Genomic DNA, 115,343 nt, shown 5'->3' with positions numbered 1-115,343 from the left:
CGGATTGTCAGCACGCACGCCATAACGCACGCCATCAAATCTAGCCAAGTTGGAAGAAGCCTCTGAAGATGCAAGCAGGTAATACGTAGCCACTGCATATTCGGTATGCGGAAGGGATACTTCTTCCCATGTTGCCCCGAGTCCTTCGAGAACTTTCAATGCAGACAGAACTGTCTCTTTCACTTGTGGATCGACGCCTTCACCGATGTATTCCTTCGGAACGGCAATGCGAAGCCCTTTGACATCACCTGTCAGTCCGCTCAAATAATCCGGAATCTCTACTTTTGCAGATGTCGAATCTTTGGCGTCATAACCAGCAATAGCTTGCAATACATAAGCAGAATCTTCAACATTTTTCGTCAAAGGACCAATCTGATCCAGGGATGATGCAAATGCAACCAATCCAAAGCGGGAAACAAGTCCGTACGTCGGCTTCAATCCAACAACACCGCAATACGAAGCAGGCTGTCTGATGGAGCCACCTGTATCTGATCCAAGCGTGAAGTATGCTTCTCCCGCAGCTACAGCTGCTGCCGAACCACCGCTGGAACCTCCTGGAACACGATCAAGTGCCCATGGATTACGCACAGGGGAGAAACTTGAATTCTCATTGGAGCCGCCCATGGCGAATTCGTCCATGTTGAGTTTACCAATAGTTACGGTGTCGGCAGCTTTCAATTTCTCGACAACTGTCGCATCATACACCGGGTCGAAATTACGAAGAAACTGGCTACCACACGTTGTGCGCAGTCCGTTTGTAACGATGTTATCCTTAATACCTACAGGCAGGCCGAAAAGCAAACCTTTCTCCTCGCCGCTCACCAGACGATCATCCAGTTGACGTGCACGAGCGCGTGCTTGTTCTTCATCCAGTGCCAAATACGCCTTAACTTTATCGTCATGCGCACCAATGTTCTGATACGCCTGATCCACCAGATCGCTGACCGACAGCTCTTTGGCATGCAGCTTGTTATGTAACTCAGGCAACGATTGTTCAAATAAACTCACAGTTTTTGTCCTCCTTCCGGATATCCGTTATTCCATTACAGCAGGCACTTTAAACTGCCCGTCTTCTTCTTCCGGTGCATTGCGCATCACCTGTTCAATCGACAGGCTTTCTTTGGTCTCATCATCACGCATGACATTGCTTACGTGCAGAACGTGAGTGGTGGGCTCGATGTCTTCTGTATCCAGCTCATTCAGCTTTTCTGCATATTTTAAAATCGCGTTCAGCTGACCTGTCAGGGTCTGTTCTTCTTCAGCAGTCAAGTTGAGCCGGGCCAGCTTGGCCACATGCTGAACGTCATTATTCGAAATACTCATTAGCGGATGCCTCCTTCATTCGTTCTGATTCCCGAAACGACCTGAAACGAATCGCTCGTTTAACGGGCTAAAGTCTCAAGATAACTTTTTTCATTATAGGTGAGATAGTTCGACAATTCAATGCAAATGACCCGACTGACTTCTGGGAAGCTAAAAACGATCTTATAAAATAAAAAAGAGCCGGCATCAGCCGACTCTTAAAATTCTAAATCCATGCACGCAGATTAACCTGCTTTATAAAATCCGCCTGTGACATAACATCGTTCGCGGTTTCCTCTTCCTCTTCCACAGCTTGAAAATCTCCGTTCATCAGATGATGAAACAGCTTCTCATTGTGTGTCGCAAGGGCGTAATCTATCAACGCTTCTCGCTCGACCCGCTCAGCTTCCTGCTTCAGCAGAACCTCTTCCAGATCGACGTCGCCGGATGGAACAAAAAAGTTCCGGTTCACCTGCGGCACTCGAAGCACGTAATCGAACGCATTGTCCGGATTCCGGTCATAAGCGATGATGAAACCATATTCCCCCACAGGAAGATTCTGCTCAAACGCATCCGCGACGATGACAACCTTCTCTCCTAATCGCAGCATCGTCTAACCTCCTGGTAGTCTATCTTAATATTTATTTGTATAGTCTACTAGAAAAGAATAACGATGTCTAGGAATACTAGAATTAAACAACATATTTGTGCAAAATCTTTTTTTCCATATTTAAAATGATGCTATTTCTGCTTTCGTGCACCTGGTTTGCGCTGTGATCGAATCACGACAAAACAGTATATAATGAGCGGCGTGGGAAATCCTGTGATTCCCCATAATCCCCATAACCAAGGAAAACGTCCACGTTTACCTGCGTCCTGAAAGATCCATATGCCCTGAACCATCGTCTCCCGATACTGCTCTGCGTACCTCTTCGAGTTCAGCTGCCTTTATCATGATCATCATCTGCTTCCCGTTTAATCTGGAGTTAATACGACAGGCTCTGCAGAAACGTTCAATGGAATCAAAAAAAAAAAATTAAACCCGACAATTTCTCGGGCAATCAGACTTGATTCCGGTAATCTTGCAGCTTGTCGAACCACGGTTGGTTGCGGGCTCCGTTTCTTAAAACACGGCTTGTCCACATATTCTGCTGTGACTTCATCACTTCATTGGTCACGCCAGGGTTATGTATTAAAGCTCGCTCAGTACCCGTTTCTCTTTTCCCACTTTCCAATATGCGACGGTTTTCTTCAATCGGATACTCGACACGCTGATTCAACGGAATAACTCTTGTTTTCTCCACTTTGATATTCCCCGCTCTCATGATCTACTATTTCTTAAATTCTTTTTTCTAAATCAATCTGTACTTGCTGCTAACTTGCTATTGGTCTCAAACTGTCTTGTGATGAAGCACATCTTGCATCTCTATGTAGGGTAAAACAGGCTGATTCTGTGATGAAAAAGGGGCTGAAAACAAAAAAAGAACGCAAACCGGGTATAGACCACAGTCTGCGTGCTTCGCGAGGTTGGGTGTTTCTTGGTAATGCTTCAGTTAGATGATGCCTTAACGCTTGTAACAACTAATTGCTATTCTAATGAAAAAGTTGTCACTTGTCCAGACTTTCTTCACATATCATGTCGGATTATCTTGCGGACACGTAAGGATTGTTCTGTTTCTCATAACCAATGGTCGTTTTGGGACCATGACCTGGATATACTTTCACTTCATCAGCAAAGGTGTAAAGCTTGTTCTGGATTGAATCAATCAGATCCCGTTCACGCCCTCCTGTCAGGTCCGTTCTGCCCACACCCATGCGGAACAGCACATCACCGGCAAACAGATCGTTATCACAAAGCAAACTTACACTGCCTGGTGAATGTCCAGGTGTATGGAACACTTTAAACGTATGTCCAATCAGATTCAGCTTCTGCCCTTCGTCCATGGCATATTCAGCAGGATCTGTCGAAAGCGGTGGTGTCGCCTGCGGCCAATTCAAAGATCCATTTAATTTCGGGGTTGTCAGCCAGTCACTCTCCAAATCATGAAGATAAACGGGACATCCCTTCAATTTACGGATCTCATCTACCCCACCCATATGATCAAAGTGAGCATGAGTCAGGAGAATGGCTTCGATCTCCAAGTCTTGAATCGCCTTAAGTAGCGGCCCTGGATTCATGCCCGGATCAATAATGACAGCTTTACCCGGGTCATCTCCTTGTAGAAGATACGCATTGGTCTGAAGCGGGCCTAGTGTAAACGTGCGAATGTTAAGCATATCGGCTTAGTAACCCGAAATCAGTTCACGCAACTCACGGATAATGGTTGCATGTGACTCCGTTCCTTCCCCATAACGTTTACCTATCTCTTGACGCGCTACAGCCAAATTTTCTTGATAATCGGCTGCTTCACGATCCGGGTTAAGGCGTTTGAATTCAACCATAACTTCCTGCACATGCTGTGGACGAGGTCCCCACTGACCCAACACATGGCCACCTGTATCTGCGAAAATAACGACTGGCACGGAACGGCCACCCATCGTCAGGAATTCATCCATCACTTCCGGATGGTTCTCCATAATCAGAACTTCTGTTGGAATTCCTGAGATTTCAAGTGCCTGGAACACAACCGGAATATTACGGACAACATCCCCGCACCAGTCAGCAGCCAGAATTAACACACGCAGATCATCGCGATGGTTCAGGCTCTCAAAGAACTCACGATCCTCTTCGTTCGACCAAGTAAAGCTATCATAGTTGGCCTGGAATTCACTTTGGTTCTTGGTCATACTTTCGATAAAATCTTTCGGTGGCAGACCTTTACCGAATTTGTGAGACAAGTTGGGTTTACCCATGACTAGACACTTCCTTTCTTTTTACGAGCATTCATCCATTTAATAAGTACATAAACGATCATAAGGGCGAGAGCGACCAGCAAAATAGGCATAACATAGGGTGCCGCTTTCTCATCAATATGCTTCCATTGATCTCCAAGAATCATCCCTAAATATATAAACAATGCAGTCCAAGGTATAACAGCTAGTGTAGTAAGCAAGATGAATTTGCCTGCGTGCATTTTCGTGATGCCAGCCGGGATGGAGATTGCATGTCTTACCACTGGAACAAAACGCGCCGTGAAAATGACACCTGTACCATACTTACGGAACCACTCTTCGGAATGGTCGATGTGTTTTTTCTGGATGAGTATGTATTTACCATAGCGTTCAAGCACAGGTCTGCCGCCATAACGGCCAATCCAGTAAATAAATAATTGGGCAATCACACCGCCGATTGTTCCGAAAATCATAGCACCGAAGAAGTTGATATTACCTTGTGAAACGAGAAAACCTCCATACGCCAGCACAATTTCGCTCGGGATGACTTCCATCATTAATCCAAGCATGATTCCAAAGTAACCAAGACTTTGAATCCAATCGAACAATTGGCCGACAAGGTTATGAATAAAGTCCATCTCAACCCTCTTTCTCCATCCTGATTGGCGGTGCCCCTCCGCACCATGGATGTTCGTCCCTATTTTATCACAGGGCTGTGGACGTTGCTACTTCACAAGGCTGGGATAGTGTCCCGTTCGCAGCGGTTCGCATATGGTATGGGGAGAGGAGAGTGAAAAGATGTCACACAAGTCAATACCCGGTTCTCCACCGGTCAAACATACGCAATCTGGTCAAAACCTTCCTTCCGCCAGGGGGATTCGCAGAGCATGCAGCAAGGAACTGTATCGAACAGCCAAACGGCTGAAAGTGTATGTCTCCCCCGAACGGATGAAGCAGGCGGAAGAATGTTATTACGGTAAGGTGATTACGAATCTGCTCTGGATCGGAGAGAATCGCGACAACCGCAAAAAATTATGTGAGTGGTGGAACACGGATGTCAGTGCAGAGATCGCTGCGCTATGGGAAGTGGATGTTGAGCCATTAAAAGATGCGTTTCAGCATGCATTTGGCGGGTATCGTCTGTAAATATGCCACAACGAAAAGCTTGGCTCTGGGTGGAATTCGGGGTTGTCCTCTGGCTTGCGGTTGGAGCAGAGCCTGGAGCCGACCACCACGGGGAGTATGAGCATAAACAGCATGTAGATTCTCATACTCATTCTCAAGCCCACGAGTGGTAACGAATCTGAGGCTTCTTATTCAAGGATTTGAAACACTCTTAGAAATCTAAGGAATCTGAGACACGTTATATCGGAATTTTTGGTTTTTTATAGGGTCTTTGTTAGGGAGTTTCGGGAAATAACGTGTCTGATGGACCTTACAATTTAAAAGGAGGAGCTAGAGGCGATATAAGACGTCCTGTGTTCCTCAAAAAATCGTATACCCATCCGCCTGAAGCAGCCTGCTTGGACTCCCAGACTTTTTAGACGCTGACACCCATTATTATATCGCCTGGGTAAGCGTCAAGATCCAGCAGTGATTCAAGGGCTCCGCTTGGTCAACTCTGGAGTAAACAGAAGAGAAGAAACATAAGCGGAAGCAAGCCTGCGTAGGTTCTCTCCATAATCTAGAGCATGTTCTTCCAGTACAAAACGACGATCATTGCGAACGTTGCCTGCTTCCACCTCCTCAGCCAGCAGCCGATAACGTTCATACATCTGTACACCAGCGGCGGCAGTCTGTTGAGCTCGATCTGTGAATCCTGCCTCCCATTCCCGCCGCGCTGCCTGCTCCATCCAATACAAAGCCGCAGATTGGCCGATGCTATCATACCGATTCAATGCGATCGCTTGTGCAAAATATTTTCCAGCCTGCTGTCCCTCGCCGAATTGGGCCACCAATCGTCCCAGTTCGATGTAAATCTGAGGGTGCACTGGGGAATAGGACAGGCCGTTCAGAAGGATTGATTCTGCTTCTCGTCCCGGGAGGGTTCGCGCAAGGGAAATCAGTATATCCGGTCGATTCGGGTTCGATTGAAAGGCAGCCATAAGATGTACCTTCTGTGTTGAAGTGCCTTCCGGTTCAGACATCGCCTGGCGGTATTGCACTTCTGCTACAACGTATCGGGAGGTCAGCCACACTGTTCCACCAAGCCAGAAAAGAATGATCATCACTGTCGATACCCTGATTACCCGAACAGTTACTCGCTGAAGAATATGAAAGAAGGAACGCATCGGGAAAGATGATGGACGGGATTGCGCTGGTACGTATGGGAAGAAACGAGCTTTGGATCTGGATTTGGATCTGGAGGAGGTGTATTGAGCAATTCCCCCGGATCGTTTGACTCCCTCTGCTTCCGTCTTCAATGCGTCTGCCCATGCCCCGAGCCAGATGAAGAGCATCCAGAATAGTGTGAAGCTCCAGTCAAAGTCCATTGCCCCATGCAGGCCAAAAATAAGCATGGAGGGCGTGAGCTGCGGTGCAAAATGAAAGATGCTTCGCAGGGTGATGAGAAACCACCCTGCGACAAGCAGGATGCCGATCATGCCCGTGTCCAGGGCGAGATCGAGCAAGCCGTTGTGAACCTCGCCTCCGACATAAGGCGAGGATTGAATGGCGCGGAACATGTTGCGCCATGTATCCCCCCCGTGGCCAAGCCATGCAGCCTCGGTCCACAACTGTAGGGCGTCCCGCCACATCTGTAGGCGGGACACCCCCGTGCCGACACCAGCTGCGAGGCGATCGGCGGTGGAGGCAACGGCCATGAGTGCGGCGGCGGCTCCCGCCAGCACGGTGGCCGTCAGGGCAGCGGCGCGGGCCTTGACGGCGTCGCTGTGCCACAGGCGGCACAGCAGCAGCGTGCCGAGCAGCGCAGCTGCCCATGCCCCGGCCAGTGCCAGCAGGCCGGGCACGGGTGCAGGCGCCAGCTGTGCAGCAGCCAGCTGGCGGTACAGCCAGGCCGCGCACGCTAGTGGCGCGGCCGTGGCCAGAAGCAGCGGCAGGCGGGCACCGCGCCGCTGCAAAGCGAAGGCGGTGACCGCGGCACAGCCGGTCGCCAGCCAAGCGCCGCGCGACTCGCTCAGCAGGAGCGCGGCTTGCGCGGGCATAAGCGGCAGCATTGCCGCGATGAGTCGCCCGGCCGACACTGGCCGGGCTATAACTCGCGCGGCGGCTATCAGCCGCTCCACTGCGTACATGCCGACAACGGCACCGTACGCATTAGGGTACTGCAATAATCCGCCGAGCCTTGCTCCGGCGGAGCTGATCTCGGGGTCAGCAGTCCGCATCACCCCGAAGGGCAGCGGCAATATCCCGCACACGGCGAAGATGCCGCTTAGCACAAGCAAGCCGCCTGCCATCTGCCAACCGCAGGCTAACCAACGCGCACCATTCGTGCGCGCAGCCAGTATTGCGGTGAGCAGAGTAAACATCGCAAGCAGGCTCCACCGCAGCATCTCATCCATGCTGCCCTGTTTACTCACCGAGCCTGCCCACGCATGTACCCCAAAACATGTCATCATCCCCAGCGGCCACAACACCCGCAATATTCCTGGGATTCGAATCATTCGCCCAACCATTCGTTCATTGTTCCCTAGCCAATGTACCGTTGACAGGGGTACTTGTTTTCTCGTTTGCCCTTTCTCTTTCTCTGGATGAAAAACTGCAAGAAATAGCACAACCATGATCAAGGTGCTTCCTGCTGCGATCAGAATGACAGGGTACAGATCGGCTGAATAGTACAGTCCACGACTCAGACACCCTGCGAGTAGCAAGACAATTACGACTATGCCCAACCCAACAGTCCACCCCGAACCTAAGTTACGTTCACACCTCAAAATCCGAGAAAAACGACCTGACCTCTCAGTTTGGATAGCTCCATTTAAACGATATGTATCATCTTTGTTGTATGTATCTTTCCTATGATATGTACTGTCTCTACTTCCCCCACTTTCCCCATTATACAAGTCTCTGTTATCTACATATTCTGTACCATCTGCATGATAGGACCTGTCAAACGCCCGATCCACCATTTTCTCGTTCGCCACATCCCCTCGTCTATGCCTTACAACTTCCTTATCCATTATTGTCCTCTTCATCATCCGCTTCCACCCTCCTTCCACCGCTCCACATGCATAACAAAAAGACAGAAGATCCCGATAACGGGTCCTTCTGCCTGATATACATCTGACAGTTATAATGTTGATTGCTACGAAGTATGTGCATTGAATATCATTTTACATTCAAGGACCCTAATTGCAGTATGTCCCTGTATTGCTATTGGCACACTTAGCAAAGGTCGCAATTTGCGGAATCCTGAACGGTTTCTTTGCTCGATTTTGATTTCCCGCTGGCCTGCTTGCCATCGCCAGGAAGCAAATCTGCACAAGCCCGTTCCAAATAGGGATCGGCATGAATGAAATCACGGAAAGCCGTATATTCATTCCACATCTCCGTCACTTCGCCAGCCTGACCGCGAACAGCACGAATCAATATGTTTTTAGGCGTATTCTCCATATCGATGAATTCAAGTAATTGTGTCTTGTATCCCATCAGATCAAGCAACTTGGCACGAATCCCATCCGTAGCCAGTGCGGAAAAACGTTCCTTGAGGATGCCATGGGACAACAATGGATTCATCACGGAAGCTTCTACTTGGTCAAACAGTTCATGCTGACAGCAAGGAACAGACAAAATAACAGAAGCCCCCCAACGAACCGCCTTCTCCAAAGCAGCATCGGTAGCTGTATCACAGGCATGCAGCGTGACAACCATATCCACTTCGTTCAATTCATCGTAGTCCGCGATGTCTCCAACCAGAAACTTCAGATCGCCATAATGCAATCGATTAGCCAGATCATTACAGTGTTCAATTACATCTGCCTTTAAGTCCAACCCAATAATCTTGAGTGAACGGCGTTGTTGTACAGACAGATAATGATATAACGCAAAGGTAAGATAAGACTTGCCACAACCAAAATCAACGATGGTCAGTGGACGTCCCTCAGGCAGATGCGGAATAACATCCTGCACCATTTCGAGGAAACGGTTAATCTGTCTGAACTTATCATACTTACGGGCGAGCACACGACCTTCTTCGTTCATGATACCAAGTTCAACGAGGAACGATACAGGTACGCCTTCTTCCAATACATATTGCTTCTTGCGATTATGCGACAGATCCACCGCAGTCTTGGAAGCAGATTTGGTCAGAATGGATACTTTATATTTTTTGCTGATCAAAATTTGATAGTCTGCCTCGGTCGTACAGAGCAGGCCTTGACGAAACGTCTCTTCGCACAGCAAAGTCATGCGCTCAGCCGCTTCAGCCGGAGTCAAATTCTCGTGCAGCACTTTGTTGTTATAATGAAATGCAAATTGATAATGCAGCTGATTCTTCAGTGTCACCGGCTTGACTTGCACTTTGGTATACGAGACATTGTCCCGTCTGCGCAGCTGGCTCCAGGTCGCTGTAATCAGCGAATTCTGTTCAAAGATGTCTTGTATAAGCTTTCGCAATGAATCCACGGGGTACATCTCACTTTCGGTTTGGTTTGGTCAACCGTTACCATACCACAATTCCGTTCCCTCTCCAAGTAAAGGCAGGTAACAAGCCTTCATCCAATCCATATTTTATGAGTTCATCTCTTGACGATTTAGTTCAGCTAGTCCCTCTTCAACTTCGTTCCGTGGCAGACCGCCCTGCTCCAGTTGTTCGTCCGTGAGTTGGCTCAACCTTTCATAGAACGCCTGTACATCATCTCGGTAGCTCACCGGGAATTCACCATCAAGCTGTAGCAGCCTGTACCAACTATTCTCTGCCTGGTCGTAACGCCCTTGTTGTTCACGATACAGGGCAAGCTGTCTTTCGGTTCGAGCAGGAAGTTCATATTCTTTCGTAAGCCCCAGCACACCCTCCACCCGTTCCGGTGCGTCCAATAACTTGGGATTAGCGCCATGATTCAATGCATACAGGTAAAAATGAAGTGATCTCATCAATCGAATGAGGGCCTCATCCTCTGCGTCCATTCTCTCCTGATCGTCGATGCCTTCCACTCTGGCCTTTTCTTGATAAATATATGCCTCTTCTTCAATTAGCCTGGCGGCTTGCTGTAGATTGTCCACTTCAATCATTCCGCGAAAACGGAACATTTCAATAACATCCTCCGCTGGCAATGAGTTCAGTAGAGATAGGTTCAATCCAAACTGCCTGCGCATCAGCTCATCCAGTTCGGACAATGCCTCGGTGTGCTTACGCTGCTGTTTGAGCGTGAACACTTTGCCAATTGCTTCTGTCATTTCCTCCATCATGCGGAGCAGATAATCTTTTCTGAACATGCTGTATGCCCCCTCATCATTCGACCCTGTACATCCATTCGCCCTGATATCGTCCCTTTATAGTTATTTTAATTCATGCCATGACAAAAAGCCAAAACAAGACGCGCGCGTCTAATCTCTGGCCATGAACACACTAAACCCCTGCCTATCCAAAAGGGACATTGCAGGGGTTCGGTTGGAATGGAACTGGTTACTCCTCCCCCATAAGAGGGTAGAGTCATCCAGAAACCAAACTATATTTTATATGATATCAACATAAATCACTTCATCAATTACTTTGATAATCCATCCATAAATTGTTTAATGACCTGAATTAATTCTTCAGGAGCTTCATACATGCTCATATGACCCGCACCCGCAATCACGGCTTGCACAATATGTGGCTTGTCACTTGTAAATGTGCGTTCTGGCGGGATAACAGCGTCCTTCTCTCCCGCAACCAGCAATACAGGTAATGGTGTGGCTGACAACACATCACGGCGATCCGGGCGTTCTCGCATAGCAAGTGCAGCGCCAACAGCACCTTGAGGGGCTGTCTGGTAACCAATCTCTTTTACACGTGTTACTTGCTTGGATAACGATTCTACATGTTCCGGTGCAAACAAGCCGGGAACCAGTCCATCTACAAAATTCACGATACCTTCGGTTTGAATGGTGGATACAGCGCGAAGGCGTTTCTCCTTGGCTTCTTCACTGTCCGGATAGGCTGTGGAATGAATCAGACCAAATGCATTCAAACGCTCCGGGTGGTGTTGTGCGATCGAAAGCGCAATATATCCCCCCATGGAGTGTCCCAGAAGGACCGCCTTTTCCACGTTCAGCTCATCCATCAGCTGTAACACATCGTTGCCCATCTGTTCGATCGTATAACTTCCTACAGGTGCATCTGTTTTTCCATGTCCACGCAGGTCAGGTACGATACAGCGATAGCTGCGTGCCAGCTCGGGTACGACCTCATCCCAATAGGATGAACTACCACAGTATCCGTGGAGTAAAATGAGTGCTTCTCCCTTACCTTGCTCGGCATAACAAATCGTCGTTCCATCACACATCACTTTTTCCATTATGAATCCCTCTCTCTGCGCGAATTAAATAATTCAGGTTGTATATTATTAAGCCTGCGTATCATAAATGAAACGTTTGTCTCCATTTCCATGCTTCAATCGCGGCGTCTGCAATCGTTCGTGACATCCCCATAACCAAGTGAAGCGAGGTCATTTGCAATATGGAATAGGGTCTTGGTCCATTGGCATTAACCACAGCTGCTACACTGTATTGTCCGACAGGGGGCAACTGGCCCCCAACTGATTGAGCAGGAATGAGTGGGTTATTCGAAAGATAGTATGTACCTACAGCATTCTTTGGACCCAGACATGCATCAATCGCTATGATGGCATGGTGTGCCGGAATAAGTGCCAATTTCTTCTCCAGCGTATCTGCATCACAAGGGGAAGACAGCGTGCCAATCACGTTACCCACTCCACTCTCTTGCAGTAAACTTCCTGTCAGTGGACCCAGAGCATCCCCGGTGGAACGATCGGTACCGATGCAGACAAACGTGATTTCATCTGGAGAATGAAGTTGAACGATGTTTTTGAAAAATAAGACCAGATCCTCTCCAGGCAAACCTTTACGGACTTCCCTTCCTTGATGGCGAACCATTTCTCGCTTATACGCTGCCAAGCTGTATTCCCTCCAGTGCACTCAGGTCTCCATTGACCCCTGTTGTTGTATCCATCATTGTAACCGATGCATCGTTTCCCCGCAAAAGCATTGGCCTGAGCGCTTCCAATCATGATACAATAACAAGAGTTTCCGATACGGAAGGGATGAAGTTAACGATGGATTTAACACAAGCAACAGCAGCCAATATGGAATATATGATTGAAGCGATCAAAACCAAACTTCGGATGGCAAGCGGTGCCGCGATGCAAGCTTCGTCATTCCCACTTGAGAAATATGAAGATCTGTTTGATCTGTATGAAATGATTTTGAGCAAGGAACATCTCAGTATCTCTGAAGTGGAAGCTGTCGCTTCGGAACTGGGTAACCTTCGTAAATCCTAAGCCAAAAAAGGACCTGTCTTCCACAACAACGTGGGAACAGGTCCTTTTTCGCATTTTATATTTAACGACTATCCTTACTAGATACACATGATTATTAAGGCAGGTCAACTAGAACAAATTCGGCAGGTTCACTGCCTGTGCTCGTCATTTGCAGATCACAGCTTTTACGAATTCGCGCAGCATCCCCCGGCTTGAGGTTGAAGTTGCCGTCCGAACAATGAATCTCCACATGTCCACTGATCAGGAAAAGATGTGTACGCCGATCTTCGTGTTGCGGGTACATCAACTTCTTCCCGGATTCCAAATGGGACAGGTAACAGGTTACATCCTGGGAAATAGGCAATGCGCCCTCGGTTCCCTCGCCTCCTTGTCCTGATACAATCGGACATAGACGATTCAAATGCTCCTGCGGCTCTACCCTCCGATTCGTATAGGAAGGTTTCAGCATACGCTCCGATGGCAAAAACCACATCTGGAGAAAACGTACCGATTCATCCGCTGACGGATTGGTCTCGGAATGTTCCACTCCCGTTCCCGCACTCATAACCTGGACCGTTCCCGGTTCAAGCAATTGTTCTGTTCCCATACTATCCGTATGCTTGAGTGTGCCTGAGATGACATAACTAACAAGTTCAAGATCATGATGTGGATGTTTCTTAAAGCCTTCTTGCGGCATCAGCGTGTTGTCATTATGAGCCAGCAAACAGCCAAAATGGGCGTTGCTCGGATCATCATAATCCGCAAAGGAAAAGCTGAATTCACTGTGTATCCAACCTCGATCCGACGTGTGCCTTTCTTCCGATGTCACCACTTTAATCATGTTCATCCACCTCCAAGAATTTAGAGCTGCCACATTACCGCGGCAGTCCATGCGTGTATATGAATTGTATAGATGAATACCAGTTGGTATGTCATCTTTACCCGGGGTCCGGCAACTCTAATCACGCCCCTTCTTAAGGTTATACGCTATCTTCAAGTGAGTGCAGAAGGAACTCACTATCTGCATGACCCACAAAGGTACCTGCGTCATTTCGGATGTCCGAAGGGAAGACTTCAGCCAATCGTGCAATGGTTCTTTCATTGGAATAACCAATTTGTTTCAGAATGGATTGGGCAATGAAAGCCCACTCTTCCTCAGAACCATCAAGCACCTTGAAGGTGATTCCCAATCGTTCTTTTTTCAGACCAAATCCGAAGACCCCCTTGAATCCACCCTTCGCTACAATGTTATCGTCTTCCAGCAGCACTGAATCTACACGCTCCGTGCCACCTACCATTAACGGATGTTCATTCATGGCCGATGTAATCGTCTCTACAGCTGTTCTTGTGGAAGGATCAGCGATAAGATCCGGACAAGCGAGCTTCAGATAGGCGTTCGACAATGCTGACAACGGCAAAGAAAATACCGGAAAGCCGCAGCCATCCGTCCCAAGTTCAATCTCTTTTTCCTGAATGCCTGCCAGGTCGGCAAACGTTTCGAGAATTTCACGTTGCACCGGATGATCCGGTTCAGCGTAACTGCCCAGATCGACCTGCTTCATCTGACTGTATCCCAGGATTCCCAGATGTTTGCCGGAGCAGTTGTGCAAAATGCGACGTTTCTCCCCTTGTGCACGTAACCATTCATTGCGGCTTTCTTCATTAAGCGGATAACTCGGCGCACAGATCAGGCATTCTTCTCCTAATCCGATTTTACCAGATAGCTGCTCCAGCACCCGGATATGTTCCGGTTCCGAACGATGCGAAGAAGACATGATCGCAATCTCCTGTGCTGAGAGGCCATAGTGAATCGCAATTCCTGCCCGAATTCCTGGAATAGCTTGAAAAGGTTTGGCAGATGAGCGAGTGAACGCTCTAAAATGAGGATCACCAGCCGAGTATACGATTCGACCATGCTCATCCGTAATACTTATGTGTCCGTAGTGGGCGCATTCCATAACGCCTGCACGGTATTCTTTAATTAACAAGGCACTCTCCATGCGAGTTCTCTCCTTTGTGCTCCCGAATTCATCTCTGCTTTGCGTCACGACGCCGCATGGGATATCTTAAATAGTATAGTACAAAAGCGACGTTTTTACAGTTTTTTCGACAGGTATTTCGGGTATAGCTTTATCAATCTATGTTCATCTACTACAACTACTGAAGGAGAAACTCACTATGACGCACAAAACGTATTCACCAGCCTCATTCAGTTCAACTCCCGACACGTCGTTACGTCCACTCCTCAACTGGGGTTTGGCTGGAATGGCTATCAGCGCTTCGGTCGTATTTATCCTGGCTGGTCTGGGAGCCTGGTTGGGTGCTGATGTTATTATTCGTTTGGATGATCAAGTTCAGCAATTATTTTATCTGAATTCGGATTCACGTCTTCATCTATTCTCTTACACTGCATTCATAACTGCACTGGGCTCATTCAAGATCTCTGCTGTTGCTGCTGGAGGTTTTGCTCTTCTTTTGTTCATGCAACGCAGCCCAAGGTTTGTTATATATGGATATGCGATCTTGGGGAGTTTTGCCATGATGTGGATTCTGAACACGTTATTGAAGGAATTTTTCAGACGAAGCAGGCCTGAACTGGATCATCTGCTGGTCGTTCACGGGTACAGCTTCCCTAGCGGACACGCAATGATCTCTATGGGCTTCTACGGCATGCTATTTGTAATCTGGGCTATTGAACGACAACGGCATACCACTTCCGGTGTATGGATACCTGTTCTATGCGGCATCAGTTTTATTTTCTTGATCGGCATCAGCCGCATCATGCTGGGTGTTCATTATCCTACGGATGTATTTACGGGATTTGCCGCTGGTTTGGCATGGATCTTCTGCATGATTAAAGGCATTAAACTAGCCCATTAAAGAATGAATCCCTCTAATTTCCAGTTCATTCATCCTCATTTTTATTGTTTCACAGGGTTGCACGGCGTTTATATACGAAGTAAGCAAACGCGAACAGACAACATCCTACATCAAGTTTAAAGGAGGCGGTTGTTATGTGGGGCATCATTATCAGCATTGTGATGGCAGTCATCATCGGTTTGATCGGAGATGCACTTGCCGGTCACAACATGCCTGGAGGCATCATCGGTGCAATGATTGCCGGATTTGCCGGAGCCTGGCTGGGAGCACTTTTGCTTGGTAACTGGGGACCGGTTATCGGTAACTTTGCCATTATTCCTGCCATCATTGGTACAGCGCTCTTTGTTTTCTTGCTGGGGCTTGTGTCCAGACTGCTAAGACAGGCTGCCTGATTCGGGCAACAAGGTGTTCGTTGTTTCGTATTTGTTTCTTAATTTGAAGAAGGAGTGATTAGACATGAATAAAGCAGAAGAGCAATATCCTGTACAGACTGGTTCGACTTTCGCCAAAGGAATTTTCATCGGGGGTTTGCTGGGAGCAGCTGCAGCACTACTCTTTGCCCCTAAACCAGGACGTGAATTGCGTGGTGACCTTTCCGAGAAAGTGGGCATCGTTACTGACCGCACCAAAGAAGTGGCAACCGTTGTAGGTGATAAAGCCTCTGAACTGGCTAAAACGGTCTCTTCCAAAACTTCTGATATTGCGAAAACGGTAAATCAAGGCCGCAATGATGTCATGGACTCTGTGAGAAAAGCGTCCGCTGATGTGGCTAACGAAGCTTCCCGTGCATCTGAGGAAGTAGCTGCCGCTTCCGTGGAAGCGAAGGAAGATGCACGTAAAGAACTTAACTCGACTAGCCTGTAAGGCTATACAGATCGAGTGACCAATAGCCAGCTGCACTCCAGCTGGCTATTTTTTATCCAATGCGAGTTGAGGGGGAAGAAACATGAGTAAAGTTACAATCAACGGCAATACTCCAATTACGGGAGGAACACCGGCGCAGCAGTATGATACAAGCGAGCATCCTTTTGAATTGCGGCATGAGGTAAAGCGATTGAACACACGTCTGGATCAGATTGCGGATAGTCTGGAGAGAGCACAGATCAAGGATATTATTGAGAATTATAGCAGTCCCAAAAAGCGGATTATTACGAACTTTACAGCGGGAATGGCACGTGGACTTGGTCTAACCGTAGGTACCTTTGTGGTTCTGGGTTTGCTGGCGTTCATTCTCAGTCAATTCGTCAATATGCCGATTGTGGGACAATATATCGCTGACTTGCTTGGTTATATTGAAGATTACAAAAACTAAAATGAATTAGCAGAGCAGGTCAATTCTTACGCTTTTCGGTCGCTCCTCTGCTCTGTCCTTCTTCGGCAGAAGACTGAGAGGACTTCACTTTCAATAGATCCCCTGTCCATCCTTTCATCATCAGCCATACATACATGCTGATCATGCTTAAGATAATGACGACAAGGACCAGTATAACTCCCCAGGATTTGTCGATAAAAGGTAGGTTTTCAAAGTTCATCCCCCATATCGCACCAGCTGCCGTGGCGGGTATGAACACAGCGGTAACGATGGTCAGTGTCTTCATGATTTCATTACCACGTACACCGGAGATCGCATTATCAATCGAGATTAACGTATCGATCTCTTTCTCGTAGTGACTAAACAAACGTTCCATCCGCTCTACTCGATGTTGAAGCTGCTTGAAGTATCGATTTTCATTTATTTCATCGAGGTAAGCCTCATGGGCAGCAGCCATCAGTTCCGAGTAGGGTATAAACAGATTGCTCCAGTACAACAGTTCAAATCGGGCAGCGAGAATCTGGTCCATCAAGGTGCGAGCATTACGGGATTCCATCTTACGTTCCAGATCACGCAGGTTCATCTCAAAATGATCCATCCCCACATGGTAGTAATGCAGTATAGCTCGAAAAAGTACAAACATCCCGTCCCTGGCCTCACTACATTGCTGTAACATATGAGCACGTTCATCCGTCTTCATAATACATCGTGTATTGTCATCCATATTCAAGGTAACCAGGTTATTGCGATCGACATAGAAAAACATCTGATTATCTTGGCGTTTGTCGTCTCTCTCATTCTTGATCGCATACAACAAGGAGCCAAATATGACGGGCTCTGTACCATTCACGAAACGGACGGACAAATAATTCGATTCGACTTCAGGAATTTTATGAAGCCAATACTGCATATCCGGAAATGCCGCTGTCAGCTCCTCCAAAGCATCGTTCATGCTATCCGGGTCAGGTGCGACCCAATCCCACCATTGCCAATGGTCCGTGCAAGATAACTTGTCGCGGCGAGCTACCAGCTTTATTTGATCCACAATCACCATATCCACTCCTGCACTTATGTTCGTTCATTGCATACCCATCTTTTCGATCCCAAAAAGGACACGTATGCATTTCAGTGCAATTACGTGTCCTTTTTTATGCCGTACTCAACAACATCAGGGATTCTTTTATCATAACATTGAAGCATTCGACATAATCTGTTTCAGCTTCTCTGTAGCTCGCTTCTGAATGCGCGATACACTCATCTGTGAAACACCAAGCTTCTGGGCAATTGCCCGCTGAGATTGGCCATCTTGGAATGCTAGAATAAGTACCTTCTGTTCTTGTTCCTTCAATTGTCCCAATGCCTGTTGCAAGTCCATCCGTTTTTCGACTGAATCGAAGTCATTCACATCTGCACTGATCAGCTCACCCAATGTCGCTGCACTGTCATCCTGAGATAACGGAGAATCCAGTGACACATAGTGATAACATTCCCGACCAGCCAGAACTTCAATCGTCTCTTCCGCGGTCAAATCAAGGTATTCAGCAATCTCGTTCACACCAGGTGAGCGCTCCAGCTTCACGGTTAACTCATCAATGGCATGTTGCACAAGTGCACCCTTTTCCTTAATCCTCCGGGGCACCTGAATATACCAGGATTTGTCTCGCAAATAGTTCTTCATATGACCGATCATGCTCTTCATGGCATATGGTTCAAACGGAATACCCAGGTTGATATCGTATTGCTTGAGCAAACGAATCAATGCCATCTGCCCGGTCTGATACAAGTCTTCGTATAGATCGGGGCGATTCCGAGCAATTTTACCTGCTGCCATCTTTACCATCGGTTCATATTTACGGATGAGAACTGTTGCAATTTCATTATCTTGGGTCTGCTGGTATTCCCAGATCAAACCTATAGCTTCAGACATGGACTCTGGGGGAGTCACTTTTTCATTCATACTTTCTCCTCACTTCTTGCAAGACGTTTTACGAGTACTACCTTCGTACCTTTGCCCGTCTCACTTTCCACGCTGACATCGTCCATCAAGGCTTGCATCAGGTAGAACCCAAGCCCACCAATCTGTGCTTCTGTCAGTTCTTTGTCGTGAAGACCGGCACGTGACACAGCAGGGTTCATATTCTCGAAGCTGGCACCTTCGTCTTTGACAGTAATGGACAGTGTTTCGCCATCCACTTCAAATACGACTTCTACCATGCCGCCTTCGTGTGAGTAGGCATACAGTACAGAGTTGTTACAGGCCTCGGATACAGCAACTTTCATATCCTCAATGTCTTCATAAGAGAATCCCATTTTGGATGCTACTCCATAAAGATTGAGTCTTACAATATCAACGTAATCAGCTGTCGCCGGTAGATTAAGGGTGACTCTTTGAACTTCTGCATTCATTCCTTTTTCGATCCTTTCCTATTGGGAATTCTTCTGTGTGACAAAGAATTTGGCGATGCCCGTCATGTCAAAAAGTTTCTGAATTTGCGCAGGAACTTCCTGTACTTCAAAACGAGCTTCCATTCCATGTCTTGCCTTCAAAACAGATAACAGGATACCAATCCCTGTACTATCGATATACTTCAATTCTTTCATGTTAATCAAAAGATCTTGTTCCTTGTTATCCACGAGCGGCTCCATTACCAAACGGAAGTCAGGAGCAACCGACAAATCCAGTTCGCCAGTCAAATACACCGTGCACACGCCATCCTGTGTTTCAGTTCTTGCATTGAATTTTTCATTCTTATTTGTATTCATTAGACATCTCTCTCCTGATCAATGGTTTCCTTACCTAATAACCCAACTTCAGCACGAGTGAAACAAAAAGAAGTTTGGCAAATGTTTCAATTGGCATGATTCATGGCAGATGGGCCTGAGTTTAACATTTGTCGTTGTTTTTGAAACTGGGCTATTTTTTGTTTTACATTGCCCATTTTCACTGGTTTACTAATATAATCATCCATGCCTGCGGCAATACAACGTTGCTGAATACCTTCCATAACATTAGCCGTCATCGCTATAATGATCGGCTGAGTAGACGGGGACAGGCTCTCTCGTATCCGCCGTGTGCACTCCAGACCGTCCATAACAGGCATCTGCAGATCCATGAACACATAGTCATAGGGATAACGGCTGCTCAGGACCATGTCCAGTGCGCTCTGTCCATCTTCAGCGATGTCCGAGAGCAACCCAAGCTTACTGAGCATAATCGCCATCAGCTTTTGGTTAATGGGATGATCATCCACAATTAATACGGTGGGATATTTATTCTCGTTCTTCACATCCGTCAGCTTCTCTTCCCCGTTCCTCTGGACCAGTTCTGTTTCTACATAACGTTTCGCCTGAATCGTAAATACAAATGTTGCTCCCCGTTGCTCTGTGGTGTCGAGATAGATCTGTCCACCCATCATTTCGACCAGCGTCTTGCAGATCGCCAGGCCCAGGCCTGTTCCGCCATACTTGCGTGTCATGGATGTATCAAGCTGAGAAAACGGCTGGAACAGGCGGTCAACTTTGTCTGATGCAATGCCTATTCCAGTGTCCTTAACAGCAAACTCCAACGCCATTTGTCCATCCTTCTCCTCATTCACTGACACGATCAGATATACCCCACCCTGGTCAGTGAATTTGATCGCATTAGCAATGAGATTCAAGAGAACTTGGCGTAGCCTTGCCATATCTCCGTAAATCAATTCAGGGACCGAATCTTCCAGGAAATAATCCAGTTCCAGATTCTTTTTGCCTGCTTCGGCAGCAAACAATCCCAGCACTTCCCGAATACAGGAGACAAGTTCAAAAGGATGCTCTTCAAGTTCCATTTTGCCGGATTCCATCTTGGTGAAGTCAAGAATGTCGTTAATGACCGTGACGAGTGCATCCGCACTGCGACGAACGATGTCTGCGTACTCCTTCTGATCGTCCTTCAATTCCGTCTCCATCAGCAGATCCACCATGCCGATAACTCCGTTCATCGGTGTGCGAATCTCATGGCTCATCATCGCCAGAAATTCAGTCTTCGCATTGGCTGCAATTTCCGCTTCTTCCTTGGCTTGAATGAGTTGTTGGTTCATCTTCTCCAGTTCCTGTGTCTTCTGGTGAAGCAGCATGGTCTGTGTCTTCAATCGTTTATTGGTGATAAACATCTCCACAAAGCCCTCGATCTTCGATTTCAAAATCTGAGGAATAAATGGCTTAACCATGTAATCAATGGCCCCGGCTGAATATCCCGCAAACAAATGCTCAGCCTCTCTGCTATTCGCAGAGATGAATATGATCGGCACATCCTTGGACTTGTCCCGTGCCTTAATTAACTTTGCTGTCTCAATTCCGTCCATCCCAGGCATCTGTACATCAAGTACGATAACCGCAAATTCGTCTTTTAGCAGACAGCGGAGTGCCTCTTCTCCGGAAGTTGCCTTAACGAGTTTATATTGTTCCGATTCCAGAACCGCTTCAAGAGCAAGCAAGTTCTCAGGGCGGTCATCTACCAATAATATATGGATTGGTTCATTGAGCCCCATGGCTAACCCTAACCCCCTATTTGATCTTCCGGTATATTTTTTCGGTCCGGTCTAATGGCTCATAGGTATCACTGAACTCTGTAAAATGTATCGATTCTTTAGACCCCAGAACCAGAATACCAAAGTGGCTCAAGCTCTCGTGAAACAGCCCATGCACATGGTTCCGCAGTTCATCATTGAAATAAATCATGACATTGCGGCAAAAGATAACATTAAACTCATTAAATGACCGGTCTGTTGCCAGATTGTGCTCGGCGAATATGATGTTTTTCCTTAGAAAAGGATGAAATATCACCGAATTATATTTCGCTGTATAGTACTCGGAGAAGGCTCTGGTACCCCCTGCCTCCAAATAATTTGTAGTAAACAGTTTCATTTTCTCAATACCGTAGACGCCTTCTTTGGCCTGCTGCAATGAGCGATCATTCATATCCGTTGCGTAGATTCTTGCCTTGTCATACAGCCCTTCCTCATGCAACATGATGGCCATGGAATAGACTTCCTCTCCCGTAGAGCAACCCGCATGCCATATTCGGATATACGGATAGGTTCTCAGAATAGGAATAATCTGTTCCCGAAACATTCGGAAAAGCGAGGGATCTCGAAACATTTCCGTCACAGGGATGGACAAATTCTGTACAAAACGTTCAAACGCGGAACGGTCATGAAGCACACGCTCCTGCAAGCCGGATATGCTCTTAACACCTTCGGCATGTGCATGATGCCAGATTCTTCGTTTCAGGGATGGCAGTGCATAGTTTCTAAAATCATATCCATATAAACGGTGCATGCCTTCCAACAGCAACTCAATCTCGATCAGCTCGCGCTCTTCATCTTGCGGCATACGGACCAAATCTGTCCCCGTCTCGGTAGGTTCCCACGGTGTCATAAATTCTCTCCACTTCTTCATTTGTTACTTGCGTATTCGTCGTATTGTCTTTCATTACCCAAACAATGTACTTACGAATAATGAACTTACGAATACAACCATACGCGCATTAAGGATAATAATTGATCCGTCTGGATCGGTTTTTTCACATAATCAGAAGCTCCAGCCTCAATACATTTGCCTCGATCCTCTTTCATGGCTTTGGCCGTAAGCGCAATAATCGGCAATTTTTCAAACTCCGGGATCTGTCTGATTCGTGTCATCGCTTCGTAACCGTCCATTTCTGGCATCATCATGTCCATCAGTACCAGATCAATTTCCGGATTTTTCTCCAGAATCTCCAGAGCCTCACGGCCATTCTCTGCAAAGGTTACATCCATGCGATAGCCTTCAAGGACACTTGAAAGGGCAAATACATTACGAATATCGTCATCTACAAGCAATATTTTCTTACCTTCAAACAATGTTTCCTTGTTGTGCAGCTTCTGTAAGATTCGACGCTTGTCTTCCGGCAAATTGGCTTCTACCCGATGCAGGAACAATGTCGTTTCATCCAGCAAACGTTCCGGTGACTTCACATCCTTGATAATGATGGATTCCGCATATTTACGAAGCTTCATTTCTTCCTTGGAATCCAGTTCTTTGCCTGTATAAATTATAATCGGCAAATCGTTCAGATATTCATCATCCCGAATCTGGTCGAGCAACTCGAACCCGGTCATATCCGTTAACATTAGATCCAGTACCATGCAATCATAACGCTGGGTGTGTAATTCATTCAAAGCTTCACTGCCTGTGGATACTGCCGTGATTGCCACATCGTCATGACCAATCAATTCAATAATGGCTTTACGCTGAATCTCATCATCTTCCACAATCAACAGTCGTTTCAACTGATTCTCGGTATAGGATTTGATATGCGAGAAAGCTTTATCCAGTGAATCCTTACTGGAAGGTTTTTTCAGATACGCAATAGCGCCCATCATCAGACCTTGCTTCATATCATCAATGACCGAAATCACATGTACCGGGATGTGGCGTGTTGCCGAACTGCTCTTCAGCTCGCCCAGAATGGTCCAACCATCCATAACCGGCAATTGAATATCCAGGATAATCGCATCCGGGAGATATTGACGAGCCATTTCAAGTCCTTTATCCCCCTGCAGGGCAACAAGTGCCTTGAATCCTCTTCCTCTGGCCATATCCATCAAAATATGTGCAAAGTTCACGTCATCCTCAATAATGAGAAGGATTTTGTCACCTTCCATCAGATTCTCCCGATCATCTTCGATCTGCGTCACTTCAGGCGTATGGGTAGGAGATAGGTCCGTACCCACGCTTCGCTCCGGATCAGGAGAGAGAATGGACTGATGGCTTGAAAGCATGGTCCGTGTTTCCATGGACTGTTCATAAAGCGCCTCTGAGGATACTGCCGCTTCTCTTGAAGCACCTTCACCGGCCAGAACTTCCTCTTCATGATTATCCGGCAGGTACAAAGTGAAGCAGCTGCCTTCCCCCTCGGATGATTCCACCTGTATTGCACCACCAAGCAATCGTGCCAGTTCTCTGCTAATGGACAATCCCAGACCAGTTCCGCCGTATTTGCGACTTGTAGTCCCATCCACTTGCTGGAACGCTTCAAAGATCAGATCCGTCTTGTCCGATGGAATACCGATGCCGGTGTCTTTTACAGTAAATCCGAGATATTCCTGATTGGTATTCATGTAACCCGGCAGTTCTTCCGGTTTCATCCGTCGTCCAATCAGACTGACCGAACCACGATTGGTAAACTTGAACGCGTTCGACAACAAATTCCGCAAAATCTGTTTGACGCGATGACTGTCGGTATATACCCATTCCGGTAAATCGTTGTCGAACTCGATGTTCAAGTTCAATTCTTTTTTATTCGCCATCGGTCCAAAGTTTTGCTGAACAAAGCTGGTCAGCTCTTCCATTCGAACCGTCTCATAATTGATATCCATCTTGCCTGCGTCCACTTTGGAGAGATCCAGAATCTCATCAATCATCTTCAGTAAATCGGCACCCGACATGTAAATGGTTTGTGCATATTCCTGTTGCTTGTCAGTCAGATTTCCACCCTTGTTCTCCGACAATAACTGGGACAGAATAAGCAAACTGTTAAGTGGTGTACGAAGTTCATGCGACATATTCGCCAAAAATTCAGACTTGTACTTGCTTGTCATCGACAGCTGTGTAGCTTGCTGTTCCAACTGTGTCTTCGTTTTCTCAATTTCGTCATTCTTCTCTTCGACTTCACGCACTTGCTCTTCAAGCGCCCGCGTCTTCGCAATAAGCTCGGTATTGAAATGCTCCAGCTCTTCCTGCTGACGTTGCAGCAATTCTTCGGAACGTTTAAGCGCCTCTGTCTGCTCCTCCAAATTCTCATTGGAACGACGCAACTCTTCTTGCTGTGTCTGCAATTCTTCCGATTGAACTTGCAGTTCTTCAGTCAGTGCTTGAGATTCACGAAGCAGCTCCTCCACACGCAAACGACGTCGAACGTTGTTCAAAATTACGCCCAAGTTCATGATCAGTTGAGCGAACAATTGTTTATGAAGTTCATTGAACCCTTCAAAGGAAGCCAGTTCAACTACACCAATCAGTTCATCTTCAAATACAACAGGATAGATCATAATGCCCGCAGCACGTGTTGAACCTGAGGCTGAACCAATATGCACGTAATCTTCCGGCGTATTTTCCAAAACTATTGGTGTCATATCCAGCGCAGCTTGACCAATCAGGCCTTCACCAATCCGGTACATTTCTTTACCAACGTCTTCGTTCTCCTCAAATGCATATGCACCGTAGCGTCTCAGCTCGTCGGGATGTTTCTCCTCATCAATGAGGTATACAACACCCAACTGAGCACCAAGCACGGGGGTAAACTCACTGATAAACATCTGGGAGATTTGTCGAATGGAACCAATGCCCCGAAGCAGCTCAGGAACTCTTGCGATGTTCGAACTCATCCAGTTCTGATCCTGTTGAGCCTGCACATAGGCTTTCTCAACTTCCAGTTTTTCTTCCAGATCGCTCGATACATCTTTGAACACAGTGGCAATCTGACCAATCTCGTCCGTCGACTTGACCTGAATGCGTCTGATTGTACGATAGCGCCCTTTGCCAAAACTGGTGATCATCATGGATACGGTGTTTAGACCCCGCGTAATACTCGGCAGTACCCACATAATGACACCCAGAGCCAGCAACAATCCGGCAATCATGATACTTATGGTGATCTGTACCGCTCTCGTATACGCTGCGTTAGCGTCCTTAATCTCCGTATCAATCTCTTGGTCCTGGTAGCGGGAAAGAGCATTCAAACTATCCACAGCTTCTTTTTGCACCGCAAGTCCTGTTGAATTGCGGTAGTTATTCGCATCTTCTACCCGATTCTGGGACATCAGGCTAATCTGTCTCGTAGCATAGGCTGTATAAGCATTCCATGCGGCATTTACACGATCCACCAGTTGATGCTCAGGCGCACTGTCCGCCCGGTTTCTTACTTCTACGAGGTAACCGTCCCCCCGATCCTTCATCTCCTTCAAGTCACCGTCAGCTGCACTAATTGAGTTATTCGGATTCAATAACAAGTTAGCCAGCACTTTGGCAATGTCATTAACCTCTCCACGTGCAGCAGATGTGTATCTTACTTTGAGATAACGCTCCTGATACATCTGATCAATCTGCTGATTACTGCTGTTCAGCCGTTCATAGCTCACAAACGTGAGTACGATCAAAATGGCCATCAGAGCGGTAAAGCCAATCAGCAGTTTATTCCTGATCTTCATTCAGCCTCCGCCCCTTTATCCAAAGTAATCCAGACCAAACATTTATCATCATCCCGTTCCTGGGGAATTTCGTCGTCGAAAAATAGTGCCTGCATGGCAGCTTCATTCCACTGATGTGAGCCGGTCAGTTTTTCGACCAGGAATTCGTGTTGTTCCTCTTGCCCGCCCTGAACAGCTTCTAATAATCCATCCGTATAGAGTGCAATATGCCCGTCACCCTCGTAATGAATCGTTTGTGGTTCAATGTCCATTTTGTCAAATAAACCAACTGGACAGCAGACGCTGTCAAATGTAGTCACACTGCCGTCGTTTCGGAAAAATAAAGCAGGTGGATGTCCTGCGTTAACATAATCAATACGCTTCATCCGTGTATCAACGACCAGATAGATTGCCGTGAAATAATACTGCACCAATTGTTTCTCCAGATGGAGCTGGTTAAAGCGGCGGTTCAGCTCCTGAATGACCTTCTCTGGATCGACATAGGTGGTAACCGTATCTTTCAACACAGAAGCAATAAACATGGTAAACAGGGATGAAGATATTCCATGTCCCATCATGTCGAGCAAGAGTACTCCGTAGCGGCCTTCCCCAAGTGGATACCATGAATAGAGGTCACCTGCAAGTTCGAATGAAGGTTTATAGATGGCATGCACTTGAAACAACGGGTCCCGGATTGCCGGACTTAATACGGCATTTTGGACCATTGCTGCCAGCTTCAGTTCATCCTGAATACGTTGATCACGCTCTTTATGCCAATCCTTCTCCTGTTTCAAACGAAGCGCGAGTCGAATTCTGGCCATCAGTTCGACTTTGTTAATCGGTTTGGTCACATAATCGGATGCGCCTGCATCCAATGCTTCGGCAAGTTTCTTGGAGTCACCGATTGCAGTCACCATAATAATCGGTATATCCTTCAGATTTTCAAATTTCTGCACAATACTGCAGGCTTCGATGCCATCCATCTCAGGCATCATCATATCTAGCAAAATCAGGTCAATATCCGACGGTCTTGGACGAGGTTCGTTGCTTTCCTCCCCAATTCCCAAAACTTCAAACATTTCCATGGCGGAACTCGCCGTTACAATGTCACGATAGTTTTCTTTTTTCAGAATTTCTCGAATGATAATGACATTCGTCGGATTGTCGTCAACAATAAGTATTCTCATTGATATCTCCTTATCTGTGGCGTCCGGGTTTGTCGATTCTTATTAGGTTAAAACGAACGTTGATTATACAAATTTTGCATACAAAACGGCAGTAGACATAATAATTCCTAGCATAACTATAATCTTAAACGCGGACTTTTTGAACATCCTTTATCAGTAAATGGCACCATCGCAGGGGAAATACCCCGCTATTTACCCTGTTTTTGCAGCGTCCTGATCCCGCTTCCAAACTTGCAAAAACATAGATAAGGAATGGGGAAAGCCCCATTCCTTATCTATGTTTTTGATTAAGCATTTACAGAAGTGATTCAGAAGCTCGTCCATGTTCAGCAAGCTTCAACTTGCGATGTATATCGGTTAATCTTTCTTTTTAGCAATAACAAGCACTTTACCCTTGTCGAGCTCACTCTCGTAGAAGTCGGCCTCGGCTTCGGTAAAGCCCATCGATACAATTTTGGCCCGGAGTTCATCACCACGTGAGCGGAACAGATTCGCCAAGGAATCAAATACGCCTTCTTCCTTAATGCCAATTTCTTTGGCATCAGCTGTATCGGCAATTCGATCTGTACGATCCTTCTCATGGGCGAGAACAAAGATATGATCAGCAAGGTATCCGGTAATCTGCAATTCTTTCACCGCTTCTACCGCCTGGACTCCGTTTTCTACCACTTTTGCATAAGCTTGCGCATTGGTTGAATTCATCGTTTCCACTCTCCTCTGATTTAATCTTCTATATCGAGCTACTTAGTATATAACCATACTATATGGGGTTGAAACGATTTGGTAATAACCAATCCTAGGAAACCGTGTCATCAAAAAGATCAATACCATCGATCTGGCTAGAGCCTGACTTCATATATACCTTTAACGCCTGGTCTCCACGGAGAAATACTTCTCCGTCCTCAGCCACATAATAGGGTTTGCCTAAAGCTTGATGGATCGCTTCAATATTCATCTCGATTCTCTTTCCGTTTAACTTGATGTGATCCTCAGATGCATCGATATGCACATAATGAATAACATCTGTATCTTCACACAAGCCAATCTTCACATCTTGAAAGTGATATTCAGGGCACCCCAGATAAGGATCTTCCTTCTTATGCACCGGCTGGCCCTTCTTGGCCAACAATTCGTTCATGCTGTCATCCAGAGAAACGCCATTCAGAGTCCGAAAATGCTGGAAAGTCTCGGATCGATCAACAGCCAGAGTCACCTCTGACGCCTTCTCTTCCATTGCCGTCCATTGCATATCGTGAGCAGCGGGTACCGCTACCGGTTGAACGGAAAAGGGAGAAATTACGCTAAACATCACAAGCAGTAGTTTCATCATGATTCTCACCCTTTCATCAGGTTCATCACCGCTCTGAAGGTTTCTTTTTGGATTACAAAGCGATCATGTTATTTACGCATCCGTTGCCATACATTCGCTGCAACATCAATATACTTCATCCAGTTTTTCCCGCCCTTAGCTTCACCATTATATGTAGCTTCATAGGATTGCAGGGTACGATCCGTTGATGTAGCAGGCGGTGCAGTTACATGAACCGATTCAGCATGCTTGGTCTGTTCAGTGTTGTTACGTTTGGTCTGAAATTTCGCCATCAGCGTCGTGGAGACTTGTTTGGCTGCTGCCGTCACTTCATTCAACACTTCTCCCAGATTCTCAACAGATTCCATAACAGGATCGATTTTTTTCATTTTGTGCTGTACATCCACCGTAATATCATTGGCATGTCTTACCGTCTGCTTCACTTCATAACTAAGTTCATCAATGGTCTTCTGCACCTCCTGTAATGTCTGTGAGACATTGTCCAAAGAACCTTGGGCGGATTTCAAGGTACGAATTAAAAAGAAAACCAGTACTGCAAATGCCACTGCAATCAGGGCCACGCTAATTTGATAGATCATAGAAGAACCTCTCTTTCCATATGTGCATCAGTTTGTTATTGCTATAGTTACCCGGCGATTTCCCGGACGAAACAAAATAACAGTTTACTTCAACTATGCCCGCGGTTGGAAAAAAAACCAATGTTTCAACCGGATAGCCCCCGGTTAAAGTTAGACTACACAAGGCGGTGAGGTGAACACAACTCACTCCACAATTAAGTAAACGAAAGGATGAAACCTCATGTTGAAATGGTCTGTATTATTTCTAATTATTGCACTGGTAGCAGGTATTTTCGGATTCTTCGGTATTGTTGAAGCAGCTGCTTCAATCGCTAAAGTACTCTTCTTCATCTTTGTAGTACTGTTCGTAATCTCCCTCATTACAGGACGCAGCCGAATGCGATAACCTCAGTCTCTGTTATGACTGAATGCTGAATAACGAATACATACAAAAGCCGATCGTGCTACCAAGCCGATTGGCTTTTGTGCGTTCAGGCATAGGTCAACTTTTCTATATTATGTATTGCACTCCCTCCTGCTTTATTCCATCCGCTCGCCCACTGAATCCCTAAAAACAGGACTTTTTTGAGATATCCAACCCGGTTTTATCCCACCGAAGTATGATATTTACAGGCTTGCTATATACCCACATATGCGCCAGTTGACACTGGAGAATGCAAGAAAATATTGTTATAATTTGTGATTCATAGGGTAGCTTGCTTGGTTACTTTTAACACAGGACAACAAATTACATAACAAACCGAGGAGGAAATACAAATGAAAAAAATCGTAAGTTTTGCCGCTGCATTAACGTTGATGGGTTCGATGGCTGCCGCTGCTGGTGCTGAGGAAGCGGTTACTGGAACAGTGACTCCGGAAACAGGAACAGAAGCTACGACGACAACAACTCCGGCTGTTGAAGTGAACAAACCTGCTGTAGAAACAGTAGAAGGTACTACCGAGACGGTAACAGGTACAACAACAGAAACGACAGCCACAGAAGGCACTTCAACTACAACGGAAACTGAAACTGAAACTCCAGCTACGACTACAGATGACAAAATGTTTGAAGAGCCACTTGTAAAACCAGGCGATGAAGTACTGGTACCTACGATGTTGCTGAATCTTCTGGAGCGCACTTGGTTCTATGATGCACCTAACGGTAAACCAATCGGCGCACTGGGCTCCCAAATCATCGATACAACAGGTGAAGTGGTAGACGGATTCGACGGCGGTGAATGGGTGCAAGTGTATACGTGGAAAGGTAAAGCTTGGATCCACGTTGCCATTCAATAATATCGTATAATCGTTCTAACGATAAGTAAAGAGGACAGCGCGTATAATCGCAGCTGTCCTCTTTTAATTTTCCAACATGTTCACGCCCTGTTCAAGGGTTTCCCGTGACCTCATCCATCTTCGGTTCCACATGTACATGTACATGCATGATGTTATGTGATCGCTTCAACCGCTCTTCCACTCGGTCACAGATCTGATGGCCTTCAATCAGGCTTAGGCCTCCGTCCACTTCAATAACCACATCCACAAGTACATGACTGCCATGCACACGTGCCTTCACATCCTTGATCATCTCAACGCCGGGAACCCGAGCCACAGAGGATCTAAGATCCGTCAGTTCTTTCTGATCAAATCCATCCGTAAGGCGATGTGTGGAATCGCGGAAAATCTCCCAAGCCGTCTTGCAGATCAACAGTCCTACAGCAATCGCAGCTACTTTATCCAGCCAAGGAAGTCCAAACTGCGCACCTATAATCCCAACTGCAGCGCCTATGCTGACCCAGGCATCCGAGCGATTATCTTTGGCCGCAGCCATCAGAGCCTGACTGTTAATTTGTTTAGCCAGACGGTGATTGTAACGGTATACGCCCAACATAACTAACGCACAGACCACAGCCACTGCTGCTGCCCACAGGTTAGGAGCAACAAAGGCTCCTTCATACCAGGAACGAACGGCTTCAACCAACACTTGCAGACCAACCATAGCCATAATAAATGAAGCCACCAAAGCAGCAACAGTTTCCGCTCTAAAATGACCATAGGCATGATCCGAATCAGGTGGTTTCTGTGAGATCCGAAGCCCGATCAAAACTGCAATGGACGCCACAATATCCGTAAGGTTATTAAAACCATCCGCCAGCAAAGCGCTGGAAGCAAATAAATATCCACAGATCAGCTTAAAGGCGGACAAGACGAGATAGGCTACGATGCTAACCCAAGCCCCTCGCTCCCCTTTTCGTATTTCTTCATAAGCGTTCAAACCGGGCGACACTCCTTTTACGTTTCGTATTACGGTTTTTCCATGTTACCAAATGCATAGCGTGTGGGTCTACAGAAACAGTGTTGCCAGGCTGCATTGCTGTAGGAAAGCCGAAACAAAGTTGCCAGATGGCAGAGCTGTAGGTGATGAGAAAGAATGTTGGCCCCGGTAAAACCCAAGGGATTTGAGCATTTTATCAGGTTGCCCTTGTGGGGCTTTTGTAAAACGTATAAAATAGGTACATCCCGTCCAATCTGGACGGCTTACTGTAAGACCGGGAGGGAAATAACGATGAGCGAAAATAACGAACCGAAAAAGGTCAGTTTGCAGGATGCTATACGCCAGAAGCTGGCGCAAAAGAAAGAACAAGCAAATTCCGGTAACCAATCCAGCGCCTACTTTGAAGGCGGACCGAAAGCGATGAAGAGTCAAAACAACAAGAAGCCTAACAACCAACGTCGCCGTACTGGTGGATCTTAGGTCTTAGGACCATAGAGAAACCCATTGATTGCAAAAAGAACCGCAAGCCCTCTTCACAGAGGCTTGCGGTTCTTTTATGTTCCTATGCATAATGTGCCTGTAGATCAGACTTAGTTTAAGCTTCTACCGGATACATTTTTTTGCGCAGTTCTTTGATTTCATCACTTTCCAGATATTCGTCATAGCTCATTTGGCGATCAATGATGCCCGTCGGCGTAATTTCGATAATCCGGTTAGAGATAGTTTGAATAAACTGATGGTCATGGGATGTAAACAGCATGGTGCCGTCAAAATCAATCATACCATTGTTCAATGCTGTAATGGATTCGAGATCTAAGTGGTTCGTAGGCTCATCCAGAATCAATGCGTTCGCACCAGTCTGCATCATTTTCGCGAGCATACAGCGAACTTTCTCGCCCCCGGAGAGTACACTTGCCTTTTTCAGGGATTCCTCACCTGAGAACAGCATACGTCCCAAGAATCCACGTAGATACGTTTCATCCTGATCTTTGGAATATTGACGGAGCCAATCGACGAGAGTCATGTCTACACCGTCAAAATATTGGGAGTTGTCTTTCGGGAAATAAGCTTGAGTTGTAGTTACGCCCCAAGTGAATTCGCCGCTATCCAATTCCGTTTCACCCATAAGAATATCAAACAATAGTGACTTGGCATTCCCGTTCGGTCCAACAAATGCAATTTTATCGCCTTTGTTCACCACAAAGCTGATATCATTCAGCATGTTCACACCATCAACCGATTTGCTGATGCGATCTACGGTCAATAATTGTTTACCCGCTTCACGCTCAGGCTTGAAGTTGATAAACGGATATTTACGGTTCGAAGGACGAAGGTCATCCAGCGTGATTTTGTCGAGCTGTTTCTTACGGGAAGTCGCCTGCTTCGATTTCGAGGCATTCGCCGAGAAGCGTTGAATAAAGGCTTGCAAGTCTTTAATCTTTTCTTCTTTTTTCTTGTTAGCATCACGCTGCAAAGCAAGTGCCAATTGACTGGATTCGTACCAGAAATCGTAGTTACCTACGTACAACTGGATTTTACCAAAGTCGATATCCGCAATGTGTGTACATACTTTGTTCAGGAAGTGACGGTCATGGGATACGACAATAACAGTACCTTCATAGTCCATCAAGAAGTTCTCCAGCCATTGAATGGATTCGAGATCCAAGTGGTTGGTAGGCTCATCGAGCAACAGGTTGTTTGGACGACCAAACAAGGCTTGTGCAAGCAGAACACGAACTTTTTCGTTTCCGCTCAGTTCAACGATTTTCTTCTCATGCATATCACGATCGATACCAAGACCGATCAGGAGTGCCGCTGCATCCGGCTCAGCATCCCAGCCATTCAACTCGGCAAATTCACCTTCAAGCTCACCTGCACGCAGGCCATCTTCTTCCGTGAAATCCGCTTTGGCATACAGCGTATCTTTTTCTTTCATAATGGCATAGAGACGACTATGACCCATAATTACGGTTTCGAGAACCGGATACTCATCATATTCGAAGTGGTTTTGCTTCAAAACGGCCATACGTTCGCCCGGGGTGATGTGCACCTCTCCCGAGTTGGATTCAATTTCACCGGACAAAATTTTCAAGAATGTTGATTTGCCGGCTCCGTTGGCGCCGATCAGGCCGTAACAGTTTCCTGGCGTGAATTTGATATTTACATCTTCAAAAAGTGCACGTTTTCCGTAGCGGAGCGTGATGCCGCTTGTACTGATCATTAAGCATACCATCCTTTATTGGTTAATCTGCATACTGCATGAATAGCAAGTTGCGTAAATCATGGATTCAATATCCCGATGCCTATTCTGGCACCATATTATAACACAAAAAAGCGGCAAATTCGAAAATTGGCCGCTTTTTACTTATTAAAGATTTGGTAAATATACTGTTCATGCAGGCATACCCCTACATTAACATATTTGGCTCACTTTTGTTAGGGCGTGTCTGAAAACTCCGAAGGAAGCAGATTTTGCTGAATTTTCGCTCCAAGCAAGGAAGTTTTCCGCAGGCGTGCCGGGGCACGTCAAGGGAGAGTGACGCAGCAGGGGGCGAAAAGGCGGTAAAAGATGCACTTCAGCGAGTTTTGAGATATGCCCTAGTCCTGTTTACCTTCCTCGTGGTGGATGCGAAGCGTCTCGCCATGACCAAGCACCCGAATCCGCTCTTTGCCGATACCAAGCCGCTCACGTTCGACTTCCAGTCGATCCAGTGCTTCCTTGGGTGTATCATCCGCCAGCTTGAATGTGCCGTAATGCATCGGCACCATGAGCTGGGAACCGGATTCAACGAATCCTTGCAGCGCTTCTTCTGGTGTCACATGCTGAGAAGTCATGAACCATTCTGGATCGTAGGCACCGATTGGCATCAGGGTAACACCAATGTCAAAGCGCTCTCCAATCGTTTTGAAGCCCTGGAAGTAACCTGTATCACCCACAAAATACAACACAGGCGGGCCGCCAGATTCTTTAGCTGTTTCGTTCTTCCCTGATTCCGCGGATGATTGGTACGGATCACTCGTTGTTGCAGCACTTTCCGCTGCTGAAGTCGTAGCCAGATGGCTCTGTTCCAATACATAACCTCCCCAATGGGACGTATTGGTATCGAATAGCGTTCGGCGCGTCCAGTGCTGTGCCGGCACAAAAGTTATTTTGACTCCGCCAAGTGTCATATGATCCCACCACTTCATCTCCTGGCAGCGATGGAACCCTTTGCGAATCATTTTGCGCTTCAGACCATCGGGTACGATCAGCAACGTCTTGGCTGTAATCAGCTTACGCAAGGAAGCCAGATGCAGATGATCATAGTGGGAATGGGATATGAGAATGACATCCAAAGGTGGAATGTCCTGAATCGGAATGCCAGGGGCACCGAGCCTTCGTTGAAATCCCATTTTTTCGGCCCACACCGGGTCAGTCACGATGTTCAATCCATAATATTGAATGAAAAACGTGGAGTGACCAATCCAGGTAATACTCGTGTCATCCCGATTGGCATGCAGATAATCCAGTTCAGGCGGGTGTTTGGGCACGGTGTAGGAATAGTCCTTCACTTTGCTCCGCCGTTGCTCCCTCCATTGCTTGAATTCCTTCAGCGTTTTGTCCGTACTTACATTATCAATGTTGTTATAACGGATTTTAGGCATGAAAGGGCCCTCCTCCCTTCCTCATTTCTTAACAACTGATTACCCTAAATGGGAATGCACGTACCAACCAATCAATCCTGCGGATTTTTGCATACGCCCAGATACACGAACAGAAAGGCAATCGCAGCGATAATAATGAGTGGTGGGGCATACATAATGGTGAATGTCTCAAAAAAGCTCAATCCGGTTATACCAGGTATCCCCGTGACTCCCTCAGTAAGGACCATGAACAGACTCATCCTTTCTTTTTACCAGAATTACCGCGTACATAATTGGCATCAAACAGGAACAGCTTCATAATCAGCACAAGCGAAGGAATGAGCACAAGCAGCCCCAGGCTGAACGCCGTAATCAGCGCAATCCCCATCGTGCGATTCGTAAAGCTGTCGTAAATATTAATGTAGGGATAAAGGATATACGGAAGGTGAGATCGCCCGTAACCATACCAGGCAAAGGCAAACTGAAGCATGACAGCGATAAAGCACCAGCCCAGATATCTGCGTTTCCACACCAGCGACACCGCAATGACAAAACATATAAACGAAGCGATGAACATCCATGAAATATTCACCATCTGCTCAAAGTGTGCGGGATTCTGTTTGTTAATCTGCAGAAAAGCCAGAAAGCTCGCGAAAATAGTCGGCAAGCTCCAGAGCAGCGCGTACTCTCGAAGGACCTCAAAGGCCGGCTCATCCCCAGCTCGCTTTGCATAGTAGGAAAGAAACATCGCCGAGATGTACAGCACACTAACCAGTGCAAGCAATACAACTGACCAGGTATAAGGATTCGTCAAGAATTCACGCCAACGAAAAAACACCTGATCGCCCACCTCTTCAATGATCCCGCCTTCGGATATCGCCAAAATGGTGGAGAACACGGCTGGAATCAGCAATCCCGTCGCTCCATACAATGCCATGTAGATCCGGCTGTTCTGCCCATGGTTGCCATAGGTATTGTAGGCGTAATACACGCCCCGGATGGCAAGCAGTACAATGGCTAGGGAACCCGGAACCAGCAAAGCTGTCCCGTAATAAAAGGCGCTGTCCGGATAAAATCCGACCAGTCCGACCACAAAAAAGATCAGAAACACATTCGTCACTTCCCACACGGGAGACAGGTAGCGCTGAATGATGTTATGAATTTTGTTCTCATGCCCGGTCAATATGCTGTAAAAGCTGAAAAAACCTGCACCGAAATCAATCGAAGCCACGATCAGATATCCGAACAAAAAGGTCCACAATATCGCAATGCCTGCAATTTCGAAACTCAATGCACGATCCCTCCTTCAAGCCCCAGAGACTCCAGTTCCTTCTCTGCTTCCTTGTTACGGAACAACTTGCTGAGTACCCGAATGCACGAGAAACACAGGATTAGATACAACAAGATGAACAATACCAGCATCCACCCTACCGATGTTGACGTCGTTGCAGCTTCCGATACCTTCATATACCCGCGTAAGATCCAGGGCTGCCTGCCGACCTCAGCGAACATCCACCCAAGTTCGATCGCAATCATGGCCAGTGGCCCCAGCAAGACAATACCAAGCAGTAGCCATTTGGGATATGGCTTACGTCCTGGCAACCAGCGCCGCAGTACATATAACACAGGAATCATCAGGATGATCACTCCGGTTGTGACCTTCAGGTCGAACATATAATGTATGGACAGCGGTGGTCTTAGATCCGCAGGATACTCTTCGAGACCTTTCACTTCCGTATCTGGACGATTACCCGCCAAAATGCTAAGGGCATAGGGAATCTCAATGGCGTATTTCACTTCATTATTCTCATCCAGAATACCGCCATAGACGAGCGGTGCCTTCTTCATTGTCTTAAAATGCCATTCTGCGGCAGCCAGCTTCTCCGGCTGATATTTCGCCAGAAATTTACCAGAGGAGTCTCCGATCATGACGGTACTGATCGCAAATACGAGTGCAGACACCGTCGTGAGTTTCAGTGCTTTTTTGTAATACACATGGTCCCTTCCCCGGAGCAAACTGAAGGCGGCTATCCCCGCCAGGATACCTGCACTCAGGGTGTAGGATGAGGCGAGTACATGAGATACCTTGGTTGGCGTCGCCGGATTTAACATCGCAGCAATCGGGTGGATGTCCTTCATGATGCCATTAATCAAGGTGAATCCCTGAGGCTGGTTCATGAAGGAATTCACCGTCGTAATGAAAATCGCAGAGGCCGATGATCCCAGTGCGACTGGTATCAACAGCAGCATATGCGTATATTTCTTTTTGAAACGATCCCACGTATAGAGGTAAATCCCAAGAAAGATCGCCTCGATAAAAAAGGCAAACGTCTCCATAAACAGTGGCAGGGCTATCGCCTGACCCGCTACCCGCATAAACATCGGCCACAGCAGACTGAGCTGTAAACCGATGGAGGTGCCTGTAACGACACCCACGGCAACGGTAATGACAAAGCCTCGCGCCCAACGGCGTGCCAGCAAGGTGTAATGCATATCATTGGTTCGTAGCCCTCGCCATTCGGCCAAGGCAATCATGAGGGGAACGCCTACACCGATGGAGGCAAAAATAATATGCACAAACAGGGTAAGACCGGTCAGTATCCGGCTGAGCAAAACAGGATCCAGGGATGACATGGTTACACTCCTCTTTCACATAATCGTTTATGTACGACAGCAGATCACTCTGCTTGAACGTGTATCTCAATAACTCATGATTCGAATGATGCTTTTCACCACGGCATACAGTACAACCACAGCTGCGACCAGACACACGATGATGAGTGTTTTCTCTTGTTTACGGAACATATAGCTGCCGTCCTCCTTTGGCATGGGATGCAAATTATGGCTCTATATACAGTGTGCAAAAGAATAGGTTTTTTTATCCGGGACATTGAAAAAACAAAAAAAAGCCTTTACCTCTCATCACGCTTGCGCGCCAAAAGGTAAAGGCTTCTTCATTCCTAATCATTATGTTTAGAGCAGCACATCCTGTTTCGGCAGTCGAACCTTGAACGTGCTTCCTTTGTCGGGTGCAGATATGAAGGACAGTGTACCGTTGTGATCCTCTACAATTTTGCGGGAAATGTACAACCCGATTCCTGTTCCACCAATCTGTCGATGATCCGAATTATCCACACGATAGAATTTGTTGAACAACATGTCCTTCTCTTTCTCGTCAATACCTATACCGTAATCACGCACGTCGATACATAACCATTCCTCTTCTTCCCATAACGTAACATCAATCCGATCGGCTCCCGGTGAGTATTTGACCGCATTACCCACCAGATTATGAAGAACTTGAACCATCCTGTTCTGGTCAGCATAAGCAAAAAAGTCCCCATTAAACGTATGCACATGGATTCGCTGAACGGACTTCATATTCCATTGATCAACTACGCCTTCTACCAGTTCAACTAGCGGTACATAGGTCATATGGTAGGCCATACCTTCATTGTCGAGGCGCTGAATATCAAGCACATCATCCAGCAAACTGCTCAGCCGCATGCCCTCTGAGGAGATGGTCTGCATGAATTCCTGCCTTTGAGCTGCCGGAAGGTCATACATCATCATGAGTTCCACATATCCCATAATGGTGGCTACAGGTGTTCGAAGTTCATGAGATACCACGCTAATCAGCTCATTTTTCATCCGATCCAGCCGCTCTTCTCCTGTCCGGTCACGGAAGACCAGCAAGAATCCATGATTTTTACCCGGGACATCCATCTGCTTCATGTACAAGGAAAATACACTTTTCTCCACATTGTTAAAAATAAATTCAGTCTCGATAAATGCCGTTTCTCCATCCAGGAACGCTTTCGTCTGTTCCAACAGATTGAAGTTATCGGTCAATACCATCGTATCAATCGCCTGAGCCAAATCTTCAATGGATCTACCCAGGAAATTACCCAGACCAAACATCTCTTCTATCCTTCGGTTGACGATGGTTATCGTGCCTGATCGATCTGACATGACGAGCCCTTCCCGAACGGATTCTATAAATTGCTCGCTGATATCCCGCTGTTCCTGGATGGCAATTTTTTCATGTAATAGCTCCGAATTCAGCTTTTCCAGTGCAAGGGCATGACGTACACGGTCTTCTTCTGCTCTTGTTCGCTCCGTAATATCCTTAATAAACAGGTTATATAACGTCTCATTCTTGCCGAGCTGAATTTCAACAATTTTGTACTCAATCGGAAAGACGGAACCATCCCGGCGAATACCTGAAATTTCATCTACGATCGTGTATCTCTTGCCTTCAACATATTCGAATCGCTCCAACAATGTCTTAATCTCCATGCAGCTTGCCCCTTGAAAAAGAGACGGTGCTTCCTTCATTAGGATCACTTCTTCCCGAAGCAATCCAAACATTCTTTCGGCCTCCGGATTAAACTCAACGATGATTCCATTGGAGTCCACAGCGATAATCGCATCAATCGATGATTCAATAATCGCACGTTTGACTTCTTCACTATTCTTGAGTTCCTTGGTCCGCTCTATGACCCTGTCCTCCAGCGTTAACTTATCGTGACGAATCTGTTCGAATTGTTCTAGCAGTACATCAGCCATTTTACGCAAATTACCAATAAGAATCTGCACTTCGGTTACATGGCTCGTTGGCCATTCCATCTTCCCATTTCGAAACAACAACCTCGGAAGAGAACCTGTCATCCTGGTTAGTCTTAAGAGTGGACTAACGACCTTACTGCTCAGAGGAGCCGCCACAATCATGGAAGCAACGATGATGATGAACAGGGATTGCAACGTTGACAGGTAGATCGATTCTATTCGGGGATAATACTTGGCTGAGCCGGTCTCAATGAATACCCTATAAGGTGTTACAACTGTCATCTCCGCTTCATAGATGAAAGATGCCTGTTTCCAGTGATTCAATACATCGCTGTAATGGATATTCTCGGAGCTTAACAGAATAAGGTTATCTTTCGACTTAAGGAGACTGTATTTATCCATGTCCAGATACTCGCCAGCCTGCAGTGTATTCAAACCAGAAGCGACGACTGTATCATTCCGATTCAGCAAAATCACATTCACACCCAAAAGATGATGATACCGCGCCATGTTCTGATCCATATTCTCCGAGGTAACATACTGTTCGTCCAGATCCTGGACAACAGCATTTGCTGCATGTTTCATATCACGTATAATGGCATCATTCATTTGACTCAATTGTCTGCGACTATCTGCGGATAACAATAGGAGAGAAACAAACACTACGAAGGCGACTACGTATTTAAATGCAATTCTTGTGAGTGGAATGGTTCCTGTGCGCTTTGATTTGTGCTCACCCGTAGTAATCCAGAAATCCACCACAATACCCGCGATCAGCGCATTCACCATGCCAATCACGGCAATATACATATACTCATACTTCAAATCTTCAATATTCAGTCCCAGTAGATAATGTCCGCAATAGATGACTGGAAGTAGCATCACTACCCAGAAGACAGCATTAGCCTTGATTAAGCTGCCATTCTTCCAACGCAACTGCCAACCGAGCATCCAGATCAGTTCAATGAAATGCGCAATCATTACCGTTAAGTTCCGCGGCTCGAAGCCAACAACGGTGGTATTCAGCAGATGGATGACTGTAAGGGTGACAAATCCATAGATAGCCCCATGTAAACGAAGAGCGATGAGTGCTGCTGCGCTGCCAACCATAAACTGTACACCATAGAATAAAGTAAGTGGAAAAATAGTACTTAGTGAGCCAAGAATGATCAGAATACTGGTTCCAATCCAGGGTATCCTCAGCTTCAGCACGACCCACTCCAGCAGTTGGCTTGCCTTTATACGATCCATAAGCAACTGCCCTCGAGGTTATTTTTTTGTTCTATATTTAACAACAACGTTGGTTCCCCCCATAAACTTCAGCGGATACAATCTACTTTTTTTCCCCTCAAATCGTTCTGATCTATTATACTGTAATTAGCACTTGATGTAGATTTGGGAAATTCTGATCGCTCGGCAAACAAACTGCATTCATGCTAAAATATTGAAGTTCATCTAAAAAGCATGCTTTCCATCTACATATACATCCTATATTCTGGAATAGAAACATTAAATTTTTTGCAGTATTTCTTAGCAAATCACAGCTTTTTTTTAGTATTTTCTTAACACATTATTTTCACCAGGAGTGTGACTCTATGACGATCAAAGTACTTCTTATAGAAGATGAGAAAAATCTGGCTGACATGATTGCTTTCTTTCTTGAGGAGGAAGGATACATCACGGAACGGGTTCATCATGCCCGCGAGGCACTTCAACTGTTCCCACAATTCCAGCCAGACATTGTTGTAACAGACCTGATGCTTCCTGAAACGGATGGGAATGCTCTTGTAGAAGCCTTTCGCCAGCACTCCACTGTGCCGATTCTAATGATCTCAGCAAGCACGATGCTGAATGATCGACTTCGTGCTTTACATAATGGTGCGGATGACTTTCTGTGTAAGCCATTCAGCCTCAAAGAGCTGGACGCCAGAATTAAAGCGCTGCTACGCAGATCCATCATTTCCTATCAGGATAAACCAGCTAAAGAAGACAAGCAGGCCGAGGTTACTGGACATGTGAATGTAAATGAGTACAGAAGAACCCTGTTTGTGGATGGCGTTGAGATCGAGGTCACTCATATTGAGTTTGAAATAATGAAGGAATTGTACCGGAATCCGGGTAAAGTGTTCACCCGCAATGAGCTGATGGATCGGATCAAAGGCTCCGAACGTGCCTATCTGGATCGTACCATTGATGTTCATATCTCAAGCCTGCGTAAAAAAATTGAGCCTGATCCCAAGAACCCCCGTTATATCAAAACGGTGTGGGGAACAGGCTACAAATATGTGATCTAATTCGATCGTAACATTAAAGTTAAAAACCTTTGGCCATATCCCTCTCTTATCTCATGGATAAGATGGGAGGTATGGCTATTTGTGATTCATATACAGAGGGATGCAACCACTGCTCCATGTCTTTGATCAGCTGATCTGGTTCTTGCTCGTTCCAAAGAATCATCTTCATCTCACCTGTACCTGTAATCAGTTGCAGGTGTCGCTTCCGAATCAGCGATTTAAAATCCGTAATGACCAACAACGGAATCTGCGGCATAAAAGCCCGAATAGCATTTGCCGCTGACACTGCTTCTTCCGCAATCTGATAATCAACAATACAATAACGGGAGTTTTCCCAACTTCCCCGGTGTGTTTCTATTATTGAACCGGATGGTGCATCAGCCATCCATTCCCTAAACAATTGAATAATATTTTCATATGCAATACGACGTTTTCCATCCGAAAGCACGGTAATGGGTTCCATAGGTATAACCTCCAGTTGTTTCTTCTTATTATTGTGCCAATTTTCGTTTAAAAATGTTTGTGCGTGAACATGAAAGAAGTGTTAACAAATTTCGTACTTCTTCACATAAAGTGTTATTCTCGTGCACTTTGTGTCTCGATGATTTCGCAGATTCCACACATTGATGTAAAATAGAGAAATACCCGTGTGATTTAACTTACGGGAAGTTAAGGATGAATCTGGTATTATAGGAGGTTACACTGATGAATATTGTTTCCATTGAACCAACACCGAGTCCAAATACGATGATGCTGCATCTCGATGAACGTCTGGAGGACGGAATTCGCAAAACATATACACTGGACAACGAACGATCCGCTCCGGCGTTCATTCGCCAGATGCTTCATATTCCCGGCGTAAAGAGTGTATTCCACACAACAGACTTTGTAGCACTTGACCGTAAAGGCAATGCAGACTGGTCCGTCATTTTGGGGGAAGTCCAAAATCGCCTTGGACAGCAAGGCATTGATCTGGACTGGATTGAATCCGAAGATGGTTCAGGCGAGCACTTCGGAGAAGCACAGGTATTCGTGCAATTCTTCCGAGGCGTACCGATGCAGATCCGGGTCAAGGCCGGGGTCAAGGAAGAACGAATCTCGTTGTCGGACCGCTTTGTCAAAGCCGTGACGGAAGTCGCCAGTGCGACGATGATCAAAGAACGCAAACTGAGCGATTACGGTGTTCGATATGGTGAATTGCCTGATATTGCTCGTGAAGTCGAGCAGGAATTAGAAGCTGCTTATCCGCCAGAACGACTGGAGCAGGTCATCCAACAGGCCATTGAACATGGTACCAAATCAGAAGAGTTCGTCGAGCGCCGTCGTGAATTGGATGGAGCCGAACTTGAAGAGGCTCTGCGAAACGAGGACTGGAATGTTCGCTATGCGGCTTTTGACGGCATGGAGCCTACCACCGAAAGACTGCCCCTCGTAGCACATGCTCTGCATGACAACAAAATGCAGATCCGCCGCTTGGCCGTGGTATACCTGGGTGACATTCGTACACCGGAAGCGATGGAATTGCTGTATGAAGCACTCCAAGACAGTTCTCCTGCGGTACGCCGTACTGCGGGGGATACCTTGTCGGATATCGGTGATCCTGCCGCCACTCCAGCCATGACAGCAACGTTATCCGATAAAAGTAAACTTGTACGCTGGCGTGCAGCTCGTTTTCTATATGAGGTCGGAACAGAAGAAGCAGAACAAGCCTTGCGAGTTGCAGCCGATGATCCCGAATTTGAAGTCAGCCTACAGGCCAAGATGGCTCTGGAGCGGATCGAATCGGGCGAACAAGCTGCTGGAACGGTATGGCAGCAGATGGCTGACCGTAACAAAAAAGAGGAGTAGTCGTCCCTCAGACCTCACATCCAACTATTGTTATTGCACTGGAAAACCATGCGCGTTATACTGATTGTCTGTTTACTAAACAGGACACATCGTGTTAAGTTGTGTTGATTATAATTTCATAGACAATAGATACACCTCATCCATTGATGGTGAGGTAGAGGTCGCGGGTGCGATCAGTACGCTGATGGAGGCGCTAAGGAGCCGCTTATGAGATCAGCCGAAAGGTGTACCCGCCGAAGCTCACTGGACGTTCCTTATACGGTCCGCTGGGCTGGGGCTGCTGTCGAAAGGCGCAGAACTGTCACGGAAGTACTTTTCCTCTTATGGAGGTATGAATTCTTCTGTGTTGAGCTATCTTAATCATCTGGGACATGGTGCGGACATTGAATATAGAGACCGCAGGCTGATGCCTGTGGTCTTTTTTGTTTATGAAGTCAAGTATTGCAAACATCAGTATATCGAATGAAGGAGTGTTTCCATGCAAGACCGTAGTAACCCAACAACAACTGGACCTTCCCTGAAAAAAGGATTACGCGCACGCCATATGACGATGATCGCCCTCGGTGGCTCCATTGGTACGGGGCTGTTCCTCGCAAGTGGTACCGCCATCTCAACCGCAGGCCCTGGTGGAGCTTTAATTGCCTATGCGGCTGTGGGTATCATGGTCTATTTCCTAATGACCAGCCTTGGTGAGCTTGCTACCTTTATGCCGGACTCCGGTTCATTTAATACGTATGCCGCACGTTTTGTCGATCCCGCCCTCGGATTCGCCATGGGCTGGAACTTCTGGTACAACTGGGCGGTAACCATTGCAGCAGAACTTGCTGCCGCTACAGTACTCATTAAATACTGGTTCCCCGACAGTTCATCCATGTTATGGAGCTTGTTATTCCTCGTGCTGATCTTTGCCTTGAACATCCTGTCGGTCAAAGGCTACGGGGAGTCCGAATACTGGTTCGCCATTATCAAAGTAGCTACCGTTATCATCTTCCTGGCCGTTGGCGTGCTCATGATCTTCGGTATTATAGGCGGAGAAGCGGTTGGTTTCAGTAACTTCACCATCGGTGATGCGCCTATTCATGGCGGATTCTTCGCCGTGCTTGGTGTATTCATGGCTGCTGGATTCTCATTCCAAGGTACAGAGCTTATCGGTGTAGCCGCGGGTGAAAGTGAAAACCCGCGCGAGAATGTTCCCCGTGCGATTCGTCAGGTATTCTGGCGCATTCTGATTTTTTACATTTTGGCGATTACCGTGATCAGTCTGATCATCCCGTATACTCATCCGAACCTGCTCAAAGGTGATTTGGAAAATATCGGGGTTAGCCCGTTCACGTTAGTGTTTGAGAAAGCTGGACTCGCCATTGCGGCTTCCGTCATGAATGCCGTCATCCTAACTTCCGTACTCTCTGCTGGTAACTCAGGTATGTATGCCTCTAGCCGGGTTCTCTACGCCCTTGCCCGAGATGGTAAAGCCCCTCGCTTCCTCGGCAAGTTGAACAAAAAGGGTATTCCCATGAATGCCCTGTTGCTCACGACAGCCGTTGGTATGTTGGCATTCTTGGCTTCCCTGTTCGGCGATGGCATTGTATATACCTGGTTGCTGAATGCATCCGGGATGTGCGGATTTATCACTTGGCTTGGAATCGCCATAAGTCATTATCGCTTCCGCCGTGCATACGTTGCACAAGGCAGAGACCTGAGTGATCTGCCTTACCGGGCACGTTGGTTCCCGTTTGGGCCGATCTTCGCTTTTGTCCTGTGTATCGTCGTGATCATCGGACAGAACTACCAGGCATTCACGGGTGACCAGATCGACTGGAGTGGAGCCATCGTCGCTTACTTGAGCGTACCGCTGTTCCTGGTATTGTGGCTCGGTTACAAATGGATCAAGAAGACCAAAGTGGTGCCTCTACAGGAATGTGATTTTACACCTACCGATTCACCAGCTGATAAGTACTAACAAAGCAGTTTTACACTTGCCACTTCGATGACAGAATAAACTTCCGATCACTGTTATCCCCAGATTTTTTGATTCACTTTTACAAAGGTGAAAATCTGGGGATAAAGGCGAAGCGTATGCTTACGAAGTAGCTTTCTTGCAGAAAGCTTTTAGCTTCGCTTCTTCACGCTATTTCTGTCCTCTACGTTCTCATGTAAATGGTTAGTTTAACTTATACAGCTGATTCGATCCGACTCCATATAATAAAACATTCCCGTGGTGATACGGGGATATTTTATTTTGGGACGGCTCTCCCCTATGAACATTCCTCTATGCCCTTTCGTCCCTGTCCATATTTTGTATAGGTCGGTAAGTACAATAGAGAAAGGTACATTATTTTTCTTGGACAACGGGAGTTGATGCATAATGAAAAAATTCTCTATCCTGCTCATCCTGCTGGGCGTTCTGATCATCAGCTTGCCTTTCCTGCGGGAAACGTATTATGACTGGCAGCAAACCCAGGTCATGAACGATCTGGAGCAGTTGCAAAACGGCTTGTCTAAGCTGAATCACTCCTTCGAACAAGGTATACAGGATGCAGCTTCTACCGAGCCGACTGCTGACAATACAGGTACAGTGCAGGAAGCCTCTTCGGATACGTTGGGGGTACTATCGATTGACAAGATTGATGTGCACTTACCGATTCTGGAGGGTGCAACGGAAGACCATATGAAGGTAGCTGCAACCCATCTTGTGGAAACTACCAGCATTGGAAACAAAGGTAATGCAGCCATAGCCGCTCATCGCGCCCACAAAAAAGGACGACTGTTCAATCGCCTGGGGGAACTCCAGATTGGTGATTCAATGGAGGTCACTCTGGCAGATCGAACGATTATCCGGTACAAGGTAGATCAGATCTCCGTTGTGGAGCCGAATGACTTGTCTGTATTGGAAGACCCGGGGCTCGGACAAGTCCTCACCTTGATCACCTGTGATCCACTCATCAATCCAACACATCGGCTAATTGTAAGAGCCATTGAAGTGAATCCGGATGTTGCCGGATTTTGATCCTCCCTAAGGTTTTAGCCAATAAAACACCCTCTAGTATATTCACACGGTGACTCTGAGTCACCGTTGTGAAAGCTAGAGGGTATTTTTATCTGAATATGATCTGTTTCTGCATTACGTGCTGCGATCTAGCGTTGAAACGATTGTCTACGTCTGAAGTAGGCGTATCCCGCACTACCTAATGCCATCAGCATCATGCCTGTAACAGTGAAAGCCAATGTGCTCTTTTCACCTGTCTGCGGCAGCATTCCCTCTGATCCAGAGTTTCCGGCCTGCTGTGATGTAGAATTCCCAGTCCCCTGTGACCCATCTGCGTCCGTTCCAGCAGGAGGTGCCAATGCACTATCTCCATCCTGTGTCTCTGTATCCCCAGCTGGAGGTGCAGTGTTATCACCGTTCGAAACGTCAGGTGAAGGAGGAGCTACTCCGTTATCTTCATCTGTTGGAATTTCGGTTCCGTCGTCAGGTTCTACAGGTTCAGTAGGTTCAGTAGGTTCAGTAACAACCGTGCCTGGAACCGACGGTCCTGGCGTTCCTGGTTCCGGTGTTACTGGTTTTTCCGGGTCTGGTGTTACACCCGTAGTAGGTGTTCCCGGATTATAAGGTCCACTCGATCCACCTGATACTGGGATAACCTGATTTGTTTTTTCTACAACTACAGCTTCGGTTTGTATGTTCGTAATTTCAAATGGTACTGGTGTTGTGTCCAAGATATATCCATTAGGCGCTTTTATTTCAACCAACTGATATTTATTGATATCCAAGTCTTCAAGTACAATTTCACCTTGTTGATTGGTTGTCAGTGTAGCTTCATCTAGACCTGTTACCTTGTGGAACTCCCAATTCCCATTTGCGTCCATCAATGCAGTTTGGGCACGTAATTCAAATACAGCTCCTTGAAGATGCTGTGTTCGACCCGCGTTGTATTTAATCAATTTTACAGAACGATCATTTTCTTTATTTGCAATGGTCAATTGGGTTTCCGGTTTGGTAATAGATACAACCGTCTCGGGCTGTTCAATCACAAAACCTTCTGCCTTGGTTTCTACCAATGTATATGAACCATAGGCCAAGTTATCAAATTCAATAACCCCGTTCAGGTCCGTTACTTTAGTATCAACGACCCTATTGGAATTATCATGCAGTTCGAATTCAATTCCGCTTAATACGGACTGATCCTTGGCATTTACTTTGGTAACGACAAGTTTCCCCCCCGTCCCCATCATATTAGACTTCGTCAATGTAATAATCTGAGTCTGGTTCTCTACAATGGTGAAGGCGATCGGGGTAGCATCCAACTGATAAAACTCGGGTGCTTCGACTTCTACCAGCTCATAATCCCCTGGCAAAAGTCCACCTTTGGCGATCTTCCCATCTTCCCCTGTCGTTAACTCATCGATTTTCTCTCGCGTTGCGCCATCCTTGGAGTACAATTCGAAAGTTGCACCCTTAAGTGTCTTGGAGGAGTCCACCGTATCTACCTTGGTTAATTCAAAGCCTTGACGAATCTTTTTATTTTCAATTTCAAAGGCGATATCCGCATCCTTGAATTCAATTGTTTTGCCTGAAGCAGCGCCATACTCAGGATCAACCAAGTATCCTGCCGGTGCAGACAGTTCTTTTAACTTGTAAGGCAAGCCATTCGTCAGATTGTTCAATCGATAGTTTCTGGAGCTTTCTACCACTCCGTTCTCATCCGTTGGTTTTAATGTTTCCAGGAGCGTAGTTCCAGACGCATTATAGATTGCGAATATTGCCCCTTCCAGTGGAAGCCCTGTATCACTGACTTTGTGAATTCTTATTTTGCCCAAACCTGTGGACGCTCCTCCACCCGCTCCAGCCAATGAAACTTTGATGCCCGCCTGATTACCTTCGCCTACCACTGAGGAAGACTGGCCTGCGAACTCAACCTTATTCTCAATTCGAGCGCCATTATCGGCGTTAATATAGGACTGATATTCCAAAATGAATGCAGTATGGATATCTTTCTTGAAGGTGAAGGTAAATGTATTGCCCTCTACGACCAATTCATAATCAGCCGGATCAACAAGTCCAGCTTTGGTGGATATATTGCCTGAATTGTTGGCAGGTAAATTGGTTGCATATAATTTCAATGAATCAGCCAATAAAATTTGGTTCTCCGACAGGGTATCTGTTAGTTGAGTACCCGCTGGAATATAGGATTGGCTTGGATTGATATTTACCGTCCATGATGCTTTATCTGTTGAACCGATCTGTTGACCTGCTTTTTGTACATACACACCACCGTGAGCTGGCGTGACGCTTGCTGATCTATTAAAGCGTACTTCGCCGCCCTCACCGTCCGTTAGAACAGCCTGATTGGCATATGCGCCTTCAACGGAATAAGGTCCATCCAGGCTTGTTTGGTACTGAATACGATAAGCTGCTTTGCCGATGTTACCCAGATCCAATGCAAAACCTTTACCGTCCGGGTTCAGCTGGAATTGTCCAGCTGTCAGCGCAACCTCGCTACCTATTGCAGTAACATTATTTTCTCCCTGCAACACCAGCTCATGAACCTTCAATGAACCGTCTACAAAAGATTGGTTACCCGTGTAGGCATCCTTAAGGATTGCATCCTGAATATCGAACAAGTTGTAGTTTACATCAATTGTCCAAGTGATCGTTTTGTCTTTGGCGCTGTATTCGCCCTTCTTGTTACCATTTTGAATGGTGTACTCTTGGGGTTTGACCACAGCAAATTTGCTAATCGAAGTCTGTGCTACATCAGACTCTTCCCAATCGATCGTAGCCGAGTTGCGATATTCATTATTCGTTGGCATACCTGCTGTCGGATCAAAGCTTGTCTTATAAGTAATAACATGCTCCGTACTAAGCGTGACACCGTCCCTCAAGCGAAGTGAGAATCCTTTTTCATACGTTAGGTCAGCCTGGTCTGGAATCAGTTCGAAGTCATCTTTGTTCACACCACTCACTTGAAGACTGCCCGGAATGAGTTTCATATGTTTGCCTTCGTAATTGTCCGTAATGACGATATCCGTCATGTCCTGCAAATCATGGTTCAACACAATCTGCCATTCGATTTCTTTTGTGTTGAAGTTTTCACTTTTTACGCTCTTTGCAAAAATAACTTCCTGAATGTCTCTTTTGCCTTCTTTCGAAGTACCATCATACATATTCACTGTGTTCGTAATCGTGTCGTTCGTATAAACACGATGAATGGATTGTGTATCATATTCAATCTCATAGGCCTTTGTAATGCTGTTCTTAAAATGTAACCTGAAGCCGGCGTCGAAGCCTGTATTCATCGCTTCAAGTGTATATTCATTCGGATTGATCAGCGTTCGATTCGAAGCCGCTCCGCTTGCATTAATGTCCACTTGATACACTTTGACAGAGTCGTTAATCAGCTTCTGTTTTGCCGTATCAAAGCGGTCTTCAATCCATGCATTCGCTTGTACGATTTCTTGCTGATTGTAGTTGTATTGCACTTTCCATGTGATCGTCTGTGTCACCGGATCATACGCACTATCTTGCCCTGACTTGTTCAAGGGCTCATTAAAGCTCACGCTAACCCGACCAATGTCGGTTTCATTGTACTCACTCTGATCCGCTGTAAGCGCAACCTGATTTTGGTACACCACGTTGGTGAACGGTGCGACGGTTGGCGCTTTAACACTCGTCGTGTAGGTCACACGATAGGCCTTATCTGTGTCTCCCAGTTGAACAGGAAACGCAGATTCCGTCTGAACCACTGGACCTTCTTTTACAGATCCGTTCAATTGCACTTCCAATTCGCGAATTTCGATATTACCCTTGAGTTCCAGGTCTGCTGGCAATGTATCTGCAAGAGCAGCATTTTTCATAGCCTTCTCGCCTTGGTTAAAATCTACTGTCCATTTAATTTCATCGGAGTTGAAGTTGTTTTTGTTTGCGCTCCCCGATTTCTTTAATTTATCTGTGGCTGTATTGGCAAAGTGTACATCAATGATACCTTGCCCAACGGAATTAAAGTCTATCTTTTGTTTCAAGCCATCTTCCATCTTGCTCTCATCGAACTTGATCCACACATAGAAGTTGCCTTCCAGCTTCGCATGCTCGATGAGTTCATTAAAGGTAAAGACGATTGTGCCATCTGTATTCACCACATACTCCCCAACACCACCATCCAGATTGCCCTTGAGCTGCGATCCAATGATGAATTTATCGGGCAAATTAAAGGTATACGTAGAACCATCGCTATAGTTATGAGTCTCATCCGCAAGTCCCCATGTAAAGATTACAGCCACCTCGTCCTGAATACGTGGACGAATATCCTCGATCTTATCACCTTTTATTTCGATCGTACCATTCCCGTCGTATCCCGGTACTTGATTGTACATTTGTACACTGGTAATCAAATGCTCTGTGACCACCGGGCCTGCAGCTGCCATGGCGAAACTGCTTAGGTTAAGGTTTCCCTCCTCCTCTTCTTCCGGAGTGGCAGCAACGTCAACGTTGTTCACCTCTCCCGAACCTGTGGTGCCTTCTTCTGAAGCTGTATCGCTCATTGCACTGGCTGGCAAATTAGTCAATTCATCCTGAGCATGCATTGTTGGTGTCAATATCCAACCCTGCATCATTTGCGTGACCAGCAACAGAGCAATGATCACTATGCTCACTTTTTTCCTCATTTTTTACATATCCTCCTCTTGCGTAATGTTGGCATACGCCGAAGATTAGAATAGCAAAGCGACATATACAAAAAATAGACAACATATAAACCTTCGCCATTGAACGCAAAAAAGGACGCTCCTCAAGCGGAGCGTCCTGTTCAAAACAATGGTTATAGTGTCCAGTTAATTTTCACACGCAGATCCGTGGTACCTTCCATCTTGGACACATAATAGGATATCGATTTCATGCCAAGCTGGTACAAATCCTGCAAATCTTCAATCAGCCCAGTCTCAGTGCCCTTGTATCTGAATGTGAGCGAGGTTCCGCCTTCCTTCAGTGTACTTTGAACCTTGGTCTTCAGCGCAGCATGGCCTTTCACCGCATCCTGTTCATCATACAAGGAATAATCCAGAGCATGGTACAGCTTCTGATAGGCAGCCTTTTTGCTATCTCCGGCCTTCACCAGCTTCAATAAAGCTTCACGATACGGGGCTGGCGCAGCAGGGTACTTGCTTTTGCCTGTCCAGATATGGTCACGTGCCATCTCATCATCACTCAGCAAATAATAGCTGTGGCTTACCTTCCCTTTGCGGTCAGGAGTAGGATCATCCCAAGTCGTATCCATGTGATACCACTTGCCGTCCAGGTTCACGATATTCCAGGCATGAAGCTGTCCACCTGCTGTGCCTTCCACAATCCGGTTATCGATTCCCACTCGCTCCAGCATCCGATAAGCCAGTAGTGAATATCCCTGACAGACCGTACTACCTGTAACAAGCCCATCGTAGGCCGTATATTTCTTCAGAGAAGTATCATAGGAAAGGTTAAGCACAATCCAATCATGGATGACCTTGACCTTCTCATGATCTGTCATGCCGGGTTTGATGATTTCTTTCAACACGTTCGTGACTTTACGATTCACATAATCGGTCTGTTCCTTGGTCTCCCGGTAGGAGAGCGTCACATGTACTTCGGCCGACACATTGGAACCTTTATAATTAAATGCATAACTTTTAACGGTATATTGAATATAGGGGTCACTCTTCATTGCCTCATCGATGGAGGTTTGCAATTGTTTTTTGAGGCCTTTCACATTGCCTTTGTATGTAAAAACAAGTTCCTCCGTTCGCTGTGACATTGCCGTAAGCAAGGTCTGGCGCAGATCCGTAGCCGTAGATATATCTGATGTACCCGATGCAGCATACAGCTGATCCAGATCAACCGTACGTGGTAACGCTACAGCAATCAGACAGCCTGCCAGCAATATGGTGAACATTCGTTTCCCGTTCTTACCCATGAAAGGAACCCACCCCTCTTTGCAAAGTTCTCACGCCCTATTGTATCACAAAAGGCTCTGTCGTCATTCTTCTAGTTTTGTCAAAGCAAATCAAAAGAGACCTTCTATGGAAGGTCCCTTTGATCTTCAGTTCAATGAATCACGATTACCCGTTATCTTCATCCTATGATTCACACGGGCACGATATGCGTCATTCCTCGTCTAATACAGCCGATTACCACTCATAAACGTATCTGTCTTGCCTTGAAGCTTGGCAAGCCGTTCCAATACCTGTGATGCTTCAGCTACCGTCACTTTGCGTGCAGGCATGAATCGTCCTTCAATCGAAGGAAGCAAGCCCAGCTTCAAACTCAGGGAAACCGCTCCCTTGCTCGTAATGGCACTGGCATCCGCAATATTGGGAAGATCCGATGGCAACGTGTAGAATCCGGCCAGTTTCTCATAGCGTAAAATACGTACAAGCAGCACTGCCAATTCTTCACGTGTCATCTCTTCTTGTGGATTCAGATTCTGTTCAGGGTCCGCTCCGGCAAGCCAGCGCTGATCAATTAATGCCCGAACTGCCTTATAATACGGGCTGTCAGGCGTCACATCAGCGTACAGCTTGTCATCTCCGTCCCCACTATAGTAGAGATCCATATTCGGGTTAATCGCTCTTGCCAAATAGTTAAACCAGTCACCTCGGGTGATCACACGATCCGGGAATACACGTCCCTGCTCATCCGCAAGCAACACGCCATGCTGCATCATATTACGAAGAGCTGCTTCGGCCACATGGCCGGAAATATCCGTGGGATCGGCCTTGGCTACAGAGCTTGTGTCCCCGTATAACAACGTCCATTCTCCTGTGTTAGCATCCAGCACTTCATAGTTGCCGTAGATCGAATGATCATCTCGTGTAGGCATATAAGCCAGGTTAACTCCCACCGGTATGATTTCACCGCTGTTCGTACCCCATCCACCGTAACGCGAATACGCCAGAACCAGCTTGAACTCTTCCAGATAGATTGCCTTTGCCTCATCGTAACTGATAGCTGGCTCTTTCTCTGCTGGCAGTTGTTCAGGCGTAGCGGCAATACGCGTATAGAATTCGTTAACTGTTCCGTTGTTCAACACCTGTACTTGTGCCGTATCATCCTTAACCGGAATTCCGTTCAGATACCGTTGGAACATAAAGGTGCGGGCATCGTCTATCTCAATAACGTTAGCCAACCGGAACTGCTCCGTTGCATCTGGAACTAGCGCAATAACCGTGTTCATCGCCAGTTTCTCAGCCTGCTTCCGGGTTACCAGTTTGCCTGCCTTCTCTTCAGTTGACTTCTCCTGCTCCATCTCCGGTCCCATTCGTTGCATCATTGTATAGCTGTAGATCTGTCCTGTAACTGCATCTACCTGTGCTGAGATATCCCGCATGAACATATAGGACATATTGGCACTTCGATCGCTCCAGCTCAGACTCCATACCTGATTGTTCGGACTTGTGTACAATCCCTTACTCAACTGGCTATGCTCCAGCTTGTAACCTTTCGGAATATCAAAGTTCGTTGCCACCCGATTGGCGGCCTGCTGTACATTTAACCTCGTACCCTTAGCCGGGACAAAAGGATTCGCATCACCTTTCAACTTCGTATTCTGCTGTAAAGAATCTTCATCTACAGCTTTACCTGTTAAAGTATTAATCCGTTCCAACGTATTGGCTTCAATCGGAACGATACTGATATTTTTCGGTGTGTAGCCAAGGTAATACTGCTGGCCCTGTTTGGAAGACAGTCGGTCTTTGGAGATATAAGCTAGCTCCACATCGAACTGTTCTTCAAACTGCTGTCTGGCTTTCTCTTCTGAAGCTGCCGGTTTCGATGAAGGATACTTAGCTGCGGTAGTACCTCGTGAGTAACCTGTCACCAAACCACTTTCATCCACATTTATGTAGACTGTCTCTGCGTCAGATAACAATCCGTCATGTTTTAACTGGTAAGCATATCGGTACTCTGTTCTGCCGAACAATGACTGTTGTTCAATGGAAGAATACAGATCTCCAAGCGGAGCATACTCCGTGTCCTTCAGACCTGGAATCGCTTGGTACAACAGTGCCACGGCCTTCTCTTCGGCTTCAGCTTTGGTTAGCTTCACATCCGATTCCGAGATATGCTTATCCATGACATCCGACGGCAAATGTACACTTAACACTTCCCCTGTGCCTGCATGTACAGTTGCATTGAATCCTGACGTATGATTGCCTTGTGTGATCTGGAACCCAATCTCCCATGCCTTGTAGTCTGGTGGTGGATAAGAATTAGGTGAATCGAATCGTGCAGATGAGATTTTTGCTTTCTTTAACAAAGGAAATAGCTTCAGTATATTTTCACTGGCTTGCCTGGATGAGATTTTTGCTCCCTCAGGCACGTCATTGCTCGTTGCATCTAGTTGTTCATTATCCCCCGTTGTCGCTTCGGTCACCTGTTCAGCTCTCGCGGCTGATGCGCTGCCTGCAAAACCTGGTGTTTGCGAAGCAAGTAGAAGTGTTGCCATCGCTGCCGTTGTTGCTTTGGTTGCGAACATTTTGAAACGTACATTAAACTTCCAATTCAAACTCAAATCTGGACCTCTCCCTTCAATTTCATACAAAGAAGCATAGCAAATAACCTCGCATGAATATTGCCAGTCTATTCTATGATACCATAAGCTTCCTTTTTAATGGTCGTTTTCCCGGCAATTTTACAAATGTGAATTTCTGCATATTGTTCATAACAGCAAAAAAAACGCCAACCACGTTGGCGTTTTCTCTGTTAGCCCGCACTCTTATGTAGGCCTGATTCTATCTGGTTTAACTGCTCACAATCGTGGAATCGTTCGACTTAGAACGACCTTGGACATGGGTTTGCAAGAATGGAATAACCGTATCCCAAAAGACAGGGTCTTCCTCGGAACAACTGTGTCCTCCGCTATTGACCCATAGATGTTCCACAGGCGGATCGGCTTTGGACATAAAATATTCTAGCTCACTCGGGGGAATGAAATTATCTCCCTTGGAGTGCACCATAAGCATCGGCAGTTGCATCCCCCTGCGCCGTTCATTAAGCATCATCACCGGATCACGCTGACGATAGGATTTGAGAGATTCACCCAATCGCCAGAACCAGATTCTCGGAATTAACTGAGCCAGTGGAAAGAGGGGCAGACGCCGACGTCTCAGCTCCGAACTGACGATTACCTCAAATTGCGATGGCATCGAGTCCGTAATCACTGCTGATACAGGAATGCCTTCTGTCACCGCAAGAATCGTACCCAGTCCACCCAAAGAATGTCCAAGCACACCAATGGCATCCGCATCAATCTCTGGTCGTGCAGTCGTATACTGCAGTGCTGCCAGCAGATCATCCCGGAACAAATAGGCAGATGCAGCACGAACCTGATCACTGGCCCCGTGACTGCGAACATCATACATAAACAGGGCGTATCCTGCTTCCCAGATCGGACGTGCGTAACGAAGAACACGGGAGCGATTGGAGCCCCAGCCATGGGCAATAATAACGAGCGGCCATGGTTTCGGAATGTCAGCTCTGGCCGGGATGAACCAGCCATGCACTCGACCGCCCCCACTGTCAAAGGTCACATCCTCAAATGGCATTGGAGGCGTCAGGGTGATTGGAATCTTCTTGGGTGTCTGGCTCTTCACAGCCGCCTTCCATAATCCACCTGCCGTTACTGCGGCCACGGCAAGCATGCCGCCAATCATTGTTTTAGCTTTCACAGGGCATCTCTCCTCTCCGAATTCTGGCATACATCCATCATAAGACAATAGAATGAACGGCACGTTAAACGACATCGGTATTTATGATAACGATTGATCTAAAATAGTTCTAAAAGCCACCTTCATATATATACCCAAATCTACGTAACTCTCGTCCGTCGCCTGTGCCTATACCTTCGCTGCTTCCACAAATTTCTGTGCGCAGGCTGCAATCTGCTCATGATCTCCTGCAGCAAGAGCCTCTCGTGGCACAAGTGCACTTCCCAGACCGACTGCCGCAGCGCCTGCTGCATAATAATCAGCAATATTCTCCAGTGTGGCACCACCTGTTGCCAGCAGTGGAATATGATTCAGTGGGGCTTTGATCTCCCGCAGATACGGAAGGCCCAGACTCGCCATTGGAAACAGCTTCACCACTTGTGCTCCCGCTTCATGGGCAGCGACAATCTCCGTGGGTGTCATGGCTCCAGGCCAGATCTCGACACCATGTTCTACAGCATATTCAATGACAGACAGATCGACATTGGGGGACACCAAAAATTGTGCGCCTGCAGCGACCGCTTCCTTGGCCATCTGTACATTCAGTACCGTACCCGCTCCAACATAAGCCTTCCCTTCATGCCGCTCACGCCAATCTGCAATAATATCATGTGCTCCAGGCGTATTCAGTGTGACCTCCATCAGTCGGATTCCACCACTCGTCATGCCTTGTCCAGCTGTTACTGCCGCTTCACGGCTAATGCCACGCACAATCGCGACCAGCCTCGACTCCAATAATACTTCCGTCAGATTCATATCCAGTTCCCCTTGCTTCATCAATTCGGCAGCCGAAGACAGGCAATCATGTTCACCGCTTTTCCGTTACTATTATTGTAAAGCATATCCTCCCCTGGATGAAATACATTAATCCATTTCCGAAGTGAATGCGTCTGTCACCAACTCTATGATGTACTTTTATCACAACGTAAAAAAACCTCTTCATGGAACATGGGCTGATTCACCCACTCAATTCCACAAAAGAGGTATCCATTTTGATCGGAAATGCTAAGCATTTTCCAATACGTTATCCTTCTCCAAATCTTTAAAGTAACGATCGTTATATAACATGCTTGGATGTGTTGGATGATAGGCAAGTGCGATATCATTATGTTCCCGGGCCTTGGCACGGTTACCCATCCGGTCATAACACACACATAGTTGCAGATGTGGCATCCAGGTCCACGCTGCTTCATTCAGCACCACCATAGGATCATCCGGACGTACAGCCCGAGTCGCCTGTTCGTACCAGAACAGAGCTTTGCGATAATCTTCACGATCGACAAAATAACCACCCAATCGACAGCAGATCTCGGCTCTTGGCAAATCATAGGCAAACGATCGGAACAGCGCCGTTACTTCCTGTTCCGGACGTTCACGTGCGGCTTCACAATCGGCAATTTTCTGGCAAGCAGCGATCTGATCTTCTACCCAACCCAGCCCGGTATCCAGAAACTTCTCATAGTACTTCACTGCATCCTCATGTTGTCCATGGTCCTTTAATTCATTGCCGAAATAATACAAGTCGCGCGGTGGGAAGTCCTCTCCGGCCTGCTCCCTTTTGCGATAGATCCGTAGATTCCGATCGGTATATTCTTTGTCTTTCTTGTGGGTAACCGCCACATCACTATGCAGCAGATTGCCCGCTACAGCCAGATATTCATGCACGGCGCCAATCCAGCGAAATTGCCGATCTCGACGCACCAGACGATTCCGGCGCAGGCTGTAGGCGACCTTGCCGTCTGCTGTGAATGACAGATTGTAATCCATCGTGACACTATCAATATCCGGGTCCAGCGAACGTTTCAAGGCGATCAGTTTCGCCCGATCTTCCGGTTCGAACACATCGTCGGCATCCAGCCATAGAATATATTCACTCTTTGCTTGATCGAAGGCAAAGTTGCGTGCTGCTGCAAAGTCGTCCACCCATTCAAAATCAACGATACGATCCGTATATCTGGAAGCGATCTGACGGGTACGATCCGTTGATCCAGTATCAACGATTACAATCTCATCGGCAATACCGTTGACCGAGTCCAGACATCTGGCGAGGGAAGCTTCTTCATTTTTCACAATCATACACAGCGTAATACTGATCGTCTCTTCGCCTCGTCTGGCCCTGCGGTTAAAGGCAGATACGCCCGGTAGCTCAGACAGACGATAGATGTGATAGGCCGGAAGATGTGTATCCACGAACAAACGAAAACCCAGTGCCTGAGCACGGATGCAGAAATGACGATCTTCGCCCCAGAAGGATACATTCGGAATCTGGTCATAGGAAACCCCTGCTGCCAAAACATTTTTGCGAATGAGCGTGCATGCCCCCAGCCCTCCAACTTCGTAGCAACCCGGGAAACGTAGCTGATTCAGAAAAGCAGTCGTTTGCGCCCCCTCGTCTTCCGCCTCGTTCCCGGCTGATGATTTGCCGCCGCGGCGATACAAGGCATACTCATCCTGCAGCCATACCTGCGGCATTTCCCTAGCCCCCGGCTGCCATCGTGTCCAAAAGATATTGGATACAATGTCTTTGCCACTCGATACGAGTTGCTCCAGCGTCCGCGGATGCAGCACCAAGTCAGAATCAATCAGGAATACCGCATCGTAGTGATTGTCGCGTGCATATTGCAATATACGATTTTTCAAACCGGCTACACGCCAAATCTGCTCATCCTGCCAATAGTGGCCTCCCTCATCCTTGTTGTATACCCCTTTGTTGTGAGGACTGTCGCCATCAAGTTCATCTGCATGAATAACCGTCCCTTCATGCTGAAGCACAAATTCACGCAATATATTCGATGCGGCTTCTTCCTCGTTATCGTCTACAAACAGATAGTCCGTCTTCACCGTTGTTCGTTCCAGTGCATATAGAGAATCCAGAAATTCACGGAGCACCGCAGCGGTCTGGCGAACAGGGCTGGCGATGAGGATTTTTTCCTGACCAGGCTCTTCAAGTTTTTCCGATTGACGGGTTTCCTGCGATTTGCGTACCTGTTCTTTCTTCAACGTGCTTACTCCCCCTCTCCATTCTCGGACCATAACAACAGTCGTGGCTCTTGATCCAATATCGATTCGTACTGTTCTTTCCAGCCGTATCTTGCTTCAGGGTCCAGTGCTTGATAGCGATCATATTTGCGAATACGGTCTTCTTCCCGCGCCCAACCATAGTGCTTCACCCGGGGAGCATGACAGCCATAGGACCAATGCTGAATCGTTAAAGGAAAACGACCACAATGCTGGGGTGTTTCCTTCCATTCATAGCTCATACCCGGGTGATACCGAATCAAAAATGGCCGATAATAGGCATGCGCCTGCCAGAACTCATCTTCCCGGTAATGTGTCTCACTCCACATATCAAACAATCTGAAATAGATGGCATCTTCATGTCCACTGAGCAACAGATCGCGTACAGCCCCAAAGTCACGGGTTAGAATCTCATCTGCATCCAGATTTAAAATCCATTCCGGTTCAGTCGCCACTGTCTCTTCCCATTGTTGTTTTCTCAGGCTTACCTCATCTGCAAAACGTGAAGCAGCATTCTGCACTAATACGAGTGGAATACCATCCAGAAGTTCCCGGCACAGCGCGACCGTTCCGTCCGTGCTTCCGTCATCAATGATTACCGCACGATCAATCCAGGGACGATGTGTCTCCAAAGCCTGCCTGAGATATCGATTCTCCTCATTACGAACGATCATCGACAAGGTGATATGTGGTCTTCCATGCTCCTCATGTTCATCCAAAGCTTCACCCCCATGCTCAAGCTTCTACCTAGTAAATTATCGAACATACGATGCCTGGACGAATCACAATCCTCTATTTCCAATCTATGCAGAGCTGGAATGCGGATATGCAGGCCAAGAAAACCTTTCATGGGATTAATCCGAATGAACGACAAAAAAAGCACCCGCTTGCGCGGATGCTTTCTTAATGTAATAACAAGATTAATGTAGTGCGATAAATGAATTAACGGTACGCTGCCAGACGATCATTCAGACTACGTGTCTGTCCGTAGACTTCCTGATAGAGTGCGAACAGGCCATCATACACCGCAACCGTTTCCGGGTTCGGCTCATAGGATTTCGCTGGACGAATAAACGCCGTTGCACATTCCTGCAAGGACGGGAACCAGCCACAGCCATAAGCGGCCAGCATCGCTGCACCCATCGCAGGACCCTGTTCGCTCTCCAGCTTCACAATTGTTGCGTTGAAGACGTCCGCCTGCATCTGCAACCATGCTTCATTTTTGGCACCCCCACCAATGGAGATGACTTCATTCACGGTTTTACCTGCACCGCGCAGAATATCAATCGACTCACGCAGTGAGAACGTAATGCCCTCCATTACCGCGCGTCCAAAGTGCTCCAGCTTGTGCCCCGCATCCATACCGATAAAGCTACCGCGAATATTCGCATCCGGGTGAGGTGTACGCTCCCCAACGATATAAGGTGTGAACAACAATCCGTTGCTGCCCGCCGGCACCTGATCAATGCCCTGCAAGAGCACATCAAATGATTTGTCCGCTGCAAATGTATCCTTGAACCAGGACAGGCTGTATCCTGCCGCAAGCGTTACCCCCATAATATAGAAGGCATCTTTCTCTCCGTGGTTAAAAAAGTGCACTTTGCCTTCAAAATCGAGATCTTTGCGCTCTTCGTAGGAAAGCACAACCCCGGACGTTCCGATGCTGCACATCGTCTGTCCTTCACTCAGAATGCCTGCGCCAATGGCACCGCACGCATTATCCGCACCGCCTGCATATACTTTCGTCGCAGCCGCCAGACCCGTTTGATCCGCAATCTCAGGCAGCAATGTGCCCACTTCCTCAAACGATTCCACTAGACGTGGACAAAGGGAGATCGGCAGCTCGAATGCTTCTGCAATCTCGTTGCTCCACTGCTTGCCTGCAACGTCCAGCAGCAAGGTACCCGCTGCATCGGAGTAATCCATGGCGTAATCCCCTGTCAGACGGTAACGCACATAGTCTTTTGGCAACAGGAACAAAGATGCTTGCTGTAACAATTCAGGCTCGTTCTCCTGAACCCACAGAATTTTCGGCAAGGTAAAACCTTCAAGTGCACGGTTCCGGGCAATACTTAACAGCTTGCCATCCAGCACTTTATCGATGCGGCGGCACTGAGCCGTAGTACGTGTATCGTTCCACAGGATTGCATTCCGCAGCGGTTTGCCTTCAGCATCCACCAATACCAGTCCGTGCATCTGGCCTGAGAAGCTCAAGCCTTCGATTTCCGAAGGCTGCACGCCAGAGACTTCCAGCAATTTGCGCAGGGAAACAATCGTCTGCTCTACCCAATCTTCGGGATTTTGCTCACTGTATCCAGCCTTGGGCTGGTACAACGGGTATGCCTCGGATGCTTCAAATGCCACTTTTCCTTCACGATTAACCAGTACGGTTTTGACCGCACTGGTTCCTAGATCGACGCCAATGACGTAACTCATATATATCCCTCGTTTCTTAACATGGTTGTATAAATGAAGCTTGTTTAGCATGAGGTCACTTCGTGATCAGAAAACCCTTGGATCGCCGTTACCCCCGGATTTCTTTTATACCCTTTAGCAAGGGTGAAATCCGGGGATAAATGCGACCGCTTCGCTTCCTCGGGTCCTTTCTGCTCACTTCGTTTAGCATGCAAATTATTCATTTATATCAAAAATTTAAAAACCGCGTTATTTGTTTAATCAAAAACCGTCCCCGTCTTCCCAAGGGAAAGTCGGGGACGGTCCGAATGTCATGCTTGTTCAGGCGTTCCGTGGTACAAGCTTGTGCAAGGCAGACTTGGTTACTAATGTCCAACCACGTATGAGTAACCATCAGTGGTCGGCGTGCACCAACCCTGCCTAATCCGTTATTAGTCAGCCAGGATGTACTGGTTGAGTTGTGCTCTCAGCAATTCCTGACGTCCGGATTGATTTTTGCGTGGGTTTTCGTTATTCAACGCGTACTCAGCAAGGGAAGCCAGTGTTGCTTTACCTGCAACTACATCTGCGCCAATGCCTTCGCTGAAGCTGCTGTAACGTTTTTCGATAAAGTCATCGAATACGCGATCTTCGATCAGTTTTGCTGCCACTTTCAGACCTTTTGCATACGTATCCATACCTGCGATGTGTGCCAAGAACAGATCGTCTGCTTCGAAGGAACCACGACGTACTTTCGCGTCAAAGTTCACACCACCACGGCCGATACCGCCGTTTTTCAATACTTCATACATCGTCAATGTAGCATCGTACATATCAACCGGGAACTCATCCGTATCCCAACCGATCAGCATATCACCTTGGTTCGCATCGAGGGAACCGAGCATGCCGTTTGTACGAGCAACACGGATTTCGTGATCAAATGTATGACCAGCCAATGTAGCATGGTTCGCTTCCAGGTTGAGTTTGAAGTGTTTGTCCAAACCGTATTTTTGCAAGAAAGCAATCGAAGTTGCTGCATCATAATCATATTGGTGTTTCGTTGGCTCTTTTGGTTTAGGCTCGATCAGGAATTGTGCGTCAAAACCAATTTCCTTCGCGTAGTCTACAGCCATATGGAACATGCGAGCAATGTTGTCTTGCTCCAGTTGCATGTCTGTGTTCAACAATGTGTCGTAACCTTCACGACCGCCCCAGAATACATAGTTTTCAGCGCCCAGACGTTTACCGACTTCCAGACCTTTCTTGATTTGTGCTGCAGCGTGAGCGTACACGTCTGCGTTACAAGTGGAAGCTGCACCGAACATGAAGCGTGGGTTCGAGAACATGTTTGCTGTGTTCCAGAGCAGTTTTTTGCCACTGGATTTCATGTGATCTTCAATCAGACCAACGATGGTATCGATGTTGCTGTAGAATTCACGCAGGTTGTTGCCTTCTGGTGCGATGTCCACATCGTGGAAACAGAAGTATGGAAGATTCATTTTTTCCAAAAATTCAAATGCCGCTTCCACGCGAACTTTCGCGAGGTCCAGACCTGAGTATTTATCCCATGAACGAACAGCTGTCTCCGCACCAAACGGGTCACTGCCGCCTGCAGTTAATGTATGCCAGTAAGCCATACCGAAACGGAAATGTTCTTCCATCGATTTGCCGGCTACCACTTCTTCCGGATTATAATGTTTAAAAGCAAATGGATTCTTGGAATCTTTACCTTCGAATGTAATTTTATTAACGGATTCAAAATAGGCCATGTGTAAAATGCCTCCTCAATAGTTTTAAAGAAATCGTTTACACCGTTATCCTATCACATCGATAATACTTTGTCTATTGGTTAAACAAAGTAAAAATAAAAATGTTTTTTGCCTGTTTGTTTACGCTATAATAGTCGAATAACTTGTTTCGGATGTGGGTCAGAACCCTTTTATCAGAAGAATAGGAGTGCCTTAATCATATGAAAATTACCGGAGACCAGATGCTGGTCAAAAAAATAAATAAGTCGATCGTCCTGGATACGATCCGGCGGCATGCCCCTCTTTCCCGCGCGCGCGTGTCTGAACTAACAGGCCTCAACAAAGCAACGGTTTCCAACCTTGTAGCCGATCTGATTAACGATGAACTCTTGGAGGAGATTGGCCCTGGAGAATCCAGTGGCGGACGCAAACCACTCATGTTACTGTTTCGAGGGACATCGGGATATGCTGTTGGACTGGAACTCAGTGTGACCCACTTGAAAGGTGTACTTACGGATCTGGAAGGTCACGTCATCACAGAGTATGCCGTTATCTTGGAACATCATGATGTATCCTCTGTACTGGAGCAGTTAAAATTGGCGGCAAAGCAACTCATTGAAGCAGCTCCTCCTTCCCCTCATGGTGTCATTGGTATTGGCATCGGTGTGCCCGGCATGGTCGATGAGGCAGGAACGGTCCTGTTTGCACCCAACTTGGGGTGGGAAAAGGTAGCACTGCGCTCCATGCTTGAAGAAGAATTTGAACTACCTGTAACTATCGATAATGAAGCCAATGCTGGCGCTCATGGAGAGTTGAATTTTGGAGCAGGCATCGGTGTTCGTCATATGATCTATATCAGTGCAGGCATGGGAATTGGTTCAGGCATCATGGTAGATGGTGAATTATACAAAGGAGCGTGGGGCTATGCTGGGGAAACCGGCCATATGTCCATTGAAGCGGAAGGTCTGCCCTGCTCCTGCGGTAATCGTGGATGCTGGGAGTTATATGCATCGGAAAAAGCCTACGAGCATCCGGATCATCAGCTAAACTTACCTGCTCATACCACACGAGAGCTTATTCATTATGCGGAGCAAGGCGACGAGGCTGTTCAGGCATTATACGACACAATCGGGCGCAAACTGGGGATTGGCATTACCAACATCGTGAACAGTTTCAACCCGGAACGCATTATCATTGGTGGCCCGCTCTCTGAAGCAGGTCCCTGGATTGAAACGGCGTTAAAACAAGTTGTTGAGGAGCGTACGTTACCTTATCACCGCCGCAGTTTGCAGATTGAGTGGGCAGCTCTAGGTAGCCGTTCCACCCGTGTTGGTGCCGCTTACTCTGCGATTTCCCAATTTCTAGGAAGAATAAGGGTTTCCGTCTAATAACAGATGAAAATTGACATCATTTTGCCCCATTTCCTCCCTTTTTGTTAAAGAAATCCAGATGTATAATGGGGTTATGTGATTTTTGTCATGGCTATGTGAATGCAGCTGTGTTAATTCCGATAACGAAACGGAGTGAAAAAAGCGTGACCTACGTGGATACTTCAGATATCTCGGCGCAAATGTTTGTCACCGTACTCCTGTTCCTGATTGTGCTTGCGCCCCTGTTCAGCCTTGGCATACTCCGATTGTTTCAGAGCAAAAAGAAGGCTGGTTTCATGTACATGCTGTCAGGATTGCTGGTGTATGTTGTATTTCAGACTTTCATGAGTATTTTTTTCTAGATAAAATAGTTTAATTAAATGCAAAATCCCCTTTCGCAGTAATTCCTGGAGTTCATGTTACCATGTGCTCCTAATTACAGCAGTAAGGGGATTTTTCACATTACCTGTATTAGATCACTACTTTTTAGATTTCTCCAGAGCGCGTTCTTCCATCATGTCGACAATATCCTGAATCTGACCCATGACGGAAATTGGATCTGAAAAGTAAAATTTATAGCCATCAATTTCGTACAACTCATTGTTTTTGACTGCGTCTAACGTTCCCCACAGCGGATCGCTCGCATAGTCAAATGATTCCGCTTTGGCATCTACGGCCATAAACACACGATCACCGGCATATTTCTCCACAATCTCGCTTGAGATTGTAGCCCAACCCACGTTCGGATCAATTTCGCTTTTTACATTTTCGTTCATGGGAATATCCAATTCACCATGGATACCTCTGCCTGTATACGCATTACCGTAGAGTGAAATGTTCTTAACAATTCCCCCGTCAAAGACCGTAGCAGTTTCTCCCTCTTTGATAATGCCGCTCAAACGGTCCTTGGCTGAAGCCAGATTCTTTTCAAACTGGACAAGCCATGCTGATGCTTCCGCCTCTTTGCCAAGTATGACGCCAAGTTCCTTAACCTGATCACGAACCGGTGCCGAGTTTTCCAGATAGACGGTTGGTGCAATTTTGGAATAAGCCTCGTAACTTTTAGCATCCCCTGTAACAATTAGATCCGGATTCAGACCCGTGATTGCTTCCAGATTGTCCGAAACATCCTCAATACCGGAGACTTGTCCCTCCAAATACGGATTTTGCATGAACAGACCATTACTACCGACGGGCTTAACGTTCAATGCCAGAATATGCCCCAAAAAGAAGTCCGTTACGACACGCTCCGGATTAGCTGGCACTTCCACCTCACCCATGGATGTGTTCACTTTACGTGTCGTCGCTTGGACGTTTTCATTTGTATTATTTTCGCTTGAACTGTTTACTTGGGAAGCTGGTGCTTCCGATTGAGCTGTACTTCCATCTCCTGTTGCAGCCCCTGTATTCCCTGAAGAACCGCCACTACATGCACTTAACAGCAACCCAAAAGCCATCAGCAAAGCCATTGGGACTCTCTTTATATTTCTTAACATTTCATCAGACCCTCCATCTAAATATTGATAATAATTATCATTATCATATGAAGGAATATAACATGGACCTGAAGAGCCAACAATATAATTTCTTCCTGCTGAAGATGTAACATCTTCCTCTACGCATTGCTTACGATACTTCTGCGGGGAAATTCCCATATACTTTTTGAAGGCATTGCTGAAATAGTACGCATCCTGATACCCAATAGCCGACGCAATCATTCGTAAGGGAAGCTTTGTTTCGGCCAATAGCTTGCATGCTTTTTGCATACGCAAACGGATTAGACAGTCAATCGGTCCACGATTAAGCACTTGTTTGAAACAATTCGAGAGATGGCCCGGACTCCGCCCCATTGCTGCCGCCAAAGAGTCCAACGTATGCGGTTTTGCATAGTTCTGCAACAGGTACTCCAGAGTCTGTATGACCAACTCAACGGGGCTGCTTACTTTTACAACCAGAGGCTGTAGATAGTACTGCTCCACCAGGTAATAAACCCATTGATAGAACGATGCTTTGAGTTGAAGTGATACCGAAAGTGCCTCCTGCTGCTGGACCTCTAACATACGATCTGCAATCTCATATAACATCATTGGCTGCGTTAGTATCACGCGGTATGTAACGTGAGTTGGATATCTACGTTCGTCTACAAACATCGGCTCATCGCCGTACGATGGTCCCCGTTCAGCTTTATACGAAATCAATATATACTCCGCTCCGTCTGAACCTGCGTTAACTTCAAACAGACTTTTGGGAGGTGCATGAATAATCTCAAAAGGATTGATGGAATAGGTCTTCTGATTGAGCAGTACCAGCACGTTCCCTCTTTTCATACAGAAAAAACTGCTCAACTGTACCGTGAATAATGTTCTTTCCCCCTTTGCAAGGGTAACTCTTTCAACATGGATATCTCGTATACTCGCCTGTTCCCAGAAGCGAAAATGCTCCTGCTGATCTATAATCATGCTGCTTGTTCACCTCAATTGTGCTCTGCGACTTAAGAAAAGGATATCGCACTTCTGTATATTGGACAATTCCGAATTATGCTTGCGAGCAGATAGCAATCCGTCCGATTCACTCAGCGAAAACGCACAAAAAACCGTACCCAATCGGGTACGGTTCTTTCTATATCCTAACGGCTCGCGAAAACCGGAATTGCATATGAATCGAATCTCTCTTTCATCACATGATGATTCAGATGATCAGCCTGATTTAAGCGTCCAATGCTTTAGCGAATTGGGTTTTGTTCATACCCAGGATGCGGTGTTCACCAATAACAGTCAAAGGCACGGCACGTACACCCATGTCCCATACTTGTTGTGCAAATTCGTCGCTAGTTTCGATGTTGCGCTCTTCATAAGCGATGCCTTTGTCAGCCAAGAACGTTTTTACGGATTTGCAGTTCGGGCAGTTCGTTGATGTATATAGAATTACGTTTTCCATGTTTAATTCACCTCATATGTTTTTTTATTAATCTATCGTTTGGTTGGAATCAGCTCATTCTATTAAAGAACAACTGCGCTGTGCTCCAAGCTTTCAATGTATTTCTCTGTGTCCATGGCAGCCATACATCCGCTACCTGCAGCTGTAATCGCTTGTTTGTAACGTGTATCCTGAACGTCACCACATGCGAATACGCCTGGGATGTTTGTCTCGGATGTACCCGGTGTAGTCAGGATATAACCGTGTTCGTCCGTTGTAACTTGACCGCCGAGGAATCCAGTGTTCGGTGTGTGACCAATGGCTACGAATACGCCGCTTGCCGGGATCACTTCTTCTTCACCTGTCTCGTTGTTCAACACTTTCAGACCTGTTACGCCGTTGTCGCCAGCAAGTACTTCGAGTGGTGTACGGTTCAAAGCCATCTCTACTTTTTCGTTGCTGCGTGCACGATCCTGCATAATTTTGGAGCCACGCAGTTCTTCACGACGGTGTACCAGGGTTACTTTGGAACCGAAACGGGACAGGAAGCTTGCTTCCTCAAGGGCAGAGTCGCCACCGCCGATGACGATGATCTCTTTGTTACGGAAGAAGAATCCATCACATGTTGCACATGTGCTGACACCGCGGCCCACATTCGTTTCTTCCCCGGGAATACCCAGGTATTTAGCAGATGCGCCTGTAGACAGAATCAATGTTTCGGATACGAGTTCACCCATACCTTCAACTTGAATCTTGAATGGACGCTCGCTCATGTCGATGTTGTTCACCCAGCCTGTGCGGAATTCAGCACCGAAGCGCTCCGCTTGTTTACGCATGTTATCCATCAGTTCAGGACCCATAATACCATCAGGGAAACCTGGGAAGTTCTCCACTTCAGTCGTTGTTGTCAATTGACCACCAGGTTGTGGACCTTCAATAACGAGCGGGTTCAAGTTAGCACGTGCCAGATAGATTGCTGCTGTCAGCCCTGCAGGGCCTGTTCCAATAATAATTGATTTATACATGTATAGTTCCTCCCCCGGGTTCTACAAAAAGGTTAGGCCCTCCGGCATCAAAAGCTTATGCTTTTGCATACACTAGAACGAAAAGCCTACATCATGTCCACAAGACCTGCCTGTGTAATGACAATTGCCCTATGCAGAAACGGAATTCTAATTTATAATCATTCTAATCTGTTGTTCATTATGATCTCTTTTATGTACGGTGTCAATGCTCGGCAGCGATTATGAAGAAGTCTTCATCAGGAGGGAAAATGGAAGCATGAACGATGCACTCATTGGCAGTTTTATATCAGCCATGTCTACCGGCCTAGGGGCCGTACCGATTCTATTTATGCGCAAGATATCGCACCGTCTGCGTGATATCCTGCTGGCATACGCCGCAGGTATTATGACCTCGGCCTCGGTGTATAATCTCATTCCCGAAGCGCTTGGCCAATCAAACCTCTTTGTACTCGCATTTGGTATTATGCTTGGTAGCCTGGTGCTACTGGTGCTGGAGATGAAGATTCCACACGTCGATCTGGAGAACCCCGAGAAAATGCCTTTTAAAATTGAAGCCAAAGCTTTCATGATTATTGCAGCCATCACCATGCATAACTTGCCAGAAGGGTTATCGGTTGGAGTCAGCTATGCAAGCTCGGATGAGAACCTGGGCAATCTCATTGCCTTCTCCATCGGATTGCAGAATGCGCCGGAAGGATTCCTGGTGGCCCTCTTTCTCGTGAACCAGAACATTGGCCGCTTCAAAGCGCTGGGTATTGCCACCCTGACCGGAGCGGTAGAGATTATTACAGCTATGATTGGTTACACCTTAAGTAGTCTCGTATCCGGTCTTGTCCCTTATGGTCTGGCTTTTGCAGCCGGTGCGATGATGTTCATCGTCTATAAGGAACTCATTCCCGAGAGTCACGGTGATGGCAATGCACGTGTGGCGACCATCTCGTTTTTACTCGGACTCATCACGATGATCGGTTTGACCGAACTGTTCTGATTTCAGAATGTATACTTACAGTACAACTAATAAGACACCCTTATAAGCACAACATAAAGAACCCGAGCGAACAGTCCAAGACTGTCGACCGGGTTCTTTGTTTAGCCACAAATGAAGATTCCATGAAATTACTGGGATTGTCTGTATGGGGCATTATGCACCCACTTGATCAGGATTGAATAAATCGGATCAGTTCCGAATTGAATTTCTCCAATTCATCATAGAATGCGCCATGCCCACTCTCTTCAAAAGCAATCAATTGCGATGAAGCGATGCCTTGGTGCATCTGCTCAGCGAATTCGAACGGACAGATCTCATCCTTTTTCCCGTGCAAAATAGCTGTCGGCACCTGAATCGAACTCAGTTCATCACGCAAGTCCTCATCCCGCAACGCAATTGCACTGTGAATGGTACCAGAGGATGAAGCCTCCATGCCCAGTGCATGGAACCAATCCATGAATGGCTGGCTGTGTTCCTTCGCGAAGAACATGCCGCCAAACGTCTCCAGCAACTTCGGACGATCTGCGAAGATCGGCTCAATAATCTGCTCGTTCAGCTGCTCCGGAGTCAATCCATACGGATATCCTTCGCGCTGTGTGAACACAGGTGCTGCCGCAGATAACAAGGCCAGCTTGGATACACCATGTCCCTTATGGCGAGCCATATAATGTACTGCAATCGCTCCACCCATGGAGAACCCTGCGAGTACCGCGTCTGTCAGCTCCAGATCATCAATAACGGCACGAACATCGTCTGCCATGCGATCATAATCATACCCTGTGGAAGGCTTATCCGATAAGCCATATCCTCTAAAATCTATCGCAATGGCACGAATGCCATGGTTCGGAAGTACGTTCAACTGATATTCAAACATTTTATAATTAACAGGCCAGCCGTGCAAAAAGACAACCGGGGTTCCTTCACCAATATCTTCAACATATACTTTTACATTCGGTTCCACTTGTACATAACGTCCCATATTTCACAGCTCCCTTAGTATCGAATCATCTCTTCGAATCATTACCCGCTGACCCAAGGTTCAAACGTGAGCCGTTCAACCAGCCGCATGCTACCAGCAAAACCAATTAACCATTTTCCTCTCCATATCTGATTACCGTAGCAGTCTAAGCCCATTCAGAATAACCAGAATTGTACTTCCTTCATGACCTATCACACCCAGAGGCAATGCTACGTCTTGGAGGAAGTTACCCGCAATTAAGGCCAGAATAACGGTGATGGCAAAAAACATATTTTGTTTCACCGTGCGCTGTGCTCGACGAGCCTGCCCAATCACCCAAGCGATCTCTTCAATGTTATCGTTCATTAATACCGCATCGGCGACCTCCAGTGCAGTTCCGCTGCCGGACAATCCCATCCCCATACCCACAGTAGCTGCCGCAAGGGCGGGTGCATCATTGACACCATCCCCTACCATCAGAACCGGACCATACTGTTTGCGAAGTGCCTGTACCTGCTTCACTTTATCTCCAGGCAGCAAGTCTGCATAGATCATGCTTACTCCTGTTTCACGCGCAATCACAGAAGCAGATCTGGCCCGATCACCTGTTAACATGGCAACTTTAACATCCATCGCTTCAAGCTTTTTCACTGCAGCTGCTGCCTGTGGCCGTACCGTGTCCCGCATCGCGATCAGCCCGACTAATTCACCATCAGCCATAACAACGGATACGGTTTTGCCCTCCCCCTCAAGACGGGAGCGTACAACGCCCCACTCAGAAGATGCCTTCACATGGTTAGCACCATGCTCATCTGGATCAACGTTGCTGTCTTTCATCTCCTCTGACTGCATCGATTCCATTACATCTGTTTTGCCAATGCTCCAGACCACATTGTTTACATTTCCTTCGATGCCCCAGCCTGTTAAAGCCTGTACGTGCTCCGCTTCCTGAAGTGTGATGTTCTCCTTGTTCGCCTGATCTACGATGGCACGAGCCAAAGGATGCATGGAGAGGTTCTCAATCGCCGCTATTGCACCTAACAGCTGGACGCGATCTACATGTTCAGCCGTAATAATATCGGTCACTTGCGGGGTGCCCATGGTCAATATACCTGTCTTGTCAAAAGCCACGACCCGCGTTCGAGCCATATTCTCCATATGGGCACCTCCCTTGAAAAGAATGCCACGGCGGGCGCTGCTGGACATCGCGGACAGCATGACAGGCATGATGGAAGACACCAATGCACAAGGCGAAGCAACCACCAGAAATACCATCGCTTTGTAAAATGCCTCATTCCATGTCCAGCCAAGCAGCAGTGGAGTTCCTGCAATGACAAGTAAGGTCACCCCTACAACAATACGTGCGTAAATTCCTTCAAACCGCTCCATGAAACGCTGAGAATCCGGCACTTCCGCCTGCGCTTCCTCCACCATTTTAATGATTTTGCCAAACAGTGACCCTTCAGCCGATTTTGTGACCTCTACGTATATTGCACCCTCCCCGTTTACCGTACCTGCATAGACTTCATCCCCCGCAACTTTGTCCACAGGCAGGGATTCTCCGGTGATGGATGACTGATTGATAAAAGAACTCCCCCGGTACACGACACCATCTGCTGGAATGAGTTCTCCCGGTTTGACCAACAGCAGATCACCCGGCTGCAGATCATCAATAGCCACGAGGTTCATCTGTCCATCCTCAATACGCAGTGCAGTCTCTGGCTTGAGCGCCAGTAAAGATGAGATATCTTTATGACTGCGCTCTGTCGCGTAACTTTCCAATGCACCACTGAGTGCAAAAATAAAGATCAGCATCGCGCCTTCGTTCCAGTAACCAATGGCTGCTGCCCCGAGGGATGCGGCAATCATCAGCAGGTTTACATCCAGATCACGGTCCTTCACCAGTGTCTCAATACCTTCCTTCGCTTTGGTCCAACCACCAACGGCATAGGCCACAATGTAGAGCATGATCGATAAGGTACCAAAATACGGTGCAGTTCCCCAGGCAATCAGCATCAACAGCCCGCTGCCCAATGCAGATTGCATCTCTTTATTCTGAAACATAGCTCGAAAATCAGGCTTACGTCCCCGGTTTGGGCCTGGTGTTTGGAATGAGCGCTGTTCCGCTTGCTTCTGTCTGTGTAGTGGTTGATGGATCGCTTGCATATGAATCACGTTCCTTTCGAATGGTAGGTTTGCGGATGACGAGTCTACTGAATTCCGCTCCCAAAAATGAAGTTGTATTGAGAATGAGAGCCATTGTTAATGCCCTAAAAATGACACATGCTGCTGCGGGAATCCCGCAGCAGCATGGTTTTGTGAATGATTTTGAAATAATCTCTAATGAGAATGATAATCATTTTTGCAATTATGCAATTATTTTTACTCAATACAACTTTTAACCAGTATATGCCTGTGATCCACATTTGTAAATGGGCTTTTTTCGATTGCTTACTCATAAATGCATGTTCAAAAAGACAAAAAGCCGCTGTCTCTGAGGACAACGGCTTTAACCATCTATGGATATTCGTTTGACCTGTTTATGGCCTATCGCTTAAGTGATTGTTCGCACATCCACTCAATGCCATTTACGCGCCTACACTTGCTCCCTGACTTGCTTTGATGGCTTGCTCCAGATCATAGATAATGTCTTGAATGTTCTCCGTACCTACAGACAGACGAATCAATTCCGGATTAACTCCTGCTGCGGTCTGTTCATCTTCAGTCAACTGCGCGTGAGTTGTGCTTGCCGGGTGAATGATCAATGACTTGGAGTCGCCCACGTTCGCAAGGTGAGAGAACAGTTTGACACTTTCAATCAATTTGCGACCCGCGTCCGCACCACCTTTGATTCCAAAGGTCAGAATGGCACCTTGCCCTCTTGGCAGATACTTCTGTGCAAGCTCGTAAGAACCATGGCTCGGCAGACCTGCATAACTTACCCAAGACACATCCTCATGTTTCTCAAGGAATTCCGCAACAGCCAGAGCATTGCTACTATGACGTTCTACGCGCAAATGCAATGTCTCCAGTCCTTGCAGCAGCAACCATGAGTTGAATGGAGAGATCGTTGCACCCAAGTCACGCAATAGCTGTACCCGAGCTTTGATAATATAAGCAATCGGTCCAACCGCTTCCGTATATACCACACCGTTATAACTGGAATCCGGCTCCGTCAATCCAGGGAACTTGCCACTTGCTTTCCAGTCAAATTTTCCGCTATCCACGATAACGCCACCAATGGATGTACCATGACCGCCAATAAATTTCGTTGCAGAGTGAACGACAATATCTGCGCCATGTTCGATGGGACGAAGCAGGTACGGACTCGGGAACGTATTATCCACGATCAAAGGAATTCCATGTTCATGGGCGATGGCTGCCACCGCTTCAATATCCAGTACATTCCCCTTCGGATTACCGATTGTTTCGGCATACAATGCTTTCGTTTTCTCCGTAATGGCTGCCCGGAAATTCTCAGGATCACTGGAATCCACAAATTTTACGTCCAGACCCAGTTTCGGCAACGTAGTCGAGAACAGATTGTACGTACCTCCATACAAACTCGCCGAAGAGACGATCTCATCACCAGCACCGGCAATATTCAGAAGTGAAAACGTAATAGCTGCCTGACCCGAAGCTGTAGCAAGCGCCCCGGCTCCGCCTTCCAACGCCGCAATGCGTTGCTCGAACACGTCGGTTGTTGGATTCATCAGACGGGTATAGATGTTGCCAAACTCTTTCAAACCAAACAGATTAGCGGCATGCTCGGTGTCCTTGAATCCATAGGATGTTGTCTGATACAAGGGCACAGCTCGTGCGTTGGTAGTTGGATCAATCTCCTGGCCTGCATGAATTGCCAATGTTTCAAATGAAAGCTCACGTTCGTTTGACATAAATCTGAATCCTCCCTTGGTATATACGTTCTCTGAGTCCCTGATGTATTCGCATGGTGGCGTTTGTTTTCCATATTCTCTCACAAGATGTCGCATTTGAAAAGAATTATTTCCGATTTTTCCGATAAGAAATATTCAATATGTAAATTATCGATTTCTGTACCAAAAAAACCTTTGCCCTCGCAAAGGTTTTTCAGCTACTTTGGCTTCGGTATGCAATACCATATCTAGGCTTTTACTTAAACTCGAACTGCACTCCATACTTCACGCAAATGTTTGGCCGCAGGCACAGCTTCCTCCGCAGTTACACCTTCAAGTGAAATATCAATATGTGGCTTATACGTTTTTAGCAATTCAAAAAATAACGGGTAATCCAGTATGCCCGCCCCAGGTACAGGATTGAACTTCTCTCCCTGTGCATCAAAGGCTACATCTTTGGCATGGATCACAATCATGCGCTGATACAGCGATTCCATCACCTCGCGCAAGAAAGCCCCTTGATCTGCTGCATGTGGTTGTTTGATCAGATTGCACGGGTCGAATAGCATTCCCAGATTGGATGAAGGAACCTCTTCAAACAACCGTGTCATATGTTCATGGGTATGAAGGGTATGGGTAGATACAGGCTCAATCGCCGCATGCACACCCCACTTCTCCGCTTCCTCAGCCAACTCCTCAACCGTTTCTTTCAGCACACTCCATGCCTTCTCTTCATATCCATCCGGATGTGTATCCTGATAGGTGTCCAAGCCCCCGGTCTCCGTTGCCACCATGCTGCAACCAAAATCCCGGGCATAACGCAGATGCTCCTTGAATCGATCAATGTCCGCACGCCTTGTTACCGGATCAGGGTCAATCGGATTAATATAACAGCCTAGTACCGCAATCTTTACCCCGCGCTGTGCAAATTGATCTCCAATCTCATTCGCCAGCCCCGGGCTCAGTTTGCCATTCGATGAGTCCACATCGGATAATGCTTTGGCAAGCGCCAGTTGTACGGAATTGAATCCGTTATCCGCAATCGTCTGCGCAAGCTGTGCTGTAGGCTGCTTGCCAAATGTATGTGCCAGAATACCAAGTTTCATCTCACTGCCTCCTTATACTAATCCGATTATCAAGCGATTAACGTGCCATCCAGCCGCCATCGACATTCAGCACATGACCATTCAGATAATCCGAAGCGGCAGATGCCAGAAAGACAACGGGTCCTTTCAGATCTTCAGGAGTACCCCAACGTCCAGCAGGAATGCGGGCTGTGATATCCCGGTAACGATTCTCATCTGCACGAATTTGGGTTGTATTATCCGTTTCCATATAACCAGGTGCGATACCGTTAATCTGAATACCCTTGCCTGCCCACTCATTAGCGAGCGCTTTGGTTAAACCAGCAACGCCATGTTTACTTGCCGTATAACCCGGCACATTGATCCCGCCTTGATAGGACAACATGGATGCAATATTAATGATTTTGCCGCTTCCGCGTTCAATCATATGTCTGCCAGCCAATTGGCTTAGGAAAAATACAGTGTTCAGGTTCAGGCCAATCACATCGTGCCAGTCCTGTCCTGCATGATCAGCCGCAGGTGTGCGGCGAATGATTCCGGCATTGTTAACGAGAATGTCAATTCTGCCCTGGAATGCAAGCGCCTGCTCGAACACAGCCGACAACTCATCTTCACGACTTAAATCCGCTTCAATCACATAGGCTTTGCGCCCAAGGGCTTCAATCGCACTTGCCGTTTCCGCAGGCTTGGAATAAGAGACCAGCACCACATCAGCACCCGCTTCTGCCAGACCAATGGCCATCCCTTGTCCCAGTCCGCCCGATGTACCTGTAACTAGTGCAACTTGTCCTCTTAAATCAAATGGGTTCATGAATGATTCCTCCGCATGGTTTGATATGCAAACAATAGATCCGTCCGTTCTTTAATCCCATGAATTATGAATGAGGTTAACTTTGATAATCCACTGTGACACCGCTCTGCTCATATAAGGCAGCCGTCTCTTCATCCAGACGACTGTCACTGATAATGTAGTCCAGTTCCGAACACTGGGCAAAAGTCCGAAGTGCAAATTGTCCGAATTTATAATGATCCACAACGCCATATACCTGCTGCGAGGCAGATATCATTGCTTTTTTCAAAGGAACCAGATCTCCCGTGTAGATCGATAGCCCAAATTCCGGATGAAGGGCTGTCGTGGATATAAAGGCTTTATGGATGTTCAGACTGGATATAAACGCAGCCGTGTCATCCCCAACCAACATATTCCGTACACGAGCCCCGCCAGGCACAACCAGCCGCACCTGCTCCTTCTTGGTTAGCTCCGCAATGATGAACAGATCATTAGTCACTACCGTAATGGGCTGATTGTCGAGCCGTTTGGCCATCTCCAGCGTGGTGCTGCCACCATCGAGAGCAACGATATCTCCAGGTCGAATGTAAGCAAGGGCACGTTCAGCAATCTCCGTCTTCTCTGGATGGTGCTTCTCTGTGACTCCACGGCTATTCAAGATGCCATACTGGTCATTCTGAGCCAGCATAGCCCCGCCATGGACACGTACGAGCAGCCCCATACTCTCCAACTTGTCGAGATCCTCTCGTACAGTCTTCCCCGTCACCTGCAACAGCTCACTTAGATCACTGACGGTTACTTCCTGGCGCTCCAGCAGAGCCTCCATAATTTTTTCATGTCTTTTCAATGGATTCATCATAATCAACTTCCTATACTACCTGAGTTAAATGAATAACAGTTTCACACGTACACTTCGGGTACAGAAAACCTTCCGATCACTCTTATCCCCAAATTTTCTTTAATCCCTTATTTAAAGGGAGAAATTTGGTGATAAAGGCGCACGCTTCGCTTCTTCAGGTTCTTTCTGTCCCCTCCGTTATAGTGTCTACTCTGTCAAATTAACTCAGACATCTGTAATTTATTATTTCAGGTCTTTCATCGCTACGCCGTCCATATCTTCGAACGTCTGGTTCTCACCAGCCATCGCCCAACAGAATGTGTAATTGCTTGTACCCACACCACTGTGAATGGACCAGCTTGGCGAGATGATTGCCTGACGATCACGTACAACCAGATGACGCGTTTCGTTCGGTTCGCCCATCATGTGGAACACAACGCCGTCTTCAGGCAGATTCCAGTACAAGTATACTTCGGAACGGCGATTATGGGTATGTGCAGGCATCGTATTCCACATGTTACCCTTGTCGAGTTCGGTAATGCCCATTACCAACTGACAACTTTGAATTCCACCTTCTCCTTGATGAATGTAACGATAGATCGTACGCTCATTGGACGTTTCGATGCTGCCCAGATGATTCGGCTGAGCTTGTTCTTGCGTTGCTTTAACTGTTGGATAGGTGTGGTGAGCTGGTGTGGATACAAAATAGAATTGGGCAGGTTGAGCCTTGTCACTGCTCGTGAACACGACTTCCTTCACACCTCTACCGATGTAGAGACATTCCTTTGCCCCAATCTCATAGCCTTGTCCATCCGCTGTTACTGTTCCATGACCACCTACATTAATGATACCGATTTCACGACGCTCCAGGAAAAAGTTCGTTCCGATATCCTTCAGGTTCACCTCAAGGGTAATATCCTTGCTCTCAGGTACAGCCGTTCCCACAATATAACGATCCACATGAGAATATACCGTTACCAATTCATCAGTTGCGAACAGTTGCTCCATTAAAAATTCCTCACGTAGGCGAGATGTATCATACGTTTTCACTTCATTGGGGTGTGCAGCATAGCGATTTTCCATTATTAATACATTCCTTTCGTCATTTGAGTTGGTTGAGATTGATGTTGAATAATGTTCATATAAGTTCATTTTAGTTCATTATGTATCTTTTGTGTACCTTTATTTTCAAAAACATTTATATAATTAATCATTAATGATGTTTATTTCTTAAAAGAGAACAAAAAAAGATCTCCGCAGTCTGTAAGACAGACCGGGAGATCTCTTTAATCTACATATTAATGTGCAACAGCGTTGTTAAGCATGATCCAGATCGAACCAATCACGATAGTCATCATGATCAGCAAACCGAAGATAAGAGCCATAACATTCCAGCGTGGTTTCTCTGTTTCACGAATATGCATGAAGAAGAAGAGTTGAACCACGAATTGAAGTGCTGCTGTACCAAGAACAACAATGAGTGTTCCTGTTCTTTCCATCATACCGTTGAGAACCACCACAAGTGGAATGATTGTCAGAACGACGGACAGAATGAAGCCGATGACATAAGACTTCAGTGAACCATGTTGCTCATGACCGTGGGAATCATGTGAGTTGTGCCCTGACATCTACATCACCCCCATGAGATAGACGATCGACAGGAGGAAAATCCATACGACGTCCAAGAAGTGCCAGTACAAGCTGATAACGTTGATTTTACCGCGAGTAACATCAGTAATACCACGTTTTTTCAGTTGGAACATGAGTCCAATCATCCAGATCAGACCAAGCGATACGTGAAGTCCGTGAGTACCCACAAGGGTGAAGAATGCGCCAGAAGCAGCACTCGTTGTGAAGCTAAACCCTTCGTGAATCAACTCAATAAACTCATATACTTCCAGTGCGATAAAGCTTGCACCCAGAACGGCTGTAACAGCCAACCAACTGATTAATTGTTTTACTTTACCCTGGTTCATTGCCAGAACGGCAAGGCCGCTCGTAAATGAACTTGTGAGCAAGATAAATGTCTCGGCGATAACGCCAGGCATTTTGATCAATTCAGACAAAATCGGTCCGCCCGCCGTATTATCACGCAACACAATGAAGGTTGCGAACAATACGGAGAACAGGATAACGTCGGAAATCAGGAAAAACCAGAATCCGAGAATTTTCATTTCCTGTGGATCATGATGTCCATGGTCGTGACCATGTGCATGATTCTCACCGTGCTTAGCGGCTGCTTGAGCCATCTATACCGACCCCCTTAACGACGCTTCGGTACGCTTAATTTCGTCGACCGGAATGTAATAATCCGTATCGTAAGAGAATGAACGGGCGATCATGCATATGCCTACGCCAGCAAGTCCGAGAATCGCCATCCACAGCCAGCCGAATACGAAGCCGAAACCGGCAACGAACCAGAAGGAAGACATGATGAACGGAATTGCAGAGTTCTTCGGCATATGAATCGGCTCAAGCGGTTGCTCAGGCGGATAGATGCCTTTGGCACGACGTTCTTTCTCTTCCCACCACTCATCAATATCATCTCCGCGCGGTGTAATAGCGAAGTTATATTCAGGAGCTGGTGAAGGAATCGACCACTCGAGCGTACGACCATCCCATGGATCGGCGGAAGCTTTGAGTGTTTTATATTTGCGAATACCGTCTGCGATTTGTGCAACTTGGAACAGGAACCCGACACCCATCAGGAATGCCCCGATTGTGGATACGAAGTTCAGTTCCCACCAGCCAGTATCCCAGCCGTATGTGCTCAGACGACGTGTCATACCCATCAAACCGACAGCGTACTGCGGCATGAAGCAGACATAGAAACCAATATTCCAAGTCCAGAATGCCCATTTGCCCAGTTTCTCTGGAAGTTGGAAACCGAACATTTTAGGCCACCAGTAGTACAGACCTGCGAAGTATCCGAATACTACACCACCGATCAATACTTGGTGGAAGTGGGCAATCAGGAAGTAACTGTTATGGAACTGGAAGTCAGCAGGAGCAACGGATAACAGAACGCCTGTCATACCCCCAACAATAAAGCACGGGATAAAGGCAAGTGTCCACATCATCGGAGTCGCCATGCGTATCCTTCCTCGATACATGGTAAACAGCCAGTTAAATATCTTAACTCCTGTTGGAATAGCAATCAACATCGTGGTAACGGCGAAGAATGCATTCACGTCCGCTCCGGAACCCATCGTAAAGAAGTGATGCGCCCATGTGAAGAAGGACAGGAAGCTGATGATTAACATTGCAAATACCATCGACTTGTAACCAAACAGTTTTTTCCGAGAGAAGGTACTTACAATCTCGGAGAACACACCGAATGCCGGCAAGACGACAATGTATACCTCAGGGTGACCCCACATCCAGATCAAGTTGATATACATCATTGGGTTACCGCCCAAATCAAGTGTGAAGAAATGCGCCCCGGCAAACCTGTCGAGGAATAGCAATGCAAGTGTCACGGTCAAGATTGGGAAAGCAAACAAGATGATAATACAAGTGGAGAATACCGACCATGTGAACATCGGCAATTTCATCCATCTCATGCCTGGCGCACGCATTTTAATGATGGTAACCAGGAAGTTGATACCCGTAGCTAGGGAACCGATACCTGATATCTGTATACCCCATATATAGAAGTTCTGTCCTACCCCCGGACTGTGTGACAGCTCCGATAGAGGCGGATAACTCAGCCATCCTGCATCCGGTGAACCACCGATAACGAAAGACAGGTTAAACAGCATTGCGCCCAAGAAGAACAGCCAGAAGCTGAGTGAATTCAGGAACGGGAACGCAACGTCTCTTGCTCCGATCTGTAGTGGTACGATAACGTTAAATAGACCAAACATAAATGGCATCGCCATGAACAAGATCATGATCGTACCGTGAGTTGTGAAGACCTGATTATAGTGTTCAGGATTTAGAAATTCATTGTTAGGCATAGCCAGCTGAAGGCGCATCATTAGCGCATCCACACCACCACGGAACAACATGATAATGGAAGCGATGATATACATGATACCGATCTTCTTGTGATCGACAGTCGTTAACCAGTTACGCCAGAGCCAGCCCCATTTTTTGAAATAAGTTAGCACCGCCACGATCGCAATCATTGTAATCCCGATGGAAACCATCGCACCATAAATGAGCGGATCGCCGGTTACGAAAAACTCCGATGCAAACTCTTTAAGTCCCTCTAACATTGGGGGCCTCCTTTCGAATCTTTAGTTAGCACTCTTGTCCTCGTCTTGATTGGACGTATCAGTTGCATTTTGAATGGCTCCAGAAGCTTCGCTTGAAGTTCCATGCTTACTGTGAGCACTTTGACCATCTACTACATACTTGGTCACAATATTTTGGAACAATCCTTCTGGGAAGGCAGAATAATAAGCAACATTGCTTGTTCCTGGTTCAGCCAGTGCATTGTAACCTTCTGTGGTCAATTCCTGGGAACTTTGTTTCACTTCAGCTACCCATTTGTCAAAATCTTCGTCCGATGTAGCATTCACATCAAAACGCATTTCTCCAAAATGCTCACCTGTGAAGTTAGCGCCTGACCCCCAGTACTTACCTTCATGATCTGCCTGCAGATACAAGGTCATCGCCATACCCGACATCGTATAAATCTGTCCTCCAAGTTGCGGAATCCAGAATGAGTTCATCGGTGAATCCGCAGTGAGTTCAAATTTCACGGGCCGGTCTGCCGGAATATTCAGCGTGTTGACCGTTGCAATCCCTTGCTCAGGATACATAAACAGCCATTTCCAATCCAGTGAAGACACTTGGATCGTAATTGGTGCTTTCTCGTGAGCCAACGGCTTCGAAGGCTCCAGATCATACGTGTAACGAACAGTAACAATGGCAAGCAGTCCAATAATGATAATTGGAACCGTCCACCAGATTGCCTCCGCCTTCGTACTATGAGACCAGTTAGGCTCATAAGCAGCTTTGTTATCCGGCTTGTCGCGGTAACGCCATACGATTACGGCAGACAAAATGAGTACTGGCACAATGATGACAGCACACAAAATTGTCGAGATGACAATCAAATCTCTCTGCGAAGCGCCAATCGGCCCCTTCGGATCCAGAACAACGTACTGCCCGCCTGCCAGCATTGGCCAGACAATCAATGCAATTGTAACCAACGTCAGGACAACCGGAATGATAATCCGGATTAGCGACCTAGGTTTCTTGTTCATTTTGATCCCCTCTCCTTAAATTCGCTCATACTGAAAAATCAGTATACTACTCTCTTCCTACTAAAGATATCAGAAATGAACAACTTTTTTGTTCTTGTTAACAAATTTGTCGATTTTACACCTTAAATGTGTGAATTTTTTCTCACAAATCGCTTGCGTGGTTGATATTTGCTTATTGTAATCTTTACACATCAAGTCACAGAATAAAACCCTTTGCAGTCCCGTTGAACAGTGTCAACGAATCCGCAAAGGGCTTTATTGACTGGATTCCGGGTACTTATCCAGTCTTATTATGAACGAATTAACGCAGGATTATAATCAATCGGCGCCTTCGTCTTCCCGGCGTGTATGAACAAGGCCTATCGCTTTGGCAATAACGTAGATAAACACACTACCTACAAGGAATCCAATACCGACCATCAAGCCAAGATTACGATCATTAAAATCATTCAGATTGATCAGACACATGACCACTCCCGTAATGAGTGCGACCCATGCCAGAACTGTCATCGTCAAGACGGCGCGCCGCATATTTTTGTCTTTGCGCTCCAATTGGCTAACCATTGCTGTCTTCGATGCCATAGTAAACACTTCCTTTTCCCTTTTTGTAAGTGCTTTCCTTATACCAATATACCACATCAGTATGATTTTTAGTCAACAAATGTTCAAATTTTCTTCGCAATTTGGACACTTTATTTTAAATTCACCCGTTGACAAAACATTATTCGTTTCTTCCTTACTTCTTATAACCCAAAAATAGCCTCTTCATAACAGGAACTACACTTGACCTGATCAAACCTTTATGATCTCATCATTTTCACCTGTAATAAAACACAAAAAAGACGGCACATCGGAATACTCCAATGCTACCGTCTTTCTCTTTTTGAATAAGATATCCATGTATAATCAGGACCTGCTTGCTTTTCGCTTAAAAGCTGCCACCCATTCTATTGGGGATTATGTTCGTTCCGTGTTTCCAGCCAATTATTCTTAATGACATTCTGATACCAGTAATAGCTCTCCTTCGGCGTTCTCACAAGTGAACGATAATCCATATGAACGAGACCGAAACGCATCCGGTAGCCTTCTGCCCATTCGAAATTATCCATGAGTGACCATGCCATGTACCCTTTCAGGTTAATGCCGTCATTAATGATGCGGTGTATCTGAGCCAAGTGCTGTTCATAATATGCAATCCGGCGATCATCATTAATTTTGCCATTCTCCAGATCATCATTGATGCAGGCACCATTCTCCGTGATATATACATCCACATTGCCGTACTTCTGCAAGTAGTGCATGAATTCATACAAACCGCGTGATTCCACGGGCCAGCCAATATCGGTTTTGGTCAATCCCATATCGACTTCTTCCGACTGCAGAGCACCTGCTTCCGGATTGAAACGATTGATCCCCATGGTGTAGTAGTTAATGCCCAGTAGATCGATCGGTTGCGAGATAATCTCCATGTCACCTTCCTGTATTGGCACGGTAGCTCCCGCTTCTGCGAACCAGTCCACCATAAACTGCGGATAGGAGCCTTTGTAGATCGGGTCGAGGAACCAATCGGTATTGAGCGCGATTGATCGATCACACGCAGCCTGGTCCTCAGGAGATTTGCTGTACGGCTCAGCCCAGCATACGTTCGGAGCAATACCGATCTGTCCGGTTATACCCAAGCGACGGAAGGATTGAACGGCTTTACCGTGAGCAACCAGCAATCCATGAGCCACATTGATTGACGTTTGCAGGTCTTTGTTTCCTGGCGCATGAATCCCAAGAAGGTTCGACAGGAACGCGATACACCATGGTTCGTTGAATGTCAGCCAGAAGTTGATTTTGCCAGAGAATTCTTTGAAGATCACTTCAGCATATTTCACAAAAGCATCCACAGTTCTGCGATTGCCCCAGCCTCCGTCATCCTCCAGCGTTTGCGGAAGATCCCAGTGATACAGTGTGAGGAACGGTTCAATTCCAGCCTCGATCAATGCATCCACGAAGCGATGGTAGAAGTCCAGACCTTCCCGATTGATCTCACCATCTCCGTCAGGAATAATACGCGGCCAGGCAATGGAGAACCGGTATGTATTAATCCCGAGTTTCTTCATCAGTTCGATGTCTTCCTCATACCGATGGTAACTATCACACGCGACATCTCCATTATCTCCGTTATATACTTTGCCAGGAGTGCGTGCAAACGTATCCCAGATGGATACTCCACGTCCACCTTCCTGTGCCGCTCCTTCTATTTGATAGGAAGCTGTTGCTGTACCCCAGCGAAAATCTTGCGGAAATTTAAAAATGGTCATGGTTTACTCCTCCGTCTCATGATGACACGCGGATCGTCTGTCCTGCGGTCATGGTTAAAATAATTACATAATCGCCCTGAGGCGTAAGCTCTGCCTTGGCTTGTTCATTTCCTTCTACACGCAGCGGATGAGCACTGCGAATGGTCAGCGAGTCACTTCGGTCTGCCTTGATGACCGCTGACACAAGCTTGTTGTCCGCCCATGTTATGCCCACTGTATAGCCACCTCTTGCACGAAGCCCTTCCACACGCCCTTGAGTCCAGAGGTCAGGCAATGCCGGAAGTAAATGTAACTCGTTCAAGTGACTCTGCAACAACATCTCGGCCATACCAGCCGTGCCTCCAAAGTTACCATCGATCTGGAACGGCGGATGATCGTCAAACAGATTCGGATGTGTGGATCGGGCCAGCAACGTACGCACAAACTGATGTGCCTGGCTGCTATCCAACAGTCGTGCATACAGGTTGATCAACCATGCACAGCTCCATCCTGTATGCCCGCCCCCTTGTGAAATACGACGTTCAAGCGATACCCTTGCAGCTTCCACAAGTTCCGGTGTGTGCACTCGATTGATCTGCTCTCCCGGATACAGTCCATACAGATGGGAGACGTGACGATGCCCTGGCTCGGATTCGGCAAAATCCTTAAACCACTCCAGCAATTGTCCTTCGCTCCCAATTCGGAATGGATAGAGTTTGCCCAGAGCCTCACTCCACTCGCTTGCCAACGACTCATCTATATTTAGTTGCTTCGAGGCCTCAATACAGCGGCTGAACAGTTCACGAATCAAGCTCATATCCATCGTTGAAGCCATGGATATACTGCGTGCCTCTCCAGTTTCCGTAAGGAACTTGTTCTCGGGTGATGTGGATGGGATCGTCACCAGATAACCGTCTGCTCCTTCCACCAGCCAGTCGAGACAGAAGAGTGCAGCCTCTTTCATGATCGGATATGCACGTTCCTCAAGAAAACGCTGATCCCCGGTAAATTGGTAATGCTCCCATAGATGCGAGGTCAGCCACACGCCACCCATCGGCCAGAAAGCCCAGCTTGCATCACCGCCTGTCGGTGTCGAGGTTCTCCAGATATCCACGTTATGATGGGCAGTCCATCCACGAGCTCCATACAGAATCCGCGCTGTTCGGCGTCCTGTATCACTGAGATCCGTCAGCATATCAAACAATGGCTCATGACATTCACTGAGATTGCACACTTCTGCCGGCCAGTAGTTCATTTCGGTGTTGATGTTGATCGTGTAATCACTGTGCCATGGCGGCTCCACCTGATGGTTCCATATTCCCTGCAGATTGGCAGGCTGGCTTCCCGGGCGCGAACTCGCCATTAACAGATATCTTCCATATTGAAAATAAAGTGCCTCCAGCCCAGGGTCTTGATCCCCTGCCTGATAGGCCTGAAGCCGCTCATCCGTAGGCAATTCGGCGTTAGCCGATACACCGAGATCAATAGAGACTCTGTTAAACAAAGCGTTATGATCTTCTACATGTCGTTCACGAAGGGCTTCCGTACCATGTGCGATTGCTTTGGAGATCGTATCCCTGCATTCCTTTTCCAGCACCAGGTTGTCCTTCACAGGCAACACATCGTAACTTTCAAAAGACGTAGCCGCCGCCAGATGGAAAACAACCTGATCAGCACCCTGAATATGCAGCTTGCCTTCCAGATTGGTGACCTTGGCCTGCTCGCCTGTTGCCGTAACTGCCACACGCACAGCATAAGCGGTTCCCCGATCCTCCTCATAGATAACGGATTCCGGGTGATCCCTGAAGTAATTGGACTCCACATGACTTGGGCACCGACTGAACATGGTGAGTGCATCTCCCGAAGTCTGAAGCTGATAAGGATGGGGACTGTCTAGCGTAATACTTACATTCACAGCACCCTTCCGATCAGCAGTCAATGTGCAGACCATCAGATCATCCGAAGCGCTGGAATATACTTCACGTACATAACGAGTTCCTTCCCAAGAATACGCCGTGGTGGCAATACCTGATTCCAGATCAAGCTCACGCTCAAATGAATCATACGAAAGATCATCCAGACCCTCATGGTGTAATAGGAAGTGACCCATCGGCTGATAGGCCTCCACATCACGACCCAGCATTTCACGGTTCAATAAATCCTCGGCTTCGCCATACTGCCCAGCCATAATCAACTCACGTGTCTGTTTCAAATACCGCTGACTACTGTATTGAATCGTATCCCGAGGAAATCCTGACCATAATGTATCTTCATTGAGCTGAATTCGTTCATCTGCTGCGCCACCGTACACCATGCCTCCAAGACGGCCGTTTCCGATGGGCAATGCTTCTTCCCAGCGTTTTGCCGGTTGTCGATACCATAGACGATTGATTTTAGTTTGGTTGTTGTGTTGGGACATGATTAGCTCCTGTTCCTAAATAAGCTGTATTATTCTCGGTGACATAAAACGTTTTCGGTAAGTGCTTACAATAAGAAAATTATATGTGATTTCAAAATTTGCGTCAATGCAAATCATCACAACATCCACAAAAAAAAGGCCCCATGTAGGGCCTTTCCTTGTGTAACCATGGATTGCAGACAATCCATATTATTTTACGTCTTTTCCTGTCCACAGAGAGACACGTTCCTTAACCCAAACCGTAAATTGTTTCTCCATTTCAACTGCACCCGCTTTGTCCAAATCAGCCAGTAAAGCATCATAGGTTGCATCAAAGTTTGCTGGTGTAGTCAGAACAGCTTCCGGAATCCGTTTGCGGATGATATCCTGCGTTTTCTGGAAAGTTACTTCATAGTCTGTACCGGAAGGTACGGACATGTTATACGCTGCGCCCCAATCCTTAACTGGCAGATCTTCTTCAGCCGGATAGAACTCTTTCCATGTCGTAATCCCGTAAGCTTTCAGTGTTTCTTTCTCAGCAGCTGTGTAACCAGCTACAATCTGCTCAGGGAAGTTCGTTGTGTAGTAGTTATCGGTAGAATCTTTCACACCGTCACCGTATCTTGCACTAAATACATTATACATTCCAATTCCTGTTTCCTTGCTGAAATTGGAGTTGTCATTTGTTTTTCGATCTTGAACTTCATCTGGGATAACGCGTTGACCATCTTCTACGTTGTAGTGTTCGCCTTCAAGACCCCAGTTTCTCAATACCTGGCCTTCATCGGAAGCAAGCCAATCCATGAATTTGATGATACGCACTGGATCTTTGGCAGAAGTTGTGATCCCGATGCCATAACCGTCAAATCCGGCTGGTTGGAACGTGTGATCCACAATTTCATCGTTAAGTGATACAGAGAAGTGAGCATATGTGGCGTCATCTTTGCCCGATGATTTAAGTGCGTTCTCCGCTTCTTGATAATTCCACTCTTGGTCAATCAGACCGAGTACACGGCCACTTGCAATTTTAGACTTATATTGGTCATCCTTTTGAACAAATGCATCTTTGTCCAACAGGCCTTCATTGTACATTTTGTTCAACCAACGGAAATATTCTCTTTCCTCTGGACGTTTGTAGTGTAGTTTTGCTTCATACGTTTCAGGGTCAATGTAATATTCACCATCATCCGGTGCACCTGTTGCCTGGAAAGCTGGATTCGTTACCGTAATCATGATCTTCCAGTCATCTGCATTCAATGTCAATGGAATGGTTGGCTGACCATCAATCGTTGGATGTTTTTCATAATATGCTCTGAGTACGTTCTCGTAATCCTCAAGTGTCTTCACTTCAGGGTACCCAAGCTCTTTCAATACTCTTTGCTGAATTTCGAATCCACCTGTAGCGTCAAACGTAACATTATCGACACCCATATTGGTTGGAATGGTATATATCGCTTGATCTTCAAGACTGTATTTCAAACGGTTCATCTGTTCTCCATAGATTTTTTTCAGATTGGGAGCATGCTCCTCAATCAGATCCGTGAGATCCAGCATCGCACCTGCATCCACAAGCTTAGATAAGTTACCTTTAGGATAGATCATATCAGGAAAGTCACCACTAGCAGCCATAAGCGCAATCTTCTGGTTACCACCATCGTTTACATCATACTCTGCTTCAATGGTAACGCCAGTTTGCTCCGTAATCTTTTTACCAACAGCATCTTGCATCTTGTTCCAGGTTGGACTAGCATCCGCCCCGAAGAATGTAACTGTGATCGGTTCGGTTCCGCTGGACTCCGAAGTCTCTTTGGTTCCCGAATTCCCACAACCAGCTGTGACCAACATTGCACTTGCGAGCATCAACATTGCAAACGTCTTGGGTGTATTACCTTTCATTTTGCCTCTCATTGTCTAGTTCCCCCTATTATTTATGAAGGTTTTATCTGTATAACAGGCTTATGCCTGAGGATACCACTTTTTTTGAATGCGCTTTCGATACAGTCCATTATGGCTTTTTGTAAAGCTAGCGTCTCCATTTGTTTAAGCGATAAAACATTCTGCTAACAAGCATAAAACGTTTTCGTAATAACTATAAAACGCTTACTGAAAGTGCTTACATGATAGATTATATGCTATCCACCACCCTACGTCAACAACAAAAAAAGCCCTTTCTCAAGGGCTTTTTTTGAAATGAAAACCATTGGCTTTTATGCCTTGTTTTCAATCTTATTTCACATCTTTTCCAGTCCACAGCGCAACACGTTCTTTGATCCAAACCGTATATTGTTTCTCCATTTCAACTGCACCCGCTTTATCGAGTTCAGCCAGGAGACTGTCATATACGCTGTCGAAGTTCTCAGGTTTGGCAAGGATGGCTTCCGGAATCCGTTTACGGATGATATCCTGCGTTTTCTGGAAAGTTACGTTGTAATCCGTGTCGGAAGGTACAGGCATGTTATATGCTGCGCCCCAATCTTTCAGCTTCAGTTCATCTTCAGAAGGATAGAAATCTTTCCAAGTTGTAATACCATATGCTTTCAACGTTTCCTTCTCTGCTGGTGTGTAACTTGCTTGGATCTGTTCAGGGAAGTTCGTTGTGTAGAAGTTGTCTGTAGCATCTTTTACCCCATCACCGTATCTTGCGCTGAAAATGTTGTACAATCCAACTCCCGTTTCTTTGGTGAAGTTCGAGTTGTCATTCGTTTTGCGCTCCTGAACTTCGTCAGGAATGATACGTTTGCCATCTTCTACGTTGTAGTGTTCGCCTTCAACACCCCAGTTTCTCAATACTTGACCTTCATCGGAAGCGAGCCAATCCATAAATTTGATGATACGAACCGGATCTTTGGCTGAAGTTGTGATCCCGATACCATAACCATCAAATCCGGTTGGTTGGAACGTATGATCCACAATGTCCTTGTTCAGGGACACGGAGAAGTGAGCATATGTGGCGTCATCTTTGCCCGCTGCTTTGAGAGCATTTTCAGCTTCACCATAGTTCCAGTCCTGGTCAATCAGACCGAGTACACGACCACTTGCAATTTTGGATTTGTATTGATCATCCTTTTGGACAAAAGTATCTTTGTCGAGCAGTCCTTCATTATACATTTTGTTCAACCAACGGAAATACTCTTTTTCCTCAGGACGTTTGTAGTGAAGCATTGCTTCATACGTTTCAGGGTTAATGTAATATTCACCATCATCCGGTCCACCTGTTGCCTGGAAGGCAGGGTTCGTTACTGTGATCATGATCTTCCAGTCATCTGCATTCAATGTCAGCGGAATGGTTGGTTGACCATCGATTGTTGGATGTTTTTCATAATACGTTCTAAGAACGTTTTCGTAATCCTCAAGTGTTTTCACTTCAGGATATCCCAGCTCCTTCAATACTCTTTGCTGAATTTCGAAACCGCCACCTGCATCAAATGCAACGTTATCTACACCCATATTCGTTGGAATAGCATAGATCGCCTGATCATCCAGACTGTATTTCAAACGATTCATCTGCTCACCATAGATTTTTTTCAGGTTTGGTGCATGTTCTTCAATCAAGTCAGTCAGGTCCAGCATTGCGCCTGCATCCACTAGCTTCGACAAGTTACCTTTAGGAAAGATAATATCAGGGTAATCACCGCTGGCAGCCATCAAAGGAATCTTTTGGTCGCCACCATTATTCACATCATACTCTGCTTCAATGGTAACACCTGTTTGTTTGGTGATCTCTTGGCCCACTGCATCTTTCATGTTATTCCAGCTTGGACTTGCATCTGCACCAAAGAATGTAAAGGTTACCGGGGTGGTCGTATCTCCAGAATCAACCGGCTTTTCTGAAGCGGTAGTTCCTCCTCCACTGCCGCTGCATCCTGCTGTAATTGCAAGAGCACTGGCTAACAGAAGCATTGCGAATGTTTTTGGTGTTTTGCCCTTCATGTGTAATCCCCCTTATGGATATAATGAAGCTGTATATTTGTATAACAGGCTGACCTGCACATACCGTGACCAGATGAAACGAATGTAACATTTTTGTTTATCTAACATTAAAAGCGCTTTCTTTATGACGGCGAATGGATCTTCCAACACTTTAGTTCACTCGTCAACCTCTCAGTTGCCTTTGAACAAATTGGACAGGTTGTATGTCGTTTCCCCTGATGTACAAGTAAATGTAAGTGCTTTCATAATTGAATAATAATCGCTCCCATAGTCCTTGTCAATAGCGAATATACAAAATTGAAAACGTTTTTTGGAAAACGTTTTAGATATATAAAAGAACCCGGTTTCCCGGGTTCTTTCTCCGTTTGAATCTGACTAAACACCTGCTTATTTAGCTTCTTCGCCGCTCCACAATTGAACACGGTTTTGGACAAGCTCAGTGTATTGTTTTTCCATATCCTCTGCTCCTGCTTGGTTCACTTCTGCAATCATGCCGTCATAGATGGCATCGAACTGTTCAGGAGTACTCAGAATGGCTTCCGGTATACGTTTCCGGATGATATCCTGTGTTTTCTTGAAGATGACGTTGTAGTTAGAGTCACCTGGTGTTGGCAGATTGTATGCTGCTCCCCATGGTTTGATTGGGAACTCATCTTCACTTGGGAACAGGTCTTTCCACGTAGTAGCACCATACGCTTTGAGTGTTTCTTTCTCTGCATCGGAATATGCTGCTACGATCTGTTCAGGGAAATTCGTAGTGTAGTAGTTATCCGTTGAATCCTTCACACCGTCTCCATAGTGACCGGACATATTGGTGTACAGTCCGATACCCGTTTCTTTCTGGAATACGGCTGCATTATTGGTTTTCTGGTCCTGAATGTCGGCAGGAATCACACGTTTGCCGTCCTTCACTTCATACTGTTTTCCTTCAATTCCCCAGTTCATCAGCACTTGCCCTTCTTCAGAAGCCAGGTAATCGAAGAATTTAATCGTACGAACCGGATCAGGATTCGTTGTCGTAATCCCTACACCCCAACCGGATACAAAACCAGGATCTTGGAAGGAATGATCCTTGATATCCTCTGACAGGGTTACCGGGAAGTGTGAATACGTTGCTTCCGTCTTGCCTGCGGATTTCAATGCATTTTCTGCATCGGAATATCCCCAATCCTGGTCAATGACACCCAGAACACGTCCACTTGCAATTTTGGATTTGTATTGGTCTGTTTTTTGGATGAAGCTGTCCTGATCAAGCAATCCAGTATTATACATATGGTTCAACCAGCGGAAGTACTCTTTTTCCTCTGGACGTTTGTAATGCAGACTTGCTTCATACGTCTCTGGATCGATGTAGTATTCACCGTCATCCGGTGCACCTGTTGCCTGGAAGGCAGGGTTCGTTACGGTAATCATGATTCTCCAATCATCCGCGTCCAGTGTTAACGGGATGGTTGGCTGACCATCAATCGTTGGGTGTTTCTCTTTGTACGCCTTCAATACATTCTCGTAATCCTGAAGTGTACGTACTTCCGGGTATCCGAGTTCTTTCAGTACACGATGCTGAATGCCAAATCCACCACCTGCATCAAAGTACTTCTGGTCTACCGCATAATACGTCGGCAGCACATAAATAGCCTGATCTTCATTACTGTATTTCAACCGGTCCATGTAATTACCATACAGCTTCTTCAGATTGGGAGCATATTGGTCGATCAGATCTGTCAGATCGAGCATTGCCCCGGCATCCACCAGTTTGCTGAGTTCTCCTTTGGGTGACACGATATCCGGATAGTCTCCGCTCGCTGCCATTAAGGATATTTTATCTTGACCACCACTAACGGCAAATTCACCGTTAAGGGTTATCCCTGTTTTTTCTGTAAGGACTTTGCCGATTTCATCCTTCATGCCATTCCAGTTCGGACTGGGATCGACACTAAAGAAATCGAACGTAAGTGGAGTTGTCTCTGCGCTTGTATCCTTAAAGGACGTATCACCGCCACTTCCTCCACCGCAACCTGCGAGCAAAGACATCGCAAGCACTGGAGCCAGTGCAATCTTCATTTTGGAACTTGCCATAATGGTAATCCTCCCTGTTTCATATGTCTGTTTTGTCCGGGACTTTTTTGTCCCTGTCTATAGCCTCATGAATACCACGCCGCAGCCCTATACGGTGAAGCGCAGACCACATGGCTGCGCTTCGGGTATCCTGATGCTTCATTTGTAGATGTACGGCCGCTCTATGTGGCAGCCTGTACCCACTTGTTTAACCTTTTACTGCGCCCAATGTCATACCGCCAACAAAGTACTTTTGAAGGAATGGATATACAATGAGGATTGGAACCGTTACAACGATCGTAATCGCCATTTTGATCGATTCCGGTGAAATCTGTGTCATTTGCTGCGCCATATCATTCGCATTTCGTCCAGCACCTGAGCCTTGCTGCGTACTTTGCAATACTTTCATCAGCTCATATTGGAGCGTGGTCAGATGTGCCTTTGAACCATTATACAGGTACGTATCGAACCATGCATTCCATTGACCTACAGCCAGGAACAATGCGATGGTAGCAAGCACTGGTTTACACAGTGGCAAGATGATTCTGTAATAGATTGTAAAGTCATTCGCTCCGTCCAGCTTCGCGGATTCCTGCAATGAGTATGGCAGGCCATCAATGAATGAACGGATGATGAATACGTTAAATGCACTGATCATGCCAGGCAATACATATACCCAGAATGTACCAATCAGGTTCAAGTCACGCATCAGAATGTATACCGGAATCAGACCACCGGAGAAATACATCGTGAGCGCGAGCGTTGTGGAAACAAATTTTCTAAGTCCAAAATCAGGTCTGCTCAGTGTAAAGGCGATCATAGAGGAGCTGATCAATCCAAGCACGGTACCTACAAGTGTACGCAGAATGGAGATCTGCAAACCTTGTAGCAATCCATCATATTGGAAAATCGTTTTGTAGTTCTGTAATGTGAATTCGCGAGGCCACAAGTAAATTCCGCCACGTACTGTATCTGTCGAGTTATTGAGTGAGATAGCTAGTACGTTAAGGAATGGATAAAGTGTTACAACCAGCACCATGGTCATCGCGAGGATGTTGAATATATCGAACAGTTTATCGCCCCGAGTAGCATTGAATGCTTTGTTCGCCATAATGTCGTCCCCTCCCTACATGATGCTTTCTTTTGTGAATTTTTTGAACAAGCCGTTCGCAGTAAACAAGAGGATGATACTGACAACGGAGTTGAATATACCTATGGCTGTACCATATGAGAATCGTCCCATATTCAAACCATAATTGAGCGCGTATAGATCAAGTACTTCCGAGTAGTCTGTGACCAGACTGTTGCCAAGCAAGAACTGCTTCTCGAAACCGATACTGATCAGATGCCCAATCGACATGATGAAAAGTACAGAAATCGTGGTCCGGATTCCAGGCAGCGTAATATGCCACATCTGTCTCCAGCGGTTGGCTCCATCTACACGGGAAGCTTCATACAGCTCATTGTCGATACCTGTAATCGCCGCCAGATAGATGATGGCATTCCAACCGGTTTCTTTCCACATATCTGAAGCGGTTACAATGTACCAGAACAAGTTACCCTTGGCCATGAATTGGATCGGCTGATCAATAATGTTCAGTCCTACCAAGAGATCGTTGATAATCCCTCCATCGGTGGAGAGCATCTTCGTAATGATCCCGGCTACAACGACCCAGGATACAAAGTGAGGCAGATATGATACCGTTTGCACGGCACGCTTGAAGAACATGCCTTTCATTTCATTTAAGAGAATAGCGAAGAAAATCGGCACGATAAAACCAACAACTAGTCCCATCAAGCTCATTGCAAGCGTATTCCGAAGTACCAGATAGAAACGATCATCACTGAACAGCTCTACAAAGTGTTTAAAGCCAACCCACTCTTGATCACCAAATGATCTGGCAGGTTTATAGTTTTGGAAAGCCATCGTCCATCCCCATAGTGGCAGATAGTTAAATACGAAAACCCAAGCTACGAATGGCAATGACATGAGATAGAGATATTTCTGCTGCTTCATTCTGTCCCAAATTCCGTTCCGCCGATTCTTTAAAGGCGGTTTGGGGTCACTGCTTCTGTTCGCGGAAGCGGATTTTTTTGTTAGCGTTTCCATCTCCGTTCCCCCTCCTCTGTTTTATAAAATAATCATACTCGATAGAGCGTTTTCAAAATACCATCTGGATTTTAGAGAAAATCATATAGAAATTAGATATAGACATATATAATCAGACATTAATTAGTTAAAATCAGTGATATTTCCTACTTCATACTGCAATAAAAGTAATATAAAGGTAGATATCTATCTTAAATGGTAAATATCGAAAACGTTTTATAGTAATCGTTTACTTCAACGAAACAGCACGCAAAAAGGACCCTTTCAGGTCCTTGTGAATTACAATGTAAATTGAATCGTTTGCAGTTTAGCGATCCCGAGCAGTTGCGCAACAGATATGGAGGTTTCCGGTTGATAGTGATCTCCATGCAGATATGAAAGGATCTCCTGAAATAAGTAGGCGACTTCTGGACGCTTCATTAAAGACAGGTTAGTAAAAGGAAGTGTGGATACCAATATCCTGCCCTTTCCTACTTTTGCTTCAAAGGCATAAGCAAGTCGTTTGGCCCGATGGAAATGGTCCACTACTTCAATCAGCGGCTCTACCCCGTGCAACGTATCCAAACATATCGCTGGTGTACCGTTCACCAGGTGATACCAATGCCAGTCTGATGCCCCATCATGCGGGAAGGAGCCCAATAGTGGTACCTGATCCCTCAAAAACATGCCCATCGTTGCACCAGGCTGTGTAGCGAACATGAGGTAATTCCAGAATACAGGCAGGTACTTGGTATCCACTGAATCATATAGCCCTTCTGCAGTTGGCTGTAACCACACACTTCCCCCGTTGACCACATAATCAACGACATTGGGTGTTAACGATTGAACGATAACCAAGTCAATCTCCCGATTTTTCAACAAACGAAATCCATCGATGTGATCTACGCAATCATCATGCGCTTCATCCAGGAATGGCTGCAACTCTGCTACGGTATTCCAAATACGCTTCGAACCCGGATGGGATTGATAAAAAGGAAAAGACCAGCCATGCCATACATTGGCTACATGTCTCTCCGAATCGCCTGATCGTAACTCTGCCTCGATCCGAAAAGCTGCTGCTGCTTCACGAGGTGCAGTAGTGACGATGCTTCCCAATGAAATGACGGACCCACATTGGATATCTCCGGTTTTCCATTCTCCTTCGGTAAGTATCACATCATCGCTAATCAACTTCCACAGTATGGATGCGCCCTCAAGCGGATCTTTCCCATAGTGAGAGATGCGTACATCGACATGAATAGGTTCTCCTGCGTAGAATGTACGCTCCTTACAGCTTAACAACAGGACCATATCCGCATTGAACCGCATGAATTCTTCAGGTGTTGTAATGCCTTTGTCGTCCCAGAATACGTCCAGAATGCCCGTCGTAGCATGTCCCTGACCCGGAAAATCGCGGATGTCCAGCAGCTGCACGCCCGCAGCGTCCGGTGTTCGTCGAATCCGCTCCATGGCTTCTTTTAAGGAACGCACCAGATGTGTACCGCTGGCCTGTTGAAAATGCTCCAGGTCCGTCATCATTCCTTTGTTAGACAACGATTCTTCGATCGGTCCTAACCAACTGGGGCGCAGAACGCCAGTATACTTGGCTCGCTCTTGGGGCCGCACATACATGGTGAACTGTGCATGTTCGTGTCCAATAACAGGATGCTCCGCGAGTCGGGTAACCGCATTATAATCCAGCGAGGTATCCGGTACAGCTGATATAGTGGACTCCAGTGGGGGATGCCAGTTCAACGACTGAATATAATAATCTCCTTCCCGCCCATGCGCCGGAAGCTGTCCAAAACCTGTATTGTCCGTATATAACCGGGTCGGGTCCATATCCCTTGCCCTCGATACCAAGGCATTGAGTTCAGGATGGCCATTCGGACCAATCAGTTCATTCCCCATGGAGAACATGACGAATGAAGGATGTCTGTGCAGCGATTGGAGTAACCCGTCCAGTTCTTGTGTCAGATAGGACAACACTTCCGCTGGCGCAGGATGATCCGGTTGCTCAAAGAAACGAGACCAATGTGGAAGTTCTGCTTGCACCAGCATGCCCTCTTCATCAGCTGCGTCCCAGAATGGTTCTGGCGCACTCCACCCATGCAGACGGACATGGTTGAATCCGTATGATCTGGCGACTCGAAACTGTTGAAGATAATGCTCCTTATCCCAGACGGGATAACCCGTCAGTGGAAAGATACAGCAATCAACGTACCCGCGAAGATACACCGGCGTTCCATTCAATTCAAGTTGCTTCCCGTTTGCAACAAAAGAGCGTACACCAAATGAATGTTGCACCTGATCCAGTTCCTGTTCACCGTCATGCAGACGGATCACTGCTCTGTATAATTCAGGGGATTCATCCGACCATCTTGCGATAGATACCTCTGCCCCTAGTTCCAATCGCCACTGGTCTATTACTGCGTTGTTCCTAGCTGGAACTACTGAATTTATATCAATATGCGCAGGACCACTCAGCTCCACATGACAACTGTAACGATCAAGCCATGTGCCGTCCGGATGCTGGATATCCACATGCAATTGCATTGCTTTAGCCAATCCATTCGCGGGAGCGCTTACAGTACAATCAACCAGAATGGCTCCATTTTCAGCATCTGGTTGAATGCGTAACGTCTGTACTCGGCATGGGGGCAGAATGTTCAGATAAACACCACCCGTGATTCCACCCCAGGCTGTGGCTGTATGCAATGAATGAATATGGCTGCCAGCCAGCGGAAGTTTCATCGTATTATCCACGCGGATCTCTATCCGATTCAGTTCTCCCTGCTTCACCAGAGAGGTAACTTCCCACTGCTGTTGATTCACCAGACTATCTTGCTGTCCGGCATACTGCCCATTGATCCAAAGATTTGTGGTCCAGCGGACCCCTTCCAATCTGAATACATACTGGCAGTCAGAATCGTCTGATGGAACATGAATATCCTGAGCATACCAGGCTGAGCCTTCATACTCACGTACCTTGGTCCAGGTATCTAGTCTTTCGTATTCAGGCTCATCTCCATATCCTTGCTCTTCCCATGAACCGGGAATCTGAATGGCTTCCCAGACTGTGTCCTCACGTAGTGAAGGCGGAACTATCTTTTGTTCAACGAGTTTATCAGACTCCAGTTCCAAACGAAACTGCCATGTTCCATTTAAGTTCAATGTATGACGTACAGCACCTATATCAGACAAATTCATATCGTATAGCCATCCCCTCATCTGGAATCTTGTAAATCCAGTCTAAGATGTGAAGCATTCCGTGACCATTGCTTATCATGGGAAGTGCATGGACAATATGATGAATCTGGAGTACGTCCAGAAAATCCGAAAACGTTTTATAAAATGAGCATGGGCAAAGCCCAGCACTTCGTACTTATTCTTCGTTTATATCAGTAGCTGAGTCTTTGGCAAGGGATTGTGTTCTTGCTTGTTTGTAAGCGGATGGGGATTCCCCTACATACTTCTTGAACTTACCGTGGAAATAGTCTACGTTCGCATATCCCACTCTCGCCGCGACCTGATGGACCTTCAGTCCTTCATCCAGCAATTCCTTGGCTTTCTCCATACGCACCTTGTCCAGAAATACATTGAAGTACTCTCCTGTATGATTCTTGAACAACTTGCCGAGGTAACTGCTGTTATAGTTAAACACTTCTGCCAGTACTTCGAGTTTGAGATTTTCACCAGGATTACGCTGGATAAATTCAATCATCTGTTTCAGTACAGTATCCTTGCTTCCTCCACCCATACGTTGAATAAGTCGATTCAAGTGTTCAGCCGTCATCACTTTGAGATCAGGCATCGTGAATTGGTGATAGACTTCGTTAATCAGAACCGAATGTTCTTGCATAATGGAGTGCATATGTTGATTCGTCGCTGCGAGCTTGTTGATTGCCAGGGAAAACACCTGTGAGAACGCCGTCTTAATGGCTTGCTCTGTACGATGATATGGAACCAGACGCTCTTCCATCTCACCTAGTACTCGCATGACTGATTCACTACTGCGGATATCCAAGGCATAATACAGCTTGTCCGCGAGTTCTTCCTCATCTGGTTCATGCGTTCCATCTACAGCTTCGACCCTTGGCTCACTAACGTCTTCGCTTTCGCTACCTTCATTCCATAGAATAATGCGCTGCTCCGTGAACAAAAATCGTTCCCCAAGTGTGCGATTGGCCTGCGTGTATGACCGCGCAATCTCAGCCGTGGAATGTACTGGTTCTCCTGCAGCACCATACATGTGAATATCCCATTCTCCCAGTAGCCCTTCCAGCTCAACATATAGATTCCTTGCAGATGACTCGGATGTGATCGTTTCCTTACTTAACAGACCCAGACCGGAATGGAATGAGAATACGATGCCTCGATCTTTCTGGTCAAAAGCTTCAATCAGTTTGCGTTTCATAACACTGCCCCGTTGCAGATCTGGCGCCGAATGTATCTCAAGCAGCACAATCTGATAGTGAGGCCAGTGCAGACCCAGGCTATCATCTTCCATGCTGCCCGCACCCTCCAGACTGTCAAAGAGCAAAGCCTCAATCTGATGCTCCCTGTAGACGGTATCCTCACCTGCATGACGTGCCATCGTCTCCCGTTCACGTGTCAGGATCGTAGCAATACGCTCCAACTCGCCAATAATCTCTTCCTCATCCACAGGTTTGAGCAGATAACCATCCACACCGAAACTGATGGCTTTTTTGGCATAATCAAAATCTGCATATCCGCTCAATATCAAAAAGTGCGAATCCGGATGATTCCGGCGCACTTCTTCAATAACATCCAGCCCGGTCATCCCGGGCATGCGAATATCAATAATCGTCAGATCAGGCTCCAATTCCTCAAACCGGGAGATGGCCTCACGCCCGCTGGCAGCTGTAGCGATAACCTGAAATCCGTATTTTTCCCACTCGATAATGGTAGTCAGTCCCTCACGTATGCTCGGTTCGTCATCCACCAAAAATACTTTATACATGTTGGTCCCCTCCTGCTGGCAAAGTGAAAGAAACCTCTGTTCCTTCCCCATATACACTCGTAATCTGCAATCCATATGGCTCCCCGTACGTCAGTGTTAAGCGTTGATGTACATTACGCATGCCGATCCGGCTCTTCTCCTGTTCCTCTGGTCCACAGATGAACTGCATTACCTCAGCCAGTCGTTCTGGCGTTATGCCTGCACCATCGTCATCCACACGGATCTGCACAATGTTCTCTACTAAACGAATACTTATATTCACACGAACTGTACCCTCTTTGTTCTCCAGACCATGAACAATCGCATTCTCAACCAGAGGTTGAATAATCAAAGGCGGAATGTACATCTTCTCCACCTCGGGATCGATATGGATCTGGAACGCAAGTCGGTCGCCGTAACGAAATTTCTGAATTTCCAAATAGGAACGTACCATCTCAAGTTCAGCCCGGAAGGTTGTTTTTCCACTGCCAATCTCCAGACTCTTACGCATCAGCTTGCCCAGCAGCCTGACAATGTTGGCAATCTCTGCTTCTCCCTTAATATGCGCTTTCATGCGGATGGACTCCAAAGCATTAAACAAGAAATGAGGATTGATCTGGCTCGCCATCATTTTCAGTTTAATCTCTTTCTGGGCAATTTCCAATTGATTGTTCTGTTCGGTCGCTTCTACCACCTGCGTCATGAGTTCATTGATACTTTTCACCATATAGTTAAACTGTCGTGACAGTTGTCCGATCTCATCGTTGCCATCAATTCTCGAAGTCACGTTCAGGTCGCCTAATGCAAGCTTATTGAGATGTTTACTCAGCCGCAGCAATCGGTTCGAAGTAAGGAACGAGATGATATATACGAATAATAGGGCAATAACCAGCACAAGGATAATAAAAATCATACCAATCAGGCTGACGGTGTTGGCGTCTTTGACTATATTTTTGGTGGCAAAAACCGAAATAACCTTCAGGCTGTTCATGCTCGATCCAGGGCCCAGTTCATCAATAACAATGTTGGAGGGTTCCCCCTGAAAGTCAGCTTCTATGGTACCTTTTGCCTGATTCTGCAGATCGACGCCAAAATCAAGTTCGTTCAGCGTTTTACCGACCAGCTCGGTATTCTTGGCTGCAACCACATAGCCCTGCTCGTCCGTAATCAACGTCTCGAACTGCTCTTGACGCAACAATCCATTCAGCTCATCCTGATTGATCACAATCATCAGCACACCCTCAGTCCGATATTCGGCAAAAGGTACTTTGCGTACCAGGCTAAGCTTGTGTACAGGATTATCTCCCTTGTCTGGAATGTAAAACCACCCGATGCTGGTCGTTTTCAATGCCTGCTGATACCAGTAACTCTCTTCGGTCTGCTTGTCTACCGGGATGAATTCGAGGTTGTTGATCAGTGTCGGATTGGTCGAGTAAAACCGAATGCCGGCAACTTCACGGTACAGACGCCTGTATTCTTGAAAATCTTTGTATGCGAGATAAGCCGAAGTCAGCTGCACAACACTCTCGTAACGTTTATTCACGATCTCCTTGAGATCCGCATTAAACATTAAAAGGTTGGATATGTCGGTTGGCACACGCAGCATGGTTGCCGTCTGGCTCTTGATTTTGTCCACATTGATGATCGTCTGCCCAATCGCGTTATCCAGGGCTTGCTGGCGAAAATAACTGGTCACCGCCAGACCGACAATCAGGACCGGAATCATGACAACCAATACATAGGAAATGAGCAATTTATGCTTTAATTTGAGATTATTCGTGGTTCGTATTAACCTTTTAAACATGTCTGCACCTTCCGTCGTCTGTATAAGCGCTTACATATAAAGAGCAGGATCAGGATGTCCTGTCCTTTTAATTCATCATACCACATAACCGCGAAAATTCGGATTGTCATCTAACCTCTAACAGAAGAGGCCGCCATTAAGATGGCGACCGGGCTTACCGAATTATTTCTGCTGACAGAAGTTTAGTGACTCCTAGATGGGCGAAATCCATACCCTTTGGCGCGCCATGCAACAATCAAAGCCACCAGTGATAAAACCAAGATGGCCCAGTTAAATGACGAAGCTCCCCATTGATTCAGAAGAACACCTCCCACCATTCCCCCAAGGGCAATAGCCAGATTCCAAACGGTTGTATTAATCGGCATGACGAGATCCACACCCTGTTCGCCCGTAGCTTGAGCAAGTGCGGTCTGCAACAGTGTAGCCGCACCGCCAAATGTCAGACCCCATCCAGCCTGACTTTACTTACGAACTGTTGATGGGTTAGAAACACCAAAAAAGGCACTCCCACGATTGGAAGCGCCTACTCAGTATAAGATTTACTCATATGCTGTTAAGGACGAGGTGTGCTTACCCCATTCAGGATCAGTTTTGGATGAATATCGGCGCTCAGCGAAGCGGAGACTGCACAATATTTCTCTTCGGCCATTTGGATGGCTTTCCAGATGCGATAATCCGGGATATCTCCATCGACTTTGAAGATCAGATCAATGGATGTGAAACCTTTTGGCATCTCTTCGCTACGTGTGCCTTGCGCTTCAATCTCAATCGATTCAATTTTGTCCAGGAAAGCGTCCAGAATCATCGTAATATCGATTCCCATACAGCCGCCGAGACCTGCCAGTAATAACTCCATCGGGGTCGCACCCTTGCTGTCACCACCATAAGCAGCAGTGGCATCCATACCAACGGCGTAGCCAGAGGGTCCTTCGGAAGTAAACGCGCGTTTGCCTTTCCATACGGTTGTTACATTCATGATGTTATCCTTCTTTCTTACAATAGTTTAAGTTCAAGCGAAAAAGGTTTGCACTTGCCACTCCGATGACAGAATAACCTTCCGATCGCTGTTATCCCCAGATTTTTTTGATTCCCTTCTTCAAGGGGAAAATCAGGGGATAAAGGCGCACGCTCCGCTTCTTCAGGTTTCTTCTGTCCTCTCCGTTCTTGTGCAAAAAGTTTAGTTGAACTGATATCGTCACGACCTTAAATACCCGCTCCGGGTACGTTCGTTCTTCCGATCGCTGTTATCTTTATCAGAATTCAGTAATCTGTTGCAAGAAACGGCGGGTGCGTTCTTGCTTTGGCTGTTCAAAGAACGCCTGTGGACTTGCTTCTTCCACAATCGATCCGTCTGCCATAAAGACGATTTTGTTCGCCACATTACGGGCAAACTTCAATTCATGTGTCACGACGAGCATCGTCATGCCTTCCTCTGCCAGCTCCTTCATGACGGAAAGCACCTCTCCGACCAATTCAGGATCAAGAGCTGAAGTAGGCTCATCAAACAACATTACTTCCGGCTCCATAGCGAGTGCACGTGCAATGGCGACTCGCTGCTGTTGTCCACCGGACAATCGGGATGGATACGCATCCTGCTTGTCAGACAGCCCAACCCGATCCAGCAGAATCCGGCCGCGTTCAGCCGCTTCGTCACGTTTGATTTTTTTCACCGTAACGAGACCTTCCATCACATTGCCCAGCACCGTCTTGTGCGGATACAGATTGAACTGCTGGAAGACCATGCCGGTCTGGCGACGAATCTCCAATACTCGGGCACGCTGGACACGCAGCGAATCAGCGCTGTTGACCACCACACCGTTCACTTCAATCTGTCCTCCGGACAACTCTTCCAGTCCATTCAGGCAGCGCAGCAAGGTACTCTTGCCGGAACCACTTGGGCCAAGCAATACAACAATATCTTTGGCATCGACATGCAGATCGATGTTCGTAAGTACTTCATTCTTTTGAAAACGTTTGGTAAGTCCGGTTGTTGTAATCATCGCTTCTCTCCTCCCATCAGTAAGCCCGGGCCAACCGGCGCTCCACTTGTTCCAGAATGGCCGAGAAGCCGATACTCATAATCCAGTAGATCACACCGATGGCCAGATAAAACGGCATATTCAATGCATATTGTGATACCAGCAGTTGTGCTGACCGTAATAACTCGGTAACACCAATCGCCGCCACAAGTGATGTTTCCTTCAACATGCCAATAAAGGTGTTACCCATCGGAGGAATCGCAATGCGCACAGCCTGAGGGAAGATAATGCGTCTCATCGCTTGAGCCGGGGTCATTCCCGTTGCGTATGCAGCTTCCGTCTGTCCTTTAGGCACAGCCTGAATGGCTCCACGGAACGTCTCCGACAGAAATGCACCTGCATTCAGACTCAGTCCCAGACATGCTGCGGTGAGCGATCCCAAGGTCACTCCATAATCGACCAATCCGTAATAAATAACGAATAATTGCACCAGCAGCGGGGTTCCCCGCATGATGGATACATAAAACCTTGCAATCAACCTAAGCCACATCGGTCCCTTCAGACGAGCAATAGCAACGAGCACGCCGATGATAAAGGCAAAAAACATGGAGATCACAGTTACATACAGCGTATAATAAGCCCCCTTCAGAAAGAAGGGGATATTCTCAAATACCAGTTCCATGGGTCAAATCTTCCCTTCGCCTTGCAGGTTCATTATTGCGCAGGCTCTTCACCAAACCATTTTTTGAAAATGGTATCGTACGTGCCATCATCTTTCATGCCTTTGAGAGCATCATTCAGTGCATCTACGAGTTCCGGGTTGTCTTTGCGTACAGCAATTCCTGCTTGGTCACTTTTAATCGCTTCACCTACAGCTTTGATATTTAATCCGTTGGCATCCACAATCGGTTTCAGTGCGTACATGTTGTTGATTGTTGCATCAATCCGCCCAGCATTCAGGTCTTTAAGTGAAGAGATGACATCGTCATAGGTTTTAATCGTGAAGTCGCCCACTTTCGGCAACACTTCATTACGCAAGTATGATTCATCATTCGTACCCAGACCTACGCCAATCGTTTTACCTTTGAAATCTTCCAGCTTGGTAATATCGTTATTGTCTTCTTTGACAATGATTTTAACTTGGTTCGTAATATACGGATCACTGAAATCCAGTACTTTCTTACGATCATCGGTAATGGTCATCTGGCTGATGATGGCATCCAGCTTTTTGGCTTGCAGACTTGGTGTCAGACCGGAGAACTCCTGGGATACAAATTCAACCTCTACACCCAGACGCTTCGCAACCTCACGTGCGATATCAGCATCGTAGCCATCCATTTCTTTCTTATCGTTCAGGAAGTTGTATGGTGCGTATGTGCCCATCATGCCCACTTTGATAACGCCAGCAGACTTGATCTGCTCCAGTTCATTGCTTGCCTGTGCACCGTTCGTGCCTCCATTGTCTGTTGCTTTACTTCCACAAGCGCTAAGTACCAGCACGGTCATCAGCAGAATCGCTGTCAAAGACCAGCCTTTACGAGTTTTCGATCCATATGTGTTGTTCATTACATTAACTTCCTCTCATTCGTATATTCATCTCTTGATGTACATTGGGTTACTTCGTTGTCATTAAACCGCAGTTGTACCCATTATTCCCTGTTACTTGCTTAATCATGTGAATCTTATGTGCCCAGGAGTCCGTAAAACTCAAAACTTGCTGCTTCAGCTGCCAGCGATGAAGCTGTCATGGCTGAGAACTTGCTGTGCAACTCATCAGAGCCGAACAACCAGCGCGATATCATACCCTCAATCATGCTAACCAACAATGCAGCCCGAAGCGGCACATCCATGTCCTGAGGCAACATGCCGAGTTCGATGGCACGTTCCATATTGTGACGGAACGCTGTCTCGACGCCATTACGTGTCTCCTCGACCAGACGTTGTACGGATTCTTCGGTCACGATGCCTTTGAGCAGCAACTCCATAAAATAACGATTCTTTGCAGCAAAGGAAAACATGTCGGTGAACAGCCTTTCCGATGCTTTCACCATATCCTCTATTGATCCGGCATCCTTGCGGTAACCTTGCCCAATTGCCTCAAGCAACTTCTCCTTGCCCGTTAATACAATCTCCGAAGCAATGGCTTCTTTACTCTTGAAGTGCCAGTAGAACGTTCCTTGCGCAACACCAGCTTCACGGACGATATCGGAAATTTTCGTCTGATGGTAGCCTTGAGTCGCAAACCGCTCCATCGCTATGCGAATTATCTGGTCCCGGCGTTCTTCACCGGGTTCCAAACTGTTAATTTTGGTCATTCATGTAACCCTCCCGATTGATCAGTCAGTCAGTTAATTAATATCCTATGGGATAACTAGGTTTTTGTCAATATAGTTTTAAACAAATGGTTACAAGCATAAGTTGAAGTTGAGTGCATTTGTGATCATAATAGGTGATAGTCTTGTTCAGATGAACAGGCATGGTCAAGCAGGACAGCCTGTGCTGTCACCTGCATTTCAAGGAGGAAGAGAATTGGACATTATATCATCCATTATTATGGGCATCATCGAAGGTTTGACTGAGTTTTTGCCCGTGTCCTCTACTGGACACATGATTCTGACTGCCCACTTGCTGGGTTTATCGGAGGACAACGAGTCAGTCAAAACGTTTGAGGTGGTTGTTCAACTCGGAGCTGTACTTGCTGTTGTAGTACTGTACTGGAACAAATTCATTGATATGTTCCGCTTCACCGGTGGGACAAGGTCGTATTCCCGCCGCCTCAATCTGGGACATATCTTCCTGGCGATGGTTCCTGCCGTAGTCATCGGACTTGTATTCCGCGACTGGATCAAAGCACATTTATTTGGTCCGGAGACAGTGCTGTACAGCCTCGTAATTGGTGGTATATTGATGATTGTAGCCGAACGCTGGAGTCGCAAGAGTGCACGGATTACTACCCATGATGTCGATGATATTTCCTACAAACAGGCATTCGTGGTAGGACTATTTCAGATCTTGGCGTTGTGGCCAGGCTTCTCCCGTTCCGGGTCAACGATCTCAGGTGGTCTCTTTGCAGGGGTAAGCCGTGTAGCCGCCGCCGAGTTCACATTCCTCGTGTCTGTGCCGATTATGATTGGTGCTACTGGATATGACCTGTACAAGAGTATCGATCACCTGAACGGCAGTGATTTCCCGATCTTCGCGATTGGATTCATCGCTGCGTTCATCGTCGCCATGCTGGCGATCAAGACGTTCTTGTCCATTTTGAAAAAATTGAGCCTGACCGTCTTCGCTGTATATCGCTTCGTCTTGGCAGCTGTCTTCTTTATTATTTTGATGTAATCACTACAAATCAAATTATTAGACAGGTAAAACCAATGGCGGCCTCACGTTCCCTTCGGAACGCGGCCGCCATATTTTATATCCTGAGCTATGCTTCTGTTGCTTCATGATTCTGTTACTGCTTCAGAGACAGGAATATCTGTAATTAGAAGAAGTCTTATTCTTCATTACTTCCTTCTTTGCTCGGGTGGGTCATTGATGATACCTACGAGGTATACTATGTATCATGGACAACCAGATTCATATTCACTTCTAAAAAGCAGTCTGGCTTAGTACCACTCTTTCACTTGAATGTTCCGGTGTTTCTTCCGATACTTTAATCTCTCAAGCAGTTTATATCTATTCTCCTTTTGTTCCTGCAGCAACTGCTTCACTCCGATCATCAATAATCGGTATCTTCGGTCATCATTGTGACTTAATTGGTGCATTTCTTCAAAAATTTCATTCTTCATACGAATCTTGTTCACTCCAAATATTCAGTTTGTTCTACCAGTATACATGGGTGAACTGAACAAATTCTAAACAAACGCTGTTCCTCAGTTTCACTTATTCGTATGCACATCATCCGGGCTGGATTGAAACAGAAAAACCCCTTCTTGTCGCGGGACAAGAAGGGGTCTTCGTATGCTTAAACTTTGGATTCAAGCGTCTCCAGGTACTCGGAGATTTGAGCAGGTGTTTTCGCCCATTTGCTGTGCAGATGTGCGATTTTCTTGCCGTTCTGGAAAACGAGCAGGCTTGGAATGCCGCGTACGCCATTCTCTTCGGCAAACGGCTGGAACTTTTCTGCATCCAGGGCATAGAAGGTTTTATCCGTATGCTGGTCGATAACATCCCCGATAAAACGATCCAGGTTTTTGCAATCCGGACACCAGGTTGTATCAAATTTAATGACGGTAAAACCATCAGAGTTAATTGTATCAAGATATTGTTGTTCACTTTGAATTCTTTCCATATGTCTTCTCTCCTTTGGTTGTTCTTTTTTGGACTGATCTTCATTGTACCTCGTATAGTTACAATTGAAAATAGGCTTATTGGCGTTATCGATGCTGCTTGTACAGATTAGCGGGACTTAGCTCCCGTATTTCCTGAATTTCCGCAGCTGTGAGCGCGGGTGAATTCGAAGCGGCGATATTGTGCAGCAACTGGTCTCTTGAACTGGCACCAGGGACAACTGCTGCTACGGCAGGATGGGATAACGCGTAGCGAATAGCTGTCTGAGCCATGCTGCGTTGATCCGTGACCAGACGACTTAGCCCTTGCCGAATGGTGTATAGTTGCTCTGCCGTATAGTCCAGATAACCTTTATCTGCCTTGGCAGATCCGGAATCGGCGAGCACACCGCTAGCCACAGGTCCACGGGCAATTACGCTGATCCCCTTTTGTTCCAATAAAGGTAGCACCTCTTCTTCCGCTCTGCGGTCAGCAACACTGTGCTGGTTCATCACACTGACGATGGAAGCCCTCTCCACATATTCCCGAATTACATTGGGACGAATGGAAGAGATACCGTAATACCGGATGAGTCCTTCTTTCTTCAACTCCTCAAACGCTTCGATCGTCTCTTCGATGGGGTCGTCCAAGGTTCCGCCATGCAGCTGATACAGGTCGATATAATCGGTCTGCAGCCGATTCAGACTTTCATGTACAGCCTGCTTGATATAGGCTTTGGACGGGTCCCACGACCAGCCCTCTTTGCCGGGAATACGACGATTACCTACTTTGGTCGCCACAATGACTTGGTCCCGACGTCCCTTAATAGCTTGTCCTACAATTTCTTCATTACGCCCTTCGTCATACAGATCGGCTGTATCCAGCAGATTAACCCCGTGATCCAGAGCCTCATGAATCAGACCTAGAGCGGGCTCCATATTGGTTCCGAGCGACATACAGCCCAGCCCAATCTCAGACACCATCAGTTCGGATGTGCCCAGACGATTTTTTTTCATATGTGCATCTCCTTCCATACGTTCTGCAAGTATCCATTGTATCATTCTTATTGGTAAAAATCGCATGCCTCACCAAAAGCAAAAGGTAGCTTTCGATTGCACAAAAAAAACCTGGAACGACTTCATCTCCAGGTCTCTCATGATCATTTTTAAATTCAATCGATAGGCGAACTATCGAAATCTATTTCACTTCCACGCGTGGTCTGGTTTTACTTCTTCCATTCGACGAATTGGAGCTTTTCATCATACCCGAGACGGTGCTAAACAGCTTATCTCTTGCTTGTTTGTTCCTCATCAGATAAGTCACGCCTGCCCCAAGGGCCGTCATAATTATTCCTCTTCTTTTAGACATGTGCTTCTCCTCCTTCAGGATAAATGTACATCGTGTCTTGTTTGACCATTACCCTGTGGGAGCAAAACGAAACGAAGTACAAGCTTGATCGCAGAAAAAAAAGATGACCTCCGAATTAAAATTCAGCGGTCATCTTCCAATCGTCCTGTTGAAACATCAACCGAACGAGATAAATAATTATGTTTTTTTCGTACAATCAAGACATACGTCCATTTCCATTAATCGGATGGCGTTGCGACATGAGTCATTTCTTCATGTTTGTAGGTCGAACCATCCGCTGTCAGATAGAAGTGGCCGATCGGATGCAGATCTTCATCCAACTCATAGACAAGCGGAATGCCTGTCGGGATGTTGAGCGCCATCACGTCTGCTTCGGACAATTGGTCCAGATGCATGACGAGTGAACGGAGCGTATTACCATGCGCAGAGATCAGCACTCTTTTGCCAGCTGACACCATCGGTTTAATCTCCGCATTCCAGTAATCCAATACACGCTTCGATGTATCCATCAGATTCTCCGTAAACGGGATCGTGCAATCGAGCCGCTTGTACTTGTCCAGATCCTGCACATATCGATCATCGGTTTCGTCCAAAGCGGGAGGAGATACGCTAACGGAGCGTCTCCATTCCTTCACTTGGTCTTCGCCATACTTCAAGGCAGTCTGCTGTTTGTTCAGTCCTTGCAGTGCACCATAATGGCGTTCATTCAGCTTCCAGGTCTTCGTAATGGGAATCCACATGAGGTCCATCTCATCCAGCGCAATATCGAGTGTTCGAATAGAACGTTTCAGCACAGATGCATAGGCGTAATCAAAATCAAACCCCTGTTCCTTCATGATCTTCCCTGCTTTACGAGCTTCTGCGTAACCATCCGTCGTCAGATCCACATCTGTCCAACCGGTAAATCGATTCTCCACATTCCACATGCTCTGTCCATGGCGAATCAAAACAACTCTGTACATAAACGTGAACCTCCTTCCATGGAAACATTACCCGTAAATCCAACTAGATATGCTTCATCACATTAATAATAGGGTGCCATCATCAGGTATACTACGACACCTGTAGAGCTGACATACAGCCAGATTGGCATAGTCCAACGTGCAATTTTGCGGTGTTTCTTCAATTGATTCGTCCAACCCCACACGAGTGTGAACAACGCCAATGGAACAATGAGGGCTGCCAGTAGACTATGGGTGATCAGAATGAAGAAATAGATGGACCGAATGATGCCCTCGCCGCCGTATTTGGACGTCTCTGGTGAAAGATAATGAAACGTCAGATATGTCACGAGGAATAAAAGTGTCGTTGAGAATGCAGCAAGAATAAATCGTTTGTGCAGCTTCACATTCCGCTTGATAATAGCAATAAGCGCTGCGAGCAGGAAGATGAAGGTAAAGCTGTTAAACACGGCATTAAACCGTGGCAACACCGTAATATCAAAGGTTACATCACCTTTGTAGCCAATCGATGGTGCGAAGAACAACAATAAAATAATGACATTAGCAAGAATGGAAATCGTGATAATGATGCCTGCGAAATTTTTATTGCTCGTCGGGGATGGAATGTTCGGCTCCCCTTTGTTATTTTTGCCCAATGCAAAATCCTCCTCATATCCTACTTCTATGTTCTATATCATTATATCTCGGCAATTCCGGGCTGTTAAGTGACAACACTCTGAACAAAAACCGCTGCACTCCCCTATAAAATGCCCCTTTGCGGCCATTTTCAATCAAATCCGATCCGGCTCCCATTTACCGAATCCTTCATTTGTGGTATAATTAACGCAATTAATCACATACGCGTTCAAAACGGAGGAGCCTGTCACCAAGGGCCCCTCTTTGTTTTTTATGGCATGGAAAGGCACTTCTAGAAGTGGTTCCATGCCTTTTTATTGGTTTAAAGCTTGGTTGGGCATGCTTCACCCTTGGACAGGTTAACCTATTGACGCTACTGCCGGAGAGGAGTTCAGCTATGGAATTTATATTGGTTCTTGCACTTATTTTGATCTTTACCAAACTTGCCGGAGATCTGTCCGTGAGACTGGGTCAACCTTCGGTATTGGGGAAACTGATTGTCGGTGTCATCCTCGGACCTGCGCTGCTCGGTTGGGTTCAACAAAGTGATTTCGTGCATTATATGGCCGAGATCGGGGTACTGTTGTTGATGTTCATCGCCGGACTGGAAACCGATCTGGAGCAATTGAAAAAAAACTGGAAGGCTGCCTTTGCTGTGGCCGTCGGTGGTGTTATTTTACCTTTTGTCGGGGGATACGGTTCAGCCTTGGCTTTCGGCATGTCGCAGACACACGCGCTTTTCTTCGGACTTTTATTCTGTGCCACATCCGTCAGTATATCGGTTCAGACACTGAAAGACATGGATCAACTCAGCTCTCGTGAGGGTACAACAATCCTTGGTGCAGCTGTCGTCGATGATGTCCTGGTCGTCGTTATTCTCGCCGTTATGATGAGCTTGTTAGGTACAGGTGGAGGAGACACTTCAATCACTCTGCTCATTGGTAAAAAGCTGTTATTCTTTGTGATCATCATCGCTGCCAGCTGGTTCCTTGTTCCACGCATCATGAAGTGGATGGCACCACTGAAGGTAACCGAAACCGTCATTACTGCGGGACTAATCATTTGTTTCGGATTCTCCTACTTTGCAGAGTGGATGGGTGTTGCTGGAATCATTGGTGCATTTGCCGCTGGTATCGCCATCTCTCAAACTAACTTCAAACATGAAGTCGAAACAAAACTGGAACCGATTGCCTACGGAATTTTTGTTCCGGTGTTTTTTGTCAGTATCGGCTTAAATGTCACCTTTGATGGTGTAGGTTCACAGATTTGGTTTATTATCGTTATAAGCCTCATCGCCATTGTAACCAAACTTATCGGTGGAGGAGCCGGTGCACGACTGACCGGATTTAATATGGCATCTTCATTAGCCATTGGCTCAGGAATGATTTCAAGAGGTGAGGTTGCGCTCATTATCGCTTCAACCGGACTTGCTTCCGGATTACTTGATCCGGAATACTTCACGAGCGTCGTGATCATGGTCATTGTAACTACACTGGTCACTCCACCACTCCTCAAAATCACCTTTGCTCGCCAAAAAGGGGAAAAGCGAGTTGAACGAGGAATTGAAGAATCTCATTTAAGTGGGTAACTGTAGTTAATTGAAAGGTATTGAAATCATTCTGCTTTTAAAGCTATACTTGATTTAGATATGCAATATGTTGGTCGTGAAGCACACGCCGCTTTGATCCATTCTTTCCTTCAACGCGAAGGTTGGAAATGGTCAGAGCGGCTTTTTGTATTTTCACAAAATTAGCCGTCCGTACCCGTTACTCACTCAAGTTCGCTAAACTCGTAAAAAACAAAAAAAGACCACCTTACACTCAAGAGGTCTTCGATCTTTGCCCGTTGTTGCAACAGGCTGTCCCATTTTAAGTTAACACACCGACATAAAAACCAATCGAGATAAAGACAACACACCATACAAATGCACCAATGCCCGATACGAGAACGTACCTGCCCATTGCCATCTTGCTAATCCCGGAGAAACAGCACATTAGATGACGAATGCCTGGAATGAAGTAACCCAGGATGATGGACCAATATCCATATTTGAGGAACCACGACTCCACCCTGCTGAATCGTTTGGCGTTGACGCCGACCCACTTGCCGTATTTTTCAACCAGCGGCCTGCCCGCCTTCTTGCCGATCATATAGCTGAGCAGTCCCCCGGTAAATGCGCCACCGAAACTGACGGCGATGGATACGGAATAGTTCAATACCGAGATAGAGGCGAGATATCCGACAAACGTCATCATCACCTCATCCGGAATCGGCATGCCAATGACACCAAGAGCCAGTAGTCCGTATATTGCGAAATATCCATATTGACCAATAAATTCTTTAGCAAATTCCATACTGACTCGCTCCTTATTTCGGTTCCACAATATCCTTCTCATGAGAGGCTAGCACTTGTTTTAGTGATGGGAATCGGATTTGGCTCACCATGAGACCAGATAGTACAATAATGACAAGATAAGCTACACCATGCGTGAAATAAGGACTCCAAAGTGCGAAAAAGGACATCAGCCCCCCTGCAAATGTAATCGGCATCCCGACAAAACCACTGCTTGCTGTCTTCTGACAATTATAACGAGCGAGTCGTAATGCACCGCATACCGGAAACAATGCAGTCAGTGCCATTCCCAGCACGCTCACTTCATTCATGGAATTTAGGTACAGAATCAGCACAGGAGCTGTTCCGAACGAAACTACATCTGCAAGCGAATCTAGGGCTTTGCCGAACTCACCCTCACAATGCAATTTGCGGGCCGCAAACCCATCAAACAGATCAAAGAACATCGCTACCCATATCATCATCACAGCCAGGGCGAATTCACCATGAATAGCCATAATGACTGCCAGCATGCCTGAACTCAGATTCCCCAAGGTTAAAATCGATGGTAAAGACTTCATAAGATTTGACTCCCTTTCGTACTAGGCTTTAGGAAAAATAATATAAAAACGGACTCCATCCGGTGTATTCTCCACTCCATAATTGCATCCATGCAGATCAAGTATCTGCTTCGCAATGGCCAAGCCGAGCCCGGTTCCCCCCATTTTGCGATTACGTGAACGCTCGACCCGATAGAACCTCTCCCATATAAACTGCCGCTCAGCTTCAGCAATCTGCTCGCCCTTGTTCTCAATGGAAATGTGAACCAAACCGTCGCGTCTACTGATCTCAATAGTTATATCGGTATGTGGTATCGCATGACGTATAGCATTCATCATGATATTGAAAATAACTTGCTCCAGCTTGCTCCGGTCACCCTCCACCGTCTGCTCTGTTGTGGATACAAGCACCACATCCAATCCTTTGTCCTTCAGCTGCGGACCCAGACGGCCAGCGATATCTTCAATCATGTCAGCCAGTGCAACAGCATCCGTATTCAACTGAACCGCAGAAGATTCCAGTCGCACCAGATCCAACATCTCTTCAACCATCGTTTCCATTTTGATCGTCTCATCGGCGATGATCTCAATGTAACGCTCCCGCTTGCTCTCACTCACGCCATCCTTCAGCCCTTCGGAATAACCCTTAATAATGCTGATTGGTGTCTTGAGTTCATGTGATGCATCGGCAAAAAACTTGCGTTGACGCTGTTCAATCTGCTGCTTCATTTCCATATCCGTACGCATCTGCGTGTTGGCCTGCCTCAGCTCTTCCAATGTCTGACCCAAGGTCCCTGATAATGCATTCAGACTATTGGACAGACTACCGATTTCGTCATTACGCCGGATGGGTGATTTCACCGTGAAATCCAGCGTAGACATTTTCTTGGCGACATGGTTCAGAGCCAGCAGCGGCTTTGTTACGATTCGAGACAGAAGCAATGCCAGTAACAGAATCAATATAAATGCGCCAATACCAAAATACCCATAGAACAAACGTGTTGCCTCGTTCGCTTCCCTCATCTCCTGTAGAGAGGTAAGCGAGAAGATCAGTTGTTGCTCGGGCCCGGAACGATGCACTGGAGCAATGGTGATGACGTTCCGAACACCGCTCCAACTAT

The 115,343-nt window shown here is 46.6% G+C and carries 100 protein-coding genes and 1 riboswitch (2 of these 101 running past the window's edge); of the genes, 18 read left to right on the top strand and 82 right to left on the bottom strand.

The features are described from left to right. The 7 genes from gatA to uptA all read right to left on the bottom strand — a co-directional run. Window positions 1–1,008, bottom strand: partial view of an Asp-tRNA(Asn)/Glu-tRNA(Gln) amidotransferase subunit GatA gene (gene gatA / locus HF638_RS18445; protein WP_036667997.1) — the 5' portion only. The gene continues 450 nt to the left of window position 1, outside the view; the window shows 1,008 of its 1,458 coding nt (coding positions 1–1,008); it begins with the start codon at window positions 1,006–1,008; its stop codon lies off the left edge, out of view. Window positions 1,009–1,035: 27 nt separating this feature from the next. Continuing rightward, the gene (gene gatC / locus HF638_RS18440; protein WP_076333553.1) at window positions 1,036–1,323 is read right to left on the bottom strand and encodes an Asp-tRNA(Asn)/Glu-tRNA(Gln) amidotransferase subunit GatC; all 288 of its coding nucleotides are present in this window, start codon (window positions 1,321–1,323) and stop codon (window positions 1,036–1,038) included. Window positions 1,324–1,528: 205 nt separating this feature from the next. Further along, complete coding sequence (locus HF638_RS18435) at window positions 1,529–1,912, bottom strand: hypothetical protein (protein WP_024631336.1); 384 nt, start codon at window positions 1,910–1,912, stop codon at window positions 1,529–1,531. Window positions 1,913–2,363: 451 nt separating this feature from the next. Continuing rightward, window positions 2,364–2,606 (bottom strand): hypothetical protein, encoded by a 243-nt coding sequence (locus HF638_RS18430; RefSeq protein ID WP_169481495.1) that lies wholly within the window; start codon window positions 2,604–2,606, stop codon window positions 2,364–2,366. Between the two features lie 340 nt (window positions 2,607–2,946). Next, on the bottom strand, window positions 2,947–3,579 hold the full coding sequence (locus HF638_RS18425) for an MBL fold metallo-hydrolase (RefSeq protein ID WP_036607016.1): 633 nt from the start codon (window positions 3,577–3,579) through the stop codon (window positions 2,947–2,949). A 6-nt stretch (window positions 3,580–3,585) separates the two neighbouring features. Continuing rightward, a complete protein-coding gene (locus tag HF638_RS18420; protein WP_169481494.1) occupies window positions 3,586–4,155 on the bottom strand; it encodes a thioredoxin family protein in 570 nt (189 codons plus the stop codon). A 2-nt stretch (window positions 4,156–4,157) separates the two neighbouring features. Next, on the bottom strand, window positions 4,158–4,772 hold the full coding sequence (uptA, locus tag HF638_RS18415; protein ID WP_145152307.1) for an undecaprenyl phosphate transporter UptA: 615 nt from the start codon (window positions 4,770–4,772) through the stop codon (window positions 4,158–4,160). A gap of 160 nt (window positions 4,773–4,932) precedes the next feature. Here uptA and HF638_RS18410 point away from each other — a divergent pair, with 160 nt between their 5' ends. Then, window positions 4,933–5,280 carry a dehydrogenase gene (locus HF638_RS18410; protein ID WP_169481493.1) on the top strand — a complete coding sequence of 116 codons (348 nt, stop codon included), beginning with the start codon at window positions 4,933–4,935 and terminating at the stop codon, window positions 5,278–5,280. A gap of 452 nt (window positions 5,281–5,732) precedes the next feature. On the opposite strand, the gene HF638_RS28635 is transcribed toward HF638_RS18410, so the two are convergent. The 5 genes from HF638_RS28635 to yyaC all read right to left on the bottom strand — a co-directional run bounded on the left by HF638_RS28635 (window position 5,733) and on the right by yyaC (window position 12,210). Next, window positions 5,733–7,298, bottom strand: a complete 1,566-nt coding sequence (locus HF638_RS28635) for an O-antigen ligase family protein (RefSeq protein WP_248278201.1) — start codon at window positions 7,296–7,298, stop codon at window positions 5,733–5,735. 1,180 nt (window positions 7,299–8,478) lie between these two features. Then, window positions 8,479–9,726, bottom strand: a complete 1,248-nt coding sequence (locus tag HF638_RS18400; RefSeq protein WP_169481491.1) for a class I SAM-dependent methyltransferase — start codon at window positions 9,724–9,726, stop codon at window positions 8,479–8,481. 96 nt (window positions 9,727–9,822) lie between these two features. Next, on the bottom strand, window positions 9,823–10,527 hold the full coding sequence (locus tag HF638_RS18395; protein ID WP_169481490.1) for a DUF6483 family protein: 705 nt from the start codon (window positions 10,525–10,527) through the stop codon (window positions 9,823–9,825). Between the two features lie 272 nt (window positions 10,528–10,799). Continuing rightward, window positions 10,800–11,591 (bottom strand): alpha/beta fold hydrolase, encoded by a 792-nt coding sequence (locus tag HF638_RS18390; protein ID WP_169481489.1) that lies wholly within the window; start codon window positions 11,589–11,591, stop codon window positions 10,800–10,802. 61 nt (window positions 11,592–11,652) lie between these two features. Continuing rightward, on the bottom strand, window positions 11,653–12,210 hold the full coding sequence (yyaC, locus tag HF638_RS18385; protein WP_248278196.1) for a spore protease YyaC: 558 nt from the start codon (window positions 12,208–12,210) through the stop codon (window positions 11,653–11,655). A gap of 158 nt (window positions 12,211–12,368) precedes the next feature. On the opposite strand from yyaC, the gene HF638_RS18380 reads away from it, so the two are divergent. Continuing rightward, the gene (locus HF638_RS18380; protein WP_017692283.1) at window positions 12,369–12,593 is read left to right on the top strand and encodes a DUF1128 domain-containing protein; all 225 of its coding nucleotides are present in this window, start codon (window positions 12,369–12,371) and stop codon (window positions 12,591–12,593) included. 94 nt (window positions 12,594–12,687) lie between these two features. Here HF638_RS18380 and HF638_RS18375 read toward each other — a convergent pair whose 3' ends face one another. Next, window positions 12,688–13,413, bottom strand: coding sequence for a pirin family protein (locus HF638_RS18375; RefSeq protein ID WP_169481488.1), 726 nt, complete (start codon window positions 13,411–13,413; stop codon window positions 12,688–12,690). Between the two features lie 139 nt (window positions 13,414–13,552). After that, entirely contained in the window at window positions 13,553–14,572 is a 1,020-nt protein-coding gene (locus HF638_RS18370; RefSeq protein WP_169481487.1) for an asparaginase, read from the bottom strand. 178 nt (window positions 14,573–14,750) lie between these two features. On the opposite strand from HF638_RS18370, the gene HF638_RS18365 reads away from it, so the two are divergent. The 4 genes from HF638_RS18365 (at window position 14,751) to HF638_RS18350 (ending at window position 16,764) form a co-directional block, all read left to right on the top strand. Beyond that, window positions 14,751–15,452, top strand: coding sequence for a phosphatase PAP2 family protein (locus HF638_RS18365; RefSeq protein WP_169481486.1), 702 nt, complete (start codon window positions 14,751–14,753; stop codon window positions 15,450–15,452). Window positions 15,453–15,586: 134 nt separating this feature from the next. Further along, window positions 15,587–15,844: a GlsB/YeaQ/YmgE family stress response membrane protein gene (locus HF638_RS18360; protein WP_017692278.1), complete on the top strand. Its 258-nt coding sequence runs from the start codon at window positions 15,587–15,589 to the stop codon at window positions 15,842–15,844. A 64-nt stretch (window positions 15,845–15,908) separates the two neighbouring features. Beyond that, a complete protein-coding gene (locus tag HF638_RS18355; protein ID WP_169481485.1) occupies window positions 15,909–16,316 on the top strand; it encodes a YtxH domain-containing protein in 408 nt (135 codons plus the stop codon). 82 nt (window positions 16,317–16,398) lie between these two features. After that, the gene (locus HF638_RS18350) at window positions 16,399–16,764 is read left to right on the top strand and encodes a DUF5665 domain-containing protein (protein WP_017692276.1); all 366 of its coding nucleotides are present in this window, start codon (window positions 16,399–16,401) and stop codon (window positions 16,762–16,764) included. 19 nt (window positions 16,765–16,783) lie between these two features. On the opposite strand, the gene HF638_RS18345 is transcribed toward HF638_RS18350, so the two are convergent. From HF638_RS18345 to HF638_RS18295, 11 genes are all read right to left on the bottom strand, one after another. Then, window positions 16,784–17,809: a magnesium transporter CorA family protein gene (locus tag HF638_RS18345; RefSeq protein WP_348982118.1), complete on the bottom strand. Its 1,026-nt coding sequence runs from the start codon at window positions 17,807–17,809 to the stop codon at window positions 16,784–16,786. 138 nt (window positions 17,810–17,947) lie between these two features. Further along, window positions 17,948–18,721, bottom strand: a complete 774-nt coding sequence (locus HF638_RS18340; protein WP_169481484.1) for a sigma-70 family RNA polymerase sigma factor — start codon at window positions 18,719–18,721, stop codon at window positions 17,948–17,950. Next, entirely contained in the window at window positions 18,718–19,170 is a 453-nt protein-coding gene (rsbW, locus tag HF638_RS18335) for an anti-sigma B factor RsbW (RefSeq protein WP_062836469.1), read from the bottom strand. Before rsbW ends, HF638_RS18340 begins: the two co-directional genes overlap by 4 nt. 18 nt (window positions 19,171–19,188) lie before the next feature. Beyond that, on the bottom strand, window positions 19,189–19,527 hold the full coding sequence (locus HF638_RS18330) for an STAS domain-containing protein (protein WP_017692272.1): 339 nt from the start codon (window positions 19,525–19,527) through the stop codon (window positions 19,189–19,191). Between the two features lie 86 nt (window positions 19,528–19,613). Next, a complete protein-coding gene (locus HF638_RS18325; protein ID WP_169481483.1) occupies window positions 19,614–21,290 on the bottom strand; it encodes a response regulator in 1,677 nt (558 codons plus the stop codon). Window positions 21,291–21,306: 16 nt separating this feature from the next. Next, window positions 21,307–22,179, bottom strand: coding sequence for a CheR family methyltransferase (locus tag HF638_RS18320; RefSeq protein WP_211175684.1), 873 nt, complete (start codon window positions 22,177–22,179; stop codon window positions 21,307–21,309). Window positions 22,180–22,265: 86 nt separating this feature from the next. Beyond that, window positions 22,266–25,991, bottom strand: coding sequence for a response regulator (locus tag HF638_RS18315; RefSeq protein WP_169481482.1), 3,726 nt, complete (start codon window positions 25,989–25,991; stop codon window positions 22,266–22,268). Beyond that, window positions 25,988–27,157, bottom strand: coding sequence for a PP2C family protein-serine/threonine phosphatase (locus HF638_RS18310; protein ID WP_169481481.1), 1,170 nt, complete (start codon window positions 27,155–27,157; stop codon window positions 25,988–25,990). The genes HF638_RS18315 and HF638_RS18310 overlap by 4 nt, the downstream gene beginning before the upstream one ends. A gap of 357 nt (window positions 27,158–27,514) precedes the next feature. Further along, window positions 27,515–27,859, bottom strand: a complete 345-nt coding sequence (locus HF638_RS18305; protein ID WP_062836465.1) for a YflT domain-containing protein — start codon at window positions 27,857–27,859, stop codon at window positions 27,515–27,517. A gap of 94 nt (window positions 27,860–27,953) precedes the next feature. Then, on the bottom strand, window positions 27,954–28,487 hold the full coding sequence (locus tag HF638_RS18300) for a hypothetical protein (RefSeq protein WP_169481480.1): 534 nt from the start codon (window positions 28,485–28,487) through the stop codon (window positions 27,954–27,956). A gap of 68 nt (window positions 28,488–28,555) precedes the next feature. Next, the gene (locus tag HF638_RS18295; RefSeq protein ID WP_169481479.1) at window positions 28,556–29,065 is read right to left on the bottom strand and encodes a DUF948 domain-containing protein; all 510 of its coding nucleotides are present in this window, start codon (window positions 29,063–29,065) and stop codon (window positions 28,556–28,558) included. Window positions 29,066–29,285: 220 nt separating this feature from the next. Between HF638_RS18295 and HF638_RS18290 the strand changes: the two genes are divergently transcribed. Together HF638_RS18290 and HF638_RS18285 are read left to right on the top strand one after the other, a co-directional pair. Next, entirely contained in the window at window positions 29,286–29,450 is a 165-nt protein-coding gene (locus HF638_RS18290; RefSeq protein ID WP_017692264.1) for a DUF1328 domain-containing protein, read from the top strand. 371 nt (window positions 29,451–29,821) lie between these two features. Continuing rightward, window positions 29,822–30,340: a hypothetical protein gene (locus HF638_RS18285; RefSeq protein WP_169481355.1), complete on the top strand. Its 519-nt coding sequence runs from the start codon at window positions 29,822–29,824 to the stop codon at window positions 30,338–30,340. 91 nt (window positions 30,341–30,431) lie between these two features. Here the strand turns inward: HF638_RS18285 and HF638_RS18280 are convergent, their stop codons facing one another. Then, on the bottom strand, window positions 30,432–31,319 hold the full coding sequence (locus tag HF638_RS18280; protein ID WP_169481478.1) for a cation diffusion facilitator family transporter: 888 nt from the start codon (window positions 31,317–31,319) through the stop codon (window positions 30,432–30,434). Between the two features lie 291 nt (window positions 31,320–31,610). On the opposite strand from HF638_RS18280, the gene HF638_RS18275 reads away from it, so the two are divergent. Beyond that, entirely contained in the window at window positions 31,611–31,799 is a 189-nt protein-coding gene (locus tag HF638_RS18275; protein ID WP_017692261.1) for a hypothetical protein, read from the top strand. A 115-nt stretch (window positions 31,800–31,914) separates the two neighbouring features. Here the strand turns inward: HF638_RS18275 and HF638_RS18270 are convergent, their stop codons facing one another. The 6 genes from HF638_RS18270 to HF638_RS18245 form a co-directional block, all read right to left on the bottom strand. Continuing rightward, window positions 31,915–33,540: an ABC-F family ATP-binding cassette domain-containing protein gene (locus HF638_RS18270; RefSeq protein ID WP_017692260.1), complete on the bottom strand. Its 1,626-nt coding sequence runs from the start codon at window positions 33,538–33,540 to the stop codon at window positions 31,915–31,917. A 377-nt stretch (window positions 33,541–33,917) separates the two neighbouring features. After that, window positions 33,918–34,964, bottom strand: a complete 1,047-nt coding sequence (locus HF638_RS18265) for an MBL fold metallo-hydrolase (protein ID WP_169481477.1) — start codon at window positions 34,962–34,964, stop codon at window positions 33,918–33,920. Between the two features lie 71 nt (window positions 34,965–35,035). Continuing rightward, window positions 35,036–35,191: a cytochrome bd oxidase small subunit CydS family protein gene (gene cydS, locus HF638_RS18260; RefSeq protein ID WP_169481354.1), complete on the bottom strand. Its 156-nt coding sequence runs from the start codon at window positions 35,189–35,191 to the stop codon at window positions 35,036–35,038. An 8-nt stretch (window positions 35,192–35,199) separates the two neighbouring features. Beyond that, window positions 35,200–36,234, bottom strand: coding sequence for a cytochrome d ubiquinol oxidase subunit II (locus tag HF638_RS18255; RefSeq protein WP_169481476.1), 1,035 nt, complete (start codon window positions 36,232–36,234; stop codon window positions 35,200–35,202). Next, a complete protein-coding gene (locus HF638_RS18250; protein WP_169481475.1) occupies window positions 36,231–37,577 on the bottom strand; it encodes a cytochrome ubiquinol oxidase subunit I in 1,347 nt (448 codons plus the stop codon). The genes HF638_RS18255 and HF638_RS18250 overlap by 4 nt, the downstream gene beginning before the upstream one ends. Window positions 37,578–37,916: 339 nt before the next feature. Next, window positions 37,917–40,763 carry a PAS domain-containing sensor histidine kinase gene (locus HF638_RS18245; RefSeq protein WP_169481474.1) on the bottom strand — a complete coding sequence of 949 codons (2,847 nt, stop codon included), beginning with the start codon at window positions 40,761–40,763 and terminating at the stop codon, window positions 37,917–37,919. A 344-nt stretch (window positions 40,764–41,107) separates the two neighbouring features. Between HF638_RS18245 and HF638_RS18240 the strand changes: the two genes are divergently transcribed. Then, window positions 41,108–41,806 carry a response regulator transcription factor gene (locus HF638_RS18240; protein WP_169481473.1) on the top strand — a complete coding sequence of 233 codons (699 nt, stop codon included), beginning with the start codon at window positions 41,108–41,110 and terminating at the stop codon, window positions 41,804–41,806. A 46-nt stretch (window positions 41,807–41,852) separates the two neighbouring features. Here the strand turns inward: HF638_RS18240 and HF638_RS18235 are convergent, their stop codons facing one another. Continuing rightward, window positions 41,853–42,269: a hypothetical protein gene (locus HF638_RS18235; protein WP_169481472.1), complete on the bottom strand. Its 417-nt coding sequence runs from the start codon at window positions 42,267–42,269 to the stop codon at window positions 41,853–41,855. A gap of 242 nt (window positions 42,270–42,511) precedes the next feature. Between HF638_RS18235 and HF638_RS18230 the strand changes: the two genes are divergently transcribed. The 3 genes from HF638_RS18230 (at window position 42,512) to HF638_RS18220 (ending at window position 46,661) form a co-directional block, all read left to right on the top strand. Continuing rightward, window positions 42,512–43,654, top strand: coding sequence for a virulence factor (locus tag HF638_RS18230; RefSeq protein WP_169481471.1), 1,143 nt, complete (start codon window positions 42,512–42,514; stop codon window positions 43,652–43,654). Between the two features lie 147 nt (window positions 43,655–43,801). Next, window positions 43,802–44,016: riboswitch (Lysine riboswitch) on the top strand. A gap of 116 nt (window positions 44,017–44,132) precedes the next feature. Continuing rightward, window positions 44,133–45,614, top strand: a complete 1,482-nt coding sequence (locus tag HF638_RS18225; RefSeq protein ID WP_169481470.1) for an amino acid permease — start codon at window positions 44,133–44,135, stop codon at window positions 45,612–45,614. 405 nt (window positions 45,615–46,019) lie between these two features. Then, complete coding sequence (locus tag HF638_RS18220) at window positions 46,020–46,661, top strand: class D sortase (protein ID WP_169481469.1); 642 nt, start codon at window positions 46,020–46,022, stop codon at window positions 46,659–46,661. A 128-nt stretch (window positions 46,662–46,789) separates the two neighbouring features. Here HF638_RS18220 and HF638_RS18215 read toward each other — a convergent pair whose 3' ends face one another. The 9 genes from HF638_RS18215 to xylA all read right to left on the bottom strand — a co-directional run bounded on the left by HF638_RS18215 (window position 46,790) and on the right by xylA (window position 63,567). After that, window positions 46,790–51,316: a collagen binding domain-containing protein gene (locus tag HF638_RS18215; RefSeq protein WP_169481468.1), complete on the bottom strand. Its 4,527-nt coding sequence runs from the start codon at window positions 51,314–51,316 to the stop codon at window positions 46,790–46,792. A gap of 152 nt (window positions 51,317–51,468) precedes the next feature. Beyond that, window positions 51,469–52,596, bottom strand: a complete 1,128-nt coding sequence (locus HF638_RS18210; protein ID WP_169481467.1) for a transglutaminase domain-containing protein — start codon at window positions 52,594–52,596, stop codon at window positions 51,469–51,471. Between the two features lie 201 nt (window positions 52,597–52,797). Then, window positions 52,798–55,191: an S-layer homology domain-containing protein gene (locus HF638_RS18205; RefSeq protein WP_169481466.1), complete on the bottom strand. Its 2,394-nt coding sequence runs from the start codon at window positions 55,189–55,191 to the stop codon at window positions 52,798–52,800. Between the two features lie 229 nt (window positions 55,192–55,420). Next, window positions 55,421–56,347: an alpha/beta hydrolase gene (locus tag HF638_RS18200; protein ID WP_340399478.1), complete on the bottom strand. Its 927-nt coding sequence runs from the start codon at window positions 56,345–56,347 to the stop codon at window positions 55,421–55,423. 168 nt (window positions 56,348–56,515) lie between these two features. Beyond that, complete coding sequence (locus HF638_RS18195) at window positions 56,516–57,142, bottom strand: bifunctional 4-hydroxy-2-oxoglutarate aldolase/2-dehydro-3-deoxy-phosphogluconate aldolase (protein ID WP_169481465.1); 627 nt, start codon at window positions 57,140–57,142, stop codon at window positions 56,516–56,518. A 249-nt stretch (window positions 57,143–57,391) separates the two neighbouring features. After that, window positions 57,392–58,462, bottom strand: coding sequence for a glycosyltransferase family 2 protein (locus HF638_RS29060; RefSeq protein WP_169481508.1), 1,071 nt, complete (start codon window positions 58,460–58,462; stop codon window positions 57,392–57,394). A 929-nt stretch (window positions 58,463–59,391) separates the two neighbouring features. Next, window positions 59,392–60,123 carry a glycosyltransferase family 2 protein gene (locus HF638_RS18180; protein WP_248278194.1) on the bottom strand — a complete coding sequence of 244 codons (732 nt, stop codon included), beginning with the start codon at window positions 60,121–60,123 and terminating at the stop codon, window positions 59,392–59,394. Between the two features lie 223 nt (window positions 60,124–60,346). After that, window positions 60,347–61,840: a xylulokinase gene (xylB, locus tag HF638_RS18175; protein WP_169481464.1), complete on the bottom strand. Its 1,494-nt coding sequence runs from the start codon at window positions 61,838–61,840 to the stop codon at window positions 60,347–60,349. 410 nt (window positions 61,841–62,250) lie between these two features. Next, window positions 62,251–63,567, bottom strand: coding sequence for a xylose isomerase (gene xylA, locus HF638_RS18170; protein ID WP_062836441.1), 1,317 nt, complete (start codon window positions 63,565–63,567; stop codon window positions 62,251–62,253). A 200-nt stretch (window positions 63,568–63,767) separates the two neighbouring features. Here xylA and HF638_RS18165 point away from each other — a divergent pair, with 200 nt between their 5' ends. After that, window positions 63,768–64,934: an ROK family transcriptional regulator gene (locus HF638_RS18165; protein ID WP_169481463.1), complete on the top strand. Its 1,167-nt coding sequence runs from the start codon at window positions 63,768–63,770 to the stop codon at window positions 64,932–64,934. Between the two features lie 146 nt (window positions 64,935–65,080). Continuing rightward, a complete protein-coding gene (locus tag HF638_RS18160; protein ID WP_017692236.1) occupies window positions 65,081–65,278 on the top strand; it encodes a hypothetical protein in 198 nt (65 codons plus the stop codon). A 117-nt stretch (window positions 65,279–65,395) separates the two neighbouring features. On the opposite strand, the gene HF638_RS18155 is transcribed toward HF638_RS18160, so the two are convergent. From HF638_RS18155 to trxB, 3 genes are all read right to left on the bottom strand, one after another. Further along, window positions 65,396–67,375, bottom strand: a complete 1,980-nt coding sequence (locus HF638_RS18155; protein ID WP_169481462.1) for an AraC family transcriptional regulator — start codon at window positions 67,373–67,375, stop codon at window positions 65,396–65,398. Between the two features lie 247 nt (window positions 67,376–67,622). Next, a complete protein-coding gene (locus HF638_RS18150) occupies window positions 67,623–67,853 on the bottom strand; it encodes a glutaredoxin family protein (RefSeq protein ID WP_105407104.1) in 231 nt (76 codons plus the stop codon). Window positions 67,854–67,915: 62 nt separating this feature from the next. Continuing rightward, window positions 67,916–68,857: a thioredoxin-disulfide reductase gene (gene trxB, locus HF638_RS18145; protein ID WP_145152380.1), complete on the bottom strand. Its 942-nt coding sequence runs from the start codon at window positions 68,855–68,857 to the stop codon at window positions 67,916–67,918. A 256-nt stretch (window positions 68,858–69,113) separates the two neighbouring features. Between trxB and HF638_RS18140 the strand changes: the two genes are divergently transcribed. After that, window positions 69,114–69,845 carry a ZIP family metal transporter gene (locus HF638_RS18140; RefSeq protein WP_076319651.1) on the top strand — a complete coding sequence of 244 codons (732 nt, stop codon included), beginning with the start codon at window positions 69,114–69,116 and terminating at the stop codon, window positions 69,843–69,845. Window positions 69,846–70,014: 169 nt separating this feature from the next. Here HF638_RS18140 and HF638_RS18135 read toward each other — a convergent pair whose 3' ends face one another. The 28 genes from HF638_RS18135 to HF638_RS18000 all read right to left on the bottom strand — a co-directional run bounded on the left by HF638_RS18135 (window position 70,015) and on the right by HF638_RS18000 (window position 106,428). Continuing rightward, the gene (locus HF638_RS18135; RefSeq protein ID WP_169481461.1) at window positions 70,015–70,824 is read right to left on the bottom strand and encodes an alpha/beta fold hydrolase; all 810 of its coding nucleotides are present in this window, start codon (window positions 70,822–70,824) and stop codon (window positions 70,015–70,017) included. Between the two features lie 132 nt (window positions 70,825–70,956). Continuing rightward, window positions 70,957–72,969: a heavy metal translocating P-type ATPase gene (locus tag HF638_RS18130; protein ID WP_169481460.1), complete on the bottom strand. Its 2,013-nt coding sequence runs from the start codon at window positions 72,967–72,969 to the stop codon at window positions 70,957–70,959. A 422-nt stretch (window positions 72,970–73,391) separates the two neighbouring features. Next, complete coding sequence (locus tag HF638_RS18125; RefSeq protein ID WP_036606925.1) at window positions 73,392–74,699, bottom strand: homocysteine synthase; 1,308 nt, start codon at window positions 74,697–74,699, stop codon at window positions 73,392–73,394. Between the two features lie 239 nt (window positions 74,700–74,938). After that, window positions 74,939–75,784 carry a sugar phosphate isomerase/epimerase family protein gene (locus HF638_RS18120; protein WP_169481459.1) on the bottom strand — a complete coding sequence of 282 codons (846 nt, stop codon included), beginning with the start codon at window positions 75,782–75,784 and terminating at the stop codon, window positions 74,939–74,941. A 37-nt stretch (window positions 75,785–75,821) separates the two neighbouring features. Next, window positions 75,822–76,574: a 2-dehydro-3-deoxy-D-gluconate 5-dehydrogenase KduD gene (gene kduD / locus HF638_RS18115; RefSeq protein ID WP_169481458.1), complete on the bottom strand. Its 753-nt coding sequence runs from the start codon at window positions 76,572–76,574 to the stop codon at window positions 75,822–75,824. Between the two features lie 76 nt (window positions 76,575–76,650). Then, entirely contained in the window at window positions 76,651–77,409 is a 759-nt protein-coding gene (locus HF638_RS18110; protein WP_169481506.1) for a DeoR/GlpR family DNA-binding transcription regulator, read from the bottom strand. 225 nt (window positions 77,410–77,634) lie between these two features. Next, entirely contained in the window at window positions 77,635–78,474 is an 840-nt protein-coding gene (gene kduI / locus HF638_RS18105) for a 5-dehydro-4-deoxy-D-glucuronate isomerase (protein WP_036606918.1), read from the bottom strand. A 215-nt stretch (window positions 78,475–78,689) separates the two neighbouring features. Next, window positions 78,690–79,019 carry a cytochrome o ubiquinol oxidase subunit IV gene (cyoD, locus tag HF638_RS18100; RefSeq protein ID WP_169481457.1) on the bottom strand — a complete coding sequence of 110 codons (330 nt, stop codon included), beginning with the start codon at window positions 79,017–79,019 and terminating at the stop codon, window positions 78,690–78,692. Further along, the gene (gene cyoC, locus HF638_RS18095) at window positions 79,020–79,640 is read right to left on the bottom strand and encodes a cytochrome o ubiquinol oxidase subunit III (protein ID WP_062836430.1); all 621 of its coding nucleotides are present in this window, start codon (window positions 79,638–79,640) and stop codon (window positions 79,020–79,022) included. Continuing rightward, complete coding sequence (locus tag HF638_RS18090; protein ID WP_169481456.1) at window positions 79,641–81,611, bottom strand: cbb3-type cytochrome c oxidase subunit I; 1,971 nt, start codon at window positions 81,609–81,611, stop codon at window positions 79,641–79,643. Between the two features lie 21 nt (window positions 81,612–81,632). Continuing rightward, complete coding sequence (gene cyoA, locus HF638_RS18085) at window positions 81,633–82,607, bottom strand: ubiquinol oxidase subunit II (RefSeq protein ID WP_169481455.1); 975 nt, start codon at window positions 82,605–82,607, stop codon at window positions 81,633–81,635. Between the two features lie 318 nt (window positions 82,608–82,925). Continuing rightward, entirely contained in the window at window positions 82,926–83,189 is a 264-nt protein-coding gene (locus HF638_RS18080; protein ID WP_091038518.1) for a hypothetical protein, read from the bottom strand. A gap of 365 nt (window positions 83,190–83,554) precedes the next feature. Next, window positions 83,555–84,916, bottom strand: coding sequence for a GH1 family beta-glucosidase (locus HF638_RS18075; protein WP_169481454.1), 1,362 nt, complete (start codon window positions 84,914–84,916; stop codon window positions 83,555–83,557). Between the two features lie 16 nt (window positions 84,917–84,932). Continuing rightward, window positions 84,933–87,314: a glycoside hydrolase family 95 protein gene (locus HF638_RS18070; protein ID WP_169481453.1), complete on the bottom strand. Its 2,382-nt coding sequence runs from the start codon at window positions 87,312–87,314 to the stop codon at window positions 84,933–84,935. Between the two features lie 189 nt (window positions 87,315–87,503). Then, window positions 87,504–89,201, bottom strand: a complete 1,698-nt coding sequence (locus HF638_RS18065) for an ABC transporter substrate-binding protein (protein WP_481856163.1) — start codon at window positions 89,199–89,201, stop codon at window positions 87,504–87,506. Window positions 89,202–89,519: 318 nt separating this feature from the next. Then, entirely contained in the window at window positions 89,520–91,223 is a 1,704-nt protein-coding gene (locus HF638_RS18060; protein ID WP_169481452.1) for an ABC transporter substrate-binding protein, read from the bottom strand. Window positions 91,224–91,610: 387 nt separating this feature from the next. Next, the gene (locus HF638_RS18055) at window positions 91,611–93,299 is read right to left on the bottom strand and encodes an ABC transporter substrate-binding protein (RefSeq protein ID WP_169481451.1); all 1,689 of its coding nucleotides are present in this window, start codon (window positions 93,297–93,299) and stop codon (window positions 91,611–91,613) included. A gap of 187 nt (window positions 93,300–93,486) precedes the next feature. Continuing rightward, window positions 93,487–94,389, bottom strand: a complete 903-nt coding sequence (locus HF638_RS18050; RefSeq protein ID WP_036606894.1) for a carbohydrate ABC transporter permease — start codon at window positions 94,387–94,389, stop codon at window positions 93,487–93,489. Between the two features lie 15 nt (window positions 94,390–94,404). Further along, window positions 94,405–95,388, bottom strand: a complete 984-nt coding sequence (locus tag HF638_RS18045; protein WP_169481450.1) for an ABC transporter permease — start codon at window positions 95,386–95,388, stop codon at window positions 94,405–94,407. Window positions 95,389–95,667: 279 nt separating this feature from the next. Further along, a complete protein-coding gene (locus HF638_RS18040) occupies window positions 95,668–98,577 on the bottom strand; it encodes a glycoside hydrolase family 2 protein (RefSeq protein ID WP_169481449.1) in 2,910 nt (969 codons plus the stop codon). A gap of 175 nt (window positions 98,578–98,752) precedes the next feature. Beyond that, window positions 98,753–100,351 carry a response regulator transcription factor gene (locus HF638_RS18035; RefSeq protein ID WP_169481448.1) on the bottom strand — a complete coding sequence of 533 codons (1,599 nt, stop codon included), beginning with the start codon at window positions 100,349–100,351 and terminating at the stop codon, window positions 98,753–98,755. After that, the gene (locus HF638_RS18030) at window positions 100,344–102,134 is read right to left on the bottom strand and encodes a sensor histidine kinase (RefSeq protein ID WP_169481447.1); all 1,791 of its coding nucleotides are present in this window, start codon (window positions 102,132–102,134) and stop codon (window positions 100,344–100,346) included. The genes HF638_RS18035 and HF638_RS18030 overlap by 8 nt, the downstream gene beginning before the upstream one ends. Before the next feature lie 182 nt (window positions 102,135–102,316). After that, entirely contained in the window at window positions 102,317–102,550 is a 234-nt protein-coding gene (locus HF638_RS18025) for an MFS transporter (RefSeq protein WP_169481446.1), read from the bottom strand. A 137-nt stretch (window positions 102,551–102,687) separates the two neighbouring features. Then, complete coding sequence (locus tag HF638_RS18020; RefSeq protein ID WP_036606882.1) at window positions 102,688–103,110, bottom strand: OsmC family protein; 423 nt, start codon at window positions 103,108–103,110, stop codon at window positions 102,688–102,690. Window positions 103,111–103,387: 277 nt separating this feature from the next. Beyond that, window positions 103,388–104,134, bottom strand: coding sequence for an amino acid ABC transporter ATP-binding protein (locus HF638_RS18015; RefSeq protein WP_076333595.1), 747 nt, complete (start codon window positions 104,132–104,134; stop codon window positions 103,388–103,390). A gap of 16 nt (window positions 104,135–104,150) precedes the next feature. Then, window positions 104,151–104,795: an amino acid ABC transporter permease gene (locus tag HF638_RS18010; protein ID WP_017692207.1), complete on the bottom strand. Its 645-nt coding sequence runs from the start codon at window positions 104,793–104,795 to the stop codon at window positions 104,151–104,153. Window positions 104,796–104,827: 32 nt separating this feature from the next. Further along, the gene (locus HF638_RS18005) at window positions 104,828–105,679 is read right to left on the bottom strand and encodes a substrate-binding periplasmic protein (RefSeq protein ID WP_169481445.1); all 852 of its coding nucleotides are present in this window, start codon (window positions 105,677–105,679) and stop codon (window positions 104,828–104,830) included. 116 nt (window positions 105,680–105,795) lie between these two features. Then, window positions 105,796–106,428 carry a TetR/AcrR family transcriptional regulator gene (locus tag HF638_RS18000; protein WP_169481444.1) on the bottom strand — a complete coding sequence of 211 codons (633 nt, stop codon included), beginning with the start codon at window positions 106,426–106,428 and terminating at the stop codon, window positions 105,796–105,798. 214 nt (window positions 106,429–106,642) lie between these two features. On the opposite strand from HF638_RS18000, the gene bacA reads away from it, so the two are divergent. After that, entirely contained in the window at window positions 106,643–107,452 is an 810-nt protein-coding gene (gene bacA, locus HF638_RS17995) for an undecaprenyl-diphosphate phosphatase (protein WP_169481443.1), read from the top strand. A gap of 269 nt (window positions 107,453–107,721) precedes the next feature. On the opposite strand, the gene HF638_RS17990 is transcribed toward bacA, so the two are convergent. From HF638_RS17990 to HF638_RS17965, 6 genes are all read right to left on the bottom strand, one after another. Continuing rightward, window positions 107,722–107,904 carry a hypothetical protein gene (locus HF638_RS17990; RefSeq protein ID WP_169481442.1) on the bottom strand — a complete coding sequence of 61 codons (183 nt, stop codon included), beginning with the start codon at window positions 107,902–107,904 and terminating at the stop codon, window positions 107,722–107,724. Window positions 107,905–108,080: 176 nt separating this feature from the next. Further along, window positions 108,081–108,407 carry a thioredoxin family protein gene (locus tag HF638_RS17985; RefSeq protein WP_017692202.1) on the bottom strand — a complete coding sequence of 109 codons (327 nt, stop codon included), beginning with the start codon at window positions 108,405–108,407 and terminating at the stop codon, window positions 108,081–108,083. An 85-nt stretch (window positions 108,408–108,492) separates the two neighbouring features. Then, window positions 108,493–109,401, bottom strand: a complete 909-nt coding sequence (locus HF638_RS17980) for an aldo/keto reductase (protein ID WP_169481441.1) — start codon at window positions 109,399–109,401, stop codon at window positions 108,493–108,495. 181 nt (window positions 109,402–109,582) lie between these two features. Continuing rightward, window positions 109,583–109,753, bottom strand: coding sequence for a hypothetical protein (locus HF638_RS17975; protein ID WP_169481440.1), 171 nt, complete (start codon window positions 109,751–109,753; stop codon window positions 109,583–109,585). 218 nt (window positions 109,754–109,971) lie between these two features. After that, window positions 109,972–110,715 (bottom strand): 2,3-diphosphoglycerate-dependent phosphoglycerate mutase, encoded by a 744-nt coding sequence (gene gpmA, locus HF638_RS17970; protein ID WP_169481439.1) that lies wholly within the window; start codon window positions 110,713–110,715, stop codon window positions 109,972–109,974. A gap of 62 nt (window positions 110,716–110,777) precedes the next feature. After that, window positions 110,778–111,350: a DUF420 domain-containing protein gene (locus HF638_RS17965; RefSeq protein WP_169481438.1), complete on the bottom strand. Its 573-nt coding sequence runs from the start codon at window positions 111,348–111,350 to the stop codon at window positions 110,778–110,780. 377 nt (window positions 111,351–111,727) lie between these two features. Between HF638_RS17965 and HF638_RS17960 the strand changes: the two genes are divergently transcribed. Then, window positions 111,728–112,918, top strand: coding sequence for a cation:proton antiporter (locus tag HF638_RS17960; RefSeq protein ID WP_169481437.1), 1,191 nt, complete (start codon window positions 111,728–111,730; stop codon window positions 112,916–112,918). A 280-nt stretch (window positions 112,919–113,198) separates the two neighbouring features. On the opposite strand, the gene HF638_RS17955 is transcribed toward HF638_RS17960, so the two are convergent. The 3 genes in view from HF638_RS17955 to HF638_RS17945 are tightly spaced (at most 21 nt apart) and all read right to left on the bottom strand, a layout consistent with a single transcriptional unit that may run on beyond the window. Beyond that, complete coding sequence (locus HF638_RS17955; protein WP_062836407.1) at window positions 113,199–113,684, bottom strand: DedA family protein; 486 nt, start codon at window positions 113,682–113,684, stop codon at window positions 113,199–113,201. Window positions 113,685–113,697: 13 nt separating this feature from the next. Continuing rightward, window positions 113,698–114,243: a CDP-diacylglycerol--serine O-phosphatidyltransferase gene (pssA, locus tag HF638_RS17950; RefSeq protein ID WP_076333600.1), complete on the bottom strand. Its 546-nt coding sequence runs from the start codon at window positions 114,241–114,243 to the stop codon at window positions 113,698–113,700. A 21-nt stretch (window positions 114,244–114,264) separates the two neighbouring features. Beyond that, window positions 114,265–115,343, bottom strand: the 3' portion of a protein-coding gene (locus HF638_RS17945; RefSeq protein WP_169481436.1) for a sensor histidine kinase. 670 nt of this gene lie beyond the right edge of the window; only the last 1,079 of its 1,749 coding nucleotides appear in the window; its start codon lies off the right edge, out of view; the stop codon is at window positions 114,265–114,267.

The organism is Paenibacillus sp. SZ31 (assembly GCF_012912005.1).
Taxonomy (GTDB): Bacteria; Bacillota; Bacilli; order Paenibacillales; family Paenibacillaceae; genus Paenibacillus.
This window is presented reverse-complemented; position numbering and strand designations above follow the sequence as displayed.

Excerpts from the sequence above, each read along its gene's own strand:
- gatC (WP_076333553.1), bottom strand. The coding sequence starts at position 1,323 with ATGAGTATTTCGAATAATGACGTTCAGCATGTGGCCAAGCTGGCCCGG.
- HF638_RS18435 (WP_024631336.1), bottom strand. The coding sequence starts at position 1,912 with ATGCTGCGATTAGGAGAGAAGGTTGTCATCGTCGCGGATGCGTTTGAG.
- HF638_RS18425 (WP_036607016.1), bottom strand. The coding sequence starts at position 3,579 with ATGCTTAACATTCGCACGTTTACACTAGGCCCGCTTCAGACCAATGCG.
- HF638_RS18420 (WP_169481494.1), bottom strand. The coding sequence starts at position 4,155 with ATGGGTAAACCCAACTTGTCTCACAAATTCGGTAAAGGTCTGCCACCG.
- uptA (WP_145152307.1), bottom strand. The coding sequence starts at position 4,772 with ATGGACTTTATTCATAACCTTGTCGGCCAATTGTTCGATTGGATTCAA.
- HF638_RS18410 (WP_169481493.1), top strand. The coding sequence starts at position 4,933 with ATGTCACACAAGTCAATACCCGGTTCTCCACCGGTCAAACATACGCAA.
- HF638_RS28635 (WP_248278201.1), bottom strand. The coding sequence starts at position 7,298 with ATGCCCGCGCAAGCCGCGCTCCTGCTGAGCGAGTCGCGCGGCGCTTGG.
- HF638_RS18400 (WP_169481491.1), bottom strand. The coding sequence starts at position 9,726 with ATGTACCCCGTGGATTCATTGCGAAAGCTTATACAAGACATCTTTGAA.
- HF638_RS18395 (WP_169481490.1), bottom strand. The coding sequence starts at position 10,527 with ATGTTCAGAAAAGATTATCTGCTCCGCATGATGGAGGAAATGACAGAA.
- HF638_RS18390 (WP_169481489.1), bottom strand. The coding sequence starts at position 11,591 with ATGGAAAAAGTGATGTGTGATGGAACGACGATTTGTTATGCCGAGCAA.
- HF638_RS18380 (WP_017692283.1), top strand. The coding sequence starts at position 12,369 with ATGGATTTAACACAAGCAACAGCAGCCAATATGGAATATATGATTGAA.
- HF638_RS18375 (WP_169481488.1), bottom strand. The coding sequence starts at position 13,413 with ATGATTAAAGTGGTGACATCGGAAGAAAGGCACACGTCGGATCGAGGT.
- HF638_RS18370 (WP_169481487.1), bottom strand. The coding sequence starts at position 14,572 with ATGGAGAGTGCCTTGTTAATTAAAGAATACCGTGCAGGCGTTATGGAA.
- HF638_RS18365 (WP_169481486.1), top strand. The coding sequence starts at position 14,751 with ATGACGCACAAAACGTATTCACCAGCCTCATTCAGTTCAACTCCCGAC.
- HF638_RS18360 (WP_017692278.1), top strand. The coding sequence starts at position 15,587 with ATGTGGGGCATCATTATCAGCATTGTGATGGCAGTCATCATCGGTTTG.
- HF638_RS18355 (WP_169481485.1), top strand. The coding sequence starts at position 15,909 with ATGAATAAAGCAGAAGAGCAATATCCTGTACAGACTGGTTCGACTTTC.
- HF638_RS18350 (WP_017692276.1), top strand. The coding sequence starts at position 16,399 with ATGAGTAAAGTTACAATCAACGGCAATACTCCAATTACGGGAGGAACA.
- HF638_RS18340 (WP_169481484.1), bottom strand. The coding sequence starts at position 18,721 with ATGAATGAAAAAGTGACTCCCCCAGAGTCCATGTCTGAAGCTATAGGT.
- rsbW (WP_062836469.1), bottom strand. The coding sequence starts at position 19,170 with ATGAATGCAGAAGTTCAAAGAGTCACCCTTAATCTACCGGCGACAGCT.
- HF638_RS18330 (WP_017692272.1), bottom strand. The coding sequence starts at position 19,527 with ATGAATACAAATAAGAATGAAAAATTCAATGCAAGAACTGAAACACAG.
- HF638_RS18325 (WP_169481483.1), bottom strand. The coding sequence starts at position 21,290 with ATGGGGCTCAATGAACCAATCCATATATTATTGGTAGATGACCGCCCT.
- HF638_RS18320 (WP_211175684.1), bottom strand. The coding sequence starts at position 22,179 with ATGACACCGTGGGAACCTACCGAGACGGGGACAGATTTGGTCCGTATG.
- HF638_RS18315 (WP_169481482.1), bottom strand. The coding sequence starts at position 25,991 with ATGAAGATCAGGAATAAACTGCTGATTGGCTTTACCGCTCTGATGGCC.
- HF638_RS18310 (WP_169481481.1), bottom strand. The coding sequence starts at position 27,157 with ATGAGAATACTTATTGTTGACGACAATCCGACGAATGTCATTATCATT.
- HF638_RS18305 (WP_062836465.1), bottom strand. The coding sequence starts at position 27,859 with ATGAATTCAACCAATGCGCAAGCTTATGCAAAAGTGGTAGAAAACGGA.
- HF638_RS18300 (WP_169481480.1), bottom strand. The coding sequence starts at position 28,487 with ATGATGAAACTACTGCTTGTGATGTTTAGCGTAATTTCTCCCTTTTCC.
- HF638_RS18295 (WP_169481479.1), bottom strand. The coding sequence starts at position 29,065 with ATGATCTATCAAATTAGCGTGGCCCTGATTGCAGTGGCATTTGCAGTA.
- HF638_RS18290 (WP_017692264.1), top strand. The coding sequence starts at position 29,286 with ATGTTGAAATGGTCTGTATTATTTCTAATTATTGCACTGGTAGCAGGT.
- HF638_RS18285 (WP_169481355.1), top strand. The coding sequence starts at position 29,822 with ATGAAAAAAATCGTAAGTTTTGCCGCTGCATTAACGTTGATGGGTTCG.
- HF638_RS18275 (WP_017692261.1), top strand. The coding sequence starts at position 31,611 with ATGAGCGAAAATAACGAACCGAAAAAGGTCAGTTTGCAGGATGCTATA.
- HF638_RS18270 (WP_017692260.1), bottom strand. The coding sequence starts at position 33,540 with ATGATCAGTACAAGCGGCATCACGCTCCGCTACGGAAAACGTGCACTT.
- HF638_RS18265 (WP_169481477.1), bottom strand. The coding sequence starts at position 34,964 with ATGCCTAAAATCCGTTATAACAACATTGATAATGTAAGTACGGACAAA.
- cydS (WP_169481354.1), bottom strand. The coding sequence starts at position 35,191 with ATGGTCCTTACTGAGGGAGTCACGGGGATACCTGGTATAACCGGATTG.
- HF638_RS18250 (WP_169481475.1), bottom strand. The coding sequence starts at position 37,577 with ATGTCATCCCTGGATCCTGTTTTGCTCAGCCGGATACTGACCGGTCTT.
- HF638_RS18245 (WP_169481474.1), bottom strand. The coding sequence starts at position 40,763 with ATGGATCGTATAAAGGCAAGCCAACTGCTGGAGTGGGTCGTGCTGAAG.
- HF638_RS18240 (WP_169481473.1), top strand. The coding sequence starts at position 41,108 with ATGACGATCAAAGTACTTCTTATAGAAGATGAGAAAAATCTGGCTGAC.
- HF638_RS18235 (WP_169481472.1), bottom strand. The coding sequence starts at position 42,269 with ATGGAACCCATTACCGTGCTTTCGGATGGAAAACGTCGTATTGCATAT.
- HF638_RS18230 (WP_169481471.1), top strand. The coding sequence starts at position 42,512 with ATGAATATTGTTTCCATTGAACCAACACCGAGTCCAAATACGATGATG.
- HF638_RS18225 (WP_169481470.1), top strand. The coding sequence starts at position 44,133 with ATGCAAGACCGTAGTAACCCAACAACAACTGGACCTTCCCTGAAAAAA.
- HF638_RS18220 (WP_169481469.1), top strand. The coding sequence starts at position 46,020 with ATGAAAAAATTCTCTATCCTGCTCATCCTGCTGGGCGTTCTGATCATC.
- HF638_RS18215 (WP_169481468.1), bottom strand. The coding sequence starts at position 51,316 with ATGAGGAAAAAAGTGAGCATAGTGATCATTGCTCTGTTGCTGGTCACG.
- HF638_RS18210 (WP_169481467.1), bottom strand. The coding sequence starts at position 52,596 with ATGGGTAAGAACGGGAAACGAATGTTCACCATATTGCTGGCAGGCTGT.
- HF638_RS18195 (WP_169481465.1), bottom strand. The coding sequence starts at position 57,142 with ATGAATCTGACGGAAGTATTATTGGAGTCGAGGCTGGTCGCGATTGTG.
- HF638_RS29060 (WP_169481508.1), bottom strand. The coding sequence starts at position 58,462 with ATGATTGTGAAAAATGAAGAAGCTTCCCTCGCCAGATGTCTGGACTCG.
- xylB (WP_169481464.1), bottom strand. The coding sequence starts at position 61,840 with ATGAGTTACGTCATTGGCGTCGATCTAGGAACCAGTGCGGTCAAAACC.
- xylA (WP_062836441.1), bottom strand. The coding sequence starts at position 63,567 with ATGGCCTATTTTGAATCCGTTAATAAAATTACATTCGAAGGTAAAGAT.
- HF638_RS18165 (WP_169481463.1), top strand. The coding sequence starts at position 63,768 with ATGAAAATTACCGGAGACCAGATGCTGGTCAAAAAAATAAATAAGTCG.
- HF638_RS18155 (WP_169481462.1), bottom strand. The coding sequence starts at position 67,375 with ATGATTATAGATCAGCAGGAGCATTTTCGCTTCTGGGAACAGGCGAGT.
- HF638_RS18150 (WP_105407104.1), bottom strand. The coding sequence starts at position 67,853 with ATGGAAAACGTAATTCTATATACATCAACGAACTGCCCGAACTGCAAA.
- trxB (WP_145152380.1), bottom strand. The coding sequence starts at position 68,857 with ATGTATAAATCAATTATTATTGGAACAGGCCCTGCAGGGCTGACAGCA.
- HF638_RS18140 (WP_076319651.1), top strand. The coding sequence starts at position 69,114 with ATGAACGATGCACTCATTGGCAGTTTTATATCAGCCATGTCTACCGGC.
- HF638_RS18135 (WP_169481461.1), bottom strand. The coding sequence starts at position 70,824 with ATGGGACGTTATGTACAAGTGGAACCGAATGTAAAAGTATATGTTGAA.
- HF638_RS18130 (WP_169481460.1), bottom strand. The coding sequence starts at position 72,969 with ATGCAAGCGATCCATCAACCACTACACAGACAGAAGCAAGCGGAACAG.
- HF638_RS18125 (WP_036606925.1), bottom strand. The coding sequence starts at position 74,699 with ATGTCAAACGAACGTGAGCTTTCATTTGAAACATTGGCAATTCATGCA.
- HF638_RS18120 (WP_169481459.1), bottom strand. The coding sequence starts at position 75,784 with ATGAAACTTGGTATTCTGGCACATACATTTGGCAAGCAGCCTACAGCA.
- kduD (WP_169481458.1), bottom strand. The coding sequence starts at position 76,574 with ATGAACCCATTTGATTTAAGAGGACAAGTTGCACTAGTTACAGGTACA.
- HF638_RS18110 (WP_169481506.1), bottom strand. The coding sequence starts at position 77,409 with ATGAATCCATTGAAAAGACATGAAAAAATTATGGAGGCTCTGCTGGAG.
- kduI (WP_036606918.1), bottom strand. The coding sequence starts at position 78,474 with ATGGAAAATCGCTATGCTGCACACCCCAATGAAGTGAAAACGTATGAT.
- cyoD (WP_169481457.1), bottom strand. The coding sequence starts at position 79,019 with ATGTCAGGGCACAACTCACATGATTCCCACGGTCATGAGCAACATGGT.
- cyoC (WP_062836430.1), bottom strand. The coding sequence starts at position 79,640 with ATGGCTCAAGCAGCCGCTAAGCACGGTGAGAATCATGCACATGGTCAC.
- HF638_RS18090 (WP_169481456.1), bottom strand. The coding sequence starts at position 81,611 with ATGTTAGAGGGACTTAAAGAGTTTGCATCGGAGTTTTTCGTAACCGGC.
- cyoA (WP_169481455.1), bottom strand. The coding sequence starts at position 82,607 with ATGAACAAGAAACCTAGGTCGCTAATCCGGATTATCATTCCGGTTGTC.
- HF638_RS18080 (WP_091038518.1), bottom strand. The coding sequence starts at position 83,189 with ATGGCATCGAAGACAGCAATGGTTAGCCAATTGGAGCGCAAAGACAAA.
- HF638_RS18075 (WP_169481454.1), bottom strand. The coding sequence starts at position 84,916 with ATGACCATTTTTAAATTTCCGCAAGATTTTCGCTGGGGTACAGCAACA.
- HF638_RS18070 (WP_169481453.1), bottom strand. The coding sequence starts at position 87,314 with ATGTCCCAACACAACAACCAAACTAAAATCAATCGTCTATGGTATCGA.
- HF638_RS18065 (WP_481856163.1), bottom strand. The coding sequence starts at position 89,201 with ATGAGAGGCAAAATGAAAGGTAATACACCCAAGACGTTTGCAATGTTG.
- HF638_RS18060 (WP_169481452.1), bottom strand. The coding sequence starts at position 91,223 with ATGAAGGGCAAAACACCAAAAACATTCGCAATGCTTCTGTTAGCCAGT.
- HF638_RS18055 (WP_169481451.1), bottom strand. The coding sequence starts at position 93,299 with ATGGCAAGTTCCAAAATGAAGATTGCACTGGCTCCAGTGCTTGCGATG.
- HF638_RS18050 (WP_036606894.1), bottom strand. The coding sequence starts at position 94,389 with ATGGCGAACAAAGCATTCAATGCTACTCGGGGCGATAAACTGTTCGAT.
- HF638_RS18045 (WP_169481450.1), bottom strand. The coding sequence starts at position 95,388 with ATGGAAACGCTAACAAAAAAATCCGCTTCCGCGAACAGAAGCAGTGAC.
- HF638_RS18040 (WP_169481449.1), bottom strand. The coding sequence starts at position 98,577 with ATGAATTTGTCTGATATAGGTGCTGTACGTCATACATTGAACTTAAAT.
- HF638_RS18035 (WP_169481448.1), bottom strand. The coding sequence starts at position 100,351 with ATGTATAAAGTATTTTTGGTGGATGACGAACCGAGCATACGTGAGGGA.
- HF638_RS18030 (WP_169481447.1), bottom strand. The coding sequence starts at position 102,134 with ATGTTTAAAAGGTTAATACGAACCACGAATAATCTCAAATTAAAGCAT.
- HF638_RS18020 (WP_036606882.1), bottom strand. The coding sequence starts at position 103,110 with ATGAATGTAACAACCGTATGGAAAGGCAAACGCGCGTTTACTTCCGAA.
- HF638_RS18015 (WP_076333595.1), bottom strand. The coding sequence starts at position 104,134 with ATGATTACAACAACCGGACTTACCAAACGTTTTCAAAAGAATGAAGTA.
- HF638_RS18010 (WP_017692207.1), bottom strand. The coding sequence starts at position 104,795 with ATGGAACTGGTATTTGAGAATATCCCCTTCTTTCTGAAGGGGGCTTAT.
- HF638_RS18005 (WP_169481445.1), bottom strand. The coding sequence starts at position 105,679 with ATGAACAACACATATGGATCGAAAACTCGTAAAGGCTGGTCTTTGACA.
- HF638_RS18000 (WP_169481444.1), bottom strand. The coding sequence starts at position 106,428 with ATGACCAAAATTAACAGTTTGGAACCCGGTGAAGAACGCCGGGACCAG.
- HF638_RS17990 (WP_169481442.1), bottom strand. The coding sequence starts at position 107,904 with ATGAAGAATGAAATTTTTGAAGAAATGCACCAATTAAGTCACAATGAT.
- HF638_RS17985 (WP_017692202.1), bottom strand. The coding sequence starts at position 108,407 with ATGGAAAGAATTCAAAGTGAACAACAATATCTTGATACAATTAACTCT.
- HF638_RS17980 (WP_169481441.1), bottom strand. The coding sequence starts at position 109,401 with ATGAAAAAAAATCGTCTGGGCACATCCGAACTGATGGTGTCTGAGATT.
- HF638_RS17975 (WP_169481440.1), bottom strand. The coding sequence starts at position 109,753 with ATGTCTAAAAGAAGAGGAATAATTATGACGGCCCTTGGGGCAGGCGTG.
- gpmA (WP_169481439.1), bottom strand. The coding sequence starts at position 110,715 with ATGTACAGAGTTGTTTTGATTCGCCATGGACAGAGCATGTGGAATGTG.
- HF638_RS17960 (WP_169481437.1), top strand. The coding sequence starts at position 111,728 with ATGGAATTTATATTGGTTCTTGCACTTATTTTGATCTTTACCAAACTT.
- HF638_RS17955 (WP_062836407.1), bottom strand. The coding sequence starts at position 113,684 with ATGGAATTTGCTAAAGAATTTATTGGTCAATATGGATATTTCGCAATA.
- pssA (WP_076333600.1), bottom strand. The coding sequence starts at position 114,243 with ATGAAGTCTTTACCATCGATTTTAACCTTGGGGAATCTGAGTTCAGGC.